Annotated in this window: 110 protein-coding genes, 1 tRNA gene and 12 pseudogenes (2 of these 123 running past the window's edge); 67 read left to right on the top strand and 56 right to left on the bottom strand. The window is 65.7% G+C overall.

Annotated elements, in window-relative coordinates; translation table 11 throughout:
* Nucleotides 1-270, top strand: a pseudogene (locus tag M5I08_RS22940) (IS21 family transposase); its annotated part reaches 75 nt to the left of the window's first position; the annotation flags it as partial.
* 372 nt (nt 271-642) lie between these two features.
* Here M5I08_RS22940 and M5I08_RS22935 read toward each other — a convergent pair.
* Nucleotides 643-1,584 (bottom strand): hypothetical protein, encoded by a 942-nt coding sequence (locus M5I08_RS22935; protein ID WP_249762981.1) that lies wholly within the window; start codon nt 1,582-1,584, stop codon nt 643-645.
* Between the two features lie 145 nt (nt 1,585-1,729).
* On the bottom strand, nt 1,730-2,656 hold the full coding sequence (locus tag M5I08_RS22930) for a DUF5631 domain-containing protein (RefSeq protein ID WP_249762980.1): 927 nt from the start codon (nt 2,654-2,656) through the stop codon (nt 1,730-1,732).
* 597 nt (nt 2,657-3,253) lie between these two features.
* On the opposite strand from M5I08_RS22930, the gene M5I08_RS22925 reads away from it, so the two are divergent.
* Complete coding sequence (locus M5I08_RS22925) at nt 3,254-3,856, top strand: hypothetical protein (RefSeq protein WP_249762979.1); 603 nt, start codon at nt 3,254-3,256, stop codon at nt 3,854-3,856.
* 68 nt (nt 3,857-3,924) lie between these two features.
* Here the strand turns inward: M5I08_RS22925 and M5I08_RS22920 are convergent, their stop codons facing one another.
* Together M5I08_RS22920 and M5I08_RS22915 are read right to left on the bottom strand one after the other, a co-directional pair.
* Nucleotides 3,925-4,197, bottom strand: a complete 273-nt coding sequence (locus M5I08_RS22920; RefSeq protein ID WP_219066004.1) for a DUF2563 family protein — start codon at nt 4,195-4,197, stop codon at nt 3,925-3,927.
* A gap of 76 nt (nt 4,198-4,273) precedes the next feature.
* Complete coding sequence (locus M5I08_RS22915) at nt 4,274-6,754, bottom strand: ATP-binding cassette domain-containing protein (protein WP_249762978.1); 2,481 nt, start codon at nt 6,752-6,754, stop codon at nt 4,274-4,276.
* Nucleotides 6,755-6,916: 162 nt separating this feature from the next.
* Here M5I08_RS22915 and M5I08_RS22910 point away from each other — a divergent pair, with 162 nt between their 5' ends.
* Nucleotides 6,917-7,573: a L,D-transpeptidase family protein gene (locus tag M5I08_RS22910; protein WP_219066002.1), complete on the top strand. Its 657-nt coding sequence runs from the start codon at nt 6,917-6,919 to the stop codon at nt 7,571-7,573.
* 19 nt (nt 7,574-7,592) lie between these two features.
* On the opposite strand, the pseudogene M5I08_RS22905 reads toward M5I08_RS22910, so the two are convergent.
* Nucleotides 7,593-7,808: pseudogene (locus tag M5I08_RS22905) on the bottom strand (nuclear transport factor 2 family protein); the annotation flags it as partial.
* Here M5I08_RS22905 and M5I08_RS22900 point away from each other — a divergent pair.
* From M5I08_RS22900 to M5I08_RS22875, 6 genes and pseudogenes are all read left to right on the top strand, one after another.
* Nucleotides 7,752-8,321, top strand: a pseudogene (locus tag M5I08_RS22900) (hypothetical protein); the annotation flags it as partial. The pseudogenes M5I08_RS22905 and M5I08_RS22900 sit on opposite strands and share 57 nt — an antisense overlap.
* Before the next feature lie 152 nt (nt 8,322-8,473).
* Complete coding sequence (locus tag M5I08_RS22895) at nt 8,474-10,456, top strand: Hsp70 family protein (RefSeq protein WP_219065999.1); 1,983 nt, start codon at nt 8,474-8,476, stop codon at nt 10,454-10,456.
* Between the two features lie 164 nt (nt 10,457-10,620).
* Nucleotides 10,621-11,967, top strand: a complete 1,347-nt coding sequence (locus tag M5I08_RS22890; RefSeq protein WP_440271469.1) for a DUF7159 family protein — start codon at nt 10,621-10,623, stop codon at nt 11,965-11,967.
* Between the two features lie 89 nt (nt 11,968-12,056).
* On the top strand, nt 12,057-12,440 hold the full coding sequence (locus tag M5I08_RS22885) for an Rv0313 family protein (RefSeq protein ID WP_219065996.1): 384 nt from the start codon (nt 12,057-12,059) through the stop codon (nt 12,438-12,440).
* Nucleotides 12,441-12,511: 71 nt separating this feature from the next.
* On the top strand, nt 12,512-13,219 hold the full coding sequence (locus M5I08_RS22880) for a cutinase family protein (RefSeq protein WP_219065995.1): 708 nt from the start codon (nt 12,512-12,514) through the stop codon (nt 13,217-13,219).
* A 106-nt stretch (nt 13,220-13,325) separates the two neighbouring features.
* On the top strand, nt 13,326-13,997 hold the full coding sequence (locus tag M5I08_RS22875) for a VldE C-terminal domain-containing protein (RefSeq protein WP_219065994.1): 672 nt from the start codon (nt 13,326-13,328) through the stop codon (nt 13,995-13,997).
* A 24-nt stretch (nt 13,998-14,021) separates the two neighbouring features.
* Here the strand turns inward: M5I08_RS22875 and M5I08_RS27130 are convergent, their stop codons facing one another.
* The gene (locus M5I08_RS27130; protein ID WP_370328535.1) at nt 14,022-14,306 is read right to left on the bottom strand and encodes a hypothetical protein; all 285 of its coding nucleotides are present in this window, start codon (nt 14,304-14,306) and stop codon (nt 14,022-14,024) included.
* Nucleotides 14,307-14,318: 12 nt separating this feature from the next.
* Here M5I08_RS27130 and M5I08_RS22865 point away from each other — a divergent pair.
* Together M5I08_RS22865 and M5I08_RS22860 are read left to right on the top strand one after the other, a co-directional pair.
* Nucleotides 14,319-14,660 (top strand): annotated as a pseudogene (locus tag M5I08_RS22865) (ATP-binding protein); the annotation flags it as partial.
* A 53-nt stretch (nt 14,661-14,713) separates the two neighbouring features.
* On the top strand, nt 14,714-14,896 hold the full coding sequence (locus tag M5I08_RS22860; RefSeq protein WP_249762976.1) for an integrase: 183 nt from the start codon (nt 14,714-14,716) through the stop codon (nt 14,894-14,896).
* A 4-nt stretch (nt 14,897-14,900) separates the two neighbouring features.
* Here M5I08_RS22860 and M5I08_RS22855 read toward each other — a convergent pair whose 3' ends face one another.
* The gene (locus M5I08_RS22855) at nt 14,901-15,284 is read right to left on the bottom strand and encodes a very short patch repair endonuclease (RefSeq protein ID WP_219065993.1); all 384 of its coding nucleotides are present in this window, start codon (nt 15,282-15,284) and stop codon (nt 14,901-14,903) included.
* 199 nt (nt 15,285-15,483) lie between these two features.
* Here M5I08_RS22855 and M5I08_RS22850 point away from each other — a divergent pair, with 199 nt between their 5' ends.
* Complete coding sequence (locus M5I08_RS22850; RefSeq protein ID WP_219065992.1) at nt 15,484-16,500, top strand: DNA cytosine methyltransferase; 1,017 nt, start codon at nt 15,484-15,486, stop codon at nt 16,498-16,500.
* On the opposite strand, the gene M5I08_RS22845 is transcribed toward M5I08_RS22850, so the two are convergent.
* The 8 genes and pseudogenes from M5I08_RS22845 to M5I08_RS22810 form a co-directional block, all read right to left on the bottom strand.
* Entirely contained in the window at nt 16,461-16,784 is a 324-nt protein-coding gene (locus tag M5I08_RS22845) for a hypothetical protein (RefSeq protein WP_219065991.1), read from the bottom strand. The genes M5I08_RS22850 and M5I08_RS22845 overlap by 40 nt on opposite strands.
* A gap of 665 nt (nt 16,785-17,449) precedes the next feature.
* On the bottom strand, nt 17,450-19,783 hold the full coding sequence (locus M5I08_RS22840; RefSeq protein ID WP_249762975.1) for a cation-translocating P-type ATPase: 2,334 nt from the start codon (nt 19,781-19,783) through the stop codon (nt 17,450-17,452).
* Nucleotides 19,731-20,156, bottom strand: coding sequence for a cation-transporting P-type ATPase (locus M5I08_RS22835; protein WP_249762974.1), 426 nt, complete (start codon nt 20,154-20,156; stop codon nt 19,731-19,733). Before M5I08_RS22835 ends, M5I08_RS22840 begins: the two co-directional genes overlap by 53 nt.
* A 107-nt stretch (nt 20,157-20,263) precedes the next feature.
* Nucleotides 20,264-20,434: a hypothetical protein gene (locus tag M5I08_RS22830; RefSeq protein ID WP_219065990.1), complete on the bottom strand. Its 171-nt coding sequence runs from the start codon at nt 20,432-20,434 to the stop codon at nt 20,264-20,266.
* Nucleotides 20,435-20,436: 2 nt separating this feature from the next.
* Nucleotides 20,437-20,598, bottom strand: a complete 162-nt coding sequence (locus M5I08_RS22825) for a hypothetical protein (RefSeq protein WP_219065989.1) — start codon at nt 20,596-20,598, stop codon at nt 20,437-20,439.
* A gap of 57 nt (nt 20,599-20,655) precedes the next feature.
* Nucleotides 20,656-20,933, bottom strand: a pseudogene (locus M5I08_RS22820) (putative PEP-binding protein); the annotation flags it as partial.
* A gap of 62 nt (nt 20,934-20,995) precedes the next feature.
* Entirely contained in the window at nt 20,996-21,598 is a 603-nt protein-coding gene (locus M5I08_RS22815; protein WP_219065988.1) for an RES family NAD+ phosphorylase, read from the bottom strand.
* Nucleotides 21,595-22,260 (bottom strand): hypothetical protein, encoded by a 666-nt coding sequence (locus tag M5I08_RS22810; protein WP_219065986.1) that lies wholly within the window; start codon nt 22,258-22,260, stop codon nt 21,595-21,597. Before M5I08_RS22810 ends, M5I08_RS22815 begins: the two co-directional genes overlap by 4 nt.
* A 101-nt stretch (nt 22,261-22,361) precedes the next feature.
* On the opposite strand from M5I08_RS22810, the pseudogene M5I08_RS22805 reads away from it, so the two are divergent.
* Together M5I08_RS22805 and M5I08_RS22800 are read left to right on the top strand one after the other, a co-directional pair.
* Nucleotides 22,362-22,595, top strand: a pseudogene (locus tag M5I08_RS22805) (transposase family protein); the annotation flags it as partial.
* Between the two features lie 15 nt (nt 22,596-22,610).
* Nucleotides 22,611-22,814, top strand: coding sequence for a hypothetical protein (locus M5I08_RS22800; protein ID WP_219065984.1), 204 nt, complete (start codon nt 22,611-22,613; stop codon nt 22,812-22,814).
* A 265-nt stretch (nt 22,815-23,079) separates the two neighbouring features.
* Here the strand turns inward: M5I08_RS22800 and M5I08_RS22795 are convergent.
* Nucleotides 23,080-23,153, bottom strand: a tRNA-Gly gene (locus tag M5I08_RS22795).
* An 82-nt stretch (nt 23,154-23,235) separates the two neighbouring features.
* On the opposite strand from M5I08_RS22795, the gene dcd reads away from it, so the two are divergent.
* The 9 genes from dcd (at nt 23,236) to M5I08_RS22750 (ending at nt 33,122) form a co-directional block, all read left to right on the top strand.
* The gene (dcd, locus tag M5I08_RS22790) at nt 23,236-23,808 is read left to right on the top strand and encodes a dCTP deaminase (protein ID WP_219065982.1); all 573 of its coding nucleotides are present in this window, start codon (nt 23,236-23,238) and stop codon (nt 23,806-23,808) included.
* 110 nt (nt 23,809-23,918) lie between these two features.
* Nucleotides 23,919-25,709, top strand: a complete 1,791-nt coding sequence (locus tag M5I08_RS22785; RefSeq protein ID WP_219065980.1) for a DUF7159 family protein — start codon at nt 23,919-23,921, stop codon at nt 25,707-25,709.
* A gap of 227 nt (nt 25,710-25,936) precedes the next feature.
* A complete protein-coding gene (locus M5I08_RS22780; protein WP_219065979.1) occupies nt 25,937-27,400 on the top strand; it encodes a DUF7159 family protein in 1,464 nt (487 codons plus the stop codon).
* A gap of 190 nt (nt 27,401-27,590) precedes the next feature.
* Nucleotides 27,591-29,135: a DUF7159 family protein gene (locus M5I08_RS22775; protein ID WP_440271478.1), complete on the top strand. Its 1,545-nt coding sequence runs from the start codon at nt 27,591-27,593 to the stop codon at nt 29,133-29,135.
* An 89-nt stretch (nt 29,136-29,224) separates the two neighbouring features.
* The gene (locus M5I08_RS22770; RefSeq protein WP_219065977.1) at nt 29,225-30,550 is read left to right on the top strand and encodes a UDP-glucose dehydrogenase family protein; all 1,326 of its coding nucleotides are present in this window, start codon (nt 29,225-29,227) and stop codon (nt 30,548-30,550) included.
* 6 nt (nt 30,551-30,556) lie between these two features.
* Nucleotides 30,557-31,312 carry a maleylpyruvate isomerase family mycothiol-dependent enzyme gene (locus M5I08_RS22765; RefSeq protein WP_219065975.1) on the top strand — a complete coding sequence of 252 codons (756 nt, stop codon included), beginning with the start codon at nt 30,557-30,559 and terminating at the stop codon, nt 31,310-31,312.
* Nucleotides 31,313-31,340: 28 nt separating this feature from the next.
* Complete coding sequence (locus tag M5I08_RS22760) at nt 31,341-31,715, top strand: nuclear transport factor 2 family protein (RefSeq protein WP_219065974.1); 375 nt, start codon at nt 31,341-31,343, stop codon at nt 31,713-31,715.
* Nucleotides 31,716-31,725: 10 nt separating this feature from the next.
* Nucleotides 31,726-32,592 (top strand): glucose-1-phosphate thymidylyltransferase RfbA, encoded by an 867-nt coding sequence (gene rfbA / locus M5I08_RS22755; protein ID WP_219065973.1) that lies wholly within the window; start codon nt 31,726-31,728, stop codon nt 32,590-32,592.
* An 86-nt stretch (nt 32,593-32,678) separates the two neighbouring features.
* Entirely contained in the window at nt 32,679-33,122 is a 444-nt protein-coding gene (locus M5I08_RS22750) for a DUF732 domain-containing protein (protein ID WP_219065972.1), read from the top strand.
* A 13-nt stretch (nt 33,123-33,135) separates the two neighbouring features.
* Here M5I08_RS22750 and M5I08_RS22745 read toward each other — a convergent pair whose 3' ends face one another.
* The 4 genes from M5I08_RS22745 to M5I08_RS22730 form a co-directional block, all read right to left on the bottom strand.
* On the bottom strand, nt 33,136-34,428 hold the full coding sequence (locus M5I08_RS22745; protein ID WP_219065971.1) for a pyridoxal phosphate-dependent aminotransferase: 1,293 nt from the start codon (nt 34,426-34,428) through the stop codon (nt 33,136-33,138).
* A 24-nt stretch (nt 34,429-34,452) separates the two neighbouring features.
* On the bottom strand, nt 34,453-37,191 hold the full coding sequence (locus M5I08_RS22740; protein WP_219065970.1) for a (Fe-S)-binding protein: 2,739 nt from the start codon (nt 37,189-37,191) through the stop codon (nt 34,453-34,455).
* Nucleotides 37,192-37,336: 145 nt separating this feature from the next.
* The gene (locus M5I08_RS22735; protein ID WP_219065969.1) at nt 37,337-39,163 is read right to left on the bottom strand and encodes an Hsp70 family protein; all 1,827 of its coding nucleotides are present in this window, start codon (nt 39,161-39,163) and stop codon (nt 37,337-37,339) included.
* A 118-nt stretch (nt 39,164-39,281) separates the two neighbouring features.
* A complete protein-coding gene (locus M5I08_RS22730; RefSeq protein WP_219065968.1) occupies nt 39,282-39,737 on the bottom strand; it encodes a superantigen-like protein SSL4 in 456 nt (151 codons plus the stop codon).
* A gap of 218 nt (nt 39,738-39,955) precedes the next feature.
* Between M5I08_RS22730 and M5I08_RS22725 the strand changes: the two genes are divergently transcribed.
* On the top strand, nt 39,956-40,141 hold the full coding sequence (locus M5I08_RS22725; protein WP_219065967.1) for a hypothetical protein: 186 nt from the start codon (nt 39,956-39,958) through the stop codon (nt 40,139-40,141).
* Nucleotides 40,142-40,395: 254 nt separating this feature from the next.
* Here the strand turns inward: M5I08_RS22725 and M5I08_RS22720 are convergent, their stop codons facing one another.
* From M5I08_RS22720 to M5I08_RS22700, 5 genes are all read right to left on the bottom strand, one after another.
* Nucleotides 40,396-41,325, bottom strand: coding sequence for an LLM class F420-dependent oxidoreductase (locus tag M5I08_RS22720; RefSeq protein WP_219065965.1), 930 nt, complete (start codon nt 41,323-41,325; stop codon nt 40,396-40,398).
* A 33-nt stretch (nt 41,326-41,358) separates the two neighbouring features.
* Nucleotides 41,359-41,928: a hypothetical protein gene (locus M5I08_RS22715; protein WP_219066112.1), complete on the bottom strand. Its 570-nt coding sequence runs from the start codon at nt 41,926-41,928 to the stop codon at nt 41,359-41,361.
* A 104-nt stretch (nt 41,929-42,032) separates the two neighbouring features.
* Nucleotides 42,033-42,242 (bottom strand): hypothetical protein, encoded by a 210-nt coding sequence (locus tag M5I08_RS22710; RefSeq protein WP_219065964.1) that lies wholly within the window; start codon nt 42,240-42,242, stop codon nt 42,033-42,035.
* A 111-nt stretch (nt 42,243-42,353) separates the two neighbouring features.
* Nucleotides 42,354-42,647, bottom strand: coding sequence for a TetR/AcrR family transcriptional regulator (locus M5I08_RS27125; RefSeq protein WP_219065962.1), 294 nt, complete (start codon nt 42,645-42,647; stop codon nt 42,354-42,356).
* Nucleotides 42,648-42,676: 29 nt separating this feature from the next.
* Nucleotides 42,677-44,152, bottom strand: coding sequence for an amino acid permease (locus M5I08_RS22700; RefSeq protein WP_219065961.1), 1,476 nt, complete (start codon nt 44,150-44,152; stop codon nt 42,677-42,679).
* A 523-nt stretch (nt 44,153-44,675) separates the two neighbouring features.
* Here M5I08_RS22700 and dnaK point away from each other — a divergent pair.
* From dnaK to M5I08_RS22680, 4 genes are read left to right on the top strand one after another with little or no spacing between them, the layout of a single operon-like run.
* Nucleotides 44,676-46,532, top strand: a complete 1,857-nt coding sequence (dnaK, locus tag M5I08_RS22695) for a molecular chaperone DnaK (RefSeq protein WP_219065959.1) — start codon at nt 44,676-44,678, stop codon at nt 46,530-46,532.
* Nucleotides 46,529-47,227: a nucleotide exchange factor GrpE gene (grpE, locus tag M5I08_RS22690; protein ID WP_249762973.1), complete on the top strand. Its 699-nt coding sequence runs from the start codon at nt 46,529-46,531 to the stop codon at nt 47,225-47,227. Before dnaK ends, grpE begins: the two co-directional genes overlap by 4 nt.
* Before the next feature lie 47 nt (nt 47,228-47,274).
* Entirely contained in the window at nt 47,275-48,462 is a 1,188-nt protein-coding gene (dnaJ, locus tag M5I08_RS22685; protein WP_219065957.1) for a molecular chaperone DnaJ, read from the top strand.
* Entirely contained in the window at nt 48,462-48,842 is a 381-nt protein-coding gene (locus tag M5I08_RS22680) for a heat shock protein transcriptional repressor HspR (protein WP_219065956.1), read from the top strand. Before dnaJ ends, M5I08_RS22680 begins: the two co-directional genes overlap by 1 nt.
* A gap of 585 nt (nt 48,843-49,427) precedes the next feature.
* On the opposite strand, the gene M5I08_RS22675 is transcribed toward M5I08_RS22680, so the two are convergent.
* The 3 genes from M5I08_RS22675 to M5I08_RS22665 are packed head-to-tail and all read right to left on the bottom strand — an operon-like array spanning nt 49,428 to nt 52,202.
* A complete protein-coding gene (locus M5I08_RS22675; protein WP_219065955.1) occupies nt 49,428-50,321 on the bottom strand; it encodes an aldose 1-epimerase in 894 nt (297 codons plus the stop codon).
* Nucleotides 50,322-50,331: 10 nt separating this feature from the next.
* The gene (locus M5I08_RS22670) at nt 50,332-51,495 is read right to left on the bottom strand and encodes an FAD-binding oxidoreductase (protein ID WP_370328534.1); all 1,164 of its coding nucleotides are present in this window, start codon (nt 51,493-51,495) and stop codon (nt 50,332-50,334) included.
* 32 nt (nt 51,496-51,527) lie between these two features.
* Complete coding sequence (locus M5I08_RS22665; RefSeq protein ID WP_219065954.1) at nt 51,528-52,202, bottom strand: GAP family protein; 675 nt, start codon at nt 52,200-52,202, stop codon at nt 51,528-51,530.
* Nucleotides 52,203-52,368: 166 nt separating this feature from the next.
* Here M5I08_RS22665 and M5I08_RS22660 point away from each other — a divergent pair, with 166 nt between their 5' ends.
* The gene (locus M5I08_RS22660) at nt 52,369-52,641 is read left to right on the top strand and encodes an ArsR/SmtB family transcription factor (RefSeq protein WP_219065953.1); all 273 of its coding nucleotides are present in this window, start codon (nt 52,369-52,371) and stop codon (nt 52,639-52,641) included.
* Between the two features lie 171 nt (nt 52,642-52,812).
* Nucleotides 52,813-53,103 (top strand): SRPBCC family protein, encoded by a 291-nt coding sequence (locus M5I08_RS22655; protein ID WP_255564654.1) that lies wholly within the window; start codon nt 52,813-52,815, stop codon nt 53,101-53,103.
* Nucleotides 53,104-53,159: 56 nt separating this feature from the next.
* Here the strand turns inward: M5I08_RS22655 and M5I08_RS22650 are convergent, their stop codons facing one another.
* Together M5I08_RS22650 and M5I08_RS22645 are read right to left on the bottom strand one after the other, a co-directional pair.
* Complete coding sequence (locus tag M5I08_RS22650) at nt 53,160-53,465, bottom strand: hypothetical protein (RefSeq protein ID WP_219065952.1); 306 nt, start codon at nt 53,463-53,465, stop codon at nt 53,160-53,162.
* A 7-nt stretch (nt 53,466-53,472) separates the two neighbouring features.
* Nucleotides 53,473-53,922 carry a PE-PPE domain-containing protein gene (locus M5I08_RS22645; protein ID WP_219065951.1) on the bottom strand — a complete coding sequence of 150 codons (450 nt, stop codon included), beginning with the start codon at nt 53,920-53,922 and terminating at the stop codon, nt 53,473-53,475.
* A 540-nt stretch (nt 53,923-54,462) separates the two neighbouring features.
* Between M5I08_RS22645 and clpB the strand changes: the two genes are divergently transcribed.
* The 9 genes from clpB to M5I08_RS22595 all read left to right on the top strand — a co-directional run bounded on the left by clpB (nt 54,463) and on the right by M5I08_RS22595 (nt 63,957).
* Nucleotides 54,463-57,009: an ATP-dependent chaperone ClpB gene (clpB, locus tag M5I08_RS22640; RefSeq protein WP_219065949.1), complete on the top strand. Its 2,547-nt coding sequence runs from the start codon at nt 54,463-54,465 to the stop codon at nt 57,007-57,009.
* Nucleotides 57,010-57,170: 161 nt separating this feature from the next.
* A complete protein-coding gene (gene ttfA / locus M5I08_RS22635) occupies nt 57,171-58,028 on the top strand; it encodes a trehalose monomycolate transport factor TtfA (RefSeq protein WP_219065947.1) in 858 nt (285 codons plus the stop codon).
* A 22-nt stretch (nt 58,029-58,050) separates the two neighbouring features.
* On the top strand, nt 58,051-58,827 hold the full coding sequence (locus M5I08_RS22630; protein ID WP_219065946.1) for an SDR family NAD(P)-dependent oxidoreductase: 777 nt from the start codon (nt 58,051-58,053) through the stop codon (nt 58,825-58,827).
* 1 nt (nt 58,828) lies between these two features.
* A complete protein-coding gene (gene pyrE / locus M5I08_RS22625) occupies nt 58,829-59,368 on the top strand; it encodes an orotate phosphoribosyltransferase (protein ID WP_219066110.1) in 540 nt (179 codons plus the stop codon).
* A gap of 6 nt (nt 59,369-59,374) precedes the next feature.
* Nucleotides 59,375-60,154: a hypothetical protein gene (locus M5I08_RS22620; protein ID WP_219065944.1), complete on the top strand. Its 780-nt coding sequence runs from the start codon at nt 59,375-59,377 to the stop codon at nt 60,152-60,154.
* Complete coding sequence (locus M5I08_RS22615; protein ID WP_219065943.1) at nt 60,151-60,795, top strand: TrmH family RNA methyltransferase; 645 nt, start codon at nt 60,151-60,153, stop codon at nt 60,793-60,795. Before M5I08_RS22620 ends, M5I08_RS22615 begins: the two co-directional genes overlap by 4 nt.
* Nucleotides 60,796-60,811: 16 nt before the next feature.
* The gene (locus M5I08_RS22610; protein WP_219065942.1) at nt 60,812-61,930 is read left to right on the top strand and encodes a glycoside hydrolase family 76 protein; all 1,119 of its coding nucleotides are present in this window, start codon (nt 60,812-60,814) and stop codon (nt 61,928-61,930) included.
* The gene (locus M5I08_RS26400; protein WP_219065940.1) at nt 61,923-63,272 is read left to right on the top strand and encodes a 3-oxoacid CoA-transferase; all 1,350 of its coding nucleotides are present in this window, start codon (nt 61,923-61,925) and stop codon (nt 63,270-63,272) included. Before M5I08_RS22610 ends, M5I08_RS26400 begins: the two co-directional genes overlap by 8 nt.
* A 160-nt stretch (nt 63,273-63,432) precedes the next feature.
* A complete protein-coding gene (locus M5I08_RS22595; protein ID WP_249762972.1) occupies nt 63,433-63,957 on the top strand; it encodes a MerR family transcriptional regulator in 525 nt (174 codons plus the stop codon).
* A gap of 30 nt (nt 63,958-63,987) precedes the next feature.
* Here M5I08_RS22595 and M5I08_RS22590 read toward each other — a convergent pair whose 3' ends face one another.
* Nucleotides 63,988-64,839 carry an alpha/beta fold hydrolase gene (locus M5I08_RS22590; protein ID WP_249762971.1) on the bottom strand — a complete coding sequence of 284 codons (852 nt, stop codon included), beginning with the start codon at nt 64,837-64,839 and terminating at the stop codon, nt 63,988-63,990.
* A 148-nt stretch (nt 64,840-64,987) separates the two neighbouring features.
* Here M5I08_RS22590 and M5I08_RS22585 point away from each other — a divergent pair, with 148 nt between their 5' ends.
* Nucleotides 64,988-65,635 (top strand): transposase, encoded by a 648-nt coding sequence (locus tag M5I08_RS22585; RefSeq protein ID WP_249762970.1) that lies wholly within the window; start codon nt 64,988-64,990, stop codon nt 65,633-65,635.
* 1,036 nt (nt 65,636-66,671) lie between these two features.
* On the opposite strand, the gene M5I08_RS22580 is transcribed toward M5I08_RS22585, so the two are convergent.
* The 6 genes from M5I08_RS22580 to M5I08_RS22555 form a co-directional block, all read right to left on the bottom strand.
* Nucleotides 66,672-67,328, bottom strand: a complete 657-nt coding sequence (locus M5I08_RS22580; RefSeq protein WP_249762969.1) for an HD domain-containing protein — start codon at nt 67,326-67,328, stop codon at nt 66,672-66,674.
* Between the two features lie 19 nt (nt 67,329-67,347).
* Nucleotides 67,348-67,839 (bottom strand): hypothetical protein, encoded by a 492-nt coding sequence (locus M5I08_RS22575; RefSeq protein ID WP_249762968.1) that lies wholly within the window; start codon nt 67,837-67,839, stop codon nt 67,348-67,350.
* A gap of 178 nt (nt 67,840-68,017) precedes the next feature.
* A complete protein-coding gene (gene whiA / locus M5I08_RS22570; protein WP_249762967.1) occupies nt 68,018-68,998 on the bottom strand; it encodes a DNA-binding protein WhiA in 981 nt (326 codons plus the stop codon).
* A gap of 142 nt (nt 68,999-69,140) precedes the next feature.
* Nucleotides 69,141-69,848: an NAD-dependent deacylase gene (locus M5I08_RS22565; protein ID WP_249763397.1), complete on the bottom strand. Its 708-nt coding sequence runs from the start codon at nt 69,846-69,848 to the stop codon at nt 69,141-69,143.
* Between the two features lie 312 nt (nt 69,849-70,160).
* Entirely contained in the window at nt 70,161-70,658 is a 498-nt protein-coding gene (locus M5I08_RS22560) for a hypothetical protein (RefSeq protein WP_219069332.1), read from the bottom strand.
* A gap of 52 nt (nt 70,659-70,710) precedes the next feature.
* The gene (locus M5I08_RS22555; protein WP_304502956.1) at nt 70,711-71,133 is read right to left on the bottom strand and encodes an Hsp20/alpha crystallin family protein; all 423 of its coding nucleotides are present in this window, start codon (nt 71,131-71,133) and stop codon (nt 70,711-70,713) included.
* A gap of 114 nt (nt 71,134-71,247) precedes the next feature.
* Between M5I08_RS22555 and M5I08_RS22550 the strand changes: the two genes are divergently transcribed.
* Together M5I08_RS22550 and M5I08_RS22545 are read left to right on the top strand one after the other, a co-directional pair.
* Nucleotides 71,248-71,667: a MerR family transcriptional regulator gene (locus M5I08_RS22550; RefSeq protein WP_219069336.1), complete on the top strand. Its 420-nt coding sequence runs from the start codon at nt 71,248-71,250 to the stop codon at nt 71,665-71,667.
* Entirely contained in the window at nt 71,624-71,830 is a 207-nt protein-coding gene (locus M5I08_RS22545) for an Rv3202a family protein (RefSeq protein WP_219069338.1), read from the top strand. Before M5I08_RS22550 ends, M5I08_RS22545 begins: the two co-directional genes overlap by 44 nt.
* A gap of 23 nt (nt 71,831-71,853) precedes the next feature.
* Here M5I08_RS22545 and M5I08_RS22540 read toward each other — a convergent pair whose 3' ends face one another.
* Both M5I08_RS22540 and M5I08_RS22535 read right to left on the bottom strand, forming a co-directional pair.
* Nucleotides 71,854-72,180, bottom strand: a complete 327-nt coding sequence (locus M5I08_RS22540; protein ID WP_219069340.1) for a hypothetical protein — start codon at nt 72,178-72,180, stop codon at nt 71,854-71,856.
* A gap of 46 nt (nt 72,181-72,226) precedes the next feature.
* Nucleotides 72,227-72,658: an Hsp20/alpha crystallin family protein gene (locus tag M5I08_RS22535; RefSeq protein ID WP_219069341.1), complete on the bottom strand. Its 432-nt coding sequence runs from the start codon at nt 72,656-72,658 to the stop codon at nt 72,227-72,229.
* Between the two features lie 996 nt (nt 72,659-73,654).
* Here M5I08_RS22535 and M5I08_RS22530 point away from each other — a divergent pair.
* The 3 genes and pseudogenes from M5I08_RS22530 to M5I08_RS22520 form a co-directional block, all read left to right on the top strand.
* Nucleotides 73,655-73,756 (top strand): annotated as a pseudogene (locus M5I08_RS22530) (TetR family transcriptional regulator); the annotation flags it as partial.
* A gap of 57 nt (nt 73,757-73,813) precedes the next feature.
* Nucleotides 73,814-74,251: a hypothetical protein gene (locus tag M5I08_RS22525; protein WP_249763463.1), complete on the top strand. Its 438-nt coding sequence runs from the start codon at nt 73,814-73,816 to the stop codon at nt 74,249-74,251.
* 638 nt (nt 74,252-74,889) lie between these two features.
* Nucleotides 74,890-76,251, top strand: a complete 1,362-nt coding sequence (locus M5I08_RS22520) for a sensor histidine kinase (protein ID WP_219069345.1) — start codon at nt 74,890-74,892, stop codon at nt 76,249-76,251.
* A gap of 105 nt (nt 76,252-76,356) precedes the next feature.
* Here M5I08_RS22520 and M5I08_RS22515 read toward each other — a convergent pair whose 3' ends face one another.
* On the bottom strand, nt 76,357-77,019 hold the full coding sequence (locus M5I08_RS22515; RefSeq protein WP_219069369.1) for a DedA family protein: 663 nt from the start codon (nt 77,017-77,019) through the stop codon (nt 76,357-76,359).
* Between the two features lie 123 nt (nt 77,020-77,142).
* Here M5I08_RS22515 and fbaA point away from each other — a divergent pair, with 123 nt between their 5' ends.
* Nucleotides 77,143-78,180 carry a class II fructose-bisphosphate aldolase gene (gene fbaA / locus M5I08_RS22510; protein WP_219069347.1) on the top strand — a complete coding sequence of 346 codons (1,038 nt, stop codon included), beginning with the start codon at nt 77,143-77,145 and terminating at the stop codon, nt 78,178-78,180.
* Between the two features lie 89 nt (nt 78,181-78,269).
* Here fbaA and M5I08_RS22505 read toward each other — a convergent pair whose 3' ends face one another.
* Both M5I08_RS22505 and M5I08_RS22500 read right to left on the bottom strand, forming a co-directional pair.
* Entirely contained in the window at nt 78,270-79,139 is an 870-nt protein-coding gene (locus tag M5I08_RS22505; protein ID WP_219069349.1) for an Rv0361 family membrane protein, read from the bottom strand.
* Nucleotides 79,140-79,181: 42 nt separating this feature from the next.
* On the bottom strand, nt 79,182-80,465 hold the full coding sequence (locus M5I08_RS22500; protein WP_219069351.1) for an RNA-guided endonuclease InsQ/TnpB family protein: 1,284 nt from the start codon (nt 80,463-80,465) through the stop codon (nt 79,182-79,184).
* A gap of 171 nt (nt 80,466-80,636) precedes the next feature.
* Here M5I08_RS22500 and M5I08_RS22495 point away from each other — a divergent pair, with 171 nt between their 5' ends.
* The gene (locus tag M5I08_RS22495; protein ID WP_219069353.1) at nt 80,637-81,053 is read left to right on the top strand and encodes a DUF3151 domain-containing protein; all 417 of its coding nucleotides are present in this window, start codon (nt 80,637-80,639) and stop codon (nt 81,051-81,053) included.
* Between the two features lie 6 nt (nt 81,054-81,059).
* Here the strand turns inward: M5I08_RS22495 and M5I08_RS22490 are convergent.
* The 3 genes and pseudogenes from M5I08_RS22490 to M5I08_RS22480 all read right to left on the bottom strand — a co-directional run bounded on the left by M5I08_RS22490 (nt 81,060) and on the right by M5I08_RS22480 (nt 83,055).
* Nucleotides 81,060-81,557 (bottom strand): annotated as a pseudogene (locus tag M5I08_RS22490) (cation efflux transmembrane domain-containing protein).
* Nucleotides 81,558-81,651: 94 nt separating this feature from the next.
* On the bottom strand, nt 81,652-82,431 hold the full coding sequence (locus M5I08_RS22485) for a site-2 protease family protein (RefSeq protein ID WP_219069371.1): 780 nt from the start codon (nt 82,429-82,431) through the stop codon (nt 81,652-81,654).
* Between the two features lie 15 nt (nt 82,432-82,446).
* Nucleotides 82,447-83,055, bottom strand: a complete 609-nt coding sequence (locus M5I08_RS22480) for a peptidase M50 (RefSeq protein WP_219069373.1) — start codon at nt 83,053-83,055, stop codon at nt 82,447-82,449.
* 117 nt (nt 83,056-83,172) lie between these two features.
* Here M5I08_RS22480 and M5I08_RS22475 point away from each other — a divergent pair, with 117 nt between their 5' ends.
* The 9 genes and pseudogenes from M5I08_RS22475 to M5I08_RS22435 all read left to right on the top strand — a co-directional run bounded on the left by M5I08_RS22475 (nt 83,173) and on the right by M5I08_RS22435 (nt 90,858).
* Nucleotides 83,173-84,471: an adenylosuccinate synthase gene (locus tag M5I08_RS22475; RefSeq protein ID WP_219069355.1), complete on the top strand. Its 1,299-nt coding sequence runs from the start codon at nt 83,173-83,175 to the stop codon at nt 84,469-84,471.
* On the top strand, nt 84,468-85,109 hold the full coding sequence (locus M5I08_RS22470) for a PaaI family thioesterase (RefSeq protein WP_219069357.1): 642 nt from the start codon (nt 84,468-84,470) through the stop codon (nt 85,107-85,109). Before M5I08_RS22475 ends, M5I08_RS22470 begins: the two co-directional genes overlap by 4 nt.
* 40 nt (nt 85,110-85,149) lie before the next feature.
* On the top strand, nt 85,150-85,374 hold the full coding sequence (locus tag M5I08_RS22465; protein WP_219069359.1) for a hypothetical protein: 225 nt from the start codon (nt 85,150-85,152) through the stop codon (nt 85,372-85,374).
* Entirely contained in the window at nt 85,371-85,778 is a 408-nt protein-coding gene (locus M5I08_RS22460; protein WP_249762966.1) for a type II toxin-antitoxin system VapC family toxin, read from the top strand. The genes M5I08_RS22465 and M5I08_RS22460 overlap by 4 nt, the downstream gene beginning before the upstream one ends.
* Nucleotides 85,779-86,324: 546 nt before the next feature.
* Nucleotides 86,325-87,488, top strand: coding sequence for a formate-dependent phosphoribosylglycinamide formyltransferase (purT, locus tag M5I08_RS22455; RefSeq protein WP_219069377.1), 1,164 nt, complete (start codon nt 86,325-86,327; stop codon nt 87,486-87,488).
* Nucleotides 87,489-87,612: 124 nt separating this feature from the next.
* Nucleotides 87,613-88,842, top strand: a complete 1,230-nt coding sequence (locus M5I08_RS22450) for an O-succinylhomoserine sulfhydrylase (RefSeq protein ID WP_219069362.1) — start codon at nt 87,613-87,615, stop codon at nt 88,840-88,842.
* A gap of 155 nt (nt 88,843-88,997) precedes the next feature.
* Nucleotides 88,998-89,114, top strand: a pseudogene (locus M5I08_RS22445) (DUF6444 domain-containing protein); the annotation flags it as partial.
* Nucleotides 89,115-89,369: 255 nt separating this feature from the next.
* Nucleotides 89,370-90,518: a cellulase family glycosylhydrolase gene (locus M5I08_RS22440; RefSeq protein WP_219069363.1), complete on the top strand. Its 1,149-nt coding sequence runs from the start codon at nt 89,370-89,372 to the stop codon at nt 90,516-90,518.
* A gap of 4 nt (nt 90,519-90,522) precedes the next feature.
* Nucleotides 90,523-90,858, top strand: coding sequence for a YnfA family protein (locus M5I08_RS22435; protein ID WP_219069365.1), 336 nt, complete (start codon nt 90,523-90,525; stop codon nt 90,856-90,858).
* Here the strand turns inward: M5I08_RS22435 and M5I08_RS22430 are convergent, their stop codons facing one another.
* On the bottom strand, nt 90,859-91,116 hold the full coding sequence (locus M5I08_RS22430; protein WP_370328533.1) for an SDR family oxidoreductase: 258 nt from the start codon (nt 91,114-91,116) through the stop codon (nt 90,859-90,861).
* A 4-nt stretch (nt 91,117-91,120) separates the two neighbouring features.
* Here M5I08_RS22430 and M5I08_RS22425 point away from each other — a divergent pair.
* A pseudogene (locus M5I08_RS22425) lies at nt 91,121-91,280 on the top strand (HNH endonuclease signature motif containing protein); the annotation flags it as partial.
* A gap of 191 nt (nt 91,281-91,471) precedes the next feature.
* Here M5I08_RS22425 and M5I08_RS22420 read toward each other — a convergent pair.
* On the bottom strand, nt 91,472-93,052 hold the full coding sequence (locus M5I08_RS22420; protein WP_249762965.1) for a gamma-glutamyltransferase family protein: 1,581 nt from the start codon (nt 93,050-93,052) through the stop codon (nt 91,472-91,474).
* 3 nt (nt 93,053-93,055) lie between these two features.
* Nucleotides 93,056-94,597 (bottom strand): FadD7 family fatty acid--CoA ligase, encoded by a 1,542-nt coding sequence (locus tag M5I08_RS22415; protein ID WP_219067906.1) that lies wholly within the window; start codon nt 94,595-94,597, stop codon nt 93,056-93,058.
* Nucleotides 94,598-94,669: 72 nt separating this feature from the next.
* On the opposite strand from M5I08_RS22415, the gene oxc reads away from it, so the two are divergent.
* Entirely contained in the window at nt 94,670-96,373 is a 1,704-nt protein-coding gene (gene oxc / locus M5I08_RS22410; RefSeq protein WP_219067907.1) for an oxalyl-CoA decarboxylase, read from the top strand.
* A 160-nt stretch (nt 96,374-96,533) separates the two neighbouring features.
* On the opposite strand, the gene M5I08_RS22405 is transcribed toward oxc, so the two are convergent.
* Nucleotides 96,534-97,439, bottom strand: a complete 906-nt coding sequence (locus tag M5I08_RS22405) for an alpha/beta hydrolase-fold protein (protein WP_219067953.1) — start codon at nt 97,437-97,439, stop codon at nt 96,534-96,536.
* A gap of 72 nt (nt 97,440-97,511) precedes the next feature.
* Here M5I08_RS22405 and M5I08_RS22400 point away from each other — a divergent pair, with 72 nt between their 5' ends.
* Entirely contained in the window at nt 97,512-98,141 is a 630-nt protein-coding gene (locus tag M5I08_RS22400) for a TetR/AcrR family transcriptional regulator (protein ID WP_219067908.1), read from the top strand.
* On the opposite strand, the gene M5I08_RS22395 is transcribed toward M5I08_RS22400, so the two are convergent.
* Entirely contained in the window at nt 98,098-98,547 is a 450-nt protein-coding gene (locus tag M5I08_RS22395) for a DUF429 domain-containing protein (protein WP_219067909.1), read from the bottom strand. The genes M5I08_RS22400 and M5I08_RS22395 overlap by 44 nt on opposite strands.
* A gap of 57 nt (nt 98,548-98,604) precedes the next feature.
* Between M5I08_RS22395 and purB the strand changes: the two genes are divergently transcribed.
* The 3 genes from purB to M5I08_RS22380 all read left to right on the top strand — a co-directional run bounded on the left by purB (nt 98,605) and on the right by M5I08_RS22380 (nt 103,219).
* A complete protein-coding gene (gene purB / locus M5I08_RS22390) occupies nt 98,605-100,023 on the top strand; it encodes an adenylosuccinate lyase (RefSeq protein WP_219067910.1) in 1,419 nt (472 codons plus the stop codon).
* A 158-nt stretch (nt 100,024-100,181) separates the two neighbouring features.
* Complete coding sequence (locus tag M5I08_RS22385) at nt 100,182-101,075, top strand: phosphoribosylaminoimidazolesuccinocarboxamide synthase (protein WP_219067911.1); 894 nt, start codon at nt 100,182-100,184, stop codon at nt 101,073-101,075.
* Nucleotides 101,072-103,219 (top strand): S9 family peptidase, encoded by a 2,148-nt coding sequence (locus tag M5I08_RS22380; protein ID WP_219067912.1) that lies wholly within the window; start codon nt 101,072-101,074, stop codon nt 103,217-103,219. The genes M5I08_RS22385 and M5I08_RS22380 overlap by 4 nt, the downstream gene beginning before the upstream one ends.
* Here the strand turns inward: M5I08_RS22380 and M5I08_RS22375 are convergent.
* Nucleotides 103,216-104,841 (bottom strand): DHA2 family efflux MFS transporter permease subunit, encoded by a 1,626-nt coding sequence (locus tag M5I08_RS22375; protein ID WP_219067913.1) that lies wholly within the window; start codon nt 104,839-104,841, stop codon nt 103,216-103,218. The two genes, M5I08_RS22380 and M5I08_RS22375, sit on opposite strands and share 4 nt — an antisense overlap.
* A 102-nt stretch (nt 104,842-104,943) precedes the next feature.
* On the opposite strand from M5I08_RS22375, the pseudogene M5I08_RS22370 reads away from it, so the two are divergent.
* The 3 genes and pseudogenes from M5I08_RS22370 to M5I08_RS22360 form a co-directional block, all read left to right on the top strand.
* Nucleotides 104,944-105,084: pseudogene (locus M5I08_RS22370) on the top strand (glutathione peroxidase); the annotation flags it as partial.
* An 80-nt stretch (nt 105,085-105,164) separates the two neighbouring features.
* Nucleotides 105,165-105,869 carry a DUF2334 domain-containing protein gene (locus M5I08_RS22365; RefSeq protein ID WP_219067914.1) on the top strand — a complete coding sequence of 235 codons (705 nt, stop codon included), beginning with the start codon at nt 105,165-105,167 and terminating at the stop codon, nt 105,867-105,869.
* A 27-nt stretch (nt 105,870-105,896) separates the two neighbouring features.
* On the top strand, nt 105,897-107,549 hold the full coding sequence (locus tag M5I08_RS22360; RefSeq protein ID WP_219067915.1) for an FAD-binding dehydrogenase: 1,653 nt from the start codon (nt 105,897-105,899) through the stop codon (nt 107,547-107,549).
* Nucleotides 107,550-107,556: 7 nt separating this feature from the next.
* Here the strand turns inward: M5I08_RS22360 and M5I08_RS22355 are convergent, their stop codons facing one another.
* A complete protein-coding gene (locus tag M5I08_RS22355; RefSeq protein ID WP_219067954.1) occupies nt 107,557-108,195 on the bottom strand; it encodes an MBL fold metallo-hydrolase in 639 nt (212 codons plus the stop codon).
* Between the two features lie 331 nt (nt 108,196-108,526).
* Between M5I08_RS22355 and purS the strand changes: the two genes are divergently transcribed.
* Both purS and purQ read left to right on the top strand, forming a co-directional pair.
* Nucleotides 108,527-108,766: a phosphoribosylformylglycinamidine synthase subunit PurS gene (purS, locus tag M5I08_RS22350; RefSeq protein WP_219067916.1), complete on the top strand. Its 240-nt coding sequence runs from the start codon at nt 108,527-108,529 to the stop codon at nt 108,764-108,766.
* Entirely contained in the window at nt 108,763-109,437 is a 675-nt protein-coding gene (gene purQ, locus M5I08_RS22345) for a phosphoribosylformylglycinamidine synthase subunit PurQ (RefSeq protein WP_219067917.1), read from the top strand. Before purS ends, purQ begins: the two co-directional genes overlap by 4 nt.
* A gap of 12 nt (nt 109,438-109,449) precedes the next feature.
* Here purQ and M5I08_RS27360 read toward each other — a convergent pair.
* The 4 genes and pseudogenes from M5I08_RS27360 to M5I08_RS22325 form a co-directional block, all read right to left on the bottom strand.
* A pseudogene (locus tag M5I08_RS27360) lies at nt 109,450-109,634 on the bottom strand (pyridine nucleotide-disulfide oxidoreductase); the annotation flags it as partial.
* Between the two features lie 358 nt (nt 109,635-109,992).
* Nucleotides 109,993-110,673: a haloacid dehalogenase type II gene (locus tag M5I08_RS22335; RefSeq protein ID WP_219067919.1), complete on the bottom strand. Its 681-nt coding sequence runs from the start codon at nt 110,671-110,673 to the stop codon at nt 109,993-109,995.
* 298 nt (nt 110,674-110,971) lie between these two features.
* Nucleotides 110,972-111,769 carry a family 1 encapsulin nanocompartment shell protein gene (locus M5I08_RS22330; protein WP_219067920.1) on the bottom strand — a complete coding sequence of 266 codons (798 nt, stop codon included), beginning with the start codon at nt 111,767-111,769 and terminating at the stop codon, nt 110,972-110,974.
* A protein-coding gene (locus tag M5I08_RS22325; RefSeq protein ID WP_219067921.1) for a Dyp-type peroxidase crosses the window boundary here: on the bottom strand, nt 111,766-112,579 show its 3' portion. Its footprint extends 206 nt past the window's final position; the window shows 814 of its 1,020 coding nt (coding positions 207-1,020); the start codon falls outside the window, past its right edge; its stop codon occupies nt 111,766-111,768. The genes M5I08_RS22330 and M5I08_RS22325 overlap by 4 nt, the downstream gene beginning before the upstream one ends.

Raw genomic sequence — 112,579 nt, 5'->3', positions numbered from 1 at the left:
ATGGATCGCAAGACGATCCGCAAGTATCTGGCGCCAGCGATCGCGGAGGGCGTCGACTCGGGCGGTGAACCGCTGACCGCCGAGCAGTGGGCGCAGCGAATCGCGGAATGGTTTCCCGGACTGGATGATCCAGGTGCGCGGGCATCGACGTGGCCGCTGATCGAGCCGCACCACGACCGGATTAAGGGCTGGCTGGACGCCGAGGTCACGGTCGCGACGATCGCTCAGCGGTTGCGCGACGACCACCAGGTCGCGGTCTCGGAGTCGTCAGCAGCCGGTGGCGGCTCAGGTGCGGATCGCCGCCGACCCGCACGGTGGACAGCACAGGGTGCGCAGTTCTTCCTTGGCGATCCACGCTGACAGGATCTGGCCGGTATCGTCCTCGGCGACGATCGCGTTCCGCATCTTGGCGAAACTCTTGTCCGACAGGCGTTCCCGTGCCCGCAGCAGGCGGCGCCGGTTGGCCCACTCCGGGTCGAGTTTGCGGCCAGCGGCGATTCCGCAGGTCCCAGGTGACCCGGCGGCGCACCTTGGTCAGCGCGTCCTTGGCGGCTCTTCACCGCCACCGAGATCCGCTACCCCGGCACCGACCTCAAGATCAAATACAGCGTCAAAGGTCACGACACCACATAAACGATCCCACTATGTCGGGAGTCCTGGGTCTTCGTCGTCGGGATTCTGCTCAGGGGAAAGTATTCGCCGTGACGCGACGGGCTTGCCCGCCACTCGCTTCACCACCTCCAGCGTAGTCGGTGGAGCGACGATCCGTCCTTGCACCGGGGCGCCGTTCTTCACCGACGGCGCCACAACGCGTTTGGTGTCGGGTTTGCTGTCGCTTCCCGACCCGCTGGCACCGGCCATCGCACCCGGAGGCACCATCGGCATGCCGGCCATTCCCCCCCGAGCCCCACCTGCCGAATCCGGTGGGGCCGCAGGCACCGGCGGCGAGGTGGCCGACGACGCGGGCACGGTGCTGGCTGACGGAGTCGGCGGTGGCCCGAGCTGTGCGGCCGGAGCAGTGCCAGCCAAGCCGCCGCCCGCACCCCCGGCGGCGCCGGCCAATTCGGCGGCGTCCCCACCCAGTCGGCCGCCCGCGCCGGCCAGCTCGCCGGGTATTCCTCCGGCGGCCCCCGCGCCAGTTCCCGCACCGTGCTGGAACGCGCCCATGGCCGCCTGCATGGCCTGCATACCTTGCTGCGGAATCTGTTGCCCGAATTGCGTAAACGGTTGCAGGAGACCACTCAGGCTCTGGCCGGTCCCCGTTGCCGCTTGGGTAAGACTGCTCAACTCTGACATCGGGTCTTTGCCGCCCACACCGGCCATCTGCGCGGCCGAACTCTCTTCATTAGCGGGGAATTGCGTCATTGCGCCGCTGAGCCCAGTTTCACGCTTGGTGTACCCGCCCTCCGCCTGGGAGTTGTCCAAGGGATCACCGGCATTGATGGTTACGCCCAGCAGGGCCAGCAGTTGCTCGACCCCTGAAGGGCCGGAAGCCACCATGTCGGACACGATCTGGTGCGGCGGCAAATTCAACCCATGTGTGCGCGCGTAATCTTCGATTATCGCTACCAGTTTTGGATCCATGGCGTTCCTTGCGATGTGTTTAGTACGGCCGAACCGTGGTGTCGAGCGTACGGGCGGAAACAAATTCGTAAACGGAATCGCCGGGGCGGTAGTCGTCGACGGTCGACAGCCGCAGCGACTCGTAAGTAGGCGAGATCGAAATCGCTCATCGCACAACACCTTCCGCGGCGGCGGTGTTACAGGCGATAAACCAGGCAAGGTGGTAATTGGCGACGGCCTTGTCCTTGTTCACCAGGGCTTCGATGGCGGCCAGCAGCTGCCAGTTGCCTATGTCGGCTGGATCGACATCGTCGGGATAGCGATCCAGCACGCGGTCGGCGAGCTTGGTCAGTTCGTTGTGCAGCTGCTCGGCTTCGGATTCGAGCACCCCGGCGCCCCTCGCGGCGGCTCTGGCCGGGGTGTGCGCGAGCCTCGGTAACCCGTCGCGCCAGTGCGTGGCCTGGCTCAACTCCCAACTCAGCTCTTCGACTTCGGGCGCGCGTCGTGGCCGCGGCGATGTTGGCACCGGCTCATCGACGTCGGACTCGGGGCGGTAGCGCCCCGGTTCAATCGCGGTGGCCAGCTTCACCTCGCCCAGCAGCGTTTCGAGATCACCGCGTCGGCGTGCGGGTTCGAGAAATGTGACGGCAGCTGGGATTTCGATGCCGGGCGGAATCCACCCGCTGGCTAAATCGGTCACCAAGACGGTGGTGTCGTCTGGGCGCTCGCCGACCGCCCACGCCAGGCGCGGCTGTTGGCTGGCCGCCACTGCGACCAGGCGCTGAAGCCGGGTCTGTGCTGTCGCATCGGCCGACATCGCCCCGGCCGTGGCGCCACCGGCCGTGGCCAGGACGCTTTGGGTTCCAACGCCGGGTGGCGACTGAGCCAGCGTTGACATCGCCGGTTGGCGCACCATCGCGGCGGGCTGACCGACGCCGGGCGCCCCGCGCGCCGAGGGGTGTACTGGCGCCGAACCCGACGTGGGCGGCGGCGGTGGTGATCCGCTTATCGGCGTAGCCGATGGCGCCGAGGGCACGATTGGCGCCGACGGCGTCGATGTCGGGGCCACCATTTGCTGCGTCGGAGGAGGCACGTCCCCTACGGTGATTGGGGTTCCCGTCGCGGCTGCCGGAAACGTCGGCGCAGTCGGCGGAGTTGGCGGCGCCTGCGACGTCATCGCTTGCACCGGCCCTGCAGGCAGACCGGGCGCTCCGGGTGACATCGGGGCACCCGTCGGCGCGCCAGCGCCCATACCTGGCGGCGCCGTGCCTGTCGCGGCGTTAGTCGGCGCCCCGAAACCCGTCGGCATGCCTGTCATTGGCACCGACGGCATGTTGCCCATCGACGGTGGCGCGGCAGACACCGCCGGTGGTGCGCCAAATCCGGGTCCGGGTCCTGCGCCACCAGTTCCCAGTCCCGCGGGCAGGGCGGGGGCCGTCGACCCGCTGTGGGTTGCGTTTGCTACTGAGTTGGTAGGAGCTGGGGCGGGGGCTGGGCGTGCCGGCGACCCGCTGTGGGATGCATTGGCTACCGGGCTGCCAGGTGAGCCAGGGCCCAGGGCTCCTCGGCCACCTCCGGCAGCCGCAACTGGTCCGCCTGCTGCGGCGGGAGCTGCGTTAGGTGCCGGGGTTCCTGGGTCGGCCCCGGCAGTGCCTATTGTGCTGCCGGGTGTGCCGGCTGCGGCGGGCGCTTGGGCGCCTTGGCCGGCTCCGGCATCTCCGGCATCTCCGACAAGGCCGTCAGCCGCGCCGGACTCGCCGAGCTGCTCTCGTGCTTGTCCCTCAATAGCCTTTTCGTCAGGCTGCGGGCCGACATTGATGCCTTTTTCGTTCGCCAACCCAAGAAAGGACTGGCCTGTGCCCTGCGCATCAAGAACTTGCTGCCCAGCCGAGTAGATATTGCCCGGGCACTTTTGTGCCACCGTGTTAGCCTCACGCTGACGATCAGCGATCTCCGCGACAAGCTTACCGACTTTGTCGAAGTTGTCTTGGGATTTCAAAATATCATCGATATTTTTGTTTCCCCTTTCGGCGATGCCTGTCAATTCGTCCCGAAGCTGCATGACGCTGTCGCGAGCGGTTCCCAAGGCTGTTTCATAGACGCCATTGTTTCTGGCGATGTCTGCAGCCTGGTCTGCACCCTGACTGAACGTATCTCGAATGGCCTGGGCGGTCATTCCCTCTTGGTCGGAAAGTGTCATAGCGACAGCGCTTTGCAGCGTGTCATGAAGCTGGGTGAAGCTCGTTTGGATGGCCCCGCGATTGAGAATTGCGTTATCAAGCGCGCTCACTGAGGTGATCCTGACCCACTGTGCGCCGACGAGCAGCGCAGACCATTTACCGGGCGGATAGCCCGGGACAGTCATTTGCATATCTGCCGGATCGTGTCGGCCGCCTCAGTATTGGCCTCCACCACCGGCTGCATTTCTGGGTCGGCTTTAGTTCTGCAGGTTTTGACGTGGTGGGCGTGCGCTGAGCTGACCGCGTCGTGAAACGCCTCGGCGTCAGCGAAGCTGCCGAACATCCCGGCTACCGGCGCCGCCGCCGACAAGTGACTCGCTCCGTCCTGGGCATGCTCGCTTGCACGGAATGACTGAGCCGCGCCGGAATGCAACTGGGCGGTGTTGACGAACATCGCTAACCCTTCCTTGACCTGCCGCAAACGCTACTACGACTGGCAGAGCGGTCAATTCACCTTCGCCCGCAGGACCTCAACTTCGCGCCCGCAAACGCAACCGAAAGCGGACGATTCCGGTGAACACGGCGGCCAACACGACAAGCATGCCCATGTCGAGCAGCCACGCGCTGCGGACGTGACGCCACAACCGGTCGGACGGCAGGGCCGCTTCGATGTTGTTCAGGTCGACGGTCGACGCCGCGGCGGCGAAACCCCAGCGCGCTGGCACCGCCCATGAAATCTGGTCCAGCAGCAGCCGCCCGGTCACCGGAATCAGCCCACCCGCCAACACCATGGACACCATGATGGTCACCACGAGCATCGGCAGCACCTGCTCGGTGGAGCGGGCCAGCGACGACAGCGCCAGCCCCACCATCGCCGAGGCGATGGCCGTCAGCGCCAGGGTCAGATACAACTCGACGACGCCGAGCAAAACGTTATGACCCAACAGCACCCCGCCGTGGGACGGCTCCCCTTTGCCGACCGTCATGATCGCCACCATCACCGCGGTGTCGATGAGCGCTGCGGCGCTAAACACAAGGACTTTGGCGGTCAAGTAAGCCGACGCCGATAAACCCACCGCCCGCTCGCGCTGGAAAATCATCCGCTCGCCGACCAGATCGCGCACGGTCAACGCGGTCCCCATAAACACTGCGCCGATGTTCAGCAAAACCAGGATGTCGAAGGGCTCCTCGGGCTGCGCGGGATTGGCGGTCCCCAGGCCGGTATTGCCGGGCACCGCCAGCGACAGCACGCCGAGCACAAACGGCAGCAGCGCCAGGAAGGCGAAGTAGCCGCGATCGGCGGTGACCAGCCGGGCTTGACGACGAGCCACCGTCGCTACCTGACGCCATCGGCTGGTCTGCGGCGGTTTTCCCAGCGGCGCCGCGCCGGCAGTCGGCGATAGCCGTCGCGGACCAGCGGGATGGCCTGCCAGAAACGCTTGGTGCGCACCCTCGGGATCGGTGCTGACCCGAGCGAAGATGTCGGCCCAGTCGGTGCTGCCCATCGCCGCGCCGATCTGCGACGGCGGGTCAGCGAAGGCGGTCTTGCCGCCCGGCGCCAGCAGCAGCAGCTGGTCGCACATGTTCACATAGGTCAGCGAATGCGTGACGACGATGATCACGCGGCCGGCGTCAGCAAGCCGGCGCAGCATCGTCATCACCTGGCGGTCCAACGCGGGGTCGAGCCCCGAGGTCGGCTCGTCGAGGATCAGCAGCGACGGCCCGGTCAGCAGTTCCATGGCCACCGACGCACGCTTGCGCTGCCCGCCGGACAGCTTGTCGACGCGAGTCTTCTTGTGCGGCGTCAACTCCAGCTCATCGAGCACGAGCTCGACCACCTGCCGGCGGTCGTCGGTCGACGTGTCGGGTGGCAATCGCAGTTCGGCGGCGTAACTGAGCGCCTGCTCGACGGTGAGCTGGCGGTGCACGACATCGTCCTGGGGCACCATCCCGATTCGCGAGCGCATCGACGCGTACTCGGCGTGCACGTCGTGGCCGTCGAAAGCAACCACACCGGCACTGCGCGGCATCGCCCCACCAATCAGCTTGACCAGCGTGGATTTTCCGGCGCCGGACGGGCCGATCACCGCGGTCAACGTCCCCGGCTTGGCGGTGAACGACACATCCTGCAGCAGCTGGCGCCCGTCAACGGTCAGCGCCAACCCGTGAGCAGTGAGCCCGCTGGTGCGGGCCCCCGCCGGCTGCGGCACCAGGGTCTTGCCGGTCGCAAGCAGGTCGGTATTGCCGATGGTGACGACATCGCCGTCACGCAGCAGCGCCCGCGTGATCTGTGAGCCGTTGACGAAAGTGCCGTTGCTGCTGTTGTTGTCGCTAATTTCCAGACCGGCCGGAGTGGATACCAACACTGCGTGCACACGGGAGGCCAGCGCGTCTTCGACGACGACGGAGTTGGTCTTGGCGCGACCGACCGTCACCAAATCCGACGCTCCTGTAGTCCGCGGCGCAACCGGTCGGCTAGGTTGCGCTCCCGTCGGACGAACCGGGGGCCGCGTGCTGGGCGGCGGCGTCACTGGCCGAAATGCGGTCGTCTTCGCGCCGGCATCCGCGGGGTGGTCCGGCGTCCGGTCGAGCCTGCGCGGATTGCGGGGCCCCGGCAATATCGGCGACTTGGCGACCCGGAATGTCAACTGGGGCCCGCGCGGGCTGCCCAGTGTGATGCTCAGGCGGTCGCGGATGGGCACCACGGTGGCGGGCGAACCCTCGACGTAGACGCCGTTTTGGCTTTTGTCGACGACAACCCACTGATTGCGGTCGAACCGCAGAATCGCATGCACTCGCGATATCAGCGTCAGGTCGTCCGGATTCACGTCGTGAAAACAGATGTCGCACTCGCGGTCGCGACCCACGACGACGTCCCGATCGGCAGGAAACGTGTACATCGCCGATCCGAGCCAAACCGTCAGTGGCGGCACACCGACGCCGCTCGGCACGGCGAGCTTGGTCGTGTTGCCGTCGTCCGGCGGCGTGGGAGTGCGATCTGTCGGTGACATCCACTGCTCTCTATACCCGGGGATCCTGTGCGCGACGCATATGAACATATAGCCACAGCCTGCAACGACAGGTGGCCAGCGTCGGGCCGCGCCCGTGCGGTGATCGGATCGACGCTAAACCTTTACTTGACGTAAGGGTCGCTCGGCGTCGACCATGAAACGGTGCGCCGACTGCTGGGTTCGCTGTGCGCTACGGTGTGCACTGCCTTTGTCACCCTTGCCGCAGCTCCAACGGGTGGTGCAGTCGGCGCACCCTGGTTTGCCCCTTCAATCGGTAATGCGACCCAGGTGGTTTCCGTTGTCGGCGTTGGCGGTTCGAACGCGAAGTTGGATGTCTACCAACGCGGTCCCGCCGGCTGGCGGCCGGTCGCGGCCGGCATACCCGCCCACGTCGGATCGGCAGGCCTTGCGCCGCAAGCCAAAAGCGGATATCCGGCTACCCCGATGGGGGTCTACTCCTTGCCGTTCGCATTCGGGACCGCGCCCAATCCCGGTGGCGGACTGAAGTACGTGCAGGTCGACTCCAACCACTGGTGGAGCGGCGACGACAACAGCCGGACCTTCAACACCATGCAGGTCTGCCAGAAAGCTCAGTGCCCGTTCGATACCGCAGCGAGTGAAAACCTCGAAATTCCGCAGTACAAACATGCCGTGGTGATGGGCGTCAACCCAAACCGCGAGCCAGGCAAAGGCGCTGCGTTTTTCTTCCACACCACCGACGGTGGCCCGACCGAGGGTTGCGTGGCGATCGACGACGCCACGCTGGTGCAAATCATCCAGTGGCTAAAACCTGGCGCCGTCATCGCGATCACTCGATAAGTGACAGCCGCAACAGGATTCAGGCCAGAGCGCGACCGGGCGTCAGCTTGAAGTCGAGGTTCGCCAACGACATCGCCGCCTCATAGGTCCGGTCATATCCCGTCACGCTGATCCGCCATCCGTCGGCGGTGCGGCGATAACGGTCGCGGTAGAACCCGGCACCGATCAGCATGAAGTTGAACTCGACTTCGGCGCGTTCTCCCACTCGGCGCTGGTGCGGATGGCCGATGAGGTGTGCCTGCAGATGCACTTGCTGTACTTGTCGTTCGTGGTCGCAGTGCGAGCGCCCGCGGGCTCGGATACCGCACTGGCCACCTCGGTGGGAACCCGCCAGTTGATCGGCTTAGCCGGGCTGGGCGCGCAGCGCATCCACCGAGCGCTGTTATTACCTGGTGGGATCGAAGGCGTGCTACCGGTTTTCGAGATGCACCCGCTGTTTAACCCGCTCGGCTACGTCGACGCCGAGATATCGGGCCAACTACGCGTTCACCGGTCACCGGCCCACGACGATGCCGCGTGGATCTCGTTGTGCTCGCCAAAGTCGACGCAGCCGTTGCAGGCGATGGCCACCGCGGTCGACCCGCATATCGAGGCAACGGTCAACGAGAACAGCACAGACTGGGCCGTCGAGCTATCCGAAACCGACACGGCGACAACGAAGCTACCCGAGGTGTCGATTGCCAAGGTCAGCGGCGGGTCGACGTTTCAATTCCAACCGAGAAAATCGTTGCCGCTCACCGTGGTGTGAAGCCAACCGGATCTGTCAAGACCGTGGCCGTATCACTTCGGTGACACAACCGCATCGAGCGCATACCGATCAGATTGTGGCCGATCGTCGTAGCGTGCCCACGGTTATGGTTAAGCCGGCCAGCGACCGCTATCGACGAAGGTATTCGCTTTATGTATGACCCATTGGGGTTATCGATCGGGACCACCAATCTGGTTGCGGTCCGCAGCGGGAAGCCCCCCGTTTCGCGCCGCGCCGTGTTGACCCTTTTTCCTGACCGCGCCCCGGAACTCGGCGTGCCGATGGATGAGCCGAATGCTGCACATACCGGCACGTTGATGACCGGTTTCGTCGAAAGCGTCGGTGGCTCGGGCGCGCTGGTGTCTGCCGACGGATCGACCCATGACCCGGCGCTGTTGCTGGTGGAGGCGCTCGATGCGTTGATCGCCGCGACCGGTGGCGATGCGTCGACGTCCAACATAACGATTGCCGTTCCCGCGCACTGGGAACCGCAAGCCTTACACGGGCTACAACACGCGTTGTGCACGCACGCCGGCTTTGTTCGTGGCACCATGTCGCCGCGGCTGGTTTCAGATTCCATTACCGCATTGACGGCGTTGAATTCCGATGGCCGGCTGCCTGGCAGTGGTGTGGTGGCGCTCCTGGATTTCGGCGGTGCCGGTACCAGCATCACGCTGGCCGACGCAGCTTCAGGCTTTACCCCGATTGCCGACACGCTGCGTTACCCGGAATTCTCCGGCGACCTCATTGATCAAGCGTTACTGATTCATCTGTTGGACAATATCGGTCACGCCGATGGCGCCGACCCTGCCAGCACCGGCGTGATAGGGCAGTTCGGCAATCTGCGCGAAGAATGCCGGCTGGCCAAGGAACGGCTGTCCGACGAGACGGTGACGGAGCTAGTCGTGGAGCAGTCCGGGCAGCGTGCCACCGTTGAGGTGACGCGAGCCGAACTGGAGACCCTGATCGAAGGTCGGTTGAGTGGCGTGCTCTCGGCGTTCGACGATATGTTGCAGCGCAGCAATATTCGTTGCAGAGACCTCGCTGCGGTGGCGATGGCCGGCGGTCTCGCCAAGACTCCATTTATCGCTCAGCGTCTTTCAGCGCATGCCGAGACGGCGGTGTTCACCGCTGTTCAGCCCGGGCTCGCGATGGCGGTCGGCGCGGTGATGCTCTCAACGCGGCAGCCGATCGAGCGGCAAGAAGACGAGCCTGAATCGACGACGATGGCCGCGATGGTGGGCGCGTCTACGGCCGGCTTCGCAGCGTTCACCGGCGGATTCACCGCATCGACCGACACCTTCTGCGGCTCCACCGGCGGGTTCGGGACACCCACCGGCGCGGCGTTTCTCGAGGACCCGTCGCAGGCGCTTCACCAGTTGGCCTGGTCCGAGGTTGACGATTCGGTCAACGAGCCGGTCGTCTACACCGGTGAGCCTTATGACGATGACGCCCGCGCTACACCGTCTCAGCTGCTGCAACTGCCGAAGTTTGACCCGCCGAAGGCGCCGTCGCGCCGAAATCGGCTGCCGCAACTGTTTTTGGGTGTCGCCGCTTTGGCATCGATGGTGGCCATCGGCGGCGTCGCTTTTACGCTGACAAGCTCCACCAGCCACGCGCCGGCCCCCGCACCCCCCAGCACCTCGGCTGCGCCGCGGCCGGCGCTACCGAGCTCCAAGTTGCCGTCGCCGAGTCCGCTGCCGCCACCGCCTCCGAGTCCCGCGCCGTCGGCCACTGTCGCGCCGCCAGTCACCAGCGAGGCGCCGCCGCCTCCGCCGCCGCCACCGGTGACGACGACTTATCAGCCCCCGCCGAGCACCACGCAACAGCCGACGAGCACTACCCCGACGACGACCACCACCACCCCGACCACGACGACGACACCGCCGACGACAAGCACGACGACGAGTACCTCACCGTCGGAAGTGATGACGACGACGTATTTGAAGCTCCCGTTCGTGCCGGTCCCGATACCGGTTCAGGTGCCGGCGGGACAGGGCGGCGCGAGCCAGCCGCCGAGCCCGTATCAGCCGCCGAGCCCGTATCAGCCGCAGAGCCCGTATCAGCCGCAGAGCCCGTATCAGCCGCAGAGCCCGTATCAGCCGCAGTATCCGTACGGAAGCCCTGGGTTCTGACTCCCGGGGCCGTTTCGCAAGCGCGATCCTCGTGACGTCCGACGCGTAAGCTAGCAACGCCGGATTGGCGGACAAGTAACGCCGCGTCGCGCGGTGCATTCTTCGCCCGACTGTTGCTAGCGGAGGACATTGGAGAAGTCGTGGACATCGTTCTAGGTGTGTCGATGGCACCTACGGTCGTCCGCATGGTGCTGGTGCAAGGCGAAAACGCCGACGGCGTGACCGTCGAAGCAGACGAGTTCGACGTCGCGGTCGCGGACGGCTCGGCAACGAGCGCACCCGCTCAGGTGGTCGCCGCTGTCCTCGGCACCCGAGAAGGCGCCGCCGACGGTGGCTACCGGTTGATGTCGACCGGTGTGACCTGGACCGAGCCAACCGATGTAGGTGCGTTGCGGGACGAGCTCGCCGCCCGCCAGATCTGCGGCGTCATGCTGGTCTCACCCCTGCTCGCGGCGGCGGCGCTGGCCCAGACAGTCGGCCAGGCAATGGGTTACGAGTACACCGCGCTGCTGTTCATCGAGGCGGAAAGTGCAATGTTGGCCGTTGTCGAAACCGCCGACGGTTCCATCGTCGATTTGCACCGACGGCATCTGCGCTGCGCTGGGCACAGCGCTGAGGAGATTGCCGTGCTGGCCGCGATGGTCGCTGCGCTCGACGGGCGGCAGTCGCGTGTCGACGGTGTGTTCGTTGTTGGTTGCGGCGTCGACATCGTCGCCATCGTGCGGCGATTGGAGGCGCTGGTTTCCATCCCGCTGAGCGCATCTGAAGAACCGGACCTGGCGCTCGCCCGCGGCGCGGCGCTGGCCTCAGCAAATGCACCGTTGTTCGCGTCGTCGACCGCTGCGTTGGCCTACGCGCAGGATCCCGGCACCGGCGAGGTGAACCCGCTCGTAGCCGCATACCGCGACGTTTCCGCGAATGCCGGATTGGGCAACGGCGCTCTCGCCTACAGCGCCTTGGCGGACGAGGACGACGACCTTCGTCCCCGCCGGCCGTTCCTGCCGGCGGGTAGTGGGCTCGCGGCGGTGCTTCTGATTGGCCTTGTGGCGCTGTTGGTGTCGCTGGGGGCTGACGGCGGTCCGGCGACGAATCACAGTGCCAGCCACGTCGGGAACGTCCATCCGACAGAACACGTGACGCCCCCCGGGCCCGCGCCTGTGGTAGCCGGACCGGCACCGAAAGCGTCCGCGCCAGCACTGGCGCCGCCGTCGTCGGCCGCTGCGCCTCCACCTCCTCCGCAACCCGTCACGGCACCGGCCCCTGTGCTGAATCAGCTACCGCAAAGCGTCGTGAACCCGGCTCCTGTCCGTCAGGTGCCGAGTCGGCAAGCACCCGTCTACGCGCCGCCGCCGGCCGCTCCCGCACCGCCGCCGCCGCCGGCCGCTCCCGCACCGCCGCCGCCGCCGGCCGCTCCCGCACCGCCGCCGATGGTGGTGTACCTGCACCTGCCGTTCGTCACCGTCCCGATTCCGATCGACCTTCCGCCGCCCCCACCACCGCCGGGGCCGTAGCACTGAGCGGTCGCTGGGGGCGCCGATGGCGCAGGCGGCCCGTTATGCGCACACTGGGGTGTATCCGTGTGAGCTGCCAGGAGGCCGCAATGGACGACAACGGTCGATTCGGATTCGATCCCGACGACTTTGATCGGGTGTTCCGCGATGCCAGCGAGGGACTACGCGAGGCATTCGACGGGATCAGCCGGTTTTTCACCGTGCCGGGCGACCGCGCCGGGCGGTCCGGGCTTCTCGACGACCTGGCCCGACGCTTGCGGACGAGGCCGGAAACTGCCGGTGAGGCCGGGCGCGGCGTCTGGGTCATTTACACCGTGAGCACTGACGGCGGTGCACGGGTCGAAGAGGTGTACGCCACCGAACTTGACGCGCTGCGGGCCAACCAGAACAACACCGATGCCACCCGCAAAGTCCGCTTCCTGCCGTACGGCATCGCCGCCAGTGTCCTGGACGACGCAACGGAAACGCCGTAGCACCTGCCTTTCGCGACTGAAGCGAATGGAAAAACCCGACCCCCTGGGGGGACAGCGCAACAATGTTGACCATGCGCCCACGTCAAACTGCTCGCGTCATTGTTGCCGCGTTGTCCGCCACCTTCGGATTGCTGAGCGGACCCCTCCCCATCGCGGCGGCGCAACCGTGCCCCGACGTCGAGGCAGTCTTCGCCCGCGGCACCGGTGAGCCGCCCGGTGTCGGCGGGGTGGGACAGTCATTCATCGACGCACTGCGCACGGCAATCGGCCCCAAGTCGCTCGGCGTGTACCCGGTTAACTACGATGCCAGCAGCAACTTCTCCGACCGCATCGCGTTTGCGCAAAGTGTCGTCGAGGGGATCAAAGATGCGGGTAACCATATCGAGGCAACCGCGGCGAACTGCCCCAACACCCGGATCGTGCTCGGCGGATACTCTCAGGGCGCAGCGGTGGCCGGTTTCGTGACGTCGGCTTCCATCCCGGCGGAGATACCGGCCGAATATGTCCAGTTCCTGCCCAAGCCGATGCCACCGTCGGTGGCTAACCACGTCGCCGCGGTCACCCTGTTCGGGAAGCCGTCAAATCAGTGGCTGCAAAACTACGGCGCACCGGCGATCGTCATCGGCCCGCTATATGCACCCAAGACCGACGACTTGTGCGCTCCCGGTGATACCATCTGCGATGGCGACGCCGGCGGGGTGCCGAACGTTGCGCACGCCGAGTACGCGGTAAACGGCATGACGGCCCAAGGCGCGGATTTCGCGGCGAGCCGTCTGTAGCGAGAACCCAGTAGCCGGCCCATCTGAGGCTCGACGGAAACAAGCCGTCAGAGGTGGATAGTTACGATTTCGTGACAATCCCTAGATTTGCTCGTAAGGTGTCGTCGTGGCGCGACACCGATTGGCCAGCAGCCGACGAAGGTCACCGGCGATGGTGGCTGCAGTGGTCGCCCCGGCTGCCGTCTTCTTTGTGGTCGCCGGAAGCGCCGACGCCGCCGCCACCCGAGCCGAGGCCAATCCGGACGTTGGCGGTGCCGCGCCGTGCCGCATAGAGGTCACCCCGGTCGCCCCGGCCCCACCGTCGTGGGCGTGGTCGAGCGTGAGCGTCGGCAGCGGCGAGATGGCGTCGGCGTCCAGGGCATCACGATGGCGGGTCGTCAATCGAGATGCCCCTCGCGTGCTGCCCGCGGGTGTCGCTTCGGAGCGCGGTCTACAGGTCAAGACGATTTTGGCCGAACGCAGTCTCAGCGCGGCGTTCCCTGAGATCAAGAGCATCGGCGGCGTTCGGCCGGACTCGAAGCCTTGGCATCCGCAGGGTTTGGCGTTGGACATCATGATCCCCAACCCCAGTAGCGCTCAAGGCATCGCGCTCGGAAATGAGATCGTCGCGTTCGCGCTGAAGAACGCGACTCGATTCGCGTTGCAAGATGCCATCTGGCGCGGCACCTACTACACCCCCAATGGGCCAGCAGGCTCCGGTTACGGCCACTACGACCACGTCCACATCACCACCCGGGGCGGCGGATATCCCGCCGGCGGGGAAATCTACGTCCGCTAAGGGCGCGCGTTTCAAACCCTTTCGCTAACCTCGCTTCTGCGCCGCGCAGTCCTGGTCAGTGCCGCGACCGAACCATTCCGCGGCGGCGTTCGTGATAACCGCTGAGGCGTCTCCGGCCCGGGTCCACAGCTCACGGTCGGCGCCGAGTAACGCCGTGCCGTCCGCGCGCCCGAGGGGCACACCTGAACGGCACGGAATTTCAAAGGCGGCGACGGCGCCGGAAGACAACACGCCTGAAGAAGGATTGAACAACATGCCGGAGCCATTGAGCCGCAATGGCTTTCGTGTTAACGCTGCTGGCAGCGTCATCGGCCGATGGTTTCCGGGCTGCACGTGGCGTGGTTTTAGCCGCGAAGCTCTCGGGGCCCTGGTGCGCCGCCACCGCGCCGACGACACCGCCACCAAGGCCATCGGCCGCATCCTGCGCGCCGATCTCATCTGCGTTGATGACATTGGGCTGTTAGCCGTCGGCGCCGACGCCGCCGAAGGCCTCTACCGCCTCGTCGACGCCGCCTACGAGAAACGCTCGATCGCATTGTCCAGCAACCTTCATCCGGCCGGATTTGACGAGCTGATGCCCAAAACCCTGGCCACCGCCACCGTCGACTGCTGAGTCACGCCCACGTCTGCCAAACCAGCGGCGACAGCGTGCGTCTCATGTAAAAGCACCGGCCGGTTCGCGGCTTCGCCGCCAGCGTACGGGCTGAAGAACTCAGGTGACAGGGCCGCCCGCCGCTGCCGCTGATGGTGTCGGACATAAGGACGCCAGCCTGACGATGCGGCTCTACGCGCACCTGATCAAAACCGACGACCATACGGGCAACATGGCGGCGCTCGGCGCGCTAGCGGCCCTGGCGCAGACGCCGCGCTACGGCAACGTAATACCGCTACACGGGTAGATGGTCATTCGGCGCCGACCCCGCGCAATGCCTCCCGCACAGCCGAGACGGCGTCCTCGACCGCAACGTGCTCCCAGACGCGGATGACGGTCCAGCCCGCGTCGGTCAGAATCCTCGTCTGCTCGCGATCCCTCTGCGCATTCTTGGCCAGCTTCGGCAGCCAGTACGAGTTGTTGGACTTCGGTGGGCGTCCATGTTCTGGGCACCCATGCCAAAAGCAGCCGTCGAGAAACACCGCCAGTCCTTTACGTGTGAACGCAATGTCCGGCCTTATGATGCGGCCCTCGGCCCGTACGGGGTAGTCCTTCCGGAACCGAAGCCCGCGAGCGTGAAGGGCGCTGCGTAGAAGAAGCTCGGGCCGTGTATCCGTCCGCCGAATGGCCGCCATGTTCCGGGACCGCTCCAGTGACGGTGTTGTACTCGCCGGACCTGCGTTAGGTCCCGGCGCGTCATCCTCGGGTCCGCCGGACACAACCCGTACGGTACTGCTTAAAAGATGTCCCCGGTGTCGCCTACCCTCAGTGGCGTCGAACACGTGTTCGTAGTCGAGGTTGGATCCCGTCAGGGTCGGAAGGAGCCCGTCGTCAATGGGACGTCGCAACAGTGCTGAAGGCAACGGCGCGGTCAGTGGGCCGAGACCATATCGAGTCGCCAGCTTCTTCGCCGGTATAGGCGGATTCGATCTGGGTTTTGAACGCACCAACAGCATTAAGACTGTCTGGCAGTGCGAGAAGAAGCCTTTCTGCCTCGACATTCTAGCCAAACACTGGCCCGACATTCCTCGGGCAGACGACATTACGAAGGTGATTGGTGATGACATCCCCGAAGCGGAAATCTGGGCGGGCGGCTTCCCTTGCCAAGACGTCAGCCTCGCCAGAATGGGACCTCGAACTGGACTTAAAGGAAAGCAGTCCGGTCTCTTCTACGACTTTGCGGAGCTTATTGGCGAGCGTCGCCCCGAAATTATCGTCCTCGAAAACGTTGCGGCTCTTCTCTCTTCCCACGACGGACGAGATTTCCCAATCATCATTCGGACGTTGGCCGATTTCGGGTATGGCGTGGCGTGGCGAGTGCTTGACAGTCGATACTTCGGCATCCCCCAGAGTCGCTCAAGAGTCTTCATTGTCGGATCTCTTGGAAGTGCGGAGACCGCCGGCTCGATACTTTTTGAGCCCGAATGCGGCGACCGGGATGCTGAGACGCGCCGACCGGATGGGGCGAAACTTGTTTCCCCCTTTGCGATCCGCGTTGGAAATCCTAAGCAAGGGTACGTAAAGAAGCTGGCTCACTGCCTCTACGCGGAATCAGCTCGCCATACTGGGACGGATTGGTCCCGCAACTATGTGTCCTATCCGGAGGGAGCTGTCAGGCGGCTGACACCGCTGGAAACCGAAAGATTGCAAGGGTTCCCAGACGATTGGACGATGCCGACGCACGAGATGCCGAACCAGGACACGCTTGAGTCGGCGAGGTACCACGCTTGCGGTAACGCCGTCTCGGTATCTGTTGCCGAGTGGTTAGGGAAGCGCATCGTGGATGCCTTGAATGCCCAGCGGCTGGCCAATCAAACGTCAGCTTTGAACGTCACGCCGAGGTCGGCGTAGAGCCGCTTCAGATATTTGGGGCTTGGCCGCACCTTCGGATCGACGGGTAGCCACTCGTCCGGTATCCGTTCTCCGTCAGCGCCTAGCCGGGTCATGCTCATCGGATCTACCAAGTCCGCCAGGCTAGTAAAGCGAACGTAGAGCATCGAGCGGAGCCGGGGTTTACCGCACCCAGCTGGATCGAGCCAGAGGCCGGTGTCCCGCACGACACCGTCCGGCCAGCGCATGCCGAACGTCCAGCCCTCTAATCCGAGGGCGTTGTACCCCGAGTGGTTTCCGACCACCTCGTACTCGCCTCGGCCTCCCGAGGTACGGAAGCCTATGTGCAAGCCAACGTTTCTTGTGCCGGTTCCCGAACCGCTGATTGTCCGCGATGAGATGCCAGTGTCTCACCTCGCCGCTGCTGGTCAGCGGATTATTCAAGGGCCGTGTTGCGGCAGCGAAAGAGGATCGCCTGACTAGCGGATATACGGGACCGTTACGGGATCGCGCGCCGCTCTCACCTAGGAAAGACGGGCGAAAGCCTTGGTCAAAGTTGAGCCGATGGCATGACGGGAACCCGCGTATTCAGCTTGGGAAGCTGCTTCGGCGCACCCACGCTCGTTCGCTAGTCTCCGCAACCCTCCGAAAGTCGGCACATCGCCGCAGCTCAGTGTTGGTTCTCATTCAATCTCCGATGACTTGTGGAGGCTTGCGACTTAGCTGGATAGGCCCCCGTGACGGCCAAAACACGGTCACGCACAGCAAACCGGACGGCTGCATTAGAAGATCGGCGCGATCACCGATGCGTAGCGCTGACCGCGAGGATGGCGTGGTGCGCCGTCAGGGTTGCGAACCCAGGACCCGCTGATTAAGAGAACGCGGGCTAGTTAACGGCTGACCTGGGGCGCTGGCTAGCATCGCCGCCGGCCTGGGTAAGCGCCGACCCGACACGGACTTCCAGGCCGGTCTACGCCGCTTTTCCTATCCGCTGCTCTCCGTGATGGCGCGGTTCTGGCGGGGGTGCGCCGCGTCTTCGCCACAGTCGGCGTAATTCGTCGGCGCCCCACACGATGAACGGGAACGGGACTACCAGCAGCAGTTGGCCGCCTGACAGTGCGGCGGTGCCGAATAGCGGGTGCAGGAACGGCGTGTACACCAGCGTCAGGGCGAACACAATCTCCGCCGCGATGCCGGCCAGTAGCGCCGGATTGCCGAATACGCCGATCGCGCGCAGCGACGCGTGATCGGTGCGGGCGGCGAATGCGGTGCCGACCTGGCAGGTGACGATGCCCAGCCACGCCACGGTGGTGGCCTGCTGGTAGGCGTGGTGCAGGGGGCTGCCCACCCTGGTGGGGGCGCCGGGGTGCCATCCGGCCTGGTGCAGAACGAGCAGAAAGCCGCCCATCACCAACACTGCGGAGATGGCGCCCAGGAATGCCCAGGCACGCAGGAGCATCGATCCGCGGATGATCGACTGCTTGGGGGGGCGCGGTGGGCGGTCCATCAGTCCCGGTTCGGCTGGTTCCCGCGACAGCGCGAGCGCGGGCAGGATGTCGGTGCCCAGGTCGATCGCGAGGATCTGCAGTACGGTCAGCGGCAGTGGTATCGCCCCGCCGGAGACGGCGAACACCAGAAACGGCACGATCTCGGGGACGGCGTGGGTGAAGATGTAGAGGATGAATTTGCGGATGTTGTCGTAGACCCGCCGACCCTCTTCGACTGCGACGACGATGGTGCCGAAATCGTCGTCGGTGAGAACCATTGTGGCCGCTTCGCGGGCCACGTCGGTGCCCGAGCGGCCCATGGCCACGCCGATGTCCGCGCGGTGCAGGGCGGGGGCGTCGTTGACGCCGTCGCCGGTCATGGCCACCACCTGCCCTTGGGCCCGCAGCGCGTCGGCGATGCGCAGCTTCACCTCCGGTGAGCTGCGGGCGAAGATGATTTCCGCGTCACCGGAAAGCAGGTCGTCAAGTTCGGGTTCACTGAGTGCGTCGAGTTGTTCCCCGGTGACGATCTGGGTGCCCGCCGAGCCAATCCCGACGCGGCGAGCTATCTCGGCCGCGGTGAGGCCGTTGTCCCCGGTGACCACGTGGATGCGGATCCCGGCGCGGTGCGCCTGGGTGATCGCGTCGAGGACTTGGAGCCGAGGAGGGTCGAACATTGCGACCAGCCCGAGCAGACACAGCCCCTTCTCGATATCGGCGCGGGCGAGGCCGATCACGGTGTCGCCATCAACTCGACGGCGGGCGACCGCCAATATGCGCAGTCCCTGCGCGGCGTAGTGGTCGATCAACCCGGCCAGGCGGGTTCGGTCGAGGTCCGTGAGGTCGCGGTGCCCGCCACCGACCTCGGCGATGGTGGTACAGCACGGCAACACTGTTTCGGGTGCGCCCTTGGTATGCACGGCAATGTTTCCGTTGCCTTCGGCATCGACCGTGGGCATGCGGCGCAGGTGGGGGTCGAAGTGGAACACCGCCCGTCGACCGGCGTCGCGATCGTGCGGATCGAGGGGCACACGGACGGTGCGGGCCAGCTCGAGCAACGCGAGTTCGGTCGGATCCCCGCTCGCCGCCCCCGAGGGTTGGGAGGCCAGTTCGGCGCTGGTGCACACGGCCGCCGTGTACGCGAGAGTGCGCAGCTCAGGTGAGTCGATGGCGTCGGCGCCGTTTTCGAGGTCGACCTCACCGCCGGACAGCCAGACCGTGGTCACCCGCATCCTGTTCTCGGTGAGTGTGCCGGTCTTGTCCGTGCAGATCACCGTCGTCGACCCCAGCGTCTCCACGGCCGAGAGGCGCTTGACCACGGCGCCGCGGCGCGCGAGATCGCGCACACCCACCGCCAATGCCAGGGTGATGGTGGGCAGCAGCCCCTCGGGCACATTGGCGACGATCAGCCCGATCGCGAACGTCGCCGCGGCCGTCCAGCCCAAACCGGCGGCAACGCCGGCCGGTAAGAACACCAGTCCGGACCCGACCGCGACCAACGCGATCAGCCAGGCCACCCGCTTGACCTGCCGCTCGAGCGGACTATCGGTACGGCCGGTGCGCTGACTCAGCGCAGCGATCCGGCCCAGTTCGGTGCGCGCGCCGGTTGCGGTGACCACCACCCGCGCTTCCCCTTCGATGCAGGCCGTGCCGCTGAACACGAGTTCCCGGGCCTGCAGCAAGGGTCCCGTTGTGTCGAGTTGATCAGCGGAGCGGGGCGCCGGAAGCGACTCACCGGTCAGCGTTGACAGGTCCACCTCCAGGTCACCGTCGATGATCCGGGCGTCGGCGCAGACCCGATCGCCCTCGGAGATCACCGGGCACCAGGGTGCGGGCCTCGACCTCGACCTTCTGACCGTCCCGCACCACGCGGGCATGGGTGGGCAGGTAGGCGGCCAACGCCTCCACCGCGCGTTCCGCTTGAAGTTCCTGAACGAACGCAAAACCGGCGTTCAACACGATCACCGCAACGATCGCCGCCGCAAGGACCGGGGTGCCCGTCAACCAGGCCAACACGGCCGCCACAACCAGCACCAGGGCGAGCGGGTGGGTGAGTTGCTTGAGCAGTTCACCCGGCCACCGTCGGCCCGAACTCCGCGGCAGCTCGTTGGGCCCGTACACGAGCAGCCGCCGCTGCTCCTCCCGGCCGGACAGCCCCAACTCCGACGTTCGCAGGTCGCGAAACAACAAATTCAGGGACTCTCTCGGATCGATAGATCCATCCGCTGCGGTGGTCTCGCTTACCACAGGTTCAGTTGGCGACCAGGGGTCGCCGCCTCGCTGCGGTGGGCGGCCGCTCACTGGTGCAGACCGACGACTCGGGCCGCCGCGACGTCGGCCTCGGCCGTACGGGCCTTGGCGCTCGCACGGATCCGGTCGGCGCCGACGTCGCGGTGTCGGTAGCGCTTGTAGCGCGCCCTAGACCTGCAAATTGCGATGAGCAGAAGTGCCGCGACCGTCGCGAGCACGATCAGAGAGCTGATACTGGCTGCAATATCGGATCCTTGCACGGGTACAGCATGGCCGGGGCGCACGCCGCGGCACCACTGCAGGCCGTGTCGGCGAGCACACCGTCGAGGTCGAAGATCACGCGTCGGTGGTAGCGCGGGTCGATGGTAACCGGCAGCTTCATGGCAAGGCGCCTGCTCAAACCGCTGTGACGGCTCCGGCCGATGGAACGTGTTGCTGTTCATTGCGTCGGCGCGAACTGTTGCTCCGCCTGCAGGACCTGGCGGGTGGTCTTGATCACCGTGTCGGGATTGAGGCTCATCGACTCGATGCCAAGCCGGACCGAGAACTCAGCGCGACGATCTCGCTGTCGCGATCGACGCCGAGAGTGAGCTGAGTCAGGTCGTTGGAGCCTATGGAGAAGCCGTCGAAGCGCTTGGCGAATTCATCGATGAGGATTACGTTGTTGGGGATCTCGCACATCGCGTACACCTTCAGACCGTTCTCGCCGCGCCGCAGACGGTCCAGCAACGGTTTACGCGCATACCGGTAAAAGTCTTCGTCCGGCTCGGCAGCGTTGTCTACCAACGCGTCGCGTTGGGGTCGTCGAATAGCTCGTAGTCGCCGGTGGTCTTCCACTGCTCGGCGGCTTTGTGCGGGGTGTCGAACCAGCGGACGTGTGGCGCGACTTCGGCCGGGGCACGAGCTGCGTCGGTGAGGTGCCCGGTAGGGATCTCCTCAGGTGTGAGGGGTTCGCTTAGGAATGGATTCAGGACCCGGACGCCGAACAGGATCAGGTTGTGGGTTCCCGGCAGCGCGGCCGATGGCACGATCATCGCGGTCGATCCGCTGTCTCTAACAACCTCGGCCAATGCCTGCGTAGGGGTGTAATCGTCGCCGACAAGCTCGTCGGGCATCAGCCCGTAGCGGGCGCAGTCGTCGAAGTCGACGCGTGTCGGGTCGTCCACGTCGACCACCGCCGTCCACAAATTCAACATGATGTCGTCTGGATTGCCTTGTGGGCCAAGGTGGTGGCGAAGTATCTCGGCCGCAGGGCCGAGCGGATGAAGACTCAGGTATTGGACGGTGTCGCTTCGGGCGCGGTGGAAACGGCCGGCGCGCGAGCTGGGGAATGCCCACCACGGCGAGTCATAGGATGCGTGGCGAAAGACCGTCGGTCTCATGCCGTCTGGGCACGAGCCGCGCTGGCCGCGTCGAGCAGCCGCGGGTAGCTCAGCGGGTCATCGAGCAACTCGATCGGCCGCCGGCCGAGAACGGGATGCTCCCGATAGAACCAGGCGACGACGCCCGGACCGGTAAACGAGTGACGCAGTTGGTTGACGACCTGCCCAACCACGCGGATACGGGCGGCGTCGTCAGCCGCTGGAGCAGTGCCGTGGTGAGTGAGCCAGCGCTGAAGTTGGCGAACGGAGATCCCAAGCAGGTCTGCGAGAGTCTTCTGGGGGGTGGCGAGTACCTCGGCCGTCCTGGTGAGGACGTCACGGACTGGAGTGTCATCGCTGTAGGGCTGATTCTCGACGATGCCACGCAAGGCATGGCGGAATTGCTCGAGCGCAATGCGCACATCTCGGCGCCGCTGCGCGTCGTTGTCATGGCGGAGTGCTTTCTCCGCGCGAAACGCCGCCGCCCACAGTGTTGTCGTCAAGTAGGGGTCGGCCTCAAGACGCAACGGCGTCGCCGCGCCCAGTGTCCGCTCGAAGCTATCAATGAGCCGGGTGACCTCGCCGGGAACCGTCTTTGACCGCTGCAGCAGCTTGGTCGCTTCGTTGACCCGACCGAGGAGGACATCAAGCTCTGGCCTTGTCGTGGTCAATGTCGTGGCCATGTCGCTATCATACGACATATCTACGTCGATCGCGTCTGGCAGCAGTTCCCAGGTGTGTTACCCGATCACCGACCCGCCGTCGGCATCGCTGTTAGCGTCGCTACGAAGGTGCCGGGATCGGGGTGCATACCCCGGTCAAGGGCCGTGACCTCGACGTCGCGAACCGCAGCTACAACACGCTACTGACCGCAATACGCGCTATCGGAGAACGCGCCAACGCCGAGCTCAAAGGACGCTGGCGATGCCTTCGCCGAATCCGCCTGTGCCCAAACAGAATCGGCCAGATCGTCGCAGCCGCGGTCGTACTATCAACCCTGCAAAGGGGACACTACTAAGAAAACCTCAATGTCATGGATCTCGTTTTTGGAGATTCAGTAGACTTTGAACTTGTTGCCACCGTTGACGCGGATGCGGTTAGCGATCTGGTAGCTGAATTCGTCAACGCCGGACTAGACCTGTATCCAATCGGTGTGGTCACTGCCGGTTCCGGTGCCTGGATCCGTCACGACGATGTGGTGCGAGAGCTGCCGGGCGAGGCATGGCGGCACGGTTAAACAAGCGACGGATCGCTCCGGCGCGCGTCCCTGCACGCCTGAGCTGATCGCTCCTGTCCGTCTTGTTCGTTCGCCGCCCGGGCAATCTCAGTCGGGCAGTCGGGATGATCGGCACTGCTTGACCGCGGTAGTCAGCCCTAGGTACTGCTGAAACCCAGTAATTGGCTTGAGGGCTGAGTTGCGTCAACTGACGGTCAAATGACGGTCAAGAATGCCCTGCGCCAGGCAGGCGAGGACGGGCAGTACGCCATAAGCAGGAGCTTTGTGGAGCCGATGACGGGAATCGAACCCGCGTATTCAGCTTGGGAAGCTGATGTTCTGCCATTGAACTACATCGGCGCGGTTGATTGGGAAGGCTAGCACTCGGTACCCCTTCGTTCATCAACATCGCGAGCGACGGTCGAGCGGATACGCTCGTCGCGTGCTGCTCTCCGATCGTGACCTCAGGGCCGAAATCGCCGCCGGCCGGTTGGGGATCGACCCGTTCGACGACGCCTTGGTCCAGCCGTCCAGCGTGGACGTTCGACTCGACGGCCTGTTCCGGGTGTTCAACAACACCCGCTACACGCACATCGACCCCGCGAAGCAACAAGACGAGTTGACCAGCCTTGTGGAACCGGTCAACGGCGAACCTTTCGTGTTGCACCCCGGTGAGTTCGTGCTCGGCTCGACCCTGGAAGTGTGCACGCTGCCCGATGATTTGGCGGGTCGCTTGGAGGGCAAATCATCGCTGGGTCGCCTGGGATTGCTCACCCACTCGACCGCCGGATTCATCGATCCCGGCTTCAGCGGTCACATCACCTTGGAGCTCTCCAACGTCGCCAACCTGCCGATCACGCTCTGGCCCGGGATGAAGATCGGCCAGCTGTGCATCCTGCGGCTGAGCAGCCCGGCTGAGCACCCTTACGGCAGCGTGCGGGCGGGGTCGAAGTATCAGGGTCAGCGCGGACCGACGCCGTCTCGCTCGTACCAGAACTTCATAAGGTCCACATAACTTCGGCTGTGACGTCGCATAGTCTCGGCGGCGATCATTCAGTCATAAGGCTGGCGCGATATTCACCTCCGCCCAGAACAGTGACGCGCCAGCGAAGACCTGGAGGAGCGGTGGACATCGTTCTCGGGGTGTCGATGGCGCCCACAGCCGCCCGTATGGTGCTGGTGGAAGGTCAAAACGCCGACGGCGTCACGATCGAGGAAGACGATTTCGAACTTGCTGCCGCCGACTACGCAGCAACCGTGAGCGCCGCCGATCAGGTGCTCTCGGCCGTCTTGGGCACTCGGGAAGGCGCCACGCAAGCCGGCCATGCGCTGACATCGATCGGCGTCACCTGGACCAACCCGGTGGACGCTGCCGCCCTGCGCGAGGCCTTGGCCACCCGCAAGGTCGAAAACGTGATGCTGGTCTCGGCCTTCATGGCTGCGGCCGCGCTAGCGCAGATGGTGGGCAGCGCCACCGGCAATGCGCACACGGCGCTGCTGTTCGTCGAACCCAACACCGCGACGCTGGCAATCGTCGACACCGCCGACGGTTCCATCACCAACGTCCACAAAGAGCTGATCTCCAGTACGGACACTATTGCTGAGCTGGGCGGGATGCTCGCCGCCTTGGACTCGCTGCAGACCCACCCAGAGCACGTGTTCGTCGTCGGCTCCGGTGTCGACGTTGCTGCGCTCAAGCCGCAGTTGGAGGCGGTGACGCCGCTTCCGGTGAGCGCACCGGAAGAACCGGAGACGGCGTTGGCCTGGGGCGCTGCGCTGGCATCGGCGAATGCGCCGCTGTTCGTGTCGTCGACCGCTGCCCTGGCGTACGCGCAAGATCCCGCCACCGGCACACTCGATCACTGTGCGATGTCCCCGGGATACCTCGCGGTGCCGGATGGTCCGCGGGGCACGGAACTGGGAGAACAGGGCCTCGCCTATAGCGCCGACAGGGACGAGGAAGCCGACGCCGAGACCACCGTAGTGGATCTTGCCAGCGCCGAGCATCATCAGCGCCGGCCGCTGCTGCTTGTCGGCTCCATCCTGGCGGTGGTCTTTGTCGCCGCGGCCCTGGCGCTAGAGGTTTCGCTGGCACTGGGTATCCGACCGAGCGTTGCGTTGCTGCCCAGGCCGCTGCAAAACCTCATCGTCCCGACCGTGCAGGCCCCCGCGCTCGCCCCGCCCGCGATAACCGCCCCGGCGCCGCAGGTCAATCACGTGCAGGCACCCGTGATGGCGCCGCGACCAGCGAACGTCCCGATCCCGGCTCCGCTGCCCGCAGCTCCGGCAATCCCGGCGCCTCCAGCGGCGCCGGTCGTCGCTCCCCGGCTGCCTGTGCTGGTCCCGCTGCCCCTGCCGATTCCTGTGGCTCCGCCGGCACCCGTCAATCCTTTTCCTTTGAAGCTGCCCGGACAGTTCCCGAGTTCGCCGCCGGGCCACTTGCCAGCACCCCAGCCTCCGGTGCAGCTGCCCGAGCCCCAGTCACCAGTGCAGCTCCCGCAGCCGCAGCCTCCGGCCAATAAGCCTGTGCCAGTCCACCAGCCCATCCCAGTTCACCAGCCTGTGCCAGTCCATCAGCCAGTGCCGCAGGGCCCGCTGCCGATCGGGACACCCCAGCCTCCGGTCCAGCTGCCGGTGCCCGAGGCTCCGGTGCACATGCCGGCCCCCGAGGGGCCGGTGGCACCCGCGTTCCCGGGCCTACCCGGCCTGGACGCTCCACCGGCAGCTCCGCAAGCCCCTGCCATCGGTGCGCCTGCTGTGCACGCGCCGGGCAATCCATTTGGCGGCTTCGGCGCCTTCGGTGGGGGCAACCACGGCCTTGGTGGGTTTGGCGGGGGCCCCGGCTTCGGCGGAGGCCGCGGCTTCGGTGGCTTCGGCGGAGGCCGCGGCTTCGGCGGCGGTGGCGGGCACCGGTAGAAATAGTCGCCGTCGCCGTCGCCGTCGCCGTCGCCGTCGACGAGGTATTGTCGGCGTACGAAGGGTCAGCGGGGGCGATGATCCTCTTCCCAGAACTTCATATAGCGCTAACTTTGTTGGCGGTAACGGCGCATCCCATTGCGGCGATCAATCTTGTGGTGGGGAAGCCCAGCTGATGCGCTGAGCGCTGCCAAGCGTGGACGGCCAGCGAACAACATGGAGGAGCTGTGGACACCGTACTTGGTGTGTCGATGGCGCCCACGACGGTCCGCATGGTGCTGGTTGAGGGGGAGAACGCCGACGGCGTCACCGTCGAGGAGGAAAACTTCGCGATCGGCGACGGCGAAGAAGCGGCCACCGTCAGCGCGCCTGATCAGGTGATAGCGGCGATTCTGGGCACTCGTGAGGGCGCCAACGAGGCCGGCTATCGGCTGTTGTCGACCGGCGTGACATGGATTGACCAGCAGGCGGCCGCCGAGTTACGCGACGCGTTGGCGGCCCGCAGGGTCGAGAACGTCATGCTGGTTTCGGCGTTTTTGTCCGCGGCGGCGTTGGCCCAGTCGATGGCCTGCGCGACCGGCTATGCCCGCATCGCGCTGCTGTACATCGAGCCTGATTCGGCGACGCTGGCCGTGGTGGACGCCAGTGACGGCTCGATCGCTGATGTGCACCGTGAGCTGCTGCCTGACGACGACGATCAGGCGGTCGCCAGGCTGGTCGGGCTGGTTTCTGCTGCCGGGGAGCTGGACCACCGGCCCGAGAGCGTATTAGTGGTGGGCTCGGGGGTCGACGTCCCGCTGATCAAGCCGGCATTGGAGGCTGCGACGTCGCTTCCGCTGAGCGTGCCCGAGCGGCCGGACATGGCGCTCGCCAGAGGCGCGGCGCTGGCGTCGGCCAATGCGCCGTTGTTCGCCTCGTCGACCGCTGCGTTGGCCTACGCGCAGGATCCGGGCACCGGTGCGGTGAGCCAGGATGCCCTCGCGGCGGGCTATCTGGCGGTCGCTGAGGCAGCTGCAGCCGTCGAGCCCGGCGCGGAGCCGCTGGCTTACAGCGCAGTTGCCGACGACTCAGCGGCGGTTTACACCCAGGGGGATCCGGGCGCATACGCCGATGTCGAAGAGGTCGAAGAAGAAGACTTCACCACCGGCATGTACCCCGGCTTCAGCACGGGAGCGTTCGCGCAGCCGAGTCGCACACCGTTCTTGGCGGTCATGAGTGTGATCGTTATTTTTGTCGTAGGCGTTATGGCACTGGTGATTTCGCTGGCGTTCAGTATCCGGCCGTCGGTCAGTTCGCGGCCCAGCCTTGCTCAAAACGTCGTGGCCCCCAGGCAGGTTCCGGCGCCGCCGAAGGCGATGGTGCCGCCACCGCCTGCACCGGCGGCCGCACCTGTCGCAGCGCCGGCACCGGCGGCCGCGCCGGCCCCCGTGCACGCTCCGGCGCCGGCGGCTGCCCCTGCCGCAGTGCCGGCGCCTGCTCGGATGCCCGCGCCAATTTTCGTCCCCGCGCCGGCACCGGCTGCCCTGCCACCGATCATTCCGCAACTCATCGCTCCTCCGCTGCTGGGTCCGCCGGGGAACCCGTGGGGCGGCGATCACGGCGGTGGCGGCTGGGGCCACGGCGGTGGCGGCTGGGGCCACGGTTTCGGGGGAGGACGCGGCGGTTTCGGCGGTTTCGGCCGCGGCCGCTGATAGGCGCAGCCGAATAGTCAACGAATGGCCAGCGTTTGCGGCCCTCGGTAAGGTTGACGTAGCGAAGACCAGGGGAGTGGGCCGTGTCGCTCCTGCCAGCACTTGAGGAAGCTCGGTAGCCCGCAACGCACTGGCTCGGCGTAATCAGGTCCTGGTGGAACCGCTGAGCGACCAGGTTCTTGGAGGAGTGGTGGACACCGTACTTGGTGTGTCGATGGCACCCACGGCGGTCCGCATGGTTCTCGTTGAGGGCGAGAACGCCGACGGCATCACGGTCGACGAAGAGAGCTTCGATGTCAACACGGCCGAGGCCCCAACCGTCAGAGCTGCCGACCAGGTGGTCTCGGCGATCCTGGGAACCCAGGAAGGCGCCGCCGAAAGTGGCTATCAATTGTGCTCGACGGGTGTGACCTGGACGGATCCGGCTGAGGCCGCTGCGCTGCGCGACGCGCTGGCGGCGCGCAAGGTCGAGAACGTCATGCTGGTGTCGTCGTTTTTGGCGGCTGCGGCGCTGGCGCAAGTCGTCGGGAACTCGGTCGGCTATGAGCAGACCGGACTGTTGTTCGTCGAGCCCGGCACCGCGACGCTAGCCCTGGTGAGCACGGCCGATGGTTCGATCACTGATGTACACCGCCAACCGCTGCCCCCGGGGAGTGATCCCGTCGCCCAGCTGTCGGCGATGGCTTCCCGTGCCGAGGCGTTGGAAACGCGTCCGGATGGGCTGTTCGTCGTCGGCTCGGGCGTTGACATTGCCCCGATCAAGGCGCAGCTGGAGGCGGCCACCTCGCTGATCGTCAGCGCGCCCGAAGAGCCGGAGACAGCGCTGGCTCGTGGTGCGGCATTGGCCTCGGCCAACGCGCCGCTGTTCTCCTCGTCGACGACCGCGCTGGCCTACGCGCAAGATCCCGGAAACGGCGCGATCGACCAGTACGCCGTCGCTCCCGGGTACTTCGATGTTGCCAACGACGCCGCTACCGGTGGGCAGGCGCTGGCCTACAGCGCGGTTCCGGACGAGGATGCCGACGCCTACACCGCACTCGCCGCCGACGAAGGTTTTCCGACCGGCAGCTACACCGCCAGCTTGGGCATTCCGCAGGAACGCGTCCGCAGACCGCTGGTTCTGGTGGTCAGCGCCGTTGCGGCGATCTTCGTGGTAGGCGCTGCCGCACTGGTGGTCGCGCTGGCGGTCAGTATGCGGCCGACGGCCGCGATCCGGCCCGAGCCCGGCCACAACGTGGTCGCCCCGGCGAAACCGGCCCCCGCCCCGCCCGCAGCTCACGCTCCCGCAGCGGCTCCGCCGCCCGCTCCCGCGCCGGCCGCTCCCGCCCCGGCGCCTGCTGCTCCGGCACCGGCTCCGGCCGCCCCGGCTCCCGAACCGGCCGCTCCTGTCCCAGCGCCCGTTGCTCCCGCTCCGGTGCCGGTTGCTCCCGCTCCGGCTCCTGCGCCGGCCGCTCCTGTCCCAGCGCCCATTGCTCCGCCGCCTGCGCCGGCCGCTCCGCCACTTGCGGCTCCCGTCCCGATTCCGATCCCAATTCCGGTGCCGCCGATCCTGAGTCCGCCGCAGCAGGGACCGCCGCTCGGACCGTGGGGCGGCGACCACGGCGGTGGTGGTTGGGGCCACGGTGGATACCCCGGCGGCGGAGGCATCCCGGGTGGAGGCGGAGGCTTCCCCGGTGGGGGCGGCCACGGCGGCTTCGGCGGCGGCGCATTCGGCATCCCTGGCCTGCACTTTTAAGGCCACGACGGGAAACTGTCACCTGCCGTTTGCCCACCGCTCAGAACTGCGATGCAATCAGCTCATTGGATTGACCTACACACGGGTGTATGAGGTGCTCCGTATTCGGTACGGGCTATTTGGGTGCCACCCATGCCGCCGGGATGGCTGAGCTGGGGCACGAGGTTGTCGGTGTCGACATCGACCCCGGTAAGGTTGCCAAGCTTGCGGCGGGCGACGTTCCCTTCTACGAGCCTGGACTGCGAAAGATGTTGAGCGACAACATCGCAGCCGGCCGAATTCGGTTCACCACCAACTATGACTTGGCCGCCGAGTTTGCCGATGTGCATTTCCTCGGGGTCGGCACGCCGCAGAAGAAGGGCGATTACGGCGCCGACTTGAGCCACGTACACGCCGTAATCGACACGCTTGCACCCCGTTTGACTCGGCCAGCGGTAATCGTCGGCAAGTCCACTGTCCCGGTCGGGACCGCTGCCGAGCTTGTCCAACGCGCCCGCGCGGCCGCCGGGCCCGGCGTCGACGTGGAAGTGGCGTGGAACCCGGAGTTTCTCCGGGAAGGTTTCGCGGTACACGACACCTTGCAACCCGATCGTATTGTGCTTGGCGTCCAGGATGATTCGACGCGCGCTGAGGCCGCGATCCGTGAGCTCTACGCACCGATACTGGATGCCGGGGTGCCGTTCTTGGTGACCGACCTGCAGACCGCCGAGCTGGTCAAGGTGTCCGCGAACGCCTTTCTGGCGACGAAGATCTCGTTCATCAACGCGATCTCGGAGGTGTGCGAAGCCGCCGGTGCCGACGTCGCGTTGTTGGCCGATGCGCTGGGGCATGACCCGCGGATCGGGCGGCGATTCCTCAATGCCGGCTTGGGGTTTGGCGGCGGCTGCCTGCCCAAAGACATCCGCGCGTTTATGGCTCGCGCCGGCGAGCTCGGCGCCGACCAGGCGCTGACCTTCCTGCGCGAAGTCGACAACATCAACATGCGCCGCCGCACTCGCATGGTCGAACTGACCAGTGCCGCATGCGGCGGCTCGCTGTTGGGAGCCAACATCGCGGTGCTCGGCGCCGCGTTCAAACCCGCATCCGACGACGTGCGTGACTCACCGGCGCTCAACGTCGCCGGCCAGTTACAACTCAACGGTGCCGCGGTCAACGTCTATGATCCCAAAGCACTGGAGAATGCCCAGCGGCTGTTTCCCACGCTGAATTACGCGGTCTCGGTGGAGGAAGCCTGCGACCGCGCCGACGCGGTGTTGGTGCTTACCGAGTGGAAAGAGTTCGTCGACCTCGACCCCGACCAGCTTGCCGATCGAGTACGAGCACGCGTCGTCGTCGACGGTCGCAACTGCCTGGACGTGCGGCGCTGGCAGCAAGCCGGTTGGCGGGTGCATTGCTTGGGACGGCGCGTAGCCTGACTACCAATGGACTACGCGGCCGCGTTTCTCGAGCAAAATCACGCCGTCGGCGAGGTGATCAGCAGTGGCGACCCGGCCACCCCCGTGCCAACCTGTCCCGGCTGGAGTCTTTCCCAGTTGTTTCGTCACATCGGCCGCGGTGACCGCTGGGCAGCTCAGATCGTCGCCGACCGGGTCGGCCACTATCTCGACCCGCGCACCGTCGAGGGAGGCAAGCCACCGCCCGATCCCCACGAGGCGATCTCATGGCTGCACCGCGGTGCGCAGCGGCTGATCGACGCCGTCGAACAAGTCGGACCGGAGACCCCGGTGTGGACGTTTTTGGGCTCACGACCGGCCTATTGGTGGGTGCGGCGTCGGCTGCACGAGGCGACGGTGCATCGCGCCGACGCCGCGCTGGCGCTAGGACTCGACTACGCGCTCACCCCGGAGTTGGCCGCCGATGGCATCAGCGAATGGCTTGAGCGGGTCGCGAGCCAGGCCGGACACGGCGATGCGCTGCTCCCGCTGGAAAACGGCCAAAGCGTGCATTTGCACGCGACCGATCCAGGACTGGGCGCCGCCGGTGAATGGACGATTCGCACCGACGGGCGCCGCATCACATGGTCACACGGTCACGACAAGGGTGTGGTGGCGCTGCGCGGCGGCGCCGTCGACCTGCTGCTGGCAGTCGTCCGTCGAGTTCCGGTCGCCGACACCGATATCGCAATCTTCGGTGACGCGGCGATATGGCAGCACTGGCTGGACAACACGCCGTTCTAGGCGCGGCGCACACGGTACGTTGCAGACCATGACCACATCGGAGATCGCCACCGTGCTGGCGTGGCATGACGCTTTGAGCGCATCCGACATCGACACCTTGGTGGCGCTGTCCAGCGATGACATCGAAGTCGGTGACGCGCACGGCGCCGCGCAGGGCCATGCCGCGCTGCGCGATTGGGCGACCGGCCACCCGCGATGGGGCGAAGTAGGCAGAATTTACGTGCATGACGGTGTCGTGGTCGTTGAGCAAAAGGTCGGCAGTTCCGACGATTCAACCGCCGACGTCACTGTCGCTTCGGCGTTTCGTGTTGTCCACGACCGCGTCACCTCGGTGTTTCGCCACGCCGACCTGGCGTCCGCGTTGGCTGCAACCGAGTTGACCGACGCTGACCTTGCCGACTGAGGAGTAGCACATGCGCGGGATCATCCTGGCCGGCGGCTCGGGCACGCGCCTGCATCCGGTCACCTTCGGCATCAGCAAGCAGCTGTTACCGGTCTACGACAAGCCGATGATCTACTATCCGTTGTCGACGCTGATGATGGCCGGCATCCGCGACATTCAGGTGATCACCACCGCCCACGACGCACCGGCATTCCACCGAGTGCTCGGGGACGGCACGGCCTTCGGCATCAATATCACCTTTGCGGTGCAAGGTCGTCCCGAGGGCCTGGCACAGGCCTTCGTCATCGGCGCCGACCACATCGGCAACGGTTCGGTGGCGTTAGCATTGGGCGACAACGTCTTTCATGGTCCAGGTCTAGGTGCCAATCTTCAACGCTTCCAAACAGTCAGTGGCGGCGCTATTTTCGCTTACTGGGTGGCCAACCCCTCGGCGTACGGCGTCGTCGAATTCAGCGCCGACGGCATCGCGCTGTCACTGGAGGAAAAGCCGGCCACACCCAAATCGCACTACGCGGTGCCAGGCCTGTATTTCTACGACAACGACGTAATCGAAATCGCTCGGGGCCTGCGACCGTCGGAGCGTGGTGAATACGAAATCACCGAGGTCAACCAGACCTACCTCAACCAGGGCCGGCTGAGCGTGGAGGTGCTCGCTCGCGGCACGGCCTGGCTGGACACCGGGACTTTTGACTTATTGCTGGACGCCAGCGACTACGTTCGCACCCTGGAACGTCGGCAGGGCCTGAAGGTCAGCGTCCCCGAGGAAGTTGCCTGGCGGATGGGCTTCATCAACGACGACGAGCTGGCTCGGCGGGCCCACACCCTGCTGAAGTCCGGCTACGGAAGCTATCTGCTGGAGCTGTTGGAACGGCGCTGAAAGCAGCGCGTCGAGCATATTCCCAGGAATCCACGGCTGGCGAAAGCTAACTGCTAACAACAGCGGACGCGGCGGAAATAATCTTGATGAACAGAAATGACGACGCCGGCGCCGAACTCGAGTCCGCTTCCCAGCTTGGCTATGCTGGCCGTGCTGGTATTCGCGGTCGCCGCCATCGGAGCGGTTTTTGTGCTCGGCCGCAGCCCTGCTTTTTCCGCCCGAGGGCGACACCGACGGTTTCGCAGGCCGCATCAGCGACGCCGTCCGATCCGGCGCAGGACGCCACGGACCGCAATGGCGAGTTTCTCCTGCGCCTGTCCGCTGAAGGGCCGCAACTGCGTCGATCGAAAGACGCGGCGATCAACGACGCGCGAAGGGTGTGCGCGCGGTTTGCCGGGGGCGAGCGTGAACAGGAGATCGTTCAGGACATGCTGCAAGGATCGCCGGGCATGTCGCTCGATACCGCATCCAGTTTCACCGACACCGCTATTCGCGTGTTCTGTCCGGACGGCGTTGTGGATAACTCGTGACAGCCGTCGAGCGTCACTGCCGATAGCTGGTCAGGAAGTTGCCCAACCGCTCGATAGCCTGCGCCAGGTCGCGCGACCATGGCAGCGTCACGATCCGCAGGTGATCCGGTGCGGGCCAGTTGAATCCGGTGCCCTGCGTGACCAGAATCTTCTCCGACAGCAGCAGGTCCAGGACAAGTTGTTCGTCGTCATGGATCTGGTATACCTCAGGATCCAGCCGGGGGAACGTATAGAGCGCACCGGCGGGTTTGACGCACGACACCCCGGGGATCTCGTTGAGCTTGGACCACGCCACGTCGCGCTGTTCGCGCAACCGCCCGCCCGGCAACACGAGGTCATCGATGCTCTGGTAACCGCCCAGGGCGACCTGAATCGCATGCTGGGCAGGGACATTCGGGCACAACCGCATATTCGCCAGCAGGCTGATGCCCTCGATGAAGCTGGTCGCGTGGTCCTTGGGCCCGGTGATCGCCAACCAGCCGGCCCGGTATCCGGCAACGCGGTAAGCCTTCGACAGGCCATTGAAAGTCAGGCATAACACGTCGGGCGCCACCGAGGCCATGCTGATGTGTTTGGCGTCGTCGTAGAGGACCTTGTCGTAGATCTCGTCGGCGAGCAGTAGCAGCTGATGCTTGCGCGCCAGATCGGCAATCTGCGAAAGGATTTCGTGACTATACACCGCGCCGGTTGGATTATTCGGATTGATCACCACCAGCGCCTTGGTGCGCTCGGTGATCTTCGACTCCAGGTCGGCGATATCCGGTTGCCAGCCTTGGGTTTCCTCGCACAGGTAGTGTACCGGCGTGCCGCCGGCAAGCGAGGTAGACGCCGTCCACAGTGGATAGTCGGGCGCCGGAATCAGCACCTGGTCGCCGTTGTCCAGCAGCGCCTGCAGCGTCAAAGTGATCAGTTCAGAGACGCCGTTGCCCAGATACACGTCGTCGACGTCGAATCGCGGGAAGCCGTCGACGAGTTCGTAGCGGGTGACCACCGCGCGCCGCGCCGACAAGATGCCTTTGGAGTCCGAGTAGCCCTGCGCGTAAGGCAGCGCCTGGATCATGTCACGCATGATCACGTCGGGTGCTTCGAAGCCGAACGGCGCCGGGTTGCCGATGTTGAGCTTGAGGATCCGGTGCCCTTCGAACTCCAGTCGCGCGGCGTGATCGTGCACCGGACCGCGGATTTCGTAGAGCACATCCTGCAGCTTCGATGACTGCGCGAACGTACGCTGGCGCGGCTGATGACCGGCGGTATGCCAGGGCAGCTGATGCGTAGTCACGTCAACCATGGTGCCATGGCTGTCCAATTATTAATGCCAGAACCGGCTTGATCAGCGTTTTCCTGGTGGACGGGCACCTCGGGTGATGCCCAAGCCCTTAACGGGCGCTGCCGGTGTCTTGGTCTCGCCATCCCCCGATTCGGGGGTCGGTTTGGGCTCCGGTTCTTCCTGGGGCTTCGGCGGGGGGGCCGTGGGTTGTGCGGCGGGAGCGGCCTTTTTGGCGCCGGGCCGCTTGGCGCCGCCGGCGATGCCCAGCCCCTTGACCGGTGCGGCCGGAGCCTTCGCTTCCGGGGCTGCCGATTCGGATTTCGCCTCGGGCGCGGCGGCTGCCGCGGATTGCGTTGGCGCTGCGGTCTTTTTGGCCCCGGGCCGCTTGGCGCCGCCGGCGATGCCCAGCCCGGTGACGGCTTTGGCCGCCTTGTCCGATGCGGGCGCAGCCGCTTCGGCAGGTGCAGCGGCCGGCGTTTCGGCGGTTTCTTTCGCCGGAGCGGGAGCGGTTGCAGCCGATGCTTTCGGAGCGGCTTTTTCGGCATGCTCGGCGGCTTCCTTGGCTGCCGTGCCCTTTTGCGGCAGCTTGACTGCATCGCGGTCGAGCGACTCGAGCAGCAGCTGCGCCACGTCGCGCACGTCGACGCCCCCGCGTCCGGCGGCTTCCTGGCGGTCGTTGACGCCGTCGGTCACCATCACCCGGCAGAACGGGCACGCGGTGGCGACCGTGGTCGCTCCGGTGGCCAGTGCCTCGTCGACGCGCTCATGGTTGATCCGCTTGCCGATGTGCTCTTCCATCCACATTCGCGCACCACCGGCGCCGCAGCAGAAACTGCGATCGGCGTGCCGCGGCATCTCAGCCAGCTTTGCGCCCGAGGCGCCGATCAGCTCGCGCGGCGCCTCGTACACCTTGTTGTGCCGGCCCAAGTAGCAGGGGTCGTGATAGGTGACGGCTTCAGAGACAGGGCTGACCGGGACCAGCTTCTTGTCGCGCACTAGCCGGTTGAGCAGCTGGGTGTGGTGCAGCACGGTGTAGTTGTTGCCCAGTTGCCGGTATTCGCGACCGATGGTGTTGAAGCAGTGCGGGCAGGTGACCACGATCTTGCGGTCCACGGTTTCCGTTCCCTCGAACACGCCGTCCAGCGTTTCGACGGCCTGCTGGGCGAGCTGTTGGAACAGGAACTCGTTACCCGAGCGACGCGCTGAGTCGCCGTTGCAGGTTTCGCCGGTGCCGAGCACTAAATATTTCACTCCGGCGATCGCCAGCAGTTCGGCGACGGCTTTGGTGGTCTTTTTGGCCTTGTCGTCGTAAGCGCCGGCGCAGCCCACCCAGAACAGGTATTCGTAGCCGTCGAAGCTGCCGACATCTTGGCCGTATAACGGGACGTCAAAGTCGACCTCGTCGATCCAGTTGGTGCGGTCGGAGGCGTTTTGGCCCCACGGATTGCCTTTGGTCTCAAGGTTTTTGAACAGGACAGACAGCTCAGAGGGGAACTCGGACTCCATCATGACCTGGTAGCGGCGCATATCGACGATGTGGTCGATGTGCTCGATGTCCACCGGGCACTGCTCGACGCACGCGCCGCAGGTGACGCACGACCACAGCACGTCGGGGTCGATCACTCCGCCCTGCTCGCGGGTTCCGACCAGCGGTCGGTTCGCTTGCAGCGGCCCAGAGCCCATTACGCGGCCAAAGCCGGACTCGGGGACGTGGTGCTCTCCGGCGTGCTTCTCCCCGCGCAGCTCCTCGCCGACCCCACCCTCGGGAGTGCTCTGCGCAGCGGTCTCCTTTTCACCAAGGATGTAGGGAGCCTTGGCCATCCAGTGATCCCGTAAATCCATGATCACGAGCTTGGGCGACAGGGGCTTGCCGGTGTTCCAGGCCGGGCACTGTGACTGGCAACGTCCGCACTCCGTGCACGTGGCGAAATCGAGCATGCCTTTCCACGTGAAGTCCTCGACCTTTCCGCGCCCGAATACCGCGTCATCTGGCGGATTCTCGAAATCAATCGGCTTGCCGTCGGACTCCATCGGCAGCAGCGGACCCAGCCCATCGGGCAGCCGCTTGAAGACCACGTTGATCGGGGCAAGGAAGATGTGCAGGTGCTTGGAGTGCAGCACGATGATCAGAAACGCCAGCATGACGCCGATATGCAAAAGCAACGCCGTGGTTTCGATGATCTCGTTGGCCGGTTGCCCGAGCGGGTGCAGGATCGCGCCGAAGAGGTGCGAGAGGAACGCGGGCTTGCCGTACGGCAGGGTGCCGTTGTTGACGGCCGACCCGCGAACCAGCACGTAGGTCCAGATGACGTTGAAGATCATCAACAGGACCAGCCAGGCCCCGCCGGTGTGCGAACCGTAGAACCGCGATGCTCGGCCGATTTCCCGCGGACTGCGCATGAGGCGGATCACCGCGAAGGTGGCGATGCCGACGAAGACGGCGGTGGCGAAGAAGTCCTGCAGGAAGCCCAGCGCGTCCCAGCGGCCGATAATCGGGATGTGGAAATTCGCCTGGAACAGCAGCCCGTAGGCCTCGATGTAGACGGTGAGCAGGATGAAGAAGCCCCACATGGTGAAAAAGTGGGCCAGGCCCGGGATTGACCATTTGAGCAGCCGCCGCTGCCCGAAGACCTCGGACACCTCGGTCCAGATCCGGTCGCCGACGTCGTCGGTGCGGCCGGTGGCGGGCTGGCCGGACAGGGTGAGTTTGGCTAGCCAACCGACCCGACGCAGTGCGAGCAATCCGACGATCGCCGTCATGCCTAGGCCCACTGCGAGTCTGATCAGCATCTGCGTCTGCATGGAAGTCTCCCCAATTTGAGGTTACTCAGCGGTAACTTCGACTGTGTTACTCGCTAGTAACTTAATCGCCAGGCCAGCTCATAGTCGCATTTTTCTCGCCTTGACCGCGACAAAGGCTGCCCTAACGCAGCTCTCGCGGGAGCGGCTATGGGACGTATGGCGTGACAGGTACCAGCGTCGGCGGCGCCAGCTGAGCTGTGGTCGGCGTCGTGGTGGCCGGCGGATAGGCCGGATAGGGGGTCGGATAGGTCGACGGAAAGGTAGAAGGCGTCGCCGATCCAGGGGTGGCCGGCGAACTGCTCGTCGACCGGGGAGTCGTGGTGGTGGGCGCGACGCTCGTGGTGATTCGGTTCGTGTATCGGGGTGGCGCAACAACTGTCGTCTCGACCGTCGGCGTGTCCGTGACGGTCACCGTCGATGGCGGCGGTGGTGGCAGCGGCCCGACCTTGGGCAGCGGTTTGGGTGCCGGAAGGCTGCTGGGCGTCTCGGTAGGGCTGTGGGTGTTTGACAGTTTGGACATCATGACGCCGACGACCAACAGTGCGGTCAACGCCGTCATTACGGTCAGCGCGAACAGGGTTCCCAAACGTCTGCGCCGCGGCGGGGGAGCGGGTGCGGGCTGCGGCGGCGACCCGGGCTGCGACGCAGCAGCGGGTGAGGGAGTGTCATCAGCGCGATCGTCTGGTTCGACGGCCACCATCGGCGCCGCGGGTTCGACACCGCCATCTTCCTCGGTGTATAGCAATGGCCCGTCACCGCTGGAGTCGTCCGCCGACCAGGCCAGCGCACGATAGGTCGCCGATTCAATGCCGTCCTCCACCGATTCGGCCGCCGCTAGCCTCGCGGCGCCGACTGCCCATGCAGACGGATCAATGTCGGTAGGAGGCCCGGCGCCGGCGGTCGGGCCCGGCCGGATCGCCATATCGGTCGGCAGACTCGCGGCTGACTGCTGCTCGGCAAAGGCCGCCGCGCCGGTGGCCGCGCTGAGGCTGGGTTGCTGCGTGGTGACGACGGGCGCGTGCAGTCGCTGTTCGAGTCGTTTGGTGACCAACGGGATGCATGCGCCGCCGCCGACTGTCGCGACGGCGGCCAGCCTCGCTGGTGGAATTGCGTTACGCCGCAACAACTCCGCGACACTGGTGATGAACTGGTCCAGCGGCTCCGACATCATATCCTCTAATTCCTGGCGGGACAGTCGCACTTCCTCGCCAGTGACGGGCAGTTGGGCCGGAACAACAGTCACCGTGGCCGACGACAGCCGCTCCTTGGCCTGCCGGCACTCGTCTAGCCGTCGCGACATCAAGTCAGGTGGCGCGGTGTTTGCGGCATTGGCATCCACGGCCTCGGTGAAAGCGCCTTGCAGGCGATGCAGTATCGCCTTGTCGAGCCGATCACCGGCGAAGTCGGTGTAGTGGACCGTTTCGCCGATGTGTCGAAAGTTAGACGTCGCGTCGCTGAGCGTCACGCTGGTGCCGCCGGCGCCGAAGTCGCATAGCACCACCACACCGTCCGCCGGGAAACCCGGCTCCGCATACAGCGACGCGAGTGCGGCCGTGGCGTCGGATACCAGCATCGCCGGCATACCGCAGGTTTCCAACGAAGGCTTGGCGAGCAGGCTTTCACGCAAGGCCGCGACCGCGTTCTGTCCCCAATGACCCGGTACCGCGACCACCGTCGAATCGCTGTAACCGACGGTACGGGCCAGCGCGTCGAGCGCCTCCGCCATGAGGGTTTCGCGGTGATGGACAGATCCGTCGGACGCGACAAGGGAACCCGATTCCCCGTTTCCTGGAATGAACCCCCGCAGGACCAAGCCGGGTTCGGTCAGGTCGGGGTTTTCCTCCGCCACACCTACTTCGGGCGGTCGGTGTGGGTACAGCGTCAACACAGACCGGCGCGTCACGGTCGCACGACCCACCCGCGCGGCGACCAGGTTGGCCACCCCGATCGACAGACCGAGCACGTCGCGCATCTGCCCCCACCTCTAGGTCCATCGGTTGCCGACGGTCGGCGACTGTCGCCAACTCAGCCGGGATGTGGTTAGGGATTCCCCGGATGCGGCGTCGGCTAATCCTGCTCGCTGATAGCCGTTAGCTGACGGCGCCTGGGATGTGTATGGGGGGTAGCCCGGGGATCTGAGGTATGTCGCCGTTCCACCAGTGATGACGGGGACGTTGCTGGGTCCACGTCTGGGTGATCTGCGGCGGCGCCGGTTGTGGCGTCGTCTCGGGCGACGGGGCCGTCGTGGTCGGGAGGGCCGACGGCGGTGTGGTTGTCCGGGCCGGAGCAGTTGAGTGTGATGTGGTTGCCGACGGCCGCGTCGTTGTTGGTCCGCCCGCGCCGTTGCCGGTGGCCAGGATGATGAGGCCGTAGATAATGATCCCGATCAAAATCACGACTGTCAGACCCCACAGCGCCAACACCCACGGCTTGAGGAACCAGGCTGACGGCGTCTCGTCGGTAGCGAACGAGTCGTCGTTCCCGCCAAGAACCACGTCGTGCTCCGAGTAGCCCTCGACGTCGTATGGCGGTCTGCTGCCCCCCACAAAGACCGATCCTACCGACGGTTCTTGCCTGGGGGATAGCGGCTGGCTCATGGATGCTTGTGCTCGTCGGCAGTGTCGTGGTGCCGCCCCGCCTTTAGAAACCGTGCGGCAGTGTAATCACGGTGTGCGGCAACGTGATCGTTGACGGAATGTGCGGCAAATGGTGGTGATGGTCCGGCGGCTCGGCCGAGGGCGGGCCCTGCGCCGGAGGGGAAGCGTTGCCGCCCGTCGGCCTCTCCTCGGGCGTCGAGGGCGACGGCGTCGGGGTGGTCGTCGACGGCGTGGTGGTTGTCGTCGACGGGGTCGTTGTCGGTGACGGTGTGGTGGTCGACGACGGTGTGGTTGACGACGTCGTCGTGGACGTTCCCCCGCCCCCGCCGCGGGAGATCTGGATGAGGCCGTAGACGATCAGCACAACCAAGATCGCCACCATCGTGGCCCATATGGCCAGCAAGGAGCGCTTCCGATACCAGGGGGCCGGCGGTGATTGCGGCTCAGCAGGCTGGTCGTCGGAACCCGGCGGCGCTTCGAGCGCACTGTAATCGGCCATCTGCGTTGGCCGATTGCTGGGGTCGTCGGGAGGGCCCTGCGAACCGAAGCCCGTCACGCCCCCCATGCTACTGACATCCCGCTCACGCCTTGGCATCCGGTGGGGGCGTCAGAGCTGCCGAATAACCCCATCGGCGAAAAGCCGCAGGTGGTCGAGGTCCGAGAGGTCCAGCAGCTGCAGATAAACGCGTTGCACGCCGATGTCCGCGAACGGCCCGAGCCGCTCGAGAATCTCGTTGGGCATGCCCACCAGCGGAGAATTGGACCGCAGCTCATCGACGTCGCGCCCGATGGCGGCAGCTCGGCGGCTGATCTCGCCGTCGTCGCGTCCGGTGCACACCACAAACGCCGCGGAATACGTCATCGCGTCGGCGGGCCGGCCGACCGCATCGACCGCTGCGCGAACCCGTTGGAATTGGGTCTTGGCGGTGTCCAACGAGGCAAAGGGCACGTTGAACTCGTCGGCGAACGTCGCGGCCAGCCGAGGGGTGCGGTTGGCGCCCATCCCGCCGATGATGATCGGTGGATGAGGCTGTTGCACCGGCTTCGGCAACGCCGGCGAGTCGTTAACCGCGTAATGGGCGCCCGCGTAGTCGAATGCTTCCCCGACCGGTGAGGTCCACAGGCCGGTAATCAATTCGAGCTGTTCGGTAAGCCGGGCGAATCGCTCGCGCAGCGGCGGGAAGGGGATCGCATAGGCCAGATGCTCCCGTTCGAACCAACCGGTGCCGATTCCGAATTCGACTCTGCCGCTGCTCATTTCGTCGACCTGGGCGACCGCGACGGCCAGTGGACCGGGATGGCGGAATGTTGCCGAGGTGACTAGCGTGCCCAGCCGGATCGATGACGTCTCGCGGGCGATGCCGCCCAACGTCACCCAGGAGTCGGTCGGGCCGGGCAGTCCGTCGCCGCTCATCGCCACATAGTGGTCGGACCGGAAGAACGCGGAAAACCCCAACGCCTCGGCGGTCTGCGCTACGGCGAGCTGGTCGGAGTAACTGGCGCCTTGCTGAGGTTCAACGAATACCCGAAAATCCACGAGCGCCAGACTATGTTGTGTGGTTGGGGTCGCTCAGAACGTCTCGACGTTTTCGACGCTGACGAACATGCCGTGCCCGGTGGTCGTGTTGGTAAAGCGGGTGCCGCTTTCGCTGGCCGCGATTGTCCAGCCCTCCGCGTCGTAGGTGTGGTAGTCGATGGTCACGGTGGGAATGTCGCCGAGGTTGCCCACCACCCACTGCACCGACCCGCTTGCTGTGACGTTCACGCCATTGGCGGGTTCGCCGTTCTGGATCGGTGGGTTGGTGAACTGCGCCTCGCAACCGACGCTGTCGGCATTGATCTGGCAGCGCGTCTGACCGGATTTGGTTTGGATGAAGACGTAACCGTTCTGGTCGGGTGGCAGCGGGATGGCGTCGGCGGGCGGATTAGCGCTGGGCGGCGCCGGCCGGGAGGGGGCCGGTGACGGGACGGACGGTCTGGCTTTCGGCAGCGACGGTTCGCTCGCTCCTCCGGGCGGGGAGGCCACCGGCTTGCCGTGGATCAGGGAGCTGCATCCGCTCACTACCGCGGCGCTCATCAGCAGGCCCGCCAACAGCAGTCGGCCGCATACCCTTGCCGTCTTGGCTCTCTCCCAAAACATCTCAGGGAACAGCGTACGCATAAAGTGACGCAAGTGACTGCAGTGACGCGCCCGCTATTGCGGCCTCGCCGGCGTGACCGCGCCACCCTGCGGCCGGGCGCGCCTCATCCTTGCAAATCGGTCAGCGCGTTCACGGCGTGCCCGAACATGGTGATGATGACGAGCGTGTCGTCGGAGCGCAAGCAAGGCATGCCGCGCGGGCCGGTAACTGGGTTGGGTAGTGGCCGGCCGGTGTCGTAGACGATTGCCTCGCCGCCTGCGCTCACCAGCTTCTCGGCGATGGTCTGCTTTCGCCCGTCGCTCTCATCTTTCATGTGGAGATAGCGCTGTTTAGGACTCGCGCAGGTCCTCGACAATGCGCCGCAATGACCGAAGGTGGTCAGCTACTACGGTGGCGGCGACCGCGATGTAGTCGCGGCGTTTGCTTACATCGATAAAGACGTGGCGGGCGGCCACGGGCGTGCACCCGGGTCGTAGGTCGGCGTTCCTGCTCTCTGCGGCCGTTGGGCACCGATCACCGCCTTTCGCGTCGCAGAGCCTTTGGTGTGGGACCCCGTCAGGCCCGAGCGCAACCCGAACGTGTGGTACAGCGCGCCGTTGGAAACGGCGACGGCGGCGCCGATCGCCCGGATGGTTACCGCGGCAGGCCCGGCTGCGACGGCCAGCGACTCGACAGCGTCCAGAACCCGATCCGGCTCATACCCGCGCGGGCGAGGCATGCCAGCTGAGTGATAGAGCAGTTGCTCTATCACTCAGCGGCCAAGTCCGAGACCTCGCTGGCGTGCTCGACGTCTTCGCCGGCCGCGGCCATCACGCGGTGACGAACCAGAAACCAGCCACCGATCAGGGCCGGAACGGCGGCCACTAGCGCCGCGATGACCCAGGGACCCTTCTCAGGGTCGAGCGTCATCAGCACCAGTACGCACGCAAGGAAAGCCAGCGTGACATAACCGCTGTAAGGGGCGAGCGGCATCCGGAAGTGTGGTCGCTGCATCTTTCCGGCCTTCACCCTGCTGTAGAACCGGAGTTGGCATGCCACGATCGTCGCCCAGGCCGCCAAAACTCCCACAGCGGCGATGTTGAGCACGATTTCAAAGGCCTGGCTCGGCTTGAGCGCGTTGAGCGCGACGCCGAACAGCCCGATGGTGGCGGTCAGCAGGATCCCGCCGTACGGCACACCGTTTTTCGACATCCGTGCGGTGAACTTCGGACCGCTGCCGTTGACCGACATCGACCGCAGGATCCGGCCCGTGGCATACAGTCCGGCGTTCAGGCTGGAGAACGCGGCGGTGAGGACCACCACGTTCATCACGGAGCCGGCGCCGCCGAAACCGATCTTGGAGAAGAACGTGACGAACGGACTCTCATGTTGTTTGTAGGTGGTGTAAGGCAGCAGCAGCGCCAGGAGCAGGACTGATCCGCAGTAGAAGACCGCGATGCGGGCGATCACGGAGTTGATCGCCCGTGGCATGACCTTTTCCGGCTCCGCGGTTTCTCCGGCGGCGGTGCCGACCAGTTCTACTGCGGCGTAGGCGAATATCACCCCGGAGGTGACGAGCACCAGGGGCAACAGACCGGTCGGCATGAATCCGCCATGGTCGGCCCAGAGGCTCGGCCCGGTGGTCTTTCCGTCGACCTTGAACCGGCCGGCCAGGAAGACGATTCCGACCATCAGGAAAGTAATGAGGGCCACCACCTTGATCAGCGCCGCCCAGAACTCGAACTCGCCGAAGGCCTTTACCGAGACCAAGTTCATCGACACCACGCCCACCAGCGCGATCAGCGCCAGCGCCCACTGGGGGACCCCCTGCATCACTGTCCAATAGTGGAAGTAGCTCGCGATCGCGGTGCTGTCCACCATGGCCGCCATCGCCCAGTTCAGGAAGTACATCCAGCCCGCAACGAAGGCCACCTTCTCCCCGTAGAACTCGCGCGCGTACGAGACGAAGGAGCCGGATGCCGGGCGATGTAGCACCAGTTCGCCGAGCGCGCGCAGGATCAAGAACACGAATGCGCCGCAGATGCCGTAGACCAGGAACAAGCCGGGCCCCGCGGACGCGAGCCGCGCTCCCGCACCCATGAACAGCCCGGTCCCGATGGCGCCGCCGATCGCGATCATCTGCATCTGCCGGTTGTGCAGATCATGGTGATAGCCCTGGTCTTCACGGGCGAACAACCCCGTCTCGCCGGCAGCCGGTTCGGGCGTGCTGGGCAGCGGTGGCATCGAGTTCCTATCGTCGTGGCTTGGTGCAACGCTGCGACGCGGGGACGCCGAGAACGTACTGGTTGCGAAACTATCCCACGGCGCTACGGTGCTCTCAACTGACCGAAGTTGTCGAGCTTGCCCGATTCCGTGGCCCCTTGCCGGCGCAGTCAATGCGTCGCTCACCAGCTTGCCCGCATACGACGCCAACATCTCCACCAGTGAGCTCGAGGCCGGTAACCTGCTCGGCGCACTGCTTGATCCGGTATCCGCCAATACGGCACTGGTTCCATCCGACCTGCTGCTGCGTATCGGATCCCCACTGTTCGCGGCCGTAGGTACCGCGGTCAACCTCGCGGAGTCCTGGAACCGTCTGCTTCGGCAGGGAACAAACCCTCGAACAGCGGCGTTGACTGCTGCGACAACCTTGAGTGACCTTGACTCAATATGGCTTGACAGCGGTACTCCGCGACGGGCAATCTTGAGTGGAGTTCACTCAGCAGCGTGCTGCGTACCAACATTCGACTATCAGGAAGGATTCACTATGGCTCGTGCGGTCGGCATCGACCTCGGGACCACCAACTCCGTCATCTCGGTTCTGGAGGGTGGGGACCCCGTCGTCGTCGCCAACTCCGAGGGCTCTCGGACCACGCCGTCCATCGTCGCGTTCGCGCGCAACGGTGAGGTGCTGGTCGGCCAGCCCGCCAAGAACCAGGCAGTGACCAACGTCGACCGCACCGTGCGGTCGATCAAGCGGCACATGGGCACGGACTGGAAGATCGAGATCGACGGCAAGAAGTACACCCCGCAGGAAATCAGCGCTCGCATTCTGATGAAGCTGAAGCGCGATGCCGAGGCCTACCTCGGTGAGGACATCACCGACGCGGTGATCACCACACCCGCCTACTTCAACGATGCTCAGCGACAGGCCACCAAGGAGGCCGGCCAGATCGCCGGCCTGAACGTGCTGCGGATCGTCAACGAGCCGACCGCGGCCGCGCTGGCCTACGGGTTGGACAAGGGCGAGAAGGAACAGCGGATCCTGGTCTTCGACCTCGGTGGCGGCACCTTCGACGTGTCGTTGCTGGAGATTGGTGACGGTGTCGTGGAAGTCCGCGCCACCTCAGGCGACAACCACCTCGGCGGTGACGACTGGGACGACCGCATCGTCAGTTGGCTGGTCGACAAGTTCAAGGGCACGTCGGGCATCGACCTGACCAAGGACAAGATGGCGATGCAGCGGCTGCGGGAAGCGGCCGAGAAGGCCAAGATCGAGCTGTCGTCGTCGGGCAGCACGTCGGTCAACCTGCCCTACATCACCGTTGACTCCGACAAAAACCCGTTGTTCCTCGACGAGCAGCTGACGCGTGCGGAGTTCCAGAAGATCACCCAAGATCTGCTGGACCGCACTCGCAACCCGTTCCAGCAGGTGATCAAGGACGCCGGCATCTCGGTTTCCGAGATCGACCATGTGGTGCTGGTGGGTGGATCCACCCGGATGCCCGCGGTGACCGACCTGGTCAAGGAGCTCACCGGCGGCAAAGAGCCCAACAAGGGCGTCAACCCCGACGAGGTTGTGGCAGTGGGTGCTGCCTTGCAGGCTGGTGTGCTGAAGGGCGAGGTGAAAGATGTTCTGCTGCTTGATGTTACGCCGCTGAGCTTGGGCATTGAGACCAAGGGTGGCGTGATGACTAAGCTGATCGAACGCAACACCACGATTCCGACCAAGCGGTCGGAGACCTTCACCACGGCCGACGACAACCAGCCGTCGGTGCAGATCCAGGTCTATCAGGGTGAGCGCGAAATCGCTTCGCACAACAAGCTACTCGGCTCCTTCGAGCTGACCGGCATTCCGCCCGCTCCGCGCGGCGTCCCGCAGATCGAGGTCACTTTCGACATCGACGCCAACGGCATCGTGCACGTCACGGCCAAGGACAAAGGCACCGGCAAGGAGAACACGATCAAGATCCAGGAGGGCTCCGGCCTGTCCAAGGAAGAGATCGACCGGATGATCAAGGACGCCGAGGCGCACGCCGAGGAGGACCGTAAGCGTCGCGAAGAGGCCGACGTCCGCAACCAGGCCGAGACGCTCGTCTACCAGACGGAGAAGTTCGTCGCTGAACAGAGGAGTGCAGCGTCCGAGCCCGGCGGTTCGAAGGTCCCCGAGGACACCCTCAACAAGGTCGACGCCGCTGTTGCCGACGCGAAGAAGTCGCTGGAGGGCACCGACATCGGCGCCATCAAGTCCGCGATGGAGAAGCTGGGCCGGGAATCGCAGGCCCTCGGCCAGGCGATCTACGAGGCCGCGCAGGCCGCCGGCGGTCCGAGCGGCGACGGGTCCGGTGGTGCCGACGACGTCGTCGACGCGGAGGTGGTCGATGATGACCGGGAGGCCCGGTGACTCAACCAAATCCACAAGAGCAGGTAACGATAACCGACAAGCGGCGGATTGATCCCGAGACCGGCCAAGTACGCCACATGGCTTCCGGCGCCGCCCCGAGCGGGGCGGCGCCGGAAGCCTCAGGTGCAAAAGCCCGGGAGGGCGCGGAAGGCTCGGAAGGCGCTGCCATCGCCGACAAGGTTGCTGAGCTGACCGCCGATCTGCAGCGGGTGCAAGCCGACTTCGCCAACTACCGCAAGCGGGCGTTGCGCGATCAGGAGGCGACCGCCGAGCGTGCCAAGGCGAGCATCGTCAGCCAATTACTGGGCGTGCTCGACGATCTCGACCGCGCGCGTAGTCATGGAGATCTGGAGTCGGGGCCGCTGAAGTTGGTCGCCGACAAATTGCTCAGCGCGCTGACCGGACTCGGGTTGACGGCGTTCGGGGCCGAGGGCGACGACTTCGACCCGGTGCTGCACGAGGCCGTGCAACATGAGGGCGATGGCGGCGAGGGTTCGAAGCCGGTGATCGGCAACGTGTTGCGGCAGGGCTACCGCCTCGGTGGCCAGGTGCTGCGGCACGCATTGGTCGCGGTGGTGGACACCGTCGCGGACGACTCCGTCGATGACGCCACCGAAATCGAGAATGAAGACACAGTCGATAACGACGCGAACGAGGGTGAGCACAACGCAGAATCTTCAGCGTCGGAGAAGTAACGACAGGTTCGGCACCACTATCGGCTGGTGGCAGGAGGTGACGCGATATGGCCCAACGCGAATGGGTCGAAAAGGACTTCTACAAGGAGCTCGGTGTCGCTTCTGACGCCGGCCAGGACGAGATCAAGAGGGCCTACCGCAAGCTGGCTGCCGAGCTGCATCCCGACCGGAACCCGGACAACGCGCACGCCGCGGACCGGTTCAAGGCCGTGTCCGAGGCCAACAGCGTGCTGTCGGACCCCGCCAAGCGCAAGGAGTACGACGAAACTCGTCGGCTCTTCGCCGGCGGCGGATTCGGTCGCCGATTCAACAGTGGCGATTTCGGCGGTGGCTTCAACGTCGGCGGCGTCGGCGGCGATGGCACCGAGTTCAACCTCAACGATTTGTTCGACGCCGCCGGGCGCACCGGCGGCACCGACATCGGTGATCTGTTCGGCGGCCTGTTCGGCCGCGGCGCGTCGCCGCGGCCCAGCCGTCCGCGCCGCGGCAACGACCTGGAGACCGAAGCCGAGCTGAGCTTCATGGAAGCTACCAAGGGCGTGGCGATGCCGCTACGGCTGACCAGTCCGGCGCCATGCACTAACTGTCACGGCAGCGGCGCCCGACCAGGCACCAGCCCGAAAGTGTGCCCGACCTGTAACGGCTCGGGTGTAATCAGCCGCAACCAAGGCGCTTTCGGCTTCTCCGAGCCATGCACCGATTGCCGCGGCAGCGGATCGATCATCGAGCACCCGTGCGACGAGTGCAAGGGAACGGGCGTCACCACCCGCACCCGCACGATCAACGTGCGGATCCCGCCGGGCGTCCAGGACGGCCAGCGGATCCGACTGCCCGGTCAGGGTGAGGCCGGGCTGCGCGGCGCTCCGTCCGGTGACCTCTATGTCACCGTGCACGTGCGGCCGGACAAGGTCTTCGGCCGCCACGGCGATGACCTCACCGTCACTGTCCCCGTGAGCTTCACCGAGTTAGCTTTGGGCACAACGCTTTCGGTGCCGACGCTGGACGGCAAGGTCGGTGTTCGGGTGCCCAAGGGCACTGCCGACGGGCGCATTCTGCGGGTTCGTGGACGAGGTGTGCCCAAGCGTTCCGGCGGTCAGGGCGACCTGCTGGTCACGGTCAAAGTGGCCGTCCCGCCGAACCTGGAAGGTGCGGCGAAAGAGGCGCTGGAAGCCTACGCTGTCGCCGAGCGCTCCAGCGGCTTCGATCCGCGGGCCGGATGGGCGGCTAGTAGTTGATGGCCAAGAACAGGAATGAGAAGGATGCGCGGACCTTCCTGATCTCGGTGGCCGCCGAGCTGGCCGGTATGCATGCGCAGACGCTGCGTAACTATGACCGGCTCGGTCTGGTCAGCCCGAGCCGCAGTTCCGGTGGTGGGCGCCGTTATTCGCAGCGCGACGTTGAGCTGCTCCGCGAAGTGCAACGGCTCTCCCAGGACGAAGGCGTCAATCTGGCGGGCATCAAACGCATTATCGAGTTGACCAACCAAGTCGAGGCGCTACAGTCGCGGCTGCGGGAAATGGCCGCCGAGATCGAGGCGCTGCGGGCCAACCAGCGACGCGAAGTCGCGGTGGTACCCAAGAGCACCGCCGTGGTGGTCTGGCAGCCGCGGCGCTAGTCTGCTCGCCCGTAGCAAACGGCAACTTAGAACGACCGCCCCGGTGGTGGTGTCGAGCGCGTCGGCGCCGGTGATCGGGTCGTGGCCGAGTCGTTGGACGTGCAGCAGACGTCGGTTGGCGGAAAAGCCGATCTCCCGCAGCGCGGGCGTGACGACATCCACCCCGGGGCAGCCCGTGGTCGCGGGCGAACCGGTGCACCGCCTTATCGAACGCCTCGGTGATACGGGCCAGCGGCGCGGTCGAGGCGATCGGCGACCCCAGCTGCCGATGCGCACAGGCCGCCAGGCCGGGCGCGTACTGCGACCCCGGCACGTAGACGTTGCAGAACATGCGGTCGATGCATTCGACCTCAAAGACCGCATGCTCGGACAAGGCATCGGCGACAGATCGCGTTACGGTCATGATGGGCTCCGGACGGAGCTGAGACGGCCAGTCGGCCAACCAGCCGTTATGACGGTTCATCCACCGGGCCGGTCCGCCGGTCACGGTCTTCACCCGCCGACCGCAGCCCCCAAAAACCAACAGTGACCAACGACATGCCTCGTCGGGCTGGGGCGAAGCCCGGCTAGGTCTGCTCGCGCAGCTCAGGCGACCCGAATCGAAAACTGGGCGACTCCCCAATCGCCAGGATGCGCGCACCGGTAGCCGCCGCCGCGCAGCGCGTCAGTGGGGGCGGTCATCGGCTCGAAGCACACCACATCCTCGCCGGCCGGCGCGAAGATCTGCGCCGCCGGATAGCCCTGCTCAAAATGCACCTCGATACGACGGCCACCGCCGGACACCGCGAACACCGCGCCCTCGGCCACCTCGTCGTACCCGTCATCAAAAGCATTGTCGTCCAACGCTTCAGTCATAGCCGGACGCGGCGCCGTCTCCCCGGTGGGCAAGCCCCGCGCGTCGAGTTTCAGGTGTCGCAGCGGTGGGGTGTCGATGACCCACTGCTCGCGCGGCACATCCGGCAACTGGAGATACGGATGAAAACCGAAACAGAGTGGGACCGGCTGGTTTCCGGTCGGGGCCACTGATGTGCGCACCCGCAAGGATCGCTCGAACAGCGTTACGGCCAACGCTAGCCGATGCGGAAACGGAAAGCTCGCCAACAACTCCCGATCGCCGCCGAAATCGACTTCGGCGGCCAGCTCATTGGCAGTCTCGTGCGTCACCCGCCAGTGCGGATAGGCCGCGAGCACGCCGTGGATTGGTAGCCCGTTGGGATCCGTTCGCACCCCATGCTGGCCGGCTGACAGCGTGACCGTCGCGCCTTCGACGGTATAAGTGTTGGCGCCCAGTCGATTTGCCCACGGATACAGGATCGGGATACCCATCGTCTTGCCGTCGGCCACATAGGCGTCCAGGCCGCGGCGTTGGCCGAGCAGTTCGACGCCCGAGTCGGTCAGTGAGACGCCGATCATGCCGGCCTCCGGGACGAACTGGGCTTCCAGATCTGACGACGTGTCGCGCAGCGTGACGATGTGCACGACCTTCAGGCTAGCTGTACAGCGGATCGTGTTGGATGCGCTCCGGCGGCGCACCTTTGGCGATCAGCGCAGCCTTGGTGGCGCGCACCATCTCCGGTCCGCCGCAGATCAGGATCTGCCGGTCCCCCCAACCGCCGTATCTGGTTACGACGTCCATCAGCCTGCCGGTCTGTCGCAGGTGCAGTCCGCGCGGCGGCGTCACATCGGGATAGTCGGCGGCCCAAGCGGGGTCGCTATTGTGCTCGGAGACCGGCGTCACCGACAGCCACGGATTGTGGGTGGTGATCTGCCACAAGGTCGGCAGGTCGTAGAGCTCGCACGGGTGGCGGCCGCCGAAGAACATGTGCACGCGGGGGTTGATGCCCCAGCGGGTCAGGTCCATGACAATGGAGCGCAGCGGCGCGAGCCCGGTGCTGCCCGCCACCATCAGCACGTCGCCGCCGTCGCGGTCGACCTGCAAGCCGCCGTGCGGGCTGGACAGCCGCCACCGGTCGCCAGGCTGCGTCTCGTTGACGATGGCATTGCTGACCAGGCCGCCCGGGACCGCCCGCACGTGGAATTCGATGGCGCCGGTGTCATCCGGCGGAATGGCCGGCGTCAGATATCGCCATCGCCGTGGGCACTGCGGTACCGCGACGTTGACGTATTGGCCGGCGTGATACGGCATCGGGTGGTCCAGCTGCAGGCGAACCACAACGAGGTCACGAGATATTCGCAGGCGCTCGATCACGGTGCCGTCCCACCAGGCCGGTCCCTGCTCGGCGTCCGCGGCGCCGCTCATCACGCCGGTGATCAGGTTCAGCGACTGCTGGGCGGCCGCGTCCACCGCATCGGTCCACGCCTCGGCCAACTCGTCGCGCAGCGTTGCGTGCAATGCCAGCCGTAGCGTCTCGTAATGCTCGGGCAGCACCCCGTATTTGCGGTGGTCTCGTCCGAGTTGAGCTAAAAACGCCACCGGCTCTTCGGCTCGTTGGGCAACCAGTTCGCCGTAAACCCATTTCAGCGCGTGGGCGAAGGCGGCCCGCTGACCGGCCATGTCGGGTGGAAACAGGTCGCGCAGTGAAACGTCGAAGGCAAACCAGCGCGTGTAGAACCGGCCGATGAGCCCGTTTGCGTCGTCCGGGTCGATGGCGGCGTGCAGTACCGCCAGCGCATCCGGGTCGTTGAGGCTCACGCCCGACGATCTTATGCGCGGTTTAGCGCTGCTCAGTACAGCTGGTGAGCGCCGTTGTACAACACCATCAAACCGATCAACACCAGGATTGCCGCGAGCAGCGCGGCGTTGTTGCGTTCCATCCAGTCCTTGATCCGCGCCATCGAGTCGTCGAGGCGATGACCGGCGCCCGCGTAGGCCAGAACCGGGATGGCGACCGTGGATGCGGCGACGGCGAGGAAGATCGCGCCGGTGATCCAGTCGGCGGCGATGCTGAGCCTCCTGCTGCCGATGGCCAAACCGGCCAAGGCGCACATGATCAACACCTCGAGCCGGACCACCACCAACACCACGCCGGTTATGCCCGCGCGCTGGGGGGTAAGGGTCGCGAAAGGCCGCATCCACCTGGGGGATTCGGTATGCCCGTGCCGAGTCAGCCACCGGCGGATCCCGAACGCGATGAGCGCCGATCCGAGGACGACACGCAGCCAGGACGCCCAGGTCGGTGGAGACTTGCGCAGCCCCTCTAGTGCGCCCGAGGACGCGACGAAGGCCACCGTCAGCGCGGCCAGGCCCAGCGTCCAGCCGCCGAGGAAGGCGAGGGCGGTCGGCCGCGGCCGTGGCGCATGCAGCACCAGCACCGCCGGAATGACTGTTAACGGCGAGATAGCGATGACCAATGCGAGCGGGATGAGCGTCGTCAGCACGGAGCCCAAGCTTGCTGTCACAGGTTGAATCTTCACATTCCCTGGCCGCGTGTGGCGTCAGCAGTTGAAAGGTAGGAAAAATCCTACCTAAAATCGGCGCCACGCCGCCCCGCGCTTAGCTAAGGCCAGTCGCACCGATATCGTCTTCGGGGCGCTGGCCAACCCGACTCGTCGCGACATCCTCGACATGCTGCTCGGTGGCGAACGCACGGTGGTGGCGCTGGCCGAGCGTTTTGATATGGCCCGGGCGAACGTGTCAGAGCATTTGAAGGTGTTGCGGGACTGCGGACTGGTCGCCGAAGACAAACACGGCAGGTTTCGTTACTACCGAGTGAATCTCGGACCACTGCAAGAAATTTCAGCATGGCTCACTCCTCACGAACGGTACTGGCGTGGGCGGCTGACTGCGTTGGGTGAGGTGCTCGACAACATTAGCGAGCAGAAGGAGACGCCGTCATGACCGAGACCACCGCCGACCCCCGGGTCATAGAGATCGACGAGTTCTACCCGCATTCGCCGCAGCGGGTGTGGCAGGCGCTGACCACCCCGGAACTGATGGCGCGCTGGCTGATGCAACCGAGCGGATTCGTGCCCGTAGCCGGGAACCCGGTTCAGTTTCCGCGGCCAACCGATGCCGTCGGTCGGCTTTTCCGGCGAAATCGCATGCGAGGTACTCGACGTCGTCGATGGCGAGCAGCTGGCGATCAGCTGGGCCGACGCACAATCCGATGAACCCTCCGCCTGGGTGGTGCGGTGGGCCTTGCATCCGGAGGGCACCGGCACGCGGGTCATCCAGCGGCACAGTGGTTTTGACCCCGACGACACCGTCCAGCAGCGCTCCCGGGACATCATGGGCAACGGCTGGGTCCGCATCGCCGACCAGCTCGGCGAGGTGCTGGGCAGCGCCTCGCCGCGAGATTGACGTCAGCGCGGCACCGTCACGTTTTTTGCGCACTGGCGTCGATCTCGGCGGCTGGGCTAACCGTTTCGCCGCAGGATCCAGGCCGGCACCCAGTGTGTCACGGTTTTGCGCTTGGACCCGTAGGCGATCGGGTAGGTGACCAGCCCCCACCAGTCGCCCTGCTCGCAAATGCCCCAGCAGGTCAGCCGGCCCTCGACGACCTTGTGCAGCTGCAGGCCGTTCGGCTGGTACCGCCCCGACCGATGCGCTTCGCGCGGGAAGAGCACCGTCAGGTCAACCAGCACGGTGATCGGCGGGCGCACCACTCGGAACGGGTTGTGGACCGGTTGCCCGCTGTATCCGATCGACGCGAGCTCGCCCACTAATCGATCATACGTTCGAATAGCTGCTAAAGGGGAATGGGATCACCGCTCCCACCGGTGCGAGGGGGATCATCCCGAGGTCGGAGGCGAGCGGGATCCCGATTGCGTTAACCAGATCGTTGTCCGTGTGATCGGACGTGAACACGTTGTAGTCGATTTCGGGGAGGGTGATCAGCAGCGCACTGGCTACGTCAAGCAGCGGAACACCGGTGTGCGGTGGGAAGGTGTCGAAAAGGTCCTGCGGGGTCGTCGGCACGACACCGGTGAACGCCCCGTTGGGCGCACTTTCGTCACCGACGAGCACGAAGTGGACGTCGTCACTGGGCACACCTTGGCTCGCGAGCTGTTGCATCAGAAGCGACGAGATCACCGAGCTTTGGGAGTAGCCGTCGACGACGACAGGGTTCGCGACATCGACCTGTCCTCCGGCGATGTGGTTCAAGATCGCGGCGTCCACGATTTGTTGTCACTGCGCCTCCGACCGGTCGAACTCCTCGGTAAAGGGACCGCTGAACGGGTACAGGCCTTCCGGCGTGGCCAGGATCTGCGTGGTGCCGGTGAAGCTGCGTACTGCAGGTACAGGTTGTCGACAAAATGCGCGTAGGTCTGACTGGGCGTGGAGATGAGGCTGGGGCCGATGATCAGCGCTGTGCCGTCCGCGAGAGGGGAATTCGCAGTGTCACCGCTAGTCAGCTGCACCGCGCGGGCTTGGACGTCGATCGCCGGTGGAGTTACAGGGGCGACCGTGATGGGGCTGACGCCTGCGAGGGCGACACCGGTACTGAGCAAGAGACGAGGCACGCGATCCATGGCGGTGTCCTTCGACGTCGCAGCTGAACCGCGAACATTACTAGCAAGTAACCTGAACTTCTGCTGAGTGACCTCTCGGGTTCGCCGCCATCGCCAAAGTCCGGTAGGGTTGAGCGGAACAGACTCAACATTGACGGCGTTGAACAATGCGACAAGCATCTTCACCAGTATCCGAACGGAGGCCGGAGTGGACTCTTTTAACCCGACAACCAAGGCGCAGGCGGCCCTGACGTCGGCCCTGCAGGCGGCCAGCGCCGGCGGCAACCCCGAGATCAGGCCCGCTCATCTGCTGTTGGCGCTGCTGACGCAAAACGAGGGGATCGCCGCGCCGCTGCTGGAGGCTGTCGGCGTCGAGCCCGCCACCGTCCGCGCCGAAGCCGAGCGCATCCTGGCCAAGCTGCCGCAGATCAGCGGGGCCAGCTCGCAGCCGCAGCTGTCCCGCGAGTCGCTGGCGGCGATCACCGCCGCCCAGCAGCTGGCCACCGAGATGGACGACGAATATGTCTCCACCGAGCACCTGATGGTCGGTCTGGCCACCGGTGACTCCGACGTCGCCAAGCTGCTGACCGGCCACGGCGCTTCTCCGCAAGCTCTGCGGGAGGCGTTCGTCAAGGTGCGTGGCAGCGCGCGCGTCACCACGGCCGACCCCGAAGCCACCTACCAGGCGCTGGAAAAGTACTCCACCGACCTGACCGCGGCCGCCCGCGAAGGCAAACTTGACCCAGTTATCGGTCGGGACAACGAGATTCGCCGTGTCGTGCAGGTGCTTTCCCGGCGCACCAAGAACAACCCGGTGCTGATCGGTGAGCCCGGTGTCGGCAAGACCGCGATCGTCGAGGGTCTGGCGCAGCGCATCGTCGCCGGCGACGTGCCCGACAGTCTGCGCGACAAGACTGTCATCTCCCTCGACCTGGGCTCGATGGTGGCCGGCGCCAAATATCGCGGCGAGTTCGAGGAACGCCTCAAGGCCGTGCTCGACGACATCAAAAACTCCGCCGGGCAGATCATCACCTTCATCGACGAGTTGCACACCATCGTCGGGGCCGGCGCGACCGGCGAAGGCGCGATGGACGCCGGCAACATGATCAAGCCGATGCTGGCCCGCGGCGAGCTGCGGATGGTCGGCGCCACCACGCTCGACGAGTACCGCAAATACATCGAGAAGGACGCCGCGCTGGAGCGCCGCTTCCAGCAGGTGTTCGTCGGCGAGCCGTCGGTGGAGGACACCGTCGGCATCCTGCGCGGCCTGAAGGACCGCTACGAGGTGCACCACGGTGTGCGCATCACCGACTCCGCGCTGGTCGCGGCGGCCACCTTGAGCGACCGCTACATCACCGCGCGGTTCCTGCCGGACAAGGCCATCGACCTGGTCGACGAGGCCGCCAGCCGGCTCAAGATGGAGATCGACTCCCGGCCCGTCGAGATCGACGAGGTCGAGCGACTGGTGCGCCGCCTGGAGATCGAAGAGATGGCGCTGGCCAAGGAAGAGGACCAGGCGTCCAAGGAGCGGCTGGACAAGCTGCGCTCCGAGCTGGCCGACCAGAAAGAAAAGCTGGCCGAGCTGACCACCCGCTGGCACAACGAGAAGAATGCGATCGACGTCGTCCGCGAACTCAAGGAGCAGCTCGAGACCCTGCGTGGGGAGTCTGAACGCGCCGAGCGCGACGGCGATCTGGCCAAGGCCGCCGAGCTGCGCTATGGGCGTATCCCCGAGGTCGAAAAGAAACTCGACGCTGCGCTGCCACAGGCCGAGGCACATGAAAACGTGATGCTCAAAGAGGAAGTCGGTGCTGACGACATCGCCGACGTGGTGTCGGCGTGGACGGGCATCCCGGCCGGTCGGATGCTGGAAGGCGAGACCGCCAAGCTGCTGCGGATGGAAGACGAGCTGAGCAAGCGGGTGGTCGGCCAGCGCAAGGCCGTACAGGCGGTGTCCGACGCCGTGCGACGTGCTCGTGCCGGGGTCGCCGACCCCAACCGGCCCACCGGGTCGTTCATGTTCCTTGGACCGACCGGCGTCGGGAAGACCGAGTTGGCCAAGGCGCTGGCCGACTTCCTGTTCGACGACGACCGGGCGATGGTCCGCATCGACATGAGCGAGTACGGCGAGAAGCACTCGGTGGCCCGCCTGGTTGGCGCGCCGCCCGGATACATCGGCTACGACCAGGGCGGTCAGCTGACCGAGGCGGTACGTCGGCGTCCCTACACGGTGGTGCTGTTCGACGAGATCGAAAAGGCCCACCCGGACGTGTTCGACGTGCTGCTGCAGGTGCTCGACGAGGGCCGGCTCACCGACGGCCAAGGCCGTACTGTCGATTTCCGCAACACCATCTTGATCCTGACGTCCAACCTCGGGTCGGGCGGCGACGAGGAGCAGGTGATGGCGGCGGTGCGGTCGGCGTTCAAACCCGAGTTCATCAACCGGCTCGACGACGTGCTGATCTTCGAAGGGCTGAACCCCGAAGAGCTGGTGCAGATCGTCGACATTCAGCTGGCTCAGTTGGGCAAGCGGCTGGCGCAGCGGCGGCTGCAGCTGGAGGTGTCGCAACCGGCCAAGCAGTGGCTGGCCCAGCGCGGGTTCGACCCCGTCTATGGGGCGCGTCCGCTGCGTCGGCTGGTGCAGCAGGCCATCGGCGATCAGCTGGCCAAGATGCTGCTGGCCGGCGACGTGCATGACGGCGACACCGTTCCGGTGAACGTCAGCGCCGACGGCGACCGCCTCGTGCTCGGCTGATTTGCGCTCGAACGTCGACTTGGTGGGGCATTTCTTCCAAAATCGCCCAACAAGTCGACGTTCGGCGCATTGGCGGGCATCGAAGCGGTAGCAAACATTAATTCGGTTGTGACCTGCTGGCGTTCTCGGTTGGGGGCTCTCAGCAGCTAGGCTACGTGGCGATGGTTCCGCTTTGGTTCACGCTCTCCGCGCTGTGCTTCGTCGGCGCGGCGGTGTTGCTATACGTCGACATCGACCGCCGCCGCGGACGGGGTCGACGTCGTAAGTCGTGGGCACGCTCGCACGGATTCGACTACGAGGCGGAGTCCACCGAAATCCTCAAGCGCTGGAAGCGCGGGATCATGTCGACCGTGGGCAGCAATATCCCGGCGCGCAACGTGGTGTTGGGCCAGATCCGCGGCGAGGCGGTGTTCATCTTCGACCTCGAGGAAGTCGCCACCGTGATCGCCCTACACCGCAAGGTGGGCACCAACGTGGTCGTCGACGTGCGGCTCAAAGGGCTCAAAGAGCCTCGCGAGAACGACATCTGGCTGCTGGGTGCGATCGGACCGCGGATGGTCTACTCCACCAACCTGGACGCTGCCCGCCGGGCGTGCGATCGCCGCATGGTGACCTTCGCGCACACCGCGCCCGACTGCGCCGAGATCATGTGGAACGAGGAGAACTGGACGCTGGTCAGCATGCCGATCGGCAGTACCCGTGCCCAGTGGGACGAGGGCCTGCGCACCGTGCGCCAATTCAACGACCTGCTACGGGTTTTGCCGCCGGTGCCGCAACCGGCCGCACGCCGCAACGCTGCCCCCAGTCGTCCGCTGGCCCCGGCCGGCCGTGCCGAATCGTCGCCGCGCCACTCCGAAGCGCCTGCCCGCGAGGGTGGGGCAGCCCACCGCAGCGCCGCGGGCGCGCCGCCTCCTGCCCGCCAGGAGCCAACCCGGCGCGCACCGGCCGAGCCCGACGCACCTGGGCGGCGTCAGCCGCCCAGCCGCAACGGCTACCAGGCCAGCCACTACCAGCGCTGATGCCCCGGCTACGCTGTCGGTCATGCCGCGCCGCGTCGTCCTGATCACTGGGCCAACGTCGGGGATCGGCGCGGGCTTCGCGCACCGTTATGCCGCCGACGGCTACGACTTGGTGCTGGTGTCCCGCGACGAGAATCGGCTCACCGAGCTGGCCACCGAATTACGTGACGAGGCCGGGCGTGCCGTCGAGGTGTTGCCGGCCGACCTGGCCGAGCCGGCCGACCGCGGCAAGGTTGCCGAGCGGTTGGCCGCAGGCGTCGACGTGTTGGTGAACAACGCCGGTTTCGGCACGTCCGGCGAGTTCTGGACCGTCGATCCCGCCTTGCTGCAGTCCCAGTTGGACGTCAATGTCACCGCGGTGATGCAGCTGACGCGGGCGGCATTACCTGCGATGATCGACGCCGGGGCCGGCACCGTCATCAACGTCGCCAGCGTCGCCGGGCTGCTGTCCGGGCGGGGCTCGACCTATTCGGCGTCCAAGGCATGGGTGGTGTCGTTCACCGAAGGCCTGGCCGGCGGGTTGCAGGGCACCGGTGTCGGCATCCATGTGGTGTGTCCGGGCTACGTGCACACCGCTTTTCATGAACGGGCCGGCATCGACATGACCTCATTGCCGTCGTTCATGTGGCTCGAGGTCGACGACGTGGTCCGCGAAACCCTGGCCGACATCGGTCGCGGGAAAGTGGTCATCATTCCCGGGTTTCAATACAAGGCGCTCACCACCGCAACACGGATGATGCCGCGAAGTCTGGCGCGCGCCGCCACCAAAGCGTTCGGTCGGGGCCGTGGCCGCACCTGACCTGAGTATCACCGACCGCGACGAGTTGGCCGAGCTGGTGCGCCGGCTGGCGCTGGTACACGGTCGCGTCACGCTGTCGTCGGGCAAGAAAGCCGACTACTACGTCGACCTGCGCCGGGCCACCCTGCACCACCGCGCGGCGCCGCTGATCGGGCGGCTGATCCGCGAACTCACCGACGACTGGGACTACGCGGCCGTTGGCGGGCTGACCCTGGGCGCCGATCCGGTCGCCACTGCTGTCCTGCACGCACCAGGTCGCCCGATCGACGCGTTTGTGGTGCGCAAGTCGGTGAAAACCCATGGCATGCAACGTCTTATCGAAGGACCCGACATTTCCGGACGCCGGGTCCTGGTGGTGGAGGACACCAGCACCACCGGCGCCTCGGCGATGACCGCCGTGCACGCCGTGCAAGACGCCGGCGGACAGGTGGTCGGCGTGGCTACCGTGGTCGACCGCGCGACCGGCGCGGCCGAAGTCATCGAAGCCGAGGGCTTGGCGTATCGCAGCGTCCTGGGACTGGCGGATCTCGGGCTGCGCTAGATCACCGTGCGGACGCTCGTTGCGATGGTGCTGACGCTGGCATGTCTTGCGGCCTGCTCGGCTTCGGCTCACAACGACCGGGTTTATGGCGCGCTGACCGCCCGGCTGGGCGAGTCGTTGGCGGTGCTGGGCTGGAACCCGTCGATGTCCAACCTGCGCTGGCAAGACGACTATGTGCTGGTCGACGTCGATGCGGCTCCGGGCGATCCCGCCAAAGCCCATGCCGATGCCCGCGATGTCCGGTTCGGTCTTTACCGCGCGCTGGCGCATCCCATCGAGGCCACCGGCGTCGGCAGCTGCGACAACGTGAAGAATGTTGTCATTCAATCGCTTTTGGCCACCGGCGGCAAGCGGTTGACCGGCACGGTGCGCCTGCCGACGAAGGAGAACGACACCGGGCTGGTGGTCAAGACCTCCGGCGTGGCCGCGTGGCGGGCCGACGGCGCTCAGCTGACCGCGGCCTCGCTCGGGGATCCGGCAGCGTTCACCGGCCAGGGCTACATGCTGCTGGGGCTGGACGCCGACACGATCGCGGCGCGCTACCGCGACGACTCCGCAGCCCGCGGCGGGCCGATGATGTTGCTCGCCACCCCGACGCTGCCGGCCCCCGGACTTAACCTGGCATGTTCGGCCTACGGGTCGTCGGCGCTGATCTTGGCGCACGCATCGCGTGACGCCGTGCATGTCAGCGCGTCACTGTGCACCCAGGGGGACATCAACCAGGCGCCGCTGTACGCCACCGTTGCGGTGGCGGGCACCCACGCCGCGGTCTGGACCACCCGATGACGGGGCCCGGGCCCACCGAATGGGGTGCTGCCGCAAGCGGAGTCGGCCCGTGGAGCGGACCGCCGCCCGACGACCCGCGGTATGACCCGGCGCTGCTGCGCGACGGCGACACCCGCAACGTCGTCGACGCCTACCGGTACTGGGCGCGGGAGGCGATCATCGCCGACATCGACACGCGGCGACACCCGCTGCATGTGGCGATCGAAAACTTCGGCCACGACGCCAATATCGGTGGGGTAGTGCGCACCGCGAATGCGTTCGCCGTCGACACCGTGCACATCGTGGGACGTCGTCGTTGGAATCGCCGCGGCGCCATGGTCACTGATCGCTACCAGCGGCTGCGCCATCACGACCACACCGCTGATTTGCTGCGCTTTGCGGCGGAAGCGGGCCTGACGGTGGTCGCGGTCGACAATGTGCCCGGCGCAATGCGACTCGAGCAGACAACGCTGCCGCGCAACTGCCTGCTGCTGTTCGGTCAAGAAGGCCCCGGCATCAGCGACGACGCCCGGGCGGGCGCCGCGCTGACCGTCTCGATCGCCCACTTCGGCTCGACCCGCAGCATCAACGTCTCGGTCGCGGCAGGGATCGCCATGCATAGCTGGATCAGCCAACACGCGGACATGGGCCGCGCCTGGTAGGGCAGGATCAGCAGACATGGATCAGGTATGGGTCAACCGGGCGGTCAGCGCAGAAGCGGCCGTCACCGGGCGGCACCTGAAGCGGCTGTGGGCGTTGCCTGCTACCCAGCTGGGCGTGGTGGCCTGGCCACCGGCGCGGCGCGACCGATGGTTCGGTGGCTGGCATTACTGGTGGCAGGCACACCTGCTGGACTGCCTGCTCGACGCGCAGCTGCGCGACCCGCAGCCGCAGCGGCGTATCAAGATTCGCCGGCAGATCCGCTCGCACCGGTTTCGCAGCGGCTCCTGGGTCAACAGCTACTACGACGACATGGCGTGGCTGGCGCTGGCGTTGGAGCGTGCCGCCCGGATCGCCGGCGTGGAGCGCAAACGCGCGCTGAACACGTTGCACGACCAATTCGTCAAAGCGTGGGTGCCCGAAGACGGCGGCGGCATCCCGTGGCGCAAGCAGGATCAATTCTTCAACGCCGCGGCCAACGGCCCGGCGGGAATCTTCCTGGCCCGCTACGGCGACCGGCTTCGACGGGCCCAGCAGATGGCGGACTGGATCGACGCCACGCTGACCGACCCTGACACGCATTTGGTGTTCGACGGCATCACGGCGGGTTCACTGGTCCGCGCGCAGTACACCTACTGTCAGGGCGTGGTGCTGGGCCTGGAAACCGAGCTGGCTGCCCGCACCCGCGATGAGCGGCACGCCCCGCGCGTGCACCGCCTGGTCGCCGCGGTCGACGAACACATGGCGCCGGCCGGGGTGCTGAAGGGCACAGGTGGCGGCGACGGCGGGCTGTTCGCCGGAATCACCGCGCGTTACCTGGCTTTGGTGGCCACCGCGTTGCCGGGAGAGTCCGCTGCGGATGCGGCCGCCCGGGAAACCGCCCGCGAAATCGTGCTGTCTTCGGCGCAGTCGGCGTGGGACAATCGGCAGTCGGTGCAAGGGCTGCCGGTGTTCGGGCCGTTCTGGGATCGCGCCGCCGAGCTGCCGACGGCTGAGGGGCAGCAGGCGCAGTTTGTCGAGGGCGCGGTCACCGGTTCGCGGGCAGCCGAGCGCGATCTGTCGGTGCAACTGTCCGGTTGGATGCTGATGGAGGCCGCACACGCAGTGACCGATAACGAGAGGACGATTCATGAGTAAAGTCCACCCGGACGCCGAGTCGGCGCTGCACGGCCTGCTGAAGGACGGCGTCACCTTAGCTGCCGGCGGGTTCGGCCTGTGCGGCATTCCGGAGAATCTGATCCGGGCTCTGGTAGATAGCGGCGTCAAGGATCTGACGATTGTCGGAAACAATGCTGGGGTCGACGATTTCGGTATGGGCCTGCTGCTCAAGGCCCGCCAGGTGAAAAAGGTCGTCGCCTCCTATGTGGGCGAGAACAAGGAATTTGAGCGTCAGGTGTTGGGCGGCGAGTTGGACCTTGTGCTGACGCCGCAGGGCACGCTCGCGGAGAAGTTGCGCGCCGGCGGGGCAGGCATTCCGGGCTTCTACACTCGCACCGGTTACGGCACCAACCTTGCCGAAGGCAAGGACACCAGGGTTTTCGACGGCACTGAATACGTTCTGGAAGAAGGCATTCGGGCCGATGTTGCGCTCGTCAAAGCGTGGAAGGGGGACGCGGCCGGCAACCTCGTCTACCGCAAGACGGCGCGCAACTTCAACCCGATGATCGCCACCTGCGGCGCGGTGACCGTGGCCGAGGTGGAGGAACTTGTCGAGGTCGGCGAGCTGGACCCCGACCTGATCCACACGCCTGGCATCTACGTGGACCGCATCGTCGCTGGCGCCAACTACGAGAAGCGCATCGAGTTCCGCACCACCAGCGGTGGCGCGGCGCTCAAGCACGACAGCCCAATTCGCGAGCGGATGGCTCAGCGCGCCGCGCAGGAATTGCGCGACGGCTACTACGTGAACCTGGGCATCGGTATTCCGACGTTGGTGGCCAACTTCATTCCCGACGACATCACCGTGACGCTGCAGTCCGAGAACGGCCTGCTGGGCATCGGCTCCTACCCGACCGAAGACGCCGTCGACCCCGATCTGATCAACGCCGGCAAGCAGACCGTCACCAGCCTTCCCGGGTCAAGTTTTTTCAGCAGCGCCGACTCGTTCGCGATGATCCGCGGCGGTCATATCGACCTGTCCATCTTGGGCGGCTTACAGGTTGCCGAGAACGGCGACCTGGCCAACTGGATGGTGCCGGGCAAAATGGTCAAAGGCCCCGGTGGCGCAATGGATTTGGTGTCCGGCGTCAAGCGGGTGATCGTCGTGATGGATCACACCGCCAAAGGCGGCAGCCCGAAAATCCTCAAGCAGTGCACGCTGCCCATCACCGGCAAGGGCGTGGTGGACATGATCATCACCGACTTGTGCGTGTTCGACGTCGAGCCGGAACACGGACTGACACTGACCGAATTACACTCGGGGGTGAGCGTCGCCGACGTGCGAGCCAAGACCGGCTGCGACTTCAAAGTCGCGGTGTGACTCGGGTTTTCGTGGTTCTGTGATGATTAGCATCTCGCGACGCGAGGCAACGGGTCGTGGTTCGGCGACCTCCAACATATGCTGGCGCTTTGGGGGGTCAAATGTCGAAACCGCCCGAGGTGTCGTTGCCCCGGGCGGGGCTCAGACGGTGAGCAGTTCTATGCCCAGTGAGGCGACATACAACGATTCGCACCTGCGCCGGCTCGCTCTCGTCCGCGCGTTGATCGAGGTGGCGGGGCTGCCGCTCGAGGCGGTGCGTCGGGTGCTCGCGGTGGTCGACGACGAGTCGGTGCCGTTGCACCAGGCGCTCGGGACCGCACAATGGCTGTTATCTCCCACCCCCGACGAGGAACCGAGCGCCGAGTCCGCCGAGCGTGTCGAGGCCCTGCTTGCCCGCCACGAGTGGGCGCTGGCACCAGACAGTCCGCATCGCCGCGCGCTAGCCGGTGCGCTCGACTGGCTCGACAACCTTGCATTCCCGGCTAGCGACACGCTGCTCGACCAGTACGCAGAGACACTCGCCCGCCTGGCGCCGAGCGAGGTGGAATCGGTCACTGCCCAGGCGGAGCGCGCGACCGCAATCGAGCACTTGGTGATTGGGACCCTGCTCTATGAGCCACTATTGGCCACGATGCGCCGGATGGCACACGAAGCCGAGTCGGCTCGCCGCTCAGGACTCAAGTGAGGCCGATGGGTTCTTGTCTCGAAGACGCAGTCAGCTGTTTTGGTACGCGTGCAGGATGGCATCAGCGAAAGCTTCGGGGGCTTCCTGAGGTACGTCGTGCCCGGCTTCCACGGATCGTATGTCGAGCAGCGAGGGGAAGCGCCATTCGTGAGCGGCGCGGGGTGGCACGAAGGGAATCATCGGGTCGCATTGTGGATCGATCACCACGGTTGGCACGGGGATGGGCGGCTGAGCGCTGATCTTGTCTTCCAGCTCTTGGTAGGTGGGGTCACCGGCGATCAGGCCGTAGCGGTGCCGGTATGAGGGCACTACGACGTCGACGAAGTCGGGGTTGTCGAACGAGGCTGCGGTGGCGGCGAATTCGTCGTCACTGAACAACCAGTCCGGCGACCATTCTTGCCACAGCAGTCGAGCGAACTCGCGACGGTAGGCATTCAATCCGGCCCGGCCGCGGTCACTATGCAGGTAGTACTGGTACCACAGTCGCCGCTCGATCTCAGGCGGTGCCGGAGTAGTCGTGGCTGAAATGTTTTGCACGTTATAACCCGACACACTCACCAACGCCCGCACCATCTTTGGCCACAGCGCTGCAGCCACGCAGGCGGCCCGGCCACCCCAGTCGAATCCCGCCACGATTGGTGTGGCCAGCCCCAGCGCGGCGATAAGCTCGCTCAGATCCGCGGCAAGCGCGGCCTGCTGTCCCGAGCGCGGCGTGGTCTGGTCGATGAAACGGGTTGGTCCATAGCCACGCAAGTAGGGCGCGAGCACATACGCGCCAGCCGCAGCCAGTGGTGGGGTCACCCGGTCGTAGCAGCGCACGTCGTAGGGAAATCCGTATAACAGCACCACCGGCCAGCCGTCCGGGTCCCCGTGCTGTTCCAAGGCAACCTCTAAACTAAGACGCTCCTCGGGGAGCGTACCTTCACCAGTATTCAGCGTTCACTGTCGAATATCGCTGTATCGCAAGAGAATTGGCGACAAGCAGAAAGCCGCCGGAACCTTCAAGGGCGGCTACGGGTTTCATCCGCTGATGGCCTGGTGTGACAACACCGGCGAGCTGTTGGCGATCATCGCCCGGGCGGGCAACGCCGGCTCCAACACCGCCGCCGACCACATCGCGATCATCGACGCCGCGATCGCTGCGATCCCCGCCGCGTGGCGCAAGAATCTGCTGGTCACCATCGACGGCGCGGGATCCAGTCACGCCGTGGTCGAGCACCTGGCCACACTCAACGCCCGAGCGGGCTGGTCGGTGGCCTACTCGGTCGGGTTCGACCTCGACGAGCGGGCCCGGGTCGCGATCGGGCAGCTGCCCGCCAACGCCTGGGAGCCGGCACTGGACCCGGCCGGCGCAGCCCGCCAGGATGCGCAGGTGGCCGAGCTGACCGGGCTGCTGCGCGAATCGGCTGGCGGGGACCGCCTGGCGGGCTGGCCCGCCGATATGCGGATCCTGGTGCGCCGGGAGAAGATCGCCGAAGGCACCCAGCTGTCGCTGTTCGAGCAGCACCATGGCTACCGCTACCAGGTCATCGCCACCGGCACCCGCGGCGGGCAAGTCCAGCGCCTCGAGGCCCGCCACCGGGTGCACGCCCGCGTGGAGGGATTCATCCGCTGCGGCAAAGATACCGGGCTGGGCCGCTGGGATCCTGGTTCGGCGACTCAGCGCTCATCGACGTAACCCCCATTGAAGAACAGAAATATCCCAAACTTTTCATCACTGCGGTAGTGCGGCTCGCGAGGGTGGGAACCGCCCTGCGGGACGATCACGCGGGCGGTTCCCGCGCATGCCATGACCCAGCAGCCCACCATCGGGGCCGCAGGATCTTGGCTTCGGCTAACAACCGAAACTTTCCCGAAGCGACCACCACTACCAGTAGCGCCTACTGCGGGACAGCGAGCCCCGCTGCCGAGGGAGAGCAACGAATTGGGGCAGCGGGGCCTAGCCGGACTGTGCGGTGACATCACGCACGGCCCACTCTTCTTGGGGCGCCACATCGGTGGCGGTGCGCACGCAGACCAGGGCCTGCGTCGGGCGCTTAATAATGGGGGTAGCTGTGGGCGGCACGCGAGTCACTGCCAGCTCGTGTTCATCGCTTAGGGACATCACCTCCGTTGTTCGGCAACTCGCTTCGAACGAGGTCGGTTGTGCGACGGCGGAGGAGACCGTTGTGTGGGCCACACTGGTCGAACTGGTCGACTCGACCGCCCGCCGGCAGACCACTGTTTTCGATAACGGGGTCGCGCAGCGCCGGGCCGATCACGCGTTGCGGTACAGGTGGCGACCTGCGGAGGGCGGGGCCGGGCGGCGGGCATCTCGGCGCAAGCTGGGGTGACCTGATGCTGGCTCGGTGGGGTGGCGTAGAGCAGGCGCATCCATTCAGCCCACACAATCGTCTCCGCCTCTTGCAGCAGAGCATCAGTCAGGGTGTCGGTGGTCATCTTTCTCACCTCCTTGACCTGAAGGCGACCGCCGCCCGGTCCTCGCGGTTAGGCGCTAAAGGGCCTCTTTTCGCCGCTGCCGGACACCTTGACCTCCTAAGATTCGATCAGATCACCTGTGCGACCTGACATAGGTTTTTATATAGCATGCGTGCTAGGTTCTTGCAAGGGAGAACTTCGACTGGATGGAAGACGCGTGCCCAGGGTGTTCAGCAGCGAGTCGACGTTGACCGACAGGTCCAGGGTGCCCGGTCCCAGCACGGTGGGGCTGGTCGTCAAATCCCTGCCGCCGAGCGCCGACACCTCGTCGGCGATGGTGTTGCTGACCTGCGCAAGACCGTCGAGCTGGCCGGTGGCCGCGCCGTCGGCGGTGTTGGTGAGGTGGCCTCGGCGGCGCCCGCGACCAGACGGGCCTGGGCGAGCAGTAGAGGACCGGACTTGGTGATCGCTCGATGCACTGGGTGATCCGGCGGGTATCGGTTGAGGATCTCGTCGAGCCGGGCCTGCGGATCAATGAGCGCGCCGTCGGGGCTGGTGCACAGGTCGGCAGCGTTGAGGATAGCCAGCTCCTCGACGTCGACAGGGAACCGGTAGCGGGCAAGTTCACTGTCCCTACCGCGCTCCTGGGCTTCGAACACCGCCCCGCTGTGATGCGCGATCAAATTCACCGTGCTCCACAAATCCGGGGCGGCTTGCGATACGTGGGCGGCGCCGTCGATCGGGTGAAAACCGGTGTCCGCCGAATCCGGTGCGTATCCGACGTCATGCAGCCACGCGGCCGCGACGACGGTCTCGGGCTGGACTGTGTCGAGTGCACCTACCAGCCGTTCGGCCGCGGCCGCAACCCCGATCGTGTGCGCCCAACGGCGCGGCAACGCATCCGCAAGAAACGCCTCCGCCATCTCACGCGCCTGGGCGACAATAGAACTCACGACTTGTGTCCCTCCTTGTTCAGTGCCAATGAGGCAGATATTGCAACACCGCCGGCCCGGAAACCGCCGCCCCGCCCCCGGCGATCGCCATCACGACTGCCGCGGTGATCACGCGACGAATCCGGCGGACGGTGTGAACGACCGCGGTGAGGACAACGCCAGCCAGCACGCCCAGCAGGACTTGAGGGTGCGCGGTCACAGCGTTCAGGACTGCGTGAGCCGTAACCGACGGGCGCAACAACGCTGCCGCCCTGTCCCACACCGTGAGGATGGCATCCGCGGCGCCAGTTGCGAAATGAAACATCTTCTGCTCGTTACCCAAACCGTTGCCGGACGCCTGCTGAGGATTTGAGCGGATTCCCGACGCCACTATGGCGATAAGCATCCGACCGATCTCGATGTCAGGACCGGTAGGCAATATCCACTGACGGATGCGGTGTAGGTTCTCATCGTATTTGTGAACGGCGACATAGGATTTCTCACGTTCATGCGACTTCTCGATTCTCACCATCTTGTCCACGTTTCGATTTCTTGTTGCGGCGCCGGCTAAACGAGAACTACCGGAATTCGGGGCCCCGGAGGCAGCCCGCCTCCCGGCGGCAGAAGCTGCGCAGCAGGATCGAAGATGATCGGGAATGGGTACGAGGCCAGCGCCTCCTCAATCGACTCGTCTGAAATGCGCGCCCGCATCAAGATGCGTTTCGGCAGGCGCTGGGCTCGGCGGCCGCCACCTGGGATTGGGTGTCGGGGATGCCCGCGGCCGCGGCGGCGCGGTCGGCCAGGGCCAGCAGCCGGCGCAGCTGGCCGCTGATGGTGTCTTTGCTCAGCGGCGGATCGGCCAGCCGGCCCAGCTGACCCAGCGGGACCTGCTGGTGTTCGATGCGCAGCCTGGCGGCCTGGACCAGCTGCGCGGGCGCACCGTCGCCGAGGATTTCCAGGGCCCGGCGCGCCCGGGCGGCGGTGTCGGCGGCGGCTTGGGTTGCGCGGGCCTGGTTGGCGCCGGCGAATTCACCCGGCTGCCGCGGGCGGGCGCCGCGCACCGCCCAGCGCTGCTGTAACGCCCGCACGGTCTCACCGGCGCCGATCCGCGCCAGCAGCAGCGCGATGTGTTCGCGACCCCGCACCGTCACCCGGTCGACGCCGCCTGCGTCGCGGGCGCGGGCGCGGACGCCGAGGCGGCGGGCCGCGCCCACCAGCGCCAGGGCGGCCTCTGGAGTCGGGCAGTCCAGCCTGATCGCACGCTCGTCGAGGCTTCCGCAAGCTAGAAACGCGCCCCGCCACACCGCCTCGGCGGCGATCTGCCCGCCGACCAGCTGGGCCGGCAACCCGCGCACCAGACGCCCGTGCGCGTCGAGGAGGCCGGCCCGCCGCGCCAGCGACTCACCGTCTCCGCTCACGCCCACCACATGCCGCGGCGGGCGCGGCCGGGTCCGGATAGCGGCCTGACAGCCATAGCCGGCGGCAAGGTCGGCGCGCAGCCGCGCCGCGGTGCGCTCGTCGTCGAGCTCGGCGCTCAACACGCTTCGCCCCGCCACCACGCGCACGCGAGCGCCGGCGCACCGCAGCAAGGTGGCCACCTGCGCGCGCCGCGCCGACGCCGGCATCACCGTCAGCCGGCACAGCTCGCCGACCGCCGCGCCGCCGATGTCCCACGACGTGTTCGCGCCCATGGGGCCCCTTTCCTGTGACAATTTCTCCACGAGGCGGCCGCGCGCCCGCGGACACGGCCAGCCGGCCACCGTCAGTCTTTGATGAGATTGCGGAGCCGGGCGGCGTTCTCCAGACATGCGCTCCCCCTTCATATTTCGACACCTAATCGGCCATTAGTCGGTGCCCCGTCTGGCGACTGCCCGAAGTGATCGAACCCGTCGTGATGATCTGATCCACCAATTCCGGAACCAGCTGGCTGGCCGGCCCGACCCAGGCGTAGTCGTATCCCACAGAGCCAGTGGCATTCAGGTTGATCTCCACTGTCACCGCCCCTGCAGCTTTAGCGATCTCAGCAAACCTGCTGGCGGGATATACCGTCCCCGAGGTACCAACCGCGGCGAACACACTCGCGGCGGTCAGCTTCTCCATAACTACATCGAGACCGATAGTTCGCTCCCCGAACCACACCACATGCGGGCGCCAGACCGTCTCCGATTCCTTGACGTCGTAAGGCCAGTCCAATACCTCACCGGTCTCAACATGACGGATCTTCTTCAACTCGCCGTGCATCGCCGTCAGTCGTGTACTTCCCGCGCGCTGATGAAGATCGTCAATATTCTGAGTCACCAGAAGCATCCTCGAACCCAGATGACATTCCAGCCGAGCCAGCGCCTCATGAGCCGGATTCGGATGCACCTCGCCAAGCTGGCCGCGTAATCGGTTATAGAACCGCTGCACACGCGCAGGGTCAGCAGCGAACCCCTCTGGCGTTGCTACAGACTCGACCCGCTCACCCGCCCATAATCCGTCCGGGCCACGAAACGTCGACAAACCTGACTCGGCGCTAATGCCCGCACCCGTCAATATCACCACTGACGGCCCGCTTACCACATCGTCACCATTCCGCTGCGCTCCACTGCATCTCCTACGCTGGGCGCTGGTGCAAGGTCGTGGCTTCTCCGCCTGTGTTCATGGCCTGATAGTGCTTCCGGCTGTCCACGCGATCCTGCTCGTCATCACCACCACCGTCACTCCCGGGCCTCGATAAGACAGGTGTTCCAGCGCTGCTTGTCGTGACCGTGTTTTCGCCTCAGCTCGCCGGCTCTAGGGCCACTGCCCCACGCTAGCCGAGGCGGCCACGCGCCCGCGGACACAGCTATCCCGCGTGTCGGCCGGCCGCGATCAGCGGCGCATGCTGGCGGCCAGGGCGGCCAGGTCGACTGGTGGGGCGTCGTTCATCCACACCTGTGTGCGGCCGGTCGCCAGCTGGTCGGCGGCGGGATGCACCCGCCAGGCTTGCTGGCGGGCCATCACGGTGTGGGCCAGCGCCACAGCGTGAAACCTGGTCGGGGTTTTGATCGTGTCGATGATGACGCCGCGGCGGGCGAGTTCGGCCAGCGCGCGATCGTTGGCTTTGGTGACCACCACTTGGCGCCAAGGTTTTTGGTGGATCGCGATGATGGCGACGGTGTGCTGATCAAGCCAGCCTTGTTTGCGCCAGCCGGGTTGGGGCGGTCGGCCGGCGGCGAGGCTGTCGATGGCGGCCAGGGCGTGTGCGTGGCGCTGCTGGTTGCGGTGTTCGGCGAGGTCGGGTCCGCGCTGCAGGCGGGCGATCCGCGCCGGCGGGCAGGATGTCGCGCGGCGGCGGGCGGGTTTGCCGCCGGCGATCCAGCGGCGCACCGTGCCCGCGGTGACGCCGGCGTATTCGGCGGCGGCGGCGGCCCTACGGCTGTTAGGCGTTGATCGCTGTCTGCTGGCCGTCGTGGCTGATCTCGATGCGCCGCGGCTTGGCCTTCTCAGCCACCGGGATCGTCAGCCGCAACACCCCGTCGTGGTAGTTGGCCTCGATCTTGTCGGTGTCGAGGTTTTCCCCGAGGAACAGCTGGCGGCTGAATACGCCGCGGGGGCGTTCGGCGGAGACCATTTCGCGGCTTTGGTCAAGGTCGGGGCGCTCGGCACGCACGGTCAGGACGTTGCGTTCGACGTCGAGGTCGAGCGTGTCCGCCTTCACGCCGGGCAGGTCGAACTCGACGATCAACTGGTCGCCGTCGCGCCAGGCGTCCATGGGCATGACCGCCGGCCGGGCCGCGGTGCCCAATACCTGCTGGGCAAAGCGATCGAGGTCGCGGAACGGATCTGTACGCATCAACACCACGATTTCACCTCCCGATCAGGGCAGACGATCTATGTCTGCGGACATAGGATTGTGATATCACGTCGTGTATAATTTCGCAAGTAGCAGTTGGATATTTTTCCGAAGGGGAAGCCGTTGACCGACGATTTGACAGCACCTCGGTCGGCGCGTGGTGTATACGGAATTGCGGTGGTCGCCGAGCTTTCCGGGAGCGCGCCACAGACGTTGCGGCTCTATGAGCGCCGCGGACTGCTGACCCCGGCTCGCACCGCTGGGAGCACCCGTCGCTACAGCGACAACGATCTGCAGCGCCTGCAGCGGATCACCGAACTGGTCGACCAAGGCGTCAACCTCGCCGGGATTGCGCAGATTCTGGACCTAGAGACCAAAAGTAGCCAGCTGCAAGCCGGCTACACCGCCTTGAAGCTGCTTAACGCCAAACTGAAGGCCGACCGCAAACCGGCGGTCGATCACAGTGCCGCCGGGAAGAACGAAGGGAGGGGTTCCGATCATGAAGAACGTCGAGAACATCGTTCTACCCGACGAAGCACCTGAGGCGGAAGCGATGGAACAGCGCCTTGTTATCGATGCTGGCGATGAAGCCGGGCTGGACACAACCCACGTCGACGCACTTTGTGATCGGGACGCCAACGAAGCCGACGTGATCGATCAAGCAATCGTCGTGCCCGTCCCCGAGGATGATCACGACCCGAAGTAGCACGCGCGCCCCGGCCACAACGGTTAGGCATTCTCGGCGGGAAGGCCATGAAGCTGTTCTGCCGGTGCGCCATCGCGCCCACCAACACCAAACAGGTGGCCCCAGGTGGCAAGCGCCACTGCGGCGGCAGCATCCTCGACGTCCTGGCAGAGCTGGTCTTCGGCCATGGCGACCAGCGCATCCGCCAGGGCGATCGGATTAATGCCGCGTCGCTTGGCCGTGTCCATCAGCTCCACGAATGCTTGGTCGACCCGGTAGCGCCGTAAGGCGACCAGGACTCCCTCGGCTGTATCGAGAATCCGCGCGCCGACGCGGCGCGCCTCGCGAGGCCGACGCGGATATTCGTTCATGGCTGATCACCTCCTCTCGCCTGTTCCTAGACACCACCCCCGCAGCTCACGCGATGGCCTTTTGCTCAACGCCGGTCGTAATCGCGATCTTGCGCGGCTTGGACGCCTTGGCCACCGGAACCGTCAGCCGCAACACCCCGTCGGTGTAGTCGGCACCGATGTGGTCGGTGTCCAGCTGGTCACCGAGGAACAACTGCCGGCTGAACACCCCGTGCGGACGTTCCGCGGTCACCCAGTCATGGCCCTCGTCGCCTGCGTACGGGCGCTCAGCACGCACAGTCAGCACGCCCTGGTCGACGGCCACGTCAATCGAGTCGGGGTTGATGCCCGGCAAGTCGAGCTCCACGAGGAACGTGTCGTCTTCGCGCCAGACATCCATCGGCATCAACGCCGGACGGGTGGCGGTACCAACCGGATTCCCCCGCAGCTGCTGGGTAAGTCGGTCAAGGTCACGGAACAGCGGCTCAAACCCCAGCATGGTCATCACCTCCTTGCTCGCTGATCAATCTAGATTTTGCGACAGATATAACCTATGGACAATACCACATATTTCATGCTCTCACCCGAGATGATCCGACCAGCGCAGAGCCACCCGAACGGCCATAATTAGCACTCGTAGGACGCGAGTGCTAATGCGTGTGCTGGGCGAGGGAAGAGGGATGTGTACCGAGCCGCGAAGGCGTTCATCAGCGACACCTACCACTCCTGACCCACCTGTTTCTCTATACTCGGCCAGTTCGCCGGGTTGAGGAAAGGTGGTCATGGGGTCGTCGACCATCTGCGCTGCGACGGGCCTGAACCTTGTGGCCAGCTCCGGCCAGACCATCTTTCGGGTGGCGCGCACGCAGTACGGGGCGCTCAATCCGCCACCGCGCGTCCCGGGCCAGGATCCGGTCGAGGGCTGGTCGCGATGGGACACACCTGGGCGCACGGTCTACGGGTGCTCCACGGCGGTAGGGGCTTTCATCGAAGTGCTGGAGTACATTCGGCCTGATCCGCCGCGCACTCCGCTGGCCGAGTTGTTCGACGATGTGGAGGCCGATGACGCGCCCACCCTCGCCGAGCAGATCGCGCGAGAGTTGCCAGGGCATGGAGCGATGCCATATCGGTCAATTCCGCAGGCGTGGAGACAGATCCGGTCTCTCTACGAGCTGCGCCTGCCCCGCGATGGTTGGTTTGTTGACATCTGTGGGGCCGACTCGATATCGGTGGTGTCGGAACAGTTAGGGCCAACCGTGTTGGCGGAGTGCGGGGTTGGCCAACTCACCCTCAGTGAGCTGACGAGTTCCTCGGAGGAGTTCAAGGGCCTGACCACTGGTATCGCTACGTGGGTCCGAGACACGGTCCATCTGTTCGACGGGCATCGTCCGCACGGGATTGTGTATCCGTCGAAGTGGGGGAGCACGCTGACGAATTTCGCAATGTGGTTGCGCCGCATGGATGATCAGACCGGCCCAGACGACATTGGAGGCCGGTGGCCGACAGTACCCGCGATCGGATCCTCGACGAGGCGCTGCGCCTGTTCGCCGAGCGTGGTTATGCCGGCACGTCGATTGCGTCGATCGAAGAAGCAGCTGGCCTGTCCCCGCACTCGGGCGCGCTATACACCCATTTCGGGTCGAAGGAACAGGTCATGGCCACCGCCGTCGAGCGCGCCATCCAGACGGCGGATGCGAGCTTCACTCTTGCGCCGATGCTGTCACTGGGCAATCTGGAGGCCGAGCTGACGCTGGTGGCCCGGGGTTCACTGGTGCTGATGACCACCTGGCGCGACCTGATCCGGGTGATGGCCAAAGACAGCGACCGGTTCCCGAATATGATGGCAGATGCCCGGGACCGGTTGTTCGCAAGGTCGCAACATTTTCTGGCCAAGTGGCTCGAGGACAAAGCACCAGATGGCGATTCATCTGAACGCGACTTCCAGGCGATCACCGCGATCTGGCTCGGTGCGATCGAAAACTATTGGATCGCAACGGCTATTTACCGCGATCCCCCGCTGGGCATCGACGAGGACCGGTTCATCGGGCAATGGGTTGCCACCTTGATGACCGCGATCGGAGCAACGAGATGACGCGAACGCACTTTGATTTGAATGACGCGGCGATCATCGCCGACCCGTACCCCCACGGGCCGCCATCACATCACGTGGCCGCAATACGGCGGTTGCCTTGACCGGCTTCAACTCCTGGTACTTGAAGGCGTAGATTCCCGCGTTCGTGTCGTCAAAGGTCACGATCAGGTCGATGTCATCCGTGCTGGGCGCGTGTCGATCACTTGCCCGGTCTGTCCCCTATATACCGGTCTGTCCCCTGTATAGAGGCGGGACCCACCACCCGCCAAACGCCGCCGCGGCTGATCCAAATCTATTTGTCTTCACTTTCCGGTACGGTACTGCTCCATGGAGGTTCGCAAACCCGCAAGAACCCCTGTGGGTAACAGCACAGATCGGCTTGGCGATACACCGATCCGCGTCAGCTGACGGCTACCAAACGTGACGCAGGGACAGATGACCCAGCCCGCCCACAAGGCTGTTGTTCTCGGGCCGGAATGGCCGGTCGCTTGGCCGCCCGTGTGTTACCGGGCTTCTACGAGATGGTCGCGATCGTCGAGCGTGACGAACCGCCCCAGATGCCTCTGCAGCGCAACGGGATTCCACAGGGGCACCACTGCGTGATTGCTAAAGATCACTCACTTGCAACGGGCCGATAGATGACGCTTACCAACCGCCTCTACCGACTGCTGCGAGTGCCGACACCGGTGGCATCGCTGCGCACCATCGTCATCGTCGCCGCGCTATCGGTAGTCGCCGTGGTCCTCTTTATCGGGGCCTGGGTGTGGGTCGGCATCACCAACAACCAATACAGCCAGCTAGATCGGCAGCTGGACTCGGTGAGCACCCTGGGCGATGTCGGCACGCTGCTAGGCAGCGCAGGACGCGGCAGCGCCGATCAGCCCCTGCCGGAGGGCATCGCACGTACCGTCCGAATGGGCGGCACGACCGTGTCGGATCCCAAAGATATCGTCTTGCCGAAGTTCGGCAACGGCTATACCACCGCCATCCTCAATGGCGTTGAATATCGGGTCCACACCTTCGCTGCGGGCCGAGCCTCCATCGCCGTCGGCGCGCCAGTCGCGGAAGCGCGCCGCGCTATCAACCAACTGCACCTGCGGGTGCTGTTGATCTGCGGCGGGTTCATCATCGGCACGTTCATCGTCGGCTGGCTGATGTGGTCAATCATGATCAACCCATTCCGCCGACTTGCCCAGCATGCCCGCGCCATCAACGCTCAATCCAACCCCGAAGAGGTTCAGGTGCACGGGGTTTGGGAGGCCGTGGAAATCGCCGAAGCGGTCGAAGGCATGCTCGCCCGCATCGGCACCGAGCAGCAACGCACTAAAGCCGCACTAGAATCGGCCCGGGACTTCGCCGCCGTCGCCTCCCACGAACTGCGCACCCCGCTCACCGCCATGCGCACCAACCTGGAAGTGCTGCACACCCTCGAATTACCTGCTGAACAGCGCAAAGAGGTCACAGAAGACACCATGCGCACCCAGAGCCGCATCGAAGCCACGCTCACGGCCCTCGAACGCCTCGCACAGGGCGAATTAAGCACCTCAGACGACCACGTACCCCTCGATATCACCGAGCTTCTCGACCGCGCCGCTCACGACGCCAAGCGGATCTACCCCGACCTGACCGTGACCCTGCTACCGTCGCCAACCGTATTGATGCTGGGCCTACCTACCGGCCTTCGATTAGTGGTCGACAACGCCATCGCCAACGCCGTCAAACACGGCCGGGCCACCCACGTTCAACTGTCAGCGGCTACCTCCCGCGCCGGCGTCGAAATCGCCGTCGACGACAACGGCACCGGTGTCCCCGAAGAGGAACGCGCCGCGATGTTCGAACGCTTCACCCGTGGAGCTAAGGCATCACATTCAGGCTCGGGCCTCGGGCTAGCGTTGGTGGCCCAACAGGCAGAACTACACGGCGGTAAAGCCGTACTGGAGGACAGCCCGCTAGGCGGCGCCCGGCTACTACTGCGACTTCCCGGGCCAGGAGGTGCCTAAGACAGTCCGAAGACCGCTCTAAAAGCCATCATTCGTCACATCTCGCCGGATTACGCGTACGCGTTGCATAGTGTCGGGCGTCGGCTCGTGAGGACTTCAAATGGGCTAGTCAGGCACCGGCAGGCGTTCCTGCTCCTGGCGACGTTCGCGGCGGCGGTTCCGGTAAACCCGCGCGGCCGAATAAAAAGCGGGAATCATCGACACGAACAAGATGGCCAGGATGATCTTTTCCAGGTTGTCGTGCACGAATTCGTTGTTGCCCAAGAAGTAGCCCATCAGCGTGGCACCCGCACCCCAGGCGACGCCGCCGACGATGTCGAATGCGAGGAACACCGGATAGCGCATGTAGGACACCCCGGCGACCACCGGAGTGAACGTGCGAATGAACGGCATGAACCGGGCCATGATGATAGCCATCGGCCCGTATTTCTCGAAGAACGCGTGCGACTCCGTCACATGGTGCTGCTTGACGAAGCGCGAGTCCTCCTTCTTGAACAAGGCCGGGCCAATCCGCCGCCCGATGAAATACCCGGTCTGATCGCCGAGCACCGCGACCACCGCCACACAGCTGGCCAACACCTCAATGCTGACCGGCGGGTGCGCGCTGGCGGCCAGCAATCCACCGGTGAACAGCAGCGACTCACCAGGCAGCAGCGGAAACAGCAAACCGGTTTCCACGAAGACGATGAGCAGGATGCCCGGCAGCACCGCGTGCCCGAACACGCCGCTGGCGCCCAACCAGTACATCGGGTCGAGCAAATTGGGCATGGCCACTGAAGTGGTCTCCAAGGCGGTGTTCACGGTGCTCTAAGATACCGGTCAAGCCCGGCCGGGCTGCTAACGACGATCAGTTGTTGCGACACTTGTCCGACACGTCAGGAAGGAAGGTCCATGCCCATCGCAACGCCAGAGGTCTACACCGAGATGCTGCAACGCGCCAAGGAGAACTCGTTTGCCTTCCCGGCCATCAACTGCACGTCCTCGGAGACCATCAACGCGGCGCTCAAAGGCTTTGCCGACGCCGGCAGCGACGGCATCATCCAGTTCTCCACCGGGGGCGCGGAGTTCGGTTCGGGGCTCGGGGTCAAAAACATGGTCGCCGGTGCGGTCGCGCTGGCCGAATTCACCCGTAGTGTCGCCGGCAAGTATCCGATCAATGTCGCCCTGCACACCGACCACTGCCCAAAGGACAAGCTGGACACCTACGTGCGGCCGCTGCTGGCGATCTCGGCCAAACGCGTCGCCGCCGGCAAGAATCCGTTGTTCCAGGCGCACATGTGGGACGGCTCTGCGGTGCCGATCGACGAGAACCTGGTGATCGCCCAGGAGCTGCTCAAGCAGGCCGCCGCCGCCAAGATTGTCCTGGAGATTGAGATCGGCGTGGTCGGCGGCGAGGAAGACGGCGTCGCCCACGAGATCAACGACAAGCTCTACACCACGCCTGATGACTTCGAGAAGACCGTCGAAGCGCTCGGCCACGGCGAGCACGGCAAGTATCTGCTGGCCGCGACGTTCGGCAACGTGCACGGCGTCTACAAGCCCGGCAACGTCAGGCTCCGCCCGGACATCCTTGCCCAGGGCCAGAAGGTAGCGTCAGCCAAGCTCGGGCTGCCCGACGGATCCAAGCCGTTCGACTTCGTGTTCCACGGCGGTTCGGGATCACTGAAGTCGGAGATCGAGGAGGCGCTGGGGTACGGCGTGGTGAAGATGAACGTTGACACCGACACCCAGTACGCGTTCACCCGCCCGATCGCCGCTCACATGTTCACCAACTACGACGGCGTGCTCAAGGTCGACGGCGAGGTGGGCAGCAAGAAGGCCTACGACCCGCGCAGCTATTTGAAGAAGGCCGAAGCGGGCATGACCGAGCGGGTCATCGAGGCCTGCAACGACCTGCACTGCGCCGGCAAGTCTGTGTCCGCCGGGTAGATGATGCAGTGGGGGTGCCCCCAGCCGCGCAGCGGCGAGGGGGACGCGTAGCGCGATGAGCAGGAGGCCGGCAATCAGCTCGGCCTGACTCAACCGGTGCTGGACTCGCAGATCTTCCACTGATTGTCGCGGTACTGCAGGTCGAAGCTGCGGGTCGAGCGGACCTGCGGGGCATAGGCCATGAACGCGGTCACGTTGGCCTCGGCGTGGTTTCCGTTGACCACCACTTGGTCGATGTCGGCGACCACCGGATACTGCTTGGCCGCCGCGACCCGACGGAAGGTGTCGTCCCATTCGCGCTGGTCGTAGCTGACGTAGTCGTCGCGCATGTTGCCGCACGTGATGCCGCGCAACGTGGACAAATCGCCGTTCTGCATCGCGACGTCGAAACTTTGGATCGTGCTGCGGACGCGGTCTTCTTGTGACGCCTTTGGCTTTGCGGGGTGGCGGGTCAGCAGCACGGTGCCCAGCACCGCGACGGCCGCCAACGCCAGGATGATCAGGATCAGCGCCAGCACCCAACCCCAGCTGCGTTGGGACGACGGCCGCAACTTGGCGCCCAGCCGAGGCGGAATCAGCTGCGGCACCGCCGTTCTCGGCGGTCCGTCGATTGGTCCGGACGGCGGATGGCGCGTATCGAAGATCTCGGTCGCGGGCTCGGTAGCGGTATGGATGATCGCCGTCTCCTTGGCGTCGAACCCCGGGGCGGTGAAGCGGCGCTCGCCCAGCACATCGCGCTGTTTGGCCGCCTCCTGCTCGCGCTCCGCCTTGGCCATCACCTCGGTGGCGGGATCCGCCCGGTAGTTCTCGACGGCATCGTCGTCGGGAGTGGCGACCTGTTCGGTTGGGTCATCCTCGGATTCCGCCGGGTCGGTCGCGGCACGTCGATCGACGGCGTCTGGATCGAACCCCGGCGCATCCGACGTGTCGTCGCGGTCAGGCCCTGAGGGATTCGGCATAAGCGCTGCTGTCCTCTTCGCTGTCGAAATACGTATTGCAGCTTAAAGCGTGTCCAACAACTCTAACGAGTGTTGGGCGCCGCCCCTCTCGGGCGTCCTCGGTTCAGGCCGCTGGTGCGGTGTGAGCGTCGGTTCCCGCTTCTTTCGGGCTGGTTTCACCGGCACACATGGGGTGCTGGTCAGCGCCGTCCCGTCGGCGGGCGTTGTTAGCCCGGCCCGTTGCTTGTGGGTCCGGGGATCGATGTGTAGACCATGGTGGGCCTGGCCCCAGCGGGTCAGATTGATCGCTGCATTGGTGTCGCGGTCGAGGGAATATCGGCAGCTGCAGGCAAGCACTCGGTCGGCCAGCGTCAGATCGCCACCGATAGAACCGCAGGCCGCGCAGAGTTTGCTCGACGGATACCACCGATCGGCAGCGACGAGTTCTCCACCGCGCCAGGCCTGTTCGTATGCCAGCAGTTGGGAGAACTCCGCCCAGCTCGCATCGGAAATAGCTCGAGCGAGGCGACGGTTAGCCAGCATCCCGGTCACGTTCAGGGTTTCGATCACGAGCCGGTCGTGGGCCTTGACCAGCGCGCTGGAAACCTGGTGGAGACAATGGCGGCGCACGTTAGCGACGTGATAGTGATGGCGCCTCAACCTGGCTGCGGCGTAACGGCGTTTACGGGATCCGCTTTGCTTGCGAGACAACGATCTCGCCAGCCGTCGTTGACGTTTCATTCCCGCGGCCAACGCCTTAGGGGCATCGGTGATGCGAGCAACTTCGTTGCCGTCAGCGTCGGCGGCGACTGCGAACGTCGACAAACCCCGATCAACGCCGACCCAGCCGCCCTCGTCTGAAGGATCGCGCGGAGTGTGCCGGTAGCTGGGGTGCAGGTCGGCGGCCTCCACATGTAACGGCACCCACCACCGCCCCGCCTGGCGGCTTAGTGCGGCGAAGAGAATCTTGGCCCTGCCCTTAGCGAGCATGCGCCGCAGTCGACGGCGGCTTCTTCGAAGACCTGCTGGCACACGTCGGCCCGCCACGGCAGTTCGGTCACCACCCCAACGCTGCCAGCGGTGTCGACGGTAAACGTCCGGCCCGCTTCCTCGGATTTCTTCCAGGCGTTGAACGATGAACGCGTTGATCAGATCAAATCCCGTCCACAACACATCGACGTTCGGATCGGTCTTGCGTTGAGTGAGTGCGCCTTTCACCATCTGCAGGCACTGATTGAACGCGAACCGGGCCGCCCCGGCATGCCGGGGCGGCACCTGCTGGTGCTCGGCCGTCGGGTCGAGGCAGAACCTGAACGTGGTGTGCCTGCTCATCTCACCCGTGAGCATCCCACCCACCTACCGACAACCGTCGACGGCATGTCGGACCGCTGATCACCGTCACGTGTCATGTGATCGAACCCGGCGCGCTGGCGGCGGTATCAATCCGACCCTCCGACACTGCGCTGGCGACTCGGCACCCGGTTGGGTGCGGCGGCATCGCACGGCACAATAACCCCCATGACGCCCATGCGTGATCTTCTCGGACCGGATCCAATCCTGCTGCCCGCCGATTCCGACGCCGAGGCCCAAATGCGGGCCAACGAGAACCCGGCCGTCGTCGCCGCCGCACACCCGTCGGCCTCGGTGGCCTGGGCGGCGCTGGCCGAGGAAGCGCTCGCCGACGACAAGGCGATCACCGCCTACGCCTACGCCCGCACCGGCTACCACCGCGGTCTGGACCAGCTGCGGCGCAACGGCTGGAAAGGATTCGGGCCGGTGCCGTACTCCCACGAGCCCAACCGCGGTTTTCTGCGGTGCGTGGCCGCGCTGGCGAGGGCGGCCGACGCCATCGGCGAAACCGACGAGCAGACCCGGTGCCTGGACGTGCTTGACGATTGCGACCCGGCGGCCCGCGCTGCCCTCGGGCTCAGCTGAGCCGGCTCAGCAACCTCCCCAGCACTCTCCGACAACCCCCGGCGGCTCCATCTGGATGGTGACGGCCCAATCGGTGCGTGGCGAGGACGGCTCGGGCCGTGCCGAGTACCCGCGCCGAGTCACCGTCACCGGCCAAATGCGCGGTCACCATGTCCTTGCCGGGCACCAGCGTCCAGACGTGCAGATCGTGGACGTCGGTCATGCCCCCGAACACCCGTGGCCAGCCCGGCCAGCGCCACGACGATCATCGGAATCCCAGGCACTTCCGGCGCATGGCCGATCCGGCCGATCGCCTCGCGGAGCATGATCGTCGCCACCCCGACCAGCGGGACGGCGTTGACCACGGCGGTAAACACCTCGGCGCGATGCCAACCGTAGGTGCGGGGCCGGGTGACGAGCTGCCGCGCCGGGCCAGCACCAGAGCCACAGGCCCACGAATGCCGCCGCCACGTCGGTCAGGACATGGCCCGCGTCGGCCAGCAGAGCCATCGAGCCGGTCACCAGCGCGGTGGTCGCAAGGCGCCTGAATCGAGATCGACGTCAGTGCATTTTTCGCGGCGATTTTTCGCGCTGACGTCGATCTCGGCGCGGTGTTGCCTCAGATCCCGGGGAACGCGCCGTGCCAGAACCGGGTCAGTTCCATGCCGGCATTCGCGAGCATCCCGGGCACGCCGGACAACTCGTAGAACCAGAAGGCCATCCCGAAAAACCACTGGTTCAGCAGTGGCGCAAACAAGATGAGCAGCAGAATCATCCAGCCGTACGGCTTGAATGGCTCCAGCGCCCGCTGGGTTTCCGGGCTCAGATGGGGTTCCAGCGCGTTGTAGCCGTCCAGGCCTGGGATCGGCAGCAGGTTCAGCAGTACCGCGGTGACCTGCAGGAAACCCAGGAAGGCCACCCCGGCCCACAGCACCGGGTGGTTCGGGTCGAAATACCACCGGGTGGACGCCAACAGCGCCACCGCCAGCAGCAGGTTGGCCGCCGGCCCGGCCAGGCTCACCAGGGTCCGCCGAGCGGGGCTCATGAACGACGTCCGCAGATAGACGGCGGCGCCGGGCAGGCCGATGCCGCCGATCGCAGTGATCAGGATGGGTAAACCCAGCGAGAGCAGCGGGTGGCTGTAGCGCCGCGGATCGAGGTCCAGATAACCCCGCACGGCGGTATCACGATCGCCGAATCGCCACGCGGTAAACGCGTGACCGAACTCGTGCAGACACAGCGACACCACCCAGCCCGCAATCACGAAGATGAACACCCCGGCATATGCCAGCGCGCCCACATCGGCGCCGTCCCACCACGCCAGCACGCCGCCGCACACCGTCACGGCGACGATGGCCAGGAAGATCGGGCTGGGTCGCACCGATTGGTGCACAGGCATGTTCACGTCACGAAGCTACCCGACCAGCAGCCAGCCCTCGGTATGCCGATAGAACGTCGACCGGCGCGCCGCCCGAGGGGCCGGGATCCCGTCGCGAACCACGACGGCGCCGGTGGTGCCCAGCTGTGCGGCCCGCCCGGTCAGCCAGCGGCGCGACCGGTCGCCTCGCACCCGTGCCCGCAGCCCGGGCAGCCCCGCGGTGGGCTCGATCCGTACTCCGGCGACGTCGCCGTCGAAGAGCACGACATCGTCGACGACGGCCTCGCCGTGCAGCAGTTGCGCGCCGTCGGGTGGCCGCCAGTGAGCTGCTCCCACGATTGCCGTCGCGGTCTCGTCGCGGATCAGCGGCACTCGCCGCGCTGAACCGCGCCGCGCCCGGCTGACACCCCGCAGGCCCGCCGGTATCCGGTAGGCCCGAGTAGCCGGTGAGCGGCGTCGCGATATGAAGCCCACCTCGACGTCGAGCATCTCAGTGCGCAATAAGCGGGTCAGTACCGCGGCCAAGTCCGCATCCGAGCCAACCACGATCAGCCGCCGGTGCCGGTGAGCCGCCGCATCGATTTCGCCGGCGTCGGCGACCTGCAATCCGCGCAAAGTCCGCGGTAGACGATGCTCGCCGAACATCAGCACCGCGATATCGGGGTCGTTCACGGCCTCCTCGCAAACCCGTCGTCTAATGTGGGTCACCGGCTGGACCACAATAAGCGGCAGATACCAGTGGGATGGGAGAAATCCAGCGCCATGCCGGCAATCGTCCTAATCGGCGCCCAATGGGGCGACGAGGGCAAGGGCAAGGCCACCGACCTCCTCGGCGGCCGCGTGCAGTGGGTCGTGCGTTACCAGGGCGGCAACAACGCCGGCCACACTGTGGTGTTGCCCACCGGCGAGAACTTCGCCTTGCACCTCATCCCGTCGGGTGTGCTCACCCCCGGCGTCACCAACGTCATCGGCAACGGTGTGGTGGTCGATCCCGGCGTCCTGCTCGACGAGCTCAAGCGCCTCGAGGACCGCGGCGTCGACACCTCGAGGTTGCTGATCTCAGCCGACGCGCATCTGCTGATGCCCTACCATGTGGCCATCGACAAGGTGACCGAGCGCTACATGGGCAGCAAGAAGATCGGCACCACCGGCCGCGGCATCGGACCCTGCTACCAGGACAAGATCGCCCGTATCGGGATCCGCGTCGCTGATGTGCTCGATCCTGAAGTGCTGGCCCACAAGGTCGAGGCAGCACTGGAACTGAAGAATCAGATCCTGGTCAAGATCTACAACCGCAAGGCACTCGAGCCGGCGCACCTGGTCGAGGTTCTGCTCGAACAAGCCCAGACTTTCCAGCACCGCATCGCCGACACCCGGCTGCTACTCAACACCGCGCTGGAGGCCGGCGACACCGTGCTGCTGGAAGGCTCGCAGGGCACCCTGCTGGACGTCGACCACGGCACGTATCCCTATGTGACGTCATCCAATCCGACCGCAGGCGGCGCGGCCGTCGGCTCCGGCATCGGGCCCACCCGGATCACCACCGTGTTGGGAATCCTCAAGGCCTACACCACCCGGGTTGGCTCTGGGCCATTCCCCACCGAATTGTCCGACGAGAACGGCGAATACCTGTCCAAAACCGGCGGTGAGTTCGGCGTCACCACCGGGCGCCGTCGCCGCTGCGGCTGGTTCGACGCCGTCATCGCCCGCTACGCGACCAGGGTCAACGGCATCACCGACTACTTCCTGACCAAGCTCGACGTGTTGTCCAGCCTGGAAACCGTCCCGGTGTGCGTCGGCTACACGGTCGATGGCAAACGCATTCACGAGATGCCAATGACCCAAAGCGATTTGGGCCGTGCCGAACCCATCTACGAAGAGCTGCCGGGATGGTGGGAAGACATCTCCACCGCTCGGACCTTCGAGGACCTGCCCGCCAAGGCACGTGACTATGTGCAGCGGCTCGAAGATCTTGCCGGAGCGCGCGTTTCGTGTATCGGTGTCGGGCCGGGCCGTGATCAGACCGTCGTTCGGCGCGACGTCCTGGCGGCTCGCCCGTGACCGATTCTTCGCCGAGCCCACAACAACTCGACCCCGACTACGAACATCACGGTGGCTTTCCGGAATACGGCGCCGCAAGCCCGGGACCGGGCTTCGGCCGATTCGTCACTGCCATGCGCGGGTTGCAGGATCTGGCGGTGTCCGCCGACCCCAGCGACGAGGTCTGGGAGGAGGCCGCCGACCGCGCCGACGCGCTATCAGCACTGCTGGCGCCGTTTCATGCGCCCGAAGGGCAGGGTCCGGCCGGCCGGTCGCCGCAATTGCCGGGAATGGGCAGCCTGCTGTTGCCGCCCTGGACGATGAGCAAGTTTGACGTCGACGGCGTCGAAATGCGAGGCCATTTCAGTCGTTTTCACGTGGGCGGCAACGGCGCCGTGCACGGCGGTGTGCTGCCGCTGCTGTTCGACCACGTCTTCGGGATGGCGGTGCATGCCGCCGGTCGGCCGATCAGCCGAACCGCGTTCCTGCACGTCGACTACCGGAAAATCACGCCAATCGACACCCCGTTGGTAGTCCGCGGACACGTCGCCGCGACCGAGGGCCGCAAGGCATTTGTTCGCGGCGAACTGCTCGATGGCGATCACCTGCTGGCCGAAGCCAATGGCCTGATGATCCGGTTGCTGCCCGGGCAGCCCTAAGCGCCGCGTGCCATGCAGACATGCATGGCACGATGCACATATGCCTAAGACGGTGCAAATCCGCGATATCGACGACGCGGTGTATGCCGCTCTGGTGCGTCGCGCCGGGGAAGAGGGGATCACGGTGCCGGAGTTGCTGCGGCGGGAGGCGGCTCGGTTGGCGGCGCGGCCGTCGGTCGCGCAGTGGCTGGCGCGCACCGGGCGGCGGCCCTCCGCGATATCGGACTGCCGAGGTGCTGGCGACGCTGGACGAGTGGCGCGGTGAGTGGCCAGATGCTGGTCGTTGACGCGTCGTGCCTTTTCGGGGTCGTCGCAGACACCCGGCGGGCGGGTGAGATCGCGGCCCGCCTGGCCAGCGATGTCGAGCAGGTAGCGCCGCACGTGATCGATGTCGAGGTGATGGGCGTTATTCGCGCCCAGCATCTGCGCGGGCGGCTGGACGGTACGGCCGCCGGACAGGCGCTAGCCGACCTGCGGGACTGGCCCGGCGAACGATTCGGGCACCGCTGGCTGCTGGAGCGAGCGTGGCACCTGCGCGACTCGGTAAGGGGATGGGATGCGTTCTATGTCGCATTAGCGGAAGCGTTCGATGCGACGCTGCTGACGCTGGACGCGCGGCTTGCACGCGCGCACGGGCCGACTTGCCGCATCGAGGTCGTCGATTATTAATCATGGCGCGCAACGTACAAGAGTTGGCTGCTAGATCGTCGTCGATTACTTCGCTCAGGAGCCGCTCGGCCGCCGCGGTGCGGTCAGAATGCCGGGCAAGGCGGCGCTCAGGGTCTCAGCTCAACAAATCCAGCTGCGCTGAAACCTGGCCACTTCCTCCCGTAGTCGCTGCCGGAGCACGTCCACGGTCACTTGCATGACGCGATATAGACGTCGGTCGTGTCGGTTGTCCAGGGCAGCGCTCGGGCCGGCCGTCAGTTCCACCTCGCCGGCTCCCAAGCTGGCGCCGCAGTCAACGCAGGTGAGTTGCGGGATGAGGCGACCTCCGCAGTTGCGATGCAACGGGAGCAGGGGAGGACCGTCCGGCGCGAGGTAGCGATCGCCCCACGACATCAGCGACATCAACACCGGCCACAAGTCCTTACATCACGCAAGTAATGATTCGCCCCGCGCGATCCGCGCACCCTATCCTTGATCAGCGTGACGCACGACGAGTCGACTCCGGAACCCCAGCCCGACCCCGACGCGGCCCACCGGACCAAGGTGATGTTGCTGGGGTCGGGAGAGTTCAGCCGTGAGCTGGCGCTCGCCTTTCAGCGGCTCGGCGCTGAGGTGATTGCGGTGGAGCGGTATGCCGACGCTCCGGCGCACGGTGTCGCCGACCAGTCGCTGGTGGTCGACATGACCGACTCCGACGAGCTGGCCGCGACAATCGGACGGCTTCAGCCGAACTTCGTAGTGACCGCATCCGACGCCGTCGCCGCCGACGCGTTGACGTCCGCCGCCGAAACCGGCTTCGCCGAGGTTTTCCCGACCGCCCACTGCGCCCGACTCACCGCCGACCGGGAGGGGCTGCGCCGGCTGGCCGCCGACGAGCTCGGCCTGCCTACCGCCCCGTTCTGGTTCGCGGGATCACTCGATGAGCTGCGCGCGGTGGCCGACCACGCGGGCTACCCGCTGCGCGTACAGCCGGTGGCCGCCGCGGCGGGTGCAGGGCAGTCGGTGGTGTTGCTACCGGCGGACATCGAGCCGGCCTGGCAGCGTGCGGTATCGGCCGGCGGTCGGCTGGCCCACAACCGAGTGCTGGCCGAGACCCTCGTCGAGATCGACTTCAATCTCACCCTTCTGGCGGTGCGCAGCATCGGGCCCACGGGTCCGACCGTCGAGTTCTGCGCTCCGATCGGGCATGGCGAGGCCATCGGTGACGTCCAGGAATCCTGGCAGCCGCAAGAGCTCAGCGACGCCGCGTTGGACGCTGCCAAGTCGATCGCCGCCCGAATCGTCAAGTCGTTGGGTGGGCGTGGCGTGTTCGGCGTGGAATTGATGATCCGAGGCGACGAGGTGTACTTCAGCGATGTCACAGCTCGGCCGTTCGAGAGCGGCCTGGTCACGTTGCGCACCCAGCGGCTTTCGGAATTCGAACTGCAAGCCCGGGCAATCCTCGGCCTGCCTTGCGACACCATCATGATTTCGCCGGGCGCTGCGGAGGTCATCTACGCCGGCGTTGACGGGTCCGGCACCGCGAGCTCGAAAGCGCTAGGCGTGCTGGCCGATGCGCTGCGGACGGCGGAAAGCGACGCGCGGGTGTTCGGCCGCCACGAACCCGAAGAGCGGCGCCCATTGGGCGTGGCCATCGTTACCGCCAAGGAGGTGGGCACCGCGCGGAGCCGCGCCCGGGAAGTGTCGGCAGCATTGCGCAGGCTCTGGTAGCCAGCCTTCCACTCGGGTATGCGACACTCACGCGGGTGAGCCGCGGCGACGACGATGCAATGGGGGGCGCCCCCCGGCCCCACAGGGGCAAGGGGGACGCAGCGATGCGGAGCAGCGGCGCAGAGTGAGCGCCGGCGACGAGCCGCGTTCGGTCCGCGCGACCGAGCCGCTGCCCGACGGTGTCAGCCAGGCCACCATTGGGGTGCGCGGCGGCATTATGCGGTCGCAGTTCGAAGAGACCGCTGAAGCAATGTACTTGGCGTCCGGCTATGTTTACGAGTCCGCCGCCGCCGCGGAGCAAGCCTTCACCGGCGAGATAGATCGCTACGTCTACTCGCGCTACGGCAACCCCACGGTCACCATGTTTGAGGAACGTTTGCGGTTGATCGAGGACGCACCGGCGGCCTTCGCGACCGCGAGCGGGATGGCGGCGGTCTTCACTTCGCTGGGCGCGCTGCTGGGCGCCGGCGATCGGCTGGTCGCCGCGCGCAGCCTGTTCGGCTCGTGTTTCGTTGTGTGCAATGAGATCTTGCCGCGCTGGGGAATCGAGACCGTCTTTGTCGACGGCGACGACCTATCCCAGTGGGAGAAGGCGCTTTCGGTCCCCACCCAGGCGGTGTTCTTCGAGACGCCTTCTAACCCGATGCAGTCGCTGGTCGACATCGCCGCGGTCACCGAACTGTCCCATGCGGCCGGGGCAAAGGTCGTGCTTGACAACGTCTTTGCGATTCCACTACTGCAGCACGGCTTTCCGCTGGGTGTCGACGTGGTGGTCTACTCTGGTACCAAACACATTGACGGCCAAGGCCGAACGCTGGGCGGGGCGATTCTCGGCGACAAAGAATACATCGATGGCCCAGTACAAAAGCTGATGCGGCACACCGGGCCGGCGATGAGCGCCTTCAACGCCTGGGTCATGCTCAAAGGCCTCGAAACGTTGGTGATCCGGGTCGACTACCAGAATGCCTCGGCGCAGCGGATTGCCGAATACCTGGAGGCGCACGAAGCGGTGGAGTGGGTGCGTTACCCGTTTCTGGCGTCGCATCCACAGCACGACCTGGCCAAGCGACAGATGTCAGGCGGCGGCACCGTGGTGACTTTCGAACTTGACGTCCCCGACAGTGCGGCCAAGCAACGGGCTTTTGAGTTGCTGGACAAGCTGCAGCTGATCAGCATCTCCAACAATCTAGGCGACGCGAAATCCCTTGTCACCCATCCAGCGACCACTACCCACCGGGCGATGGGACCCGAAGGGCGCGCCGCTATCGGGCTGGGAGACGGGGTAGTTCGAATTTCGGTTGGGCTGGAAAGCACCGATGATCTAATAGCTGATCTCGATCAGGCATTGCGCTGAAAACCTCAATATCCTCACAGCATTCTGCTCTGTTGATTACTACCGTCAAACGCTACGGCGTTACCTCGTTGTCGCGTTGACCTTCGCGGCTGACCGCCAATCATGGTGGGGTGCCTGATGGTCGGCGGCGGTCAGATGAGGAGTTCATCGCTGACATCGCTGCGCTGCGAGCCGAGAACGCCGCACTGCGGGTGATGGTCGAGGAGCTTCGGGCTGAGATCGCCGAGCTCAAGGGGCAGCTGGGGCAGAACAGCCAGAATTCATCGAAGCCGCGGGACGCTGGGCGATGATCGCCACGTCCGGACAAACTTCGATGCTGGCGGGTGCCCGGGCGCTAACCATGGAGCGGCTGCTTGCCGTCGGCGCGGGAATGTAACACCGCGCGGGTGGCACCCGACGACAACACGCTACGTGTCCAAGGTATCGACGAGATAACAATTCCCGCAACGAGATCGTTGCGTAACAAAGTAGCGCGACGCGCTGGACGAATACCGGGAACGGCGCCTTAGGCAACTTATCGTCATTTTGTGTACCGCCGTACGGTTCTGAAGCTACCGCTGGTGTTGGCGGCCGGAGCGGTTTTGGCTCAGTCACCGCGCGCGTCGGCGGACCCGCCCCGTGCCTCTGCGGAGTCCTATCGGTGGTCACCCGACCGTGCCAACAGTTGGTACCAAGCGCAGGGTTGGCCGGTCGGCGCCAACTTCATTACTTCCAACGCCATCAATCAGTTCGAGATGTTTCAGCCCGGTACCTACGACCCGCGGCGCATCGACACGGAGTTGGGCTGGGCCCGGTTCCACGGGCTCAATACGGTGCGGGTCTTCCTCCACGATCAGCTGTGGGCGCAGGATCCCCGGGGCTTCCAAGCACGCCTCGCGCAGTTTGTCGGCGTCGCGGCGCGGCACCGCATCAAACCGCTGTTCGTACTGTTCGACTCCTGTTGGGACCCGATGCCCAGACCCGGTCGCCAGCGTGCGCCGACGCCAGGGGTGCACAACTCCGGGTGGGTGCAAAGCCCCGGCGCTGAGCGGATCGATGACCGTCGCTACACCCGCACGCTGCAGGACTATGTGACGGGCGTTATGACCCAATTCCGCAACGACGACCGTGTTTTGGCCTGGGACCTGTGGAATGAACCGGACAATCCGGCCAAGCAGTATCGCAACGTCGAGCGGGCCGACAAACTAGAGCGTGTCGCTGACCTGCTGCCGCAGGTGTTCGCGTGGGCACGTTCCGTTGACCCCCGTCAACCGCTGACCAGTGGTGTGTGGGATGGCGAATGGGCAGATCCCGCAAGCCGCAGCACAATTGCCGGCGTTCAGCTTGCCAACTCAGACGTGCTCACCTTCCACTCCTATGCCGAACCGGCGACCTTCGAGTCGCGAATCGCCGAGCTCGCCCCGCAGGGACGGCCGATCCTGTGCACCGAGTACATGGCGCGGCCGATGGGCAGCACTATCCAGAGCATCTTACCAATTGCCAAGCGACACAACATTGGTGCGATCAACTGGGGCCTGGTCGCCGGAAAGACCCAGACTTATTTTCCGTGGGACTCATGGGATCACCCGTACGCGGCGGTTCCCAAAGTATGGTTTCATGATCTGCTGCGGCCGGATGGAACGCCCTTTCAGGGCAATGAGTCTCAAACAATCAGAATGCTAAGCGCGTCGGTCTGATAGCGTGAGTATCGCCAAATCGATCCTGCTGTTTGCGACGGCTGCGCTGTTCGAGATCGGCGGCGCCTGGTTGGTCTGGCAAGGCGTGCGCGAGCATCGCGGATGGATCTGGGCCGGCTTCGGCGTGATCGCGTTGGGCGCCTACGGCTTTATCGCCACCTTCCAGGATGATCCCCAGTTCGGTCGCGTTCTGGCCGCCTACGGCGGTGTGTTCGTCGCCGGGTCGTTGGCTTGGGGCATGGCGCTGGACGGGTTTCGCCCGGACCGCTGGGACATCATCGGTGCGGCGGTGTGCCTGGCCGGGGTCGGCGTGATTATGTACACCCCGCGCGGGCGGTGATCAATCCTTGTGCTCGACGCCCGTCGCGTGCTGCGCACGGTCTTCGTATGCCCGGCGGACGCCTGTGTTGAGGTTGAGGAACACAGTGTCGTTGCCCGTCGTCGTGTTGAGCCAGCGGCGTCCCCGGTCCGGCAACAGCTGCGCCGCGATGGCGATGAACCGGCCATTGCCCGGCACCGACACCTGGGTCTTGGGCTGGTCGAGCACCTTGACGATCGCCGCGGCGGCCACGATCAAGCCGCTGGTGCTGCCCTCCACCGATGCCGAGCCCGGGTATCGCCCCTCGGCGGCGCTGGCCCAATTCGTGCGCTGCCGGGATGTGACCTGCCGGTTTCCCGGCTGCGACCAACCGGCCGAGCACGCCGACATCGACCACACCGTGCCCTGGCCGCTAGGGCCGACTCACCCGTCCAAGCTGTGCTTCGCCTGCGGCTGCCACCGGGGCATGGCCAGCCGCGGCGAATTTCGCACCGAAGTCACCGACAGCGGGCGACTTGGTTGGCCCGACGGCACACGCCCACCCGAGGTCAACCACGCCCACCATCCCGAGGAACTCTTCCGCGACGAGCCCTGACCTATCCGAAAAGGTTGATCAGCAGCCCTACCGCAGGAGTCAGAAACCCGCGGCCTGACCGTCGCGGCGCGGGTCGCTCACTGCGAGATAGCCGTCGTCGAGTCGCCAGATCGCCTGGCAGCTGCCGAACTGGTTGTAGTCGTCGGTGGTGACCAACTGATGGCCGCGCCGCGCAAGCTCGTCGAGTGTTGACGGCGGAAAACCCGTCTCGCAGTGGACCTGCAAGCCTTGCGCCCAGCGAAAGCGTGGACCATCGCAGGCCGCCTGCGGGTTCTGGCCGTGGTCGACGATGCGCGTCACCACTTGCACATGGCCCTGGGGCTGCATCGGGCCGCCCATCACCCCGAAGCTCATCACCGGCGCGCCGTCTTTGCTCACGAAACCCGGGATGATGGTGTGGTACGGGCGTTTGCTCGGCCCCACCTGGTTCGGATGTCCCGGTGCCAGAGCGAAATCCGCGCCGCGGTTTTGCAGCGCGATCCCGGTGCCGGGTACCACCACGCCGGAGCCGAAGCCCATGTAGTTCGACTGGATCATCGACACCATCACTCCTGAGGCGTCGGCGGCGGTGAGATAAACGGTGCCCCCGCGCGGTGTCCCGGCCGATGCCGGCTTCGCGTGATCCCGATCGATCAACGTCGCGCGTTGCCGCAGGTACTCCCTGTCCAGTAGCTGCTTCGGATCCACCGGCATGTGCTCGATGTCCGCGACATAGGCCTGCGCGTCGGCGAAAGCGAGCTTTACCGCTTCGATTTGCAGATGCACGCTGTCGGCGGAGTCCACGGGGAGGGACGCCATATCGAACTGCTCGAGGACACCCAGCGCGATCAACGCGACGATGCCCTGGCCGTTGGGCGGTATCTCGTGGACGGCGTGCCCGCGATAGGCGCCGTCGATCGTGCCGACCCAGTCGGCGCGATGCGCGGCCAGATCGCCGGCAAGCATGACGCCGCCATTGGCGGTCGCGTGCGCTGTCAGCTTGGCCGCGAGTTCCCCGCGATAGAACGCCTCTCCGTTGGTTGCGGCGATAATTTCCAGCGTCGCCGCATGGTCAGGCAGAGTGACAAGCTCACCCGGCTTCGGCGCCCGACCGCCGGGCATGAAGGTATCGGCGAACCCGGGCTGAGACTTGAACAACGGCACCTGCACGGCCCATTGCTCCGCGATCGTCGGCGAGACCAGGAAACCGTTGCGGCCATAGGAGATCGCGGGTTCAAAGAGCCGGTCGAACGCAAGCTTGCCGAATTTGGCGTGCAGTTCGACCCACGCCGACACCGCACCCGGCACGGTCACCGAATTCCAGCCCAGCGCGGGAACGCCGTTGCCGCCGAAGTACTCTGGCGTCCACGCCGCAGGCGAACGCCCCGACGCGTTCAACCCGTGCAGTTGTCGGCCATCCCAGACGATGGCGAAGGCATCCGACCCGATGCCGTTGGAGACCGGTTCCACCACCGTCAGGGCGATCGCGGTGGCGACGGCGGCGTCGACCGCGCTGCCGCCGTCGGCGAGCATCCGAAGGCCCGCCTGGGCGGCAAGCGGTTGAGTTGTGCAGACGACATTGCTGGCCAGCAAGGGCTTTCGCGGCCAGGCGTACGGCAGGCGCCAATCGAAGGACTGCACCGGTCAATCACCTTTCCCGAACCGCTCGGCCACCGCTCGGCGGTCTACCGAGCCTTTCGCGGTGTGCGGAAGCTCGTCGGTCAGCGCGATGCTGGCGGGTACTTCGAAGGCGGCGAGCCGCTCTCGGCAGAATCCGATGAGGTCGTCGGTGGTCGGCGGGGCCAACCGATCGGGCACCGCCGCCGCACCGACCGTCTCGCCGTAAAGTTGGTCTGGGACACCGAAGACGGCCGCTTCCAAGACGTTCGGGTGGCTGGCCAGCACCCCCTCAACTCGCTCCGGCGATATCTTCTCTCCGCCGCGATTGATGAGCTCTTTGATGCGGCCACGCAGCATCAGCTCTCCGGCCTCCGACACGGCCCCCAAATCGCCGGTGTGCAGCCATCCGCCGGTGAATGTCTTTTCGGTGGCATTCGGATTGGCGAGATATCCGCGCACCACGGTGGGGCCGCGGACCCAGATTTCCCCGACGGCATCCGGTGGGCAGGGGCGGCCGTCGTTGCCGACGATCTGCACATGGACTCCCGTCGGCTGTCCCACAAGGCCGACCGCCATCGTGTCGCCCGCGCTGGTGCTTGCGATCTGGTGGCTGGCCTCTGTCATGCCGTAGGCGGATACCACCGGTGCCCCGAACGTCGTCTGCAGTGCTTCGGCCGCTCCGGGGTTCAGGGCCGCGCTGCAACTGCGAATGAATCGCAGCCGGGCCTGTTGCGGCCTGCCGTCGGTTTCGTTGCGGTTCAACAAGATTTGGTGGATCGTCGGCACCGCGGTGAACCAGGTCGCGCGCGCGGCGCGCAGGTCGTCATCGAATGTGTGCGCGGAGAACCGTCCTCGAGCGGGAATCAGCACAGTGCCCCCCGACGCCAGAGTCGACAGCAGCGCGGCAATCAGCCCATGCCCGTGGAACAGCGGCATCACCGCGACGGTGGCGTCATCGGGGCCAAGCCCGTAGCTGGCGACAACGTTGCCGACCGAGGTCGCGACATTGTGGTGGGTCCAGGGAACCATTTTCGGGGCACCGGTGGTGCCGCCGGTGAACATGATCAGCGCATCGTCGTCCGGCCGCAATCCGTCCGGCCCGGCGCTCGCCGGGGAAGGCGTCGCCGCGGTGTCGACACGAACGGTGATGGCGCCCCCGCTCATCGTCACCGAGGTCGGCCAGTGCGGCGGGGCCCCGCTTTCGCCCGGAGCGTCTCCGTCGACCAACACGACGCGCCCTCCCGCCGCCGTCATCCGGGCACGCTGGTCGGCGACCGGCAATGCGGGATCCAGCGGGACGACGACCAGCTGCGCACGCGAAGCCGCCAACAGCCCGACGACGAACTCGGCGCTGCTTTGAGCCCGCAGGCCCACCCGGTCGCCCGCCGACGGCCCGCCGTGGGTCAGCTGTCCGGCCAGATCGTCGGCCAGTCGCACCAGGTCGCGGTAGGTGATCGGAACGCGGTCGGCGGTGACGACCAGCGCGTTCGCCTCCGGATGGCGACGTGCCGTCGCGGCGACCAGATCGGCGATACGCGGGCTCGACGCCGTGTCGTGGGCCGTCATCCTCCACGCTCCTTCCCAGGTGCGAAAGGCGTCCGCTCACGCTCGATAGAACGCCGTGTAACAGTGAAGCCTATGAGCACCGAATCGGCACTTCCCGAGCTGACCGACGGCTTCCACGTGTTCGTCGACGCCCTCAAGCTCAACGGCGTCGATACCATCTACGGGCTTGTCGGCATTCCGATCACCGACCTCGCACGCATCGCGCAGAAATCGGGGATCCGGTTCATCGGATTTCGCCATGAGACCTCCGCCGGCAACGCCGCGGCCGCCGCCGGGTTCCTCACCCGCCGGCCCGGCGTCTGCTTGACCGTCTCGGCGCCCGGCTTTCTCAACGGCCTGGTAGCGCTGGCCAATGCCACAACGAACTGTTTGCCGATGATCCAGATTTCGGGATCCAGCGAACGGCACTTGGTGGACATGCAACGCGGCGACTACGAAGAACTCGATCAGCTCGCCGCGGCCCGGCCGTTCGTGAAGGCGGCCTACCGGATCGCCCGGGTGGAAGACATCGGGCTGGGTGTCGCCCGCGCCATCCGCACAGCGATCTCCGGACGACCCGGCGGCGTGTATCTCGACATTCCGGGTGCGGTGCTCGCGCAGGCCGTCGAGGCGCAGACGGCGGCCAGCACCATCTGGCGGGTCGTCGACCCCGATCCGGCTCAATTGCCGGCGCCGGAGGCGGTCGACCGCGCTTTGGAATTACTGGCTCAGGCGACGCGGCCGCTGATCGTGCTCGGCAAGGGCGCGGCATACGCCCAGGCCGACAACGCGATCGGAAAGTTCGTCGAAGCCACCGGCATTCCGTATCTGCCGATGTCGATGGCCAAAGGGCTGCTGCCCGATACCCACCCGCAGTCAGTTGCGTCGGCACGCTCGCTGGCGCTGTCGCGAGCAGACGTCGTCATGCTGGTCGGGGCGCGGCTGAACTGGTTGCTGGGTCACGGCGCGTCGCCGCCCTGGTCAGCCGACGCGACGTTCATCCAGATCGACGTTGCCGCATCCGAATTCGACAGCAACCGCCCGATCGCCGCACCGCTGGCCGGCGACGTCGGTTCGGTGATGTCGGCGCTCCTTGATCGCATCGACGCTCATCCGATCGGCGCGCCGACCGCCTGGACCGGTGAACTCGCCGAGCGTCGGGCGCACAACGACGCCGCGATGCGTGCGCGCCTGGCCGAGGATCCGCACCCGATGCGCTTCCACAATGCGCTGCGTGCGGTTCGCGACGTGCTGCAACAACACCCGGAGGTGTATCTGGTCAACGAGGGCGCCAACGCATTGGATATCGCCCGCAACGTGATCGACATGCAACGGCCGCGCCACAGGCTCGACAGCGGAACCTGGGGCGTGATGGGCATCGGCATGGGCTACGCCGCCGCCGCCGCCGTCGAAACCGGCCAACCGGTGGTGGCAATCGAGGGCGACAGCGCCTTTGGCTTCAGCGGGATGGAATTCGAGACTATCTGCCGCTACCGGCTACCGATCACCGTGGTTATTCTCAACAACGGCGGCGTCTACCGGGGTGACGAGATTTCCGGCGCCGACCCGGCGCCGACCGTACTGAGCCGGCATGCGCGCCACGAGTTGATCGCCGAGGCGTTCGGCGGCAGGGGTTATCACGTCACTACTGCTGCCGAACTGCAATCCGCATTGACCGAGGCGCTGGCATCGAAGGGGCCGGCGATCCTGGACTGTGAACTCGACCCCTCCGCGGGTGTCGAGAGCGGACACCTGACCAGCCTCAACCCGAAAAGCGCGACGATGCCGACCGGCTGAGGGCCGATATCGTTGCCGCTACGGTAGCTGAGACGATTGCCGTCTGAGCGTACGAGCCAGCCCGAAGCGCCACCATCTGGCGCCCGCCCCCAAATCGACGTTTTGCAGACGGCTTCTCGAACTTCTGCTGCAAAACGTGGGTTTCGGCGCGAAGTGTGGCTTACGCGGTGAGCAGCGGTGCCATCCAGGTCAATTCGGCGGGCAGCTGCGAGCTCCAGAACGACGCGTCGTGTCCGCCGGGTGAGAACCCGCCCGCCGGCGGGTGGGGCAGCTGGGCCACGAATTGCTTTGTCGCGCCGTAGAACGGGTCGCTGTTGCCGCAGTCGACACGGATCGGGATGGACGCCAGCGCGGGCATCCCGAACACCGAATTGGCGGCGAAATCGTCGGGACCGTCGAAAGCGCCCGGCGCGGCCGCCCCGGATGACAGCCACAGCGCCGGGCTCACCGCGCAGATCGCGGCGGTGCGGGAAGCTCCGAGCCGGCCGCCGAGTAACAATGCGCCGTAACCGCCCATCGACCAGCCCAGAAACGCGACCCGGGAGGTGTCGAGGCCCTTGGCGTCGAGCATCGGGATGAGCTCGTTCACCACCATGGCGCCCGAATCTTCGCCGGAAGCCCTATTGTGCCAATAACTTCCGCCGCCGTCGACGGCAACCACCGCGAATGGCGGCAGGCCGGCGCCGACAGCCTGAGCCAGACCCTGTTCGACGCCGCCGTCCATGACGGTTGCGGCGCTACTTCCCTTGCCGTGCAATGCGATCACCGGTCGTAGGGCTTTGGTCTGACCCGGTGGCCGGGCAATCGCCCAACCGGTGGCGATCCCGCCGCGCGCCGCCGACACGAAAGAACCGGTCACCATCGTTGGGGCCGCGACCGCAGGAGCCGGATCCAGCGGCGGCCGCGGCGCCAGCGGAACGCCGGTGCCTGCCATCGTCACCGGCGCCGTGAGACGCCGTCGTGCCGGCAACCGGTCCAGCGTGTAAGCGCCCAGAGCTCCGATCGCCCCGCCGGCGCCAAGGCGCAACACAGCGCGACGACTCAGATCTGGCATGCGGGCCATGATAGAGCGCCGCTCCTCGAGCGTCGGACCGGCGTTTGTCAGAAAGGGCAATGCGGCATCAAGCTGACTGGCACCATGTCCCTGGTGACTGCAGCGGTTACTCCCAAGGGAGAGCGTCGACGGTACGCGCTGGTCAGCGCGGCCGCCGAACTGCTGCGCGAAGGCGGATTCGAGGCGGTCCGCCACCGCGCCGTTGCCCGCCGGGCAGGCCTTCCGCTGGCTTCGACCACCTATTACTTCTCCAGCCTCGACGACCTCATCGCCAACGCGGTCGCCCACATCGGAATGCTGGAGGTGGCCCAGCTGCGGGCGGAAGTCGCCACCCTGCCCCGCCGGCGCCGCGGTCCCGAGACCCTTGCGGACCTGCTGGTCGACCTGCTCGTCGGCAGTGAGTCCGGTCCGCATCTGACCGAGCAGCTGATTTCGCGCTACGAGCGCTTCATCGCGTGTGCGCGCCAGCCCGCATTGCGCGACATTCAGCGCCGCAACCTGCATCACCGCGTCGACGCCATCGCCGAGGTGATCGAGCGGTCCGGCCGCTTGGTGCGCATGGAGCTGGTCTCAGCGTTGATCTGCGCAGTCGACGGAGCGGTGGTCTCCGCCTTGGTCGACGATCGGGAGGATCCCCGTACCGTCGTACGGGCAACTGTGATCGACGTCATCAACGCGTTGGCACCGGTCGACCAGCGCACCGTGCAGATCTGACTACCGGTCCAGCTGTAGGCGGGTCGCAGCCAAGGCTGCGCAGCCCCACCCAGGACACGTTGTGGTTCACGCGCAGTCGCGGGGTTGTCTTGTCGAGTCCCTCGATCAGCGTCATCGACTGCAGCAGCTCACGTTGACGAACCTCGAAGGGGGCCCCCGCGTCGAACCGGTGGAAGTCGTGGTTGAGCGCCGCCTCGCACGGCCGGTGTCCGGTCAGATTCTTGACGATCAGCGGCGCATCGATGGCCACCAGGCAGTCGTCGCTGACATACGGCGACACCGCGGCTTCGATGCTCGCGTCGTCCTGCGCGGCACCCACGCGCAGAAGCCGGCCGTCGGAATCGATGACCGCGACACCGGTGCTGTTCTTCTCACCCCAAGCGAGATCGAGCCCAACGAAGTGCATGGAGTTACTGTGCCTGATCCGCGGCCGTGCCGGCGTCCGCCGTTAAGCTGTGTGTTTGTGACAATCCCGAATGTGCTGGCCAACCGCTACGCCAGCGCCGAGATGGTGGCGATCTGGTCGCCGCAGGCCAAGGTCATCGCCGAGCGGCGGCTCTGGCTGGCGGTGCTGCGGGCGCAGGCGGGATTGGGGGTCGCGGTCCCGCTGGCGGCCGTCGCCGACTACGAGCGGGTGCTCGACGACGTCGACCTGGCCTCGATCGCCGCGCGGGAGCGGGCGCTGCGTCACGATGTCAAGGCCCGCATCGAGGAATTCAACGCGCTGGCCGGCCACGAACACGTGCACAAGGGCATGACCAGCCGCGACCTCACCGAGAACGTCGAGCAGGTACAGATTCGGCGATCGCTGGAACTGGTGTTCGCCCACGGCGTCGCGGTGGCGGCCCGAATGGCCGAGCGCGCGGTGACCTACCGCGACCTGGTGATGGCCGGGCGCAGCCACAACGTCGCGGCACAAGCCACCACATTGGGCAAGCGGTTCGCCTCGGCGGCCCAGGAGACGCTGCTGGCGCTGACCAGGCTGCGGGAACTGATCGACCGCTACCCGCTGCGCGGCATCAAAGGCCCGATGGGCACTGCGCAGGACATGCTCGATCTGCTCGGCGGCGACGCGGCGAAGCTTGCCGAACTCGAAAGACGCATCGCTGATTTCCTCGGCTTCACAACGGTTTTGACCAGCGTCGGACAGGTGTATCCGCGTTCGCTGGACCAGGAAGTGACCTCCGCCCTGGTGCAGCTCGGCGCCGGGCCGTCGTCACTGGCGCACACCATCCGGCTGATGGCAGGCCATGACTTGGTCACCGAGGGGTTCGCGGCTGGGCAGGTCGGCTCGTCGGCGATGCCGCACAAGATGAACACCCGTAGTTGCGAACGAGTCAACGGGCTGCAGGTGGTGCTGCGCGGCTACGCGTCGATGACGGCCGAATTGGCCGGCGCGCAGTGGAACGAGGGCGACGTGTTCTGCTCGGTGGTGCGCCGAGTTGCGCTGCCGGACAGCTTCTTCGCTGTCGATGGGCAGATCGAGACGATGCTGACCGTGCTCGACGAGTTCGGCGCTTACCCCGCGGTGATCGAGCGCGAGATGGACCGCTACCTGCCATTTTTGGCCACCACCAAGGTGCTGATCGCGGCGGTTCGCGCCGGGATGGGCCGTGAGGCCGCCCACGAGGTGATCAAGGAACATGCCGTCGCCACGGCGCTGGCAATGCGCGAGCGTGGCGCCGAGCCGGACCTGCTCGACCGGCTGGCCGCCGATCCGCGTCTGCCGCTGGACCGGGCGGCGCTCGACGCCGCGCTGGCCGACAGGCAGGCGTTCATCGGCGCCGCCGCCGACCAGGTCGACGCGGTGGTCGCCAGGGTGGACGCGCTGGTCGCGCACTACCCGGAGGCGGCCAAGTACACCCCGGGTGCGATCCTATGACTTCTCCTCGGTGACCGGCGGTGCTCGACCGTTCGGCGGCACGCTGCCTACCGCCAGCCAGGTGGCGGTGGTCGACTTTAGGACCGATTTCCGCGCCGTTTTCGGCTCTGCCGTCAATCTCGGCGTAACCAAAAAAGGCGCCCGGTTAGGCTGACCCGATGCGTCCCGCTCTGTCCGACTATCGGCACCTGGCCAGTGGAAAGGTCCGCGAGCTGTACCGCATCGACGACGATCACCTGTTGTTCGTCGCGACCGACCGAATTTCAGCCTTCGACTACGTACTCGACAGCACGATTCCCGACAAGGGTCGGATTTTGACGGCGATGAGCGTCTTCTTCTTTGACCTCGTCGAGGCGCCCAACCACCTTGCCGGGCCACCAGACGATCCCCGCATCCCGGAAGAGGTGCTTGGCCGCGCATTGGTGGTGCGAGAGCTGAAGATGATTCCGGTGGAGTGCGTCGCACGCGGCTATCTGACCGGCTCCGGATTGCTCGATTACCAGCAGACTGGCGAGGTATGTGGCATCCCATTGCCTCCGGGCTTGGTCGAGGCCAGCAGGTTCTCCACGCCGCTGTTCACGCCGGCGACAAAAGCCGACCTGGGACAACACGATGAGAACGTCTCGTTCCCCCGAGTGATCGAGATGGTTGGTGGGCTCCGCGCTAATCGGTTGCGTGATCGCACTATCCAGACCTACATACAGGCAGCCGACCACGCGCTGAGAAGAGGAATCATCATCGCAGATACCAAATTCGAGTTCGGCACCGACGCGCACGACAACTTGGTGCTGGCCGACGAAATATTCACACCCGATTCGTCACGGTACTGGCCGGCGGCCGACTACCGCGCCGGCGAGGTGCAGGCGAGTTTCGACAAGCAGTTCGTTCGTAACTGGCTGACCGGCCCGGACTCTGGCTGGGACCGCTCGGGCTCCGAGCCGCCTCCGCCGCTGCCGCAGAGCGTCGTCGACGCCACGCGCGACCGCTACATCGAGGCGTACGAACGCATTTCCGGGCTGCGCTTCGACGACTGGATCGAGCCGGCGGCATGACCGAAACGCCAGCACCGCCCGTCGCAAAGCGGGTGGAGAGCCGACGGGAATTTCACGGCGACGTGTTCGTCGATCCATATGAATGGCTGCGCGACAAGTCTAGTCCAGACGTGATAGCTCATCTGGAAGCCGAGAACGACTACGCCGACCAGCTGACGGCCAAACTTGAACCGTTGCGGCAGCAGATTTTCGACGAGATCAAAGCGCGCACCAAGGAGACCGACTTGTCGGTGCCGATCCGGCGGGACGACTGGTGGTATTACGCCCGCAGCTTTGAAGGCAAGCAGTATGGTGTCCAATGCCGTTGTCCGGTGACCGATCCGACCGACTGGAACCCGCCGATCTTCGACGAGCACACTGAGATCCCGGGTGAGCAGATATTGCTCGACGAGAACGTCGAAGCCGAGGGCCACGACTACTTCTCACTGGGCGCTGCCAGCGTCAGCCCGGACGGCAACGTGCTGGCGTACTCCGTCGACGTGGTCGGCGATGAACGTTATACGTTGCGGTTCCGCGATCTTTGCACCGGCGCGCAATATCCGGACGAAATTGTGGGCATCGGGGCCGGGGCGACCTGGTCCACCGACAATCGAACCGTCTACTACGTCACGGTCGACGCAGCGTGGCGCCCAGAGGCGGTGTGGCGACACCGCGTCGCCTCGGGTCTGCCGGCGGAGAAGGTATATCACGAAGCCGATGAGCGGTTCTGGGTTGCGGTGGGCCGAACCCGCAGCGACGCGTATGTGGTGATCGTGTCGGGGTCGGCGATTACCTCAGAGGTCCGCTACGCGGACGCCGCCGACCCCCGCGCCGAGTTCGTCACCGTGCTGCCACGGCGCGACGGCGTCGAGTATTCGGTGGAACACGTGATTGTCGACGGGCAGAACCGGTTTTTGATCCTGCACAACGACGGCGCGGTCAATTTCACGTTGGTGGAGGCGCCTGTCGATGACCCGACCGCGCAGCGCACGCTGATCGGGCACCGCGACGGCGTGCGACTGGACGCCGTCGACGCCTTCGCCGGCCACCTGGTGGTCAGCTACCGCGGTGAAGCATTGCCGCGAATTCAGCTGTGGCCCATTGACGGCGCTGACTACGGGCGGCCGCAGGAAATCTCGTTCGACTCCGAGCTGATGTCGGTCGGTCTGGGCGCCAACCCGAATTGGGACTCGCCGAAGCTTCGGATCGGTGCAGGATCGTTTGTCACCCCGGTACGGATCTACGATGTGGATCTCGTCACCGGCGAACGCATCCTGTTGCGCGAGCAACCGGTGCTCGGCGGCTACCGGCGCGAGGACTACGTCGAGCGCCGCGATTGGGCGCATGCGGCCGACGGTAGCCGGATCCCGGTCTCGATCGTGCACCGCGCCGACGTCGAATTCCCCGCCCCGGCATTGCTGTACGGCTACGGCGCATACGAGATCTGCGAGGATCCGCGGTTCTCCATCGCCCGGCTGTCGCTGCTCGACCGCGGCATGGCGTTCGTCGTCGCGCATGTCCGTGGGGGCGGCGAAATGGGTCGGCTCTGGTACGAGCACGGCAAGCTGCTGGAGAAGAAGAACACCTTCACCGACTTCGTCGCGGTCGCGAATCATCTGGTGGACTCCGGACGGACCCGACCGGAGCAAATGGTGGGCATGGGCGGCAGCGCCGGTGGTCTGCTGATGGGCGCGGTCGCCAACATGGCCCCCGACTTGTTCGCCGGAATCTTGGCGGTAGTCCCGTTCGTCGACCCGCTCACCACGATCCTGGACCCGTCGCTGCCGCTGACCGTCACCGAGTGGGATGAATGGGGAAACCCGTTGAGCGACAGCGATGTTTATCGCTACATGAAGTCGTATTCGCCGTACGAGAACGTCGGCGCCCAGAAGTATCCGCCGATCCTGGCGATGACCTCGCTGCACGACACCAGGGTCTATTACGTCGAGCCAGCGAAATGGGTAGCAGCGTTGCGGCACACTAAAACCGGTGGCAATCCGGTGCTGTTGAAGACTCAGATGACTTCTGGCCACGGTGGAATCAGCGGACGTTACGAGCGCTGGAAAGAGACTGCTTACCAATACGCTTGGTTGCTAGCGGCCGCCGATCGCGACCACGACGGCGGCGGCCAGGTGGGCGATCTTCTCAGCGGCGCGGGACGCTAGCACGTGGGCGCGGGCGCCAGCCGTTTAGCCGCTAACGGCGGCTTTTTCGGGAGAAGCGCGGTGGGCAACAGCGTCAACGCGACCAGAATGACGGCCACCACGACCACGAGCATGTAGGCGTGCGACAGATCGTGCATCAGCTGGCTGGTGAACTCGGGCGTAACTGCGTGCGGTGACGGCGCCGACGAATGAATCGGCGGCCCGTACCGACCGGGCTTCCCGCGCAGGATACCGAGCGCGTTTGCGGTGGTGATGGTTTGACTGCGGTTGAACTGACTGGTGAGGATCACCGACATCAACGCGGTGCCGACCGAGCCGGCGACGTGATGATTGACGCTGATCAATGTCGAGCCGCGCGCGATCTGATGCGGGGCCAAGGTCTGCACCGCCGCTCCGTTCAGCGGCGTCATCGTGGAGCCCAGGCCCATGCCGGTAATGACCAGCCCCACGAGCAGGGTCGGTTGGTACCCTGCTTGTTTGGAGGCGCCATATGCGAACACGGCCAAGCCGATACTGACGAGCGCGATACCGACCAGCAAGACGTTGCGCGGTCCGCGTTTGTCCATCATTGTCCCGGCGAGTGGCATGGTCGCCATAGCGCCGAGCCCTTGCGGGATCAGATGCAGCCCGGATTGCATCGGGGTCTGATGCAACAGCTGCTGGAAATAGCTGGGGTATAGCAGCGCGACGCCGAAGAAGCCGACGGCGAACAAGAACATCGACGAGTTAGCCAAGGTCACCACGCGGTTTTCGAATAGCCGGAGGTCGATTAGCGGGTGCTGGGCACGGTTTAAGGCATGAACGACGAATGCGGTGATCAAGCCAAGACCCACGACAGCCGGCATGCACACGTGGTAATCGGTGAAGGTACCGCTCCTGGGTACCGATGAAATGCCGAACAGCAGCATCGCCAACCCAGGCGACAACAGCGCCATACCGGTGAAGTCGAACGTCTCCGACGGCATCGGGCGGTCCTTGTGGAACACCACCGCGGCGAGGAATAACACGATCACCCCAAGCGGCAGGTTGATCAGGAAAATCCATTCCCAGCTATAGACGTCGATCAGCCAGCCGCCGAGCACCGGCCCGACCATCGGGCCCAGCAGCATCGGAATCCCAAGCACCGCCATCAACCGGCCGAGCCGGCGCGGGCCGGCCTCGCGGGTCAAGATGATGAGAGTCAACGGCAGCAGCATCCCGCCGCCGAGTCCCTGTATCACTCGAAAAGCGATGAGGGCGGCGATGTTCGACGCCATTGCACACAACAGCGAACCCAACGTGAACCACAAAACCGAGCCGATGAACAGACGCTTGGTGCCGAACCGATCAGACGCCCAACCGGCCAGCGGGATAACGGTGGCAAGCGCGAGGGTGTAGCCCGTCATGGTCCAGGCGACGACGGCCTGGGTGGAGCGGAACTCGGTGATGAACGTGCGTTGCGCCACGCTGACGACGCTGGTGTCCAGGATCGCCATCACCGAGGCAAGGATGCAGACACCGGCGATGCGCAGCAGGCCACCGTCTAGGGTGTCCGGATAGTCGGGCAAGTCGTCGACTACCGGCTTGGTCGGCGCGGTCGGCAGCGCAGCCCCGTTAGCGGCGGACCCCGCGCCCGGAGTCACTGGTTCAGGCGAGTGCGGGCTGTCGGCGCGATGGACCACCGAATCAGCCTAAACGAGAAACTAGCTAGCTGACCAACCTACTTTGCGGTCCCGACGCCCGGCGGGCAGGCCGGTGACGTGCAGTGGAACTTCGAGAAGTTTCTGATTGCGCCGGGCGGAAAGGTGGTCAACCGATTCCGTCCGACCACGCTGCCCGACGCGCCCGAGGTTATCGCCGCGATCGAGGCTGTGCTGCCGAATTAGCTGGGCCGCCGGACCGGATCGACGCTCTCTATCCGCATGCATGTCACCGTTTGGACACCTGGCATCGGCAAAATTGCGGTGTGTCTGGAAAGTTGATCGTCTCGGTCTCCGGGATCTGCGAACCGACGTTGGACGATGTCGCGGCGTTCTGCGCACAGATGGACGCACGGGACGTGCCGGTGTCGTTGCTGGTGGCCCCGCGGCTCAAGGGTGGATACCGACTCGACCGCGACCCGCAAACCATTGAGTGGCTTGCGGGCCGGCGCGCGGCCGGTGACGCAATCGTGTTGAACGGCTATGACCAGGCCGCGACCAAGAAACGGCGTGGCGAGTTCGCGGCGCTGCCGGCGCACGAGGCAAACCTGCGAATTATGGCCGCCGACCGAGTGCTCGAGCACCTCGGGCTGCGCACCCGGCTGTTCGCCCCGCCGGGTTGGGCAGCGTCGCCAGGTACGGTCAAGACTCTGCCACGCAACGGGTTTCGACTCTTAGCCGATCTGCACGGGATCACCGATTTGGTCCGGCAGACCACCGTGCGCGGACGGGTATTGGGCATCGGAGAAGGTTTTCTGGCCGAGCCGTGGTGGTGCCGGATGTTGGTGCTCTCCGCTGAGCGGGTGGCCCGCCGGCACGGCATCGTCCGAGTCGCGGTCGCGGCTCATCACCTGCGCAAACCCGGGCCGCTGCAAGCGATGCTGGACGCGGTGGACCTGGCTTTACTTCAGGCGTGCGCGCCTGCTGTCTATGAGTGGCGGGCCGATCAGAGCATTCTCGACGCGGCGTGACGGCTCAGGTCGCTACTGTGTAGCGCCATGAGCGATACCGCAGCTGATGTCATCATCGTCGGGGCGGGCCTGGCCGGCCTGGTGGCAGCCTGCGAGGTGGCGGACCGCGGTATGCGGGTGCTGATACTCGATCAGGAGAACAGCGCCAACCTCGGCGGGCAGGCCTTCTGGTCGTTCGGCGGCCTGTTCTTCGTCGACAGCCCTGAGCAGCGCCGCTTGGGTGTTCGCGACAGCCACGAACTCGCTCTGCAGGATTGGCTCGGCACCGCGGCCTTCGACCGAGAAGAAGACCATTGGCCGCGGCAATGGGCACATGCCTACGTCGATTTCGCCGCCGGAGAAAAGCGCAGCTGGCTGCGTGCCCGGGGCTTGCGGATTTTTCCGCTGGTGGGGTGGGCCGAACGCGGCGGCTACGACGCGCAGGGGCACGGCAACTCGGTGCCCCGGTTTCACATCACCTGGGGAACCGGGCCGGCTCTGGTGGAAATGTTCGCGCGGCGGTTGCGGGGCCAGCCGAAGGTCCGTTTCGCCCACCGCCACCAGGTCGACGAGCTGATTATCGACGGTGACGCGGTGACTGGGGTTCGCGGCACCGTCCTGGAACCCTCGTCGGAACCGCGCGGTGTGCCGTCCTCACGAAAAGCGGTTGCGCAGTTCGAGTTTCGTGCCCCAGCGGTGATCGTCACCAGCGGGGGCATTGGTGGCAATCACGATATGGTGCGGGCCAACTGGCCCAAGCGGATGGGCCGGGTGCCCGACCAGCTACTCTGCGGCGTGCCCGCCCATGTGGACGGCCGGATGATCGCGATCACCGAGCGGGCCGGCGCCCGGTGGATCAACCGCGACCGGATGTGGCATTACACCGAGGGCATCACCAATTACGACCCGATCTGGCCGCTGCACGGCATCCGGATCATCCCCGGGCCGTCGTCGCTGTGGCTGGACGCCACGGGCAAGCGGCTGCCGGTGCCGCTGTATCCGGGGTTCGACACCCTCGGCACGCTGGAGCACATCGCCAAGTCGGGCTCCGACTACACCTGGTTCGTGTTGAACGCCAAGGTTATCGAGAAGGAATTCGCGTTGTCGGGCCAGGAGCAGAACCCCGACTTGACCGGGCGCAGCGTCCGCCAGCTGCTGTCGTCGCGCGCGCGGTCAGGCCCGCCAGGCCCGGTGCAGGCCTTCGTCGACCGCGGTGTCGACTTCGTCAGCGCAAACTCGTTGCGGGAGTTGGTGACTGCGATGAACAAGTTGCCCGACGTGCTGCCGCTGGACTATGCGACGGTGGCCGAAGAGGTCACTGCGCGCGATCGTGAGGTGGCCAACCGCTTCACCAAGGACGGCCAGATCACCGCGATCCGCGCCGCGCGTAGCTATCTGGGCGATCGGCTGGGCCGAGTGGTCGCCCCACACCGCCTGACCGATCCGAAGGCAGGACCGCTGATTGCGGTCAAGTTGCATATTTTGACCCGAAAGACACTGGGCGGGTTGGAGACTGATTTGGACTCACGGGTACTCAAGGCCGATGGGACTCCTCTCGACGGGCTCTACGCGGCCGGCGAGGTGGCCGGTTTCGGCGGCGGTGGTGTACATGGTTACCGAGCTCTGGAGGGAACATTCCTGGGCGGGTGCATCTTCTCGGGCCGCGCCGCCGGCCGCGCCGCCGCAAGCGATATCGCCTAGGTCGCCGTCAGAAGGTGATCGCGCTTTCTTCCGGCAGGACTTGGAACTCGGTGCTGGTCATCTCGCTGAGTCGGCCGTAGTAGATGCCGCGGGCATCCGGTGCGATGATCCCCTGGTGGATCGGCACCGCCCGCGCCGGCGCAACCGCGCGCAAGTAGTCGACGGCCTCGGATATCTTCATCCACGGCGCTGCCGCGGGAGCAGCCAACACGTCGATCGGCTCGTCCGGGACGAACAACGCATCGCCGGGGTGCATGAATCGAGCAGGGTGCTCGCCATCGCCAACCAAATACGAAATGTTGGTTATCGCCGGGATTTCCGGGTGGATGACGGCGTGCTGCCCGCCCAGCGCGCGGATAGTCAGGTCGCCGACCGACAGCTCGTCGCCGACCTGCACCTGCTGACGCGGCACATCAAGCTGCTCGGCGGTCTGCGCGTCGGCGTACAGCGCGGCGTCCGGATTGGCGTCCAGCAGCGCCGGCAGCCGGGCGGCGTCGACGTGGTCGGGATGTTGATGGGTGATCACAATCGCCGACAAACCGGTGATGCCCTCGAAACCGTGCGAGAAATTGCCCGGGTCGAACAGCAAGCTGGTGTGCCCGAAGTCGGCGAGTACACAGGAATGGCCGAAATGCGTGAGCTGCATGTCTACGATTGTGCGCTCATCGGCCGCGGGCGTGCGGATTGCGATGATGACGATGTTGACCGCGGCGGCCTGGTTGTCCGGTGCACGCCGTCCCTCGCCGCCCAGGCGGACCCGGACCGACCGGGACGATGTCTCACGCACATCTACCTCGCCGCACAGCCGGAAAACAGCACGATCAGCCTGCCCTGGCCCGTGATCTCAGACGCTCAGCGTCTGGACGCGATGACGTCGCCGGTCTGCGCGGCCTACATCAGCTCGTGCTAACACGGCGGTCCCGGTATCGGCCGGTACAGTTGGGTCCGAGCAAACCGGATAAGTAGAAGGAGCGCGGGTGGCCCGGGTGGTTGTGCACGTGATGCCTAAGGCCGAGATTCTCGACCCGCAGGGTCAGGCCATCGTCGGTGCATTGGGCCGGCTCGGGCATGCTGGCATCTCAGATGTCCGGCAGGGTAAGCGGTTTGAGCTCGAAGTCGACGATACCGTTGACGATTCTCAACTCGCGGAGATCGCCGAGTCGCTATTGGCCAATACCGTGATCGAAGACTGGACAGTTAGCCGGGAACCCCAGTGACGGCCCGTATCGGCGTCATCACCTTCCCGGGGACGCTCGACGACGTGGACGCCGCGCGGGCGGTGCGGTTGGTCGGCGCCGAGGCCGTCAGCCTGTGGCATGCCGACGCCGACCTCAAGGGCGTCGACGCGGTGGTGGTGCCGGGCGGATTCTCCTACGGCGACTATCTGCGCGCGGGCGCGATTGCCAGGTTCGCCCCGGTGATGGGCGAAGTCATCGCGGCCGTGGATAGCGGGTTGCCGGTTTTGGGCATCTGCAATGGTTTTCAGGTGTTGTGTGAGGCTGGGCTGCTGCCCGGCGCCCTTGCCCGCAACGCCGGCCTGCATTTCGTTTGTCGCGATGTGTGGCTGCGGGTCGCGTCGACGGCGACGGTGTGGACGTCGCGCTTCGAGCCCGACGCCGACCTGCTGGTCCCGTTGAAGTCGGGTGAGGGTCGCTACGTGGCCTCTGCCGAGGTGCTCGCTGAGCTGGAAGGTGAAGGCCGAGTGGTGTTCCGTTACCACGACAACCCGAACGGCTCGCTGGGTGACATCGCAGGCATCAGCTCGGCCAACGGCCGGGTCGTGGGGCTGATGCCGCACCCCGAACATGCCATCGAGGCGTTGACCGGGCCATCCGACGACGGGCTCGGTCTGTTCTATTCGGCGCTGGACGCGGTGCTGGCTGTGTAGTCGCGGCGTCAGCGAATCCCGGAAGGCCTTCAGAACGTCGCAGCCACGCCTCGCTGATCGTGGGGAGCACGGCGCGGCGTGCCACAACCGGTCGACGGGCACCGCACCGGCGACGGCGATAGTGGCCGAGTGCAGCAAGTCGGAGACGCCGGGCCTGCCATGGTCATACCCAGCAGATAGCCGTGGTCGACGTCGAGCCAGCCGCCCAGAATGAGTTCTATTGCCGCTAAATCGATGTCATCGGCCAGCGGCGCACGGCCCGTCGCGGACAGCGCCTCGTCGACGTCCAACTCGTCGCGATCGCTCACTTTCAGGATCACCGGTTCCGTCGGTTCTGTGCAGCTTGGTCACCGAAACACCCACGTGCGCGGGCACGGCGGACGGCCCGCCGAGCGCATTAGCACCCGACTCGCGAAGCCCGCGCTCCACAAGCTCGCCGACGAACGGCTTGGCGGCCAGGCCACCGCGGCTGCGGTAGACATGGGCCCCTGCGCGGGTCGTCGGAGTTGCCATGTACCCGGTAGACGTCCGGCGCGCCCGACTTGTGAGGTTTCGCTACGCGCAGAGTTGCCGGGCGAACTCGCGCAGATCATTGGCGACTATCGCCGGCTGCGGCAAGTCGGGAATTGCTAATAGCGCATTACCGGGACGGGTGATCAGTGCGCCGCTGAGTCCCGCGGATTGCGCGCCGATGGTGTCCCAGACGTGGGCGGCGACCATCATGCAATCCGCCGGGGCAACCGCGAGTGTCTCACACACATGCTCATACACCGCCGGCGCGGGCTTGAACGCACGGCACTGCTCGACACTGAGCGTCTGCTCGAAAAAGTGCGCCAGCCCGGCCTGTTCCAGCGCGCTGGGCCCATCCGGATTAGGAGGCGAATTCGTCAGCGTTACCAGGCGAAAGCCATTGTCGCGCAGTGTCGTCAGCCCATCTTCGACGTCGGGGTGGGCCGGCATGCTCAGCATGCTGTTCTTCAGTTCGTGTAGGTCGTCGTCGGTGACGGCCAGGCGGCGGGAGCTGGCCATCATCTGCAGCACTCCTCGGCCCAGGGAGAAAAAGTCGACGTAGCGCCCCGACAGCGTTGCGGTCATCGAGTACATGACGAGCTGATTGAACCACTCTCGCATCGCCCCTGGATCACCGAAGACGCGCTCGAAAAGTGGCGCCAAGGACTCGATATCGACGAGTGTTTCGTTCACGTCGAACACCAGGACGGATGGAGCGCCAACCATCCCTCCATCATCTACTACGAGTGGCCGCTGACGATCTCGTTTTGGCATTGCGCCGCGACGACGCGCGTCGGGATTTGCGGGCGGTCGAGGCCGGCGCGAGCGTGTTCCGTGTTGCGGCGTCGGGCTTCGGACGTTGTCCGGCCGGCGCGTGGTAGGTGGGCGGGCCGCAGTAGCCGATGCGACGCAGGTGACGCATGTTCAGATCGATCCACCGCTCGAAATCGTCGAAGGTGTCAAGCGCCCCAAGCTTGGGCTGGTGCAGCTCGCCGAGTGATTCCTCCCGACGTCGCGCCGAGTGTTACGGGCTGAGGCAGACCGACGCCTCGGCGGTGTGGCACAGGAACGTCAGCGTCTCCTGCAGATACAACTGCACGGTGTCGAGGTCATGGCGCAGGTATCCGATCGACACGTCGGTGCCCAGCTGCAAGTCGAAGTCGCCGCCGCGGGTGGTGAGCACGAACGCGCCGTCGATGGCGGGCGCCCAGATGATGTCGCCGTCGATCAGTCGCCGGATGTGCTCGCGGATCGGATAGCCGTGTTCGGTGGTCTCGCTGACTTTGGTGTAGGCGTCGGCGGACAGCAACACCGAGTACGGCCCGTCGACACCGGCCAGTCGCAACCCGGACAACGCCTGCGAGATGACGTCGGGGAAATCGCGAACGTCCTTGGGTAGCTTCAGCGCCGGGTTGGAGCTACAGCGGCGGATGCCGTCGATCGACGCGGCCTCATAGCCTTCGAAGACGGCCCGGTCTTCGACGAATGCGAGTTTCTTGGCGGCGGCCTTGACCGGATCCCAGTCGGAGTCTTGCGATCCGCGCTCAACGTCGTCGATTTCTCCGCGAGAAAGGGTGAATGGAACCCGAAGCCGCACAAGCGGTTTACTGGCACGCAGGTGCGCGACGACGCCGTCTGTGGGCGCGCTCACGTCGAGTAGCCGCCCGGTGCTGATAGCCGCAGTGGTGGGACCGCCCGGCTCGCTGACATCGATGATTCGGCGTCCGGCGATGTGGCGCTTGAACGTCCGCGTGGCTTCCAATTCGATTTCGGCCCAGGCCTCGTCGGTGACCGGGGCAAGATCGCGGTAAAGGTTGTTCATTGCCGGATTCCTTTCAAACTGCCGATCGCCAACGAGCCGTTCGCGGGCGCGGTGACTACCGCCGGGGCTTCTGCTGGTGAACTGGGCAGCGGCGGCGGATCGTCGAGGAAGTCAAGGGTAGGGGAGAAGAACAGTCCTCCCGTGATCGCGGTGGAGAAGTCCAGGATTCGGTCGGTATTGCCGGGTGGATCGCCGAGAAACATGTTGCGCAGCATCTGTTCGGTGACCTCGGGCGTGCGCGAATACCCGATGAAGTAGGTGCCGAATTCACCCTTGCCCAGTTCGCCGAACGGCATGTTGTGTCGCACGATCTTGCGCTCGGTGCCGTCGTCGTCGGTGATGACGTTGAGCGCAATGTGCGCGTTGGCCGGTTTTTCGTCGTCGTCGAGCTCGATGTCGTCCAACTTGGTCCGGCCGATCACCAGCTCCTGCTCGGAGGCTGGCAGCGACTCCCACGCCGCCATGTCGTGCACGTACTTCTGCACGTGCACGTAGCACGAACCGGCGAAATCCGGATCCTCGTCGCCGATGGTGGTGGCAGACACCGCCAGGGCGCCGTCGGGGTTCTCGGTCCCGTCGACGAAGCCGAGCAGATCGCGGTTGTCGAAGAACCGGAAGCCGTGTACTTCGTCGACAACGCTCACCGCGCCGGCCATCGATTTGAGAATGCGATTGGCCAGCTCGAAGCAGACGTCCACGCTCTCGGCCCGGATGTGGAACATCAGATCGCCGGGTGTGGCCGGGGCGCCATGCCGCGGACCGTCCAGCTCGACGAACGGGTGCAACTCGGCGGGCCGCGGGCCGGTGAAC

This window comes from Candidatus Mycobacterium methanotrophicum (assembly GCF_023515995.1).
GTDB classification, from domain to species: domain Bacteria; phylum Actinomycetota; class Actinomycetes; order Mycobacteriales; family Mycobacteriaceae; genus Mycobacterium; species Mycobacterium methanotrophicum.
The sequence above is the reverse complement of the archived record's forward strand: the minus strand, read 5'-3'. Positions and strand labels throughout refer to the sequence as shown.

What these genes read in the sequence shown, in the direction of transcription:
- M5I08_RS22400 (WP_219067908.1), top strand. Translation starts at nt 97,512, where the DNA reads ATGTCCCTGGTGACTGCAGCGGTTACTCCCAAGGGAGAGCGTCGACGG.
- M5I08_RS22380 (WP_219067912.1), top strand. Translation starts at nt 101,072, where the DNA reads ATGACCGAAACGCCAGCACCGCCCGTCGCAAAGCGGGTGGAGAGCCGA.
- M5I08_RS22680 (WP_219065956.1), top strand. Translation starts at nt 48,462, where the DNA reads ATGGCCAAGAACAGGAATGAGAAGGATGCGCGGACCTTCCTGATCTCG.
- M5I08_RS22485 (WP_219069371.1), bottom strand. Translation starts at nt 82,431, where the DNA reads ATGCCTGTGCACCAATCGGTGCGACCCAGCCCGATCTTCCTGGCCATC.
- M5I08_RS22655 (WP_255564654.1), top strand. Translation starts at nt 52,813, where the DNA reads ATGCCGTCGGTCGGCTTTTCCGGCGAAATCGCATGCGAGGTACTCGAC.
- M5I08_RS22935 (WP_249762981.1), bottom strand. Translation starts at nt 1,584, where the DNA reads ATGGATCCAAAACTGGTAGCGATAATCGAAGATTACGCGCGCACACAT.
- M5I08_RS22355 (WP_219067954.1), bottom strand. Translation starts at nt 108,195, where the DNA reads ATGCAGCTCACGCATTTCGGCCATTCCTGTGTACTCGCCGACTTCGGG.
- M5I08_RS22515 (WP_219069369.1), bottom strand. Translation starts at nt 77,019, where the DNA reads ATGCCCAATTTGCTCGACCCGATGTACTGGTTGGGCGCCAGCGGCGTG.
- M5I08_RS22395 (WP_219067909.1), bottom strand. Translation starts at nt 98,547, where the DNA reads ATGCACTTCGTTGGGCTCGATCTCGCTTGGGGTGAGAAGAACAGCACC.
- M5I08_RS22920 (WP_219066004.1), bottom strand. Translation starts at nt 4,197, where the DNA reads ATGTTCGTCAACACCGCCCAGTTGCATTCCGGCGCGGCTCAGTCATTC.
- M5I08_RS22615 (WP_219065943.1), top strand. Translation starts at nt 60,151, where the DNA reads ATGACGGGGCCCGGGCCCACCGAATGGGGTGCTGCCGCAAGCGGAGTC.
- M5I08_RS22880 (WP_219065995.1), top strand. Translation starts at nt 12,512, where the DNA reads ATGCGCCCACGTCAAACTGCTCGCGTCATTGTTGCCGCGTTGTCCGCC.
- M5I08_RS22890 (WP_440271469.1), top strand. Translation starts at nt 10,621, where the DNA reads ATGGCACCTACGGTCGTCCGCATGGTGCTGGTGCAAGGCGAAAACGCC.
- M5I08_RS22480 (WP_219069373.1), bottom strand. Translation starts at nt 83,055, where the DNA reads ATGTTCGGCGAGCATCGTCTACCGCGGACTTTGCGCGGATTGCAGGTC.
- M5I08_RS22505 (WP_219069349.1), bottom strand. Translation starts at nt 79,139, where the DNA reads ATGCCGAATCCCTCAGGGCCTGACCGCGACGACACGTCGGATGCGCCG.
- M5I08_RS22475 (WP_219069355.1), top strand. Translation starts at nt 83,173, where the DNA reads ATGCCGGCAATCGTCCTAATCGGCGCCCAATGGGGCGACGAGGGCAAG.
- M5I08_RS22520 (WP_219069345.1), top strand. Translation starts at nt 74,890, where the DNA reads ATGACGCTTACCAACCGCCTCTACCGACTGCTGCGAGTGCCGACACCG.
- M5I08_RS27130 (WP_370328535.1), bottom strand. Translation starts at nt 14,306, where the DNA reads ATGACGCTGCCAGCAGCGTTAACACGAAAGCCATTGCGGCTCAATGGC.
- M5I08_RS22595 (WP_249762972.1), top strand. Translation starts at nt 63,433, where the DNA reads ATGCCCAGTGAGGCGACATACAACGATTCGCACCTGCGCCGGCTCGCT.
- dnaK (WP_219065959.1), top strand. Translation starts at nt 44,676, where the DNA reads ATGGCTCGTGCGGTCGGCATCGACCTCGGGACCACCAACTCCGTCATC.
- M5I08_RS22465 (WP_219069359.1), top strand. Translation starts at nt 85,150, where the DNA reads ATGCCTAAGACGGTGCAAATCCGCGATATCGACGACGCGGTGTATGCC.
- M5I08_RS22800 (WP_219065984.1), top strand. Translation starts at nt 22,611, where the DNA reads ATGGATCTCGTTTTTGGAGATTCAGTAGACTTTGAACTTGTTGCCACC.
- M5I08_RS22750 (WP_219065972.1), top strand. Translation starts at nt 32,679, where the DNA reads ATGAACAGAAATGACGACGCCGGCGCCGAACTCGAGTCCGCTTCCCAG.
- M5I08_RS22500 (WP_219069351.1), bottom strand. Translation starts at nt 80,465, where the DNA reads ATGCTCACGGGTGAGATGAGCAGGCACACCACGTTCAGGTTCTGCCTC.
- M5I08_RS22815 (WP_219065988.1), bottom strand. Translation starts at nt 21,598, where the DNA reads ATGAGACCGACGGTCTTTCGCCACGCATCCTATGACTCGCCGTGGTGG.
- M5I08_RS22885 (WP_219065996.1), top strand. Translation starts at nt 12,057, where the DNA reads ATGGACGACAACGGTCGATTCGGATTCGATCCCGACGACTTTGATCGG.
- M5I08_RS22385 (WP_219067911.1), top strand. Translation starts at nt 100,182, where the DNA reads ATGCGTCCCGCTCTGTCCGACTATCGGCACCTGGCCAGTGGAAAGGTC.
- purT (WP_219069377.1), top strand. Translation starts at nt 86,325, where the DNA reads ATGTTGCTGGGGTCGGGAGAGTTCAGCCGTGAGCTGGCGCTCGCCTTT.
- M5I08_RS22495 (WP_219069353.1), top strand. Translation starts at nt 80,637, where the DNA reads ATGACGCCCATGCGTGATCTTCTCGGACCGGATCCAATCCTGCTGCCC.
- M5I08_RS22715 (WP_219066112.1), bottom strand. Translation starts at nt 41,928, where the DNA reads ATGTTTTGGGAGAGAGCCAAGACGGCAAGGGTATGCGGCCGACTGCTG.
- M5I08_RS22630 (WP_219065946.1), top strand. Translation starts at nt 58,051, where the DNA reads ATGCCGCGCCGCGTCGTCCTGATCACTGGGCCAACGTCGGGGATCGGC.
- M5I08_RS22335 (WP_219067919.1), bottom strand. Translation starts at nt 110,673, where the DNA reads ATGGTTGGCGCTCCATCCGTCCTGGTGTTCGACGTGAACGAAACACTC.
- M5I08_RS22415 (WP_219067906.1), bottom strand. Translation starts at nt 94,597, where the DNA reads ATGACGGCCCACGACACGGCGTCGAGCCCGCGTATCGCCGATCTGGTC.
- M5I08_RS22545 (WP_219069338.1), top strand. Translation starts at nt 71,624, where the DNA reads ATGAAGAACGTCGAGAACATCGTTCTACCCGACGAAGCACCTGAGGCG.
- M5I08_RS22710 (WP_219065964.1), bottom strand. Translation starts at nt 42,242, where the DNA reads ATGAAAGATGAGAGCGACGGGCGAAAGCAGACCATCGCCGAGAAGCTG.
- M5I08_RS27125 (WP_219065962.1), bottom strand. Translation starts at nt 42,647, where the DNA reads ATGCCTCGCCCGCGCGGGTATGAGCCGGATCGGGTTCTGGACGCTGTC.
- ttfA (WP_219065947.1), top strand. Translation starts at nt 57,171, where the DNA reads ATGGTTCCGCTTTGGTTCACGCTCTCCGCGCTGTGCTTCGTCGGCGCG.
- whiA (WP_249762967.1), bottom strand. Translation starts at nt 68,998, where the DNA reads ATGGGCGCGAACACGTCGTGGGACATCGGCGGCGCGGCGGTCGGCGAG.
- M5I08_RS22735 (WP_219065969.1), bottom strand. Translation starts at nt 39,163, where the DNA reads ATGCGCGACGTGCTCGGTCTGTCGATCGGGGTGGCCAACCTGGTCGCC.
- dnaJ (WP_219065957.1), top strand. Translation starts at nt 47,275, where the DNA reads ATGGCCCAACGCGAATGGGTCGAAAAGGACTTCTACAAGGAGCTCGGT.
- M5I08_RS22915 (WP_249762978.1), bottom strand. Translation starts at nt 6,754, where the DNA reads ATGTCACCGACAGATCGCACTCCCACGCCGCCGGACGACGGCAACACG.
- M5I08_RS22855 (WP_219065993.1), bottom strand. Translation starts at nt 15,284, where the DNA reads ATGGCGGCCATTCGGCGGACGGATACACGGCCCGAGCTTCTTCTACGC.
- M5I08_RS22540 (WP_219069340.1), bottom strand. Translation starts at nt 72,180, where the DNA reads ATGAACGAATATCCGCGTCGGCCTCGCGAGGCGCGCCGCGTCGGCGCG.
- M5I08_RS22585 (WP_249762970.1), top strand. Translation starts at nt 64,988, where the DNA reads ATGGCCTGGTGTGACAACACCGGCGAGCTGTTGGCGATCATCGCCCGG.
- M5I08_RS22810 (WP_219065986.1), bottom strand. Translation starts at nt 22,260, where the DNA reads ATGGCCACGACATTGACCACGACAAGGCCAGAGCTTGATGTCCTCCTC.
- M5I08_RS22525 (WP_249763463.1), top strand. Translation starts at nt 73,814, where the DNA reads ATGGCCACCGCCGTCGAGCGCGCCATCCAGACGGCGGATGCGAGCTTC.
- M5I08_RS22770 (WP_219065977.1), top strand. Translation starts at nt 29,225, where the DNA reads ATGAGGTGCTCCGTATTCGGTACGGGCTATTTGGGTGCCACCCATGCC.
- M5I08_RS22660 (WP_219065953.1), top strand. Translation starts at nt 52,369, where the DNA reads ATGCTGCTCGGTGGCGAACGCACGGTGGTGGCGCTGGCCGAGCGTTTT.
- M5I08_RS26400 (WP_219065940.1), top strand. Translation starts at nt 61,923, where the DNA reads ATGAGTAAAGTCCACCCGGACGCCGAGTCGGCGCTGCACGGCCTGCTG.
- M5I08_RS22330 (WP_219067920.1), bottom strand. Translation starts at nt 111,769, where the DNA reads ATGAACAACCTTTACCGCGATCTTGCCCCGGTCACCGACGAGGCCTGG.
- rfbA (WP_219065973.1), top strand. Translation starts at nt 31,726, where the DNA reads ATGCGCGGGATCATCCTGGCCGGCGGCTCGGGCACGCGCCTGCATCCG.
- M5I08_RS22760 (WP_219065974.1), top strand. Translation starts at nt 31,341, where the DNA reads ATGACCACATCGGAGATCGCCACCGTGCTGGCGTGGCATGACGCTTTG.
- fbaA (WP_219069347.1), top strand. Translation starts at nt 77,143, where the DNA reads ATGCCCATCGCAACGCCAGAGGTCTACACCGAGATGCTGCAACGCGCC.
- M5I08_RS22535 (WP_219069341.1), bottom strand. Translation starts at nt 72,658, where the DNA reads ATGCTGGGGTTTGAGCCGCTGTTCCGTGACCTTGACCGACTTACCCAG.
- M5I08_RS22700 (WP_219065961.1), bottom strand. Translation starts at nt 44,152, where the DNA reads ATGCCACCGCTGCCCAGCACGCCCGAACCGGCTGCCGGCGAGACGGGG.
- M5I08_RS22740 (WP_219065970.1), bottom strand. Translation starts at nt 37,191, where the DNA reads ATGCAGACGCAGATGCTGATCAGACTCGCAGTGGGCCTAGGCATGACG.
- M5I08_RS22825 (WP_219065989.1), bottom strand. Translation starts at nt 20,598, where the DNA reads ATGAAGCTGCCGGTTACCATCGACCCGCGCTACCACCGACGCGTGATC.
- M5I08_RS22575 (WP_249762968.1), bottom strand. Translation starts at nt 67,839, where the DNA reads ATGGTGAGAATCGAGAAGTCGCATGAACGTGAGAAATCCTATGTCGCC.
- M5I08_RS22850 (WP_219065992.1), top strand. Translation starts at nt 15,484, where the DNA reads ATGGGACGTCGCAACAGTGCTGAAGGCAACGGCGCGGTCAGTGGGCCG.
- M5I08_RS22895 (WP_219065999.1), top strand. Translation starts at nt 8,474, where the DNA reads ATGTATGACCCATTGGGGTTATCGATCGGGACCACCAATCTGGTTGCG.
- oxc (WP_219067907.1), top strand. Translation starts at nt 94,670, where the DNA reads ATGAGCACCGAATCGGCACTTCCCGAGCTGACCGACGGCTTCCACGTG.
- M5I08_RS22360 (WP_219067915.1), top strand. Translation starts at nt 105,897, where the DNA reads ATGAGCGATACCGCAGCTGATGTCATCATCGTCGGGGCGGGCCTGGCC.
- M5I08_RS22765 (WP_219065975.1), top strand. Translation starts at nt 30,557, where the DNA reads ATGGACTACGCGGCCGCGTTTCTCGAGCAAAATCACGCCGTCGGCGAG.
- M5I08_RS22610 (WP_219065942.1), top strand. Translation starts at nt 60,812, where the DNA reads ATGGATCAGGTATGGGTCAACCGGGCGGTCAGCGCAGAAGCGGCCGTC.